The organism is Psychrobacter sp. BF1 (assembly GCF_019279065.1).
GTDB classification, from domain to species: domain Bacteria; phylum Pseudomonadota; class Gammaproteobacteria; order Pseudomonadales; family Moraxellaceae; genus Psychrobacter; species Psychrobacter urativorans.
Window position 1 is genome coordinate 115,343 of record NZ_JAGYWV010000006.1, and the last position, 97,667, is coordinate 213,009.

Genomic DNA, 97,667 nt, shown 5'->3' on the forward strand with positions numbered 1-97,667 from the left:
ATCGTCCTGATCATACGCTGAGCAATCGAGCCATATTAGATAGGAGGCCTCTGGGCGCATAACTCTAATATCAGGCAGATGCTGCGCTAAAAAATCACAGACTAAGTTAATATTGGCTTCAATATACGTCAACGCCTGCGCCAACCACTCATCGCCTTGCTCATAAGCGCTCCGCATAACCTCATAAGCAAATAGATTCAGATCATGCTCGTCACTTAAGCGCTGCTGTTGGCTGATTTTTTCAATTAAGGCCTCGTCTTTAGCAAAGATCATTGAGCCTTTAATGCCGGCCACATTAAAAGTTTTAGTCATTGAGGTGATGCTCACTACTTTGTGCTCGTAGTCTTTTGCTAGGCCTAAAAACGGTATAAACTCATGACCGCTCAAGGTCAAATCTTGATGAATCTCGTCACTAACAATCGCTACATCGTGCTTTTTGCAAATCAAAAGCAGCGACTCAAGCTCATCTACTGTCCATACCCGTCCGCCTGGGTTATGCGGATTACATAGCAGAAAAAGCTTCACTTTATGCGCCACTATCTTAGCTTCGATATCAGCCAAGTCTAGCTGATAGCGTCCTTCTCCTTCTTTTAGGGCAGAGAGGATAAGCTGTCGCCCGTTATCGCCAACTTTAGTCATAAAAGGTGCGTAGATAGGGTCATTCACTAGCACGGCGTCCCCTACCTCAGTGAATATCCTCATCATCAATACCAAACTCGGTATCACACCGGGAGAAAACAGAATGTGCTGTTTATCCAGTGCTAACCCATAACGATTGCCATGCCAGTTAATAATTGACTCGTATAACGCTGCAGTGGGCTTAGTGTAGCCTAATACGCCATGCTGCCCCACTTGTTCAATGGTCTTTAGAATGGGCTGCGCCGCTCTAAAATCCATATCCGCCACCCATAGCGCAATAGTGTCATCGCTATAGTGCCATTTCAGCGATCCGGTATTACGTCGGTCGATTATCTCATCAAAGTTGTACAACATAAGTGTTCTCTTAGCGGAGGGTTTTAGCTGATTACAGGCGCAAGTTTAAACAGGTTTATAGGATAAACCTATAAAGCAAAATGATAGTTTAGGGTATAGGATGACTACGCTGATTACCAGTGGCTTTGTTGGGGTTACGTAGAGGTGTTATGGAATAACTAAAGAGGTCATTTATGTGCGGGTACTATAGATTTGGGGTGAGGATATAGTATCTAATCCTGCCATCTGCTATTATCTGCTTAGCCAATGGCGTGCGGACTAAAGTAGCTGGTAGCGTTGCTGTTACCTCGACACCCCTTCCAGCCACAGTCTCGCATCACCATTGTCGTCAGCAGGATAGCCGCTACTGTCAGGGCTAAACCGCTTTTTAAAGCAACCTTTGTAGATATATTAAAATTTAGCAGATTCTTTGTGGACTTTGTAGGCTGTGGCTTTAGCCCAGCAACAGCTAGGCAAAAACACTGTTTTAGGTGATGAACATCAGTTTAGCTAACAGCTGATAAGTCATGCTAAATAATATAAATAACAGCGCTGGGCTAAAAGCGCCAGCCTACGGTAGAGCTAACCTTATAGCACCAACAATGCATTAAAACTAAAACCTAGATATAGTAGGTTGGCGGAGCTTGCGACCCCCAACAGCTTGCTATGCAATAACCATAATTTGCCAGCATAAGAGAGTCTGTGAATATTTCTGTGCTTGCAGCATACCTCAAGACTCAAATTTCAGTGCCGCTTTTTAACTTTTCTAGTGCCAAGGCTAAACCGACTCAAGGATTTATACTAGTTATCTATGGGTTCCACTCCGTTGCACCACACGCTACCACATCGTTTGAAAATAAATTCTGCTGTATATAGACAGAACAGGATTATTTTTTTAAAGTTTTTAGGGTAGCTAACTGTTGACAGGCAGTTTGATGACCACTTTGACAAGCAAGGTTATACCAATACTTCGCCTTGCTATAATCATGTGGTTGAGTATCATCCTGATGATATAGCAGCCCTAGATGATATTGAGCCTCCATAAAGCCCTGTTCTGCTGCTTTTTGATACCAAAATATCGCCATCGCATTATTATTTTCAGTACGTTTAAAAGTCCCAGCTAGATCAGTTTGCGCTTTGGCATTGCCTTCCATCGCTAATATTTCCACGGATTTCTTATCGGTAATAGGTTTATCAGCTGATTGACGCTGGTTGAATTGAATGACTTTAGCAGATGCTGGGGGAAAGCTTTGCTTTGCAGCTTCATAATACCAATAAAAGGCTTGCTCATAATCTTGTTCAACTCCACGACCCTTTTCATACGCTAGCCCAAGGTTAAACTGTGCTTCTTTATAACTTTGCTCCGCTGCCAGTCGTAACAACATTACCGCTTTTTGATGGTCTTGCTCAACCCCTTGCCCATAAGTGTACATAGTGGCTAATAAGTTTTGCGCTTTTGCATTATCTTTATTAATTAGTAGGTCTAACCATTGTTTCGCCTTACTATAGTCTTGGGGAACGCCATAGCCACTATAGTATATTAGTGCCATCATCTCTTGTGCATATTCATAGTCTTGCCGCGCAGAGGCTTCAAACCACTTAAATGCCGCTTCGTAATCCCTTTCTACCTCTATCCCATTAAAATACATATGAGCAAGATCATATTCTGCCTCCTTATCTCCCGATTGCGCTTTTGCTTTAATTTGGCTAAGCTCAGAAGTTGAGTTCTCACTAGTGACCATAACCTTACTAGCTAATGACGACTGCGTCTGGTTGACTGATTTAGGTACTAATAATGATATTGATTGTGACGATGGCTTTGACTGGCAGCCGGTGAATAAAACGGTCATCAAAGTAGCAGATACCATAAGAGAAGCTGAAGAGAGTCGCGATGAAAACATAAATTCCCCTTAATATTTAAACACTTTATTTGTAGATATTTATATTCTTAACTTAAACTATCTATCATCTTGTGATCGCGATATTTATCAAAAGCTCTAATGTATCAGGATCAAAACTATCGGTTATTTTCAACATTTTAGTATTGCCTGCATTAGCGCTGATATCAATACCAGTCTTAAAAACTTCATAGCCTACCAATTGAGCAAATGTTAAAGAGAAATTGTTTTTACCACCCTTAAAGATTAATCGTTTCCTAACATCATCAATCTTATTTGTTATTTTACAAATAAAAGCCATGAAAATACCCTTATAAAATCAACCAGCTAGGTAAGAGTTTATTCTTAATTCAACGGTATTTTTCCAAATAATTTACTATCAGAAAAACTTACCATTTATTTCCCAACAAACTCAGCCTGACGCCGCTCAACCATAGCCATAACCCCTTCCTTAGCATCCTCAGAGTGAAACAATGGCGGTAAAAAGCTATGGATATTGGCCATAGCCGCCGCAGCGCCATTACGACTGGCATCTTGCGCTGAAGATAGTAATGCTTGCACGCCAAGCGGTGCCGACTGGCAAATCTCTTTTGCTATAGTCAGTGCACGCTCATATTCTTCACCATTAGCCACCACCTCACTGACCAGATTAAGCTTATCAGCGGTCTGCGCATTAAAGGGCTTGCCCGTTAATAGATACGGCATGGCTTTTTGCCAGCCAGCAGCCGCTACAAAGCGTACGGTTGCGCCACCAAAAGGCATAATGCCACGCTGAACTTCCATTTGGGCAAAGTTGCAGTTGTCACTGGCGATCACCACATCGCTATTGAGCATCAGCTCGATGCCCGCGGTAAAGCAAGTCCCTTGTACCGCGACGACGATAGGTTTAGTACGTAATTTGCCACTAATACCCCACGGATCGACTTGGTCATCAGCGAATTCAAACACCCCTTTATCTAGCTTATCTTGCAGCTCCATCAGATCAAGACCAGCAGTGAAATGCTCACCATGAGCGAAGATTAAGGCACAGCGCAGCTCGCTATCATGGTCATAGCGGGTCAATGCTTCAGACAACTGCGCAATCATATGGCTATCGAAGGCATTGCGTTTATCAGCACGATTAAAGCCAATCAAACAGATGTGATCTTGCACTTCATAACTGATGCGCTCGTTTACCGTAGTCATATTATCGTCCTTGAGAGTTTATTATTGTGCTGTACAAAGCGGTTAGCGATCTGCTCTGCTCTTGATAAATCTAGTTTTAATATAGCTAGCCCCGCAGCACAACGCAAGTGGCTTAATTGTGTACAGCATTCACCTCTATAAGCTCACGATATCTGCGTAGTTTGGCGCTAAATCTGCTACACTTGCTCGTTATCTCCCTATATCGTAAGCCCGTTACTATGAGAACTCCACACAGAAATAGATCTCCAGCCTCAATCAAAAAACTAGGCCAGCTACATCCGCGTAATGCGCATCAAGGTCGCTATGACTTTGACGCTTTAACTCGTGCTTTACCTGAGTTAGCTGACCATACCATCACCAACCCTAATGGCGAGCCGACGATTAACTTCTCGGATCATCAAGCAGTACGTACCCTAAATAGAGCACTATTAGCGAATTTTTATGGCGTTAAGTTTTGGGATATTCCAGAAGGTTATCTGTGTCCGCCTATCCCAGGTCGTGCCGACTATATTCACTATGTCGCCGACTTATTAGCGCAGACCACGCATATTAATGAAGACAATACCCCGCCAACAGGCAAGCAGATTCATGTGCTCGATATCGGTACTGGTGCTAGTGCTATCTATCCTATTGTTGGTAGCCAAAGCTACGGCTGGCGCTTCACGGCTAGTGATATCGACCCTATATCAGTAAATACTGCTGCGCTTATTTGTGAGACTAATCCTAAGTTAAAAGGCGCAGTGAAAGTTAAACTGCAGCCTAATCCTAAGAAGTTATTCGCTGGTATTATTGGTCGCCAAGATTACTTTGACTTAGTAGTTTGCAACCCTCCTTTCCATGCTTCAATGGAAGAAGCGGTAGAAGCCAATAGCCGTAAGCAACATAACTTGCAAAGACATCGTGGTAAAAACGAAAACGAACAGGTCAGTCGTAGCTCAAGCAAATCAGGCAATGCAGCACAAAACCTGAACTTCGGCGGTCAGCACAAAGAGCTGTGGAGTGAAGGTGGCGAGATTACCTTTTTGACTAATATGGCCAAAGAGAGTCAGAGCTTTGCTGAGCATGTTGGCTGGTTTACTACTTTGGTTTCTAAGTCTGAAAACGTTAAGCCCTTGCAGCTGTTACTAAGTCAGCTTAATGTTGCTCAAGCACGCATTATTGAGATGAGCCAAGGTCAAAAGAACACGCGCATATTGGCATGGCGCTTTAATAGCGATGACGAGTAATAGTTAAACTTAGTATTGATGATCAGTATTAATAATCGGTACTGATAATCGGTGCTAATTATTCATAAAAAGGTTTCACATGAAACACTAACTTTGCTATTTATCCTTGCTAGTACTGTTGCTACTGGTATTGCTACTGTTGTTATTAATAGGATTGATAGTTTATGATAAATCCTTATTAAAAGTAGTTTCACGTGAAACAAAAACACCGTCTTGAATGTCAAGACGGTGTTTTTTATGGCGCTATTTATAACACTTTTTATGGCACTGTTTATACTATTAGTTACGCTATTATCCATAGTGCTAAGCTAGCTAAATAACATTACTTTGAACCCGATAGCGATAAGCACTACCCCACCTAATATCTCTGCTTTATCTTCTAGCCAAGTGCCAGAGCGCTTACCTAGATAAACTCCAAACCAGCTAAACCCAGCGGTGACTAGCGCTATTATTAGACAAGACAACCAAGCATTGAGTGCCAATAGATTCAGGGTGAAGCCCGCTGCCATAGCATCAATACTAGTAGCGATGGCTAAAGTAAACATAGTGCGATGATTGATCACGCTAAGCATTTGCTTATTATTACTATAGCTAACGCTACCTTCAAGGCTATGAGCATCGTCTATAGCCTCTTGATCATCAGGTTTTAAGGCTTCATACAGCATTTTACCACCTAGAGCAATTAGGATAAAACCACCTATCCAAGGAGCAGCCGAGGCTAGCCAGCCTAATAATGCCGCCCCTAGTAAATAACCAATGAGGGGCATAACGCCTTGAGCAATACCAAAGTATAAGGCTGAAATAAGCGCTAAGCGCAAAATATAAGACTGAGTTTGCTTTGGTGATTTTGCACCTAGTCCTATAGCTACGGCAAAGGCATCCATCGCTAAAGCAATAGCGAGTAAAATTACTTCGATCATATTACTAGTCACTTATTAATTAAGAGTTGTTATGTTGCTGGGTGAACTGCTTAAGCTTTACTAGAGAACTCTCGTCAATAAGGTTTCATGTGAAACATTAAAATGACTTTATATAGTGAACGAGTATTCGTCACTAGTTGAGATTTTTAGAAGCCTATCCCTGTAGAAGGCGCTACTTTTAAAGAGATATATTTTTAGAAAGAGAGCTATTTACAAGCCTGAAGCTCGACAAGCCTAAAAGCTTACTTGACCGAAAAAATCACCAGCTAATCACTTATTCGCTGCCAAAAATCACTTCTTTCATTATACTTTTGACTTAACAGCTCAGTATATTTCTGATGGGTAGCGAGACTATTATAACCATCTGTAGATTTATTAATAGTGCTATCTAAAGGCGATAAGCGCTTGTAATAGCGGGCAGCATAACCGTAAGCTCTACTGCGATCATTAGTCAAAATATCATCGATTAAGCTGCGATAGATAATCATTTGAATGATAGCCGTGTCTTCTGGCAAGCCCTTTAACAGCTGGGTCAAGGTTTCATAATGGATGTCTGCAAACTCATGATGACGAGTAATTGCTACTTGATTAGCTAGCTTGATCTCCCCTATTTCTAGTAACAGCAAAATTGCCGTTATGATATCTTGTTGATCCTCAGCCAGCTTATAAGCTTTTTTGCGCCAGCCTGCTTGCTCGGCTGGGCTAGCTATAGCCATGATGGCCTGTAGCCTTTTAGCAGACGACTGCAACTCGAATACTTCGCCAAGCACTTTTAGTTGCGCCTTACTGTCACCTTGCTGTTGATATATTTGGCTCAGCCAGTCCAAACGTTTTATCGCATCTTGCTGAGCCTTACTCTGCCAGTCATGGTTTAGATACTCTAGGGCTAGCTCATAGGCTTGATGATCTATCATAAAGCTAACTAGCCCATTTAGTTGTTGCGGGCTCAAAGGTTGCTGAGGATAGATAGTCCGATAAACTGCTATAAATAATGCCACATCTCCCAAAGCTTGAGCTACCCCTAATAGAGCCGTTTCGGTCTTTAGCTTTTCTTGATGGTTAGCTCGATCATGACCATAAGATAGTGGTATTCGCGGATTAGCTGCAGTGTTGATAGTATTCTCAGCACTGCCTTTACCCTTGTTTTCCGTAAATAAACTTTGATAGTAGTGTAGATAGTCGTCGATTATTCCTCGTATTTCCAACTCTGATAACAGCTGCTTAAGCCCTGCCATTAGCGCATCTTTAAAGCCGTAATCGTTATCGTCGATTAAATTTTTGACCTTTGTTTGCCATGCTTGACTCAGAATATCTTGCTCATCGACTGGCAAAATCTGTTTTTGTTGGTTATAACAATCCCTAGCAACCATCAGCCAACTCTGCGCCAGATTGCTATATATCTCTCCTATTTCACCACTAGCATCATCACAACGCTGCAAGCTCGTATTACTCGATTCAATAAATAACTCTAGTAGCTGTAGACAAGTCTCAGCTTGCTCTGGATAGAGACTCATAATGTCAATGGCTAGATACTGCAGCTCGGTGGCAAACTCACTGACTTTCCAATGATCTATATATTTATGTCGTCTGTTAAGCCCTTTTAAAGTAGTAGTCAGCTTCTTTATTAGCTTGGGTTTATCCGACTGTAATAATAGCCGCTCTATCTTTTTATCCAATAACTTATCTACCCCTTGCACTTCAGCGATAAAATTGACCAAAGTTGCTTTAGGAAGTTGCGCTAGACAGTGCTTTTGTTGCAAATTTAGCATGATAGAGCCCCTACTAGTTGTCCACAATGTCGTTGATAGCTTGTTTAATAACTTATTTGATATAGTCAGTTCATTATAAAAACTCTACAGCGAGATTGAGATCAGTTTTTGTAGCCTCTGTCAGCCTAGGCACAGCAAGCCAAAAAAACTCACCATAGTCTCGCATTATAAAGTGATGTATCTATTCTATTTGTCATCTACTATAGCTTTTAACCATAAAGAAGTACTACTAAGCTCAGCTGTTTAGCGACTATCAATAGGGGGTAGCAACTAAAAAGTTATTACTAGCAGCGCATTATTGCCATCTGCATAGGTTATTTTAAAGCAACTAGCGGGACAAGTTATTATTATAGTGTTTCATGTGAAACAAAAAGCCACCTTGCGAACAAGATGGCTTTTTATTATTAAGAGACTCTTCGAGCTTTATAGCTATCCATTATATATCTAAGTTAGATACCGTCAAAGCGTTCTCTTCGATAAAGATACGGCGCGGCTCGACATCATCACCCATCAAGCAAGTGAACATATGGTCAGCTGCGATAGCATCTTCGATAGTGACGCGTAGCATATGACGATTCTCAGGATCCATAGTAGTATCCCATAGTTGATCGGCGTTCATCTCACCTAGACCTTTATAACGCTGGACAGATAAGCCACGACGCGCATCTAACATCATTTGCTGCCAGAGATAATCAAAGTCACGTACCGGGATATCTTTGTTGATACCAGTACTAGCATCACGACGGATAAAGGCACTCTCTTCAAGCAAAGTATTCCACTCACTTGATAAACGTAGCAACTTGCTATACTCACCAGAGTTGATAAAGCTAGCATCTAGCAGGTAATTATGAGCTAGTTGATGCACATAGACGGTTATGCGTGGTAGCCACTGTGGCTTCTTCGACAACGCTTCAGTACTAGATATAGATTCACCAACGATACTAGCTTCAGAATCCCCTATAAGTGCAGGTTGCGCTGGCGCTTTTGGCTTCATACCTAGTAAGTCAGCAGTCACCGCATCCATAGTCGCCGACACTGGCGCATGAATGTCAATCAACTCAATCTCAGGATTTAGATCGCTACCAAAACGATCTAATTGCAGCTGCAACGAGTCTTTCCATGCTTGCATGGCTGACAGATCATAAGTCATATCAGTGCTAAGTTTTGGCGTATGAGTCAATGCATCTAACAATACTGCTGGATAACGAATTTGCAGACGTGCTTTGATCAGCTGAGTTTGGTTATAATCGTTTAGCAGCGTCTCTAGTGCTTGGCCTGTGATAGCAGGTGCATCCAAACTAATATGCAATCTAGTATTATCAATAGTCGACGACAATAGATAGGCTTTTAATGCTTCATCGTCTTTTAAGTATAATTCTTGACGGCCTTTCTTAACTTTATAAAGCGGTGGCTGGGCGATATAAATATAACCACGCTCGATCAACTCAGGCGTTTGACGGAAGAAAAAGGTCAATAGCAAAGTTCTAATGTGTGAGCCATCCACGTCCGCATCAGTCATGATAATGATTTTATGATAGCGGGCTTTATCAGGATTGTACTCGTCAGGACCGATACCACAACCTAAAGCAGTGATTAAGTTACCAACCTCAGCCGAGGACAGCATTTTATCGAAACGGGCACGCTCAACGTTAAGAATCTTACCCTTTAGCGGTAGGATTGCCTGAGTTTTACGACTACGACCTTGCTTAGCTGAACCGCCAGCAGAGTCCCCTTCCACAATATAAAGCTCTGATAATGCAGGATCTTTTTCTTGGCAATCCGCCAATTTACCTGGTAGACCAGCGATATCTAAGGTAGTCTTACGACGGGTCATTTCACGCGCTTTACGAGCCGCATCACGAGCTCGCGCCGCATCGATAATTTTACCAGCGATAGCTTTAGAGGCGCCTGGGTTCTCTTGCAGATAGTCGTTAAACTTATCATGCATTGCCGATTCAACAGCAGATTTAACCTCGCTCGATACTAGCTTATCTTTAGTTTGGCTAGAGAACTTAGGATCAGGAACCTTCACCGAAACAATAGCAGTCAAACCTTCACGAGCATCATCACCTGTGGCAACTACTTTTTCTTTTTTGAATAAGTTTTCACGATCCATATAAGTGTTCAAGCAACGCGTCAATGCTGAGCGAAAACCAGATAGATGCGTACCACCATCACGTTGTGGAATGTTGTTGGTGAAACACAGTACTTTTTCGTTGTAAGTATCAGTCCACTGTAACGCGACTTCGACACTAATGCCGTCATCTTGCTCACTGTTGAAATGGAATATTTCATTAACATTATCTTTACCAGCATTGATATAGCTGACGAACTCAGATAAACCACCTTTATGCTCAAATTCATGACGCTTATCGATGCGCTCATCAGTTAGCACGATACGCACACCTGAGTTTAAGAAAGATAACTCACGCAAGCGCTTAGCTAAAATATCGTACTCAAAAATGGTGCCAGTGAACACATCGGTACTCGGATAAAATCGAATCTGAGTACCCGTTCTGTCGGTGGCTTCCATTTGTTGAATATCGCCATCTGGTACCCCATCAGTATAAGTCTGATTATAATGATAGCCTTCACGCCAGATATTCATCTCTAGAGTTTTGGATAAAGCATTGACTACTGACACCCCTACACCGTGTAGGCCGCCTGAAACTTTATAGCTATTATCATCGAACTTTCCACCCGCATGGAGGACAGTCATAATGACCTGGGCAGCTGATACGCCTTCCTCAGGATGGATATCTACTGGCACACCGCGACCGTTATCACTGACACTGACCGACTCATCTTCATGAATGATGATGTCAATCTGATCGCAATGACCAGCGAGTGCCTCATCGATAGAGTTGTCCACCACTTCAAAAACCATGTGATGCAGGCCGGTACCGTCATCGGTATCACCGATATACATACCCGGACGCACACGTACCGCCTCAAGTCCACGCAAGACTCGAATGTCTTTGGAGCTATAATCGGAGGGGTTGCTTTCAGGGGCGATAGTCTGAACGGTACTATCGGTATTTACTTGCTCATTATCGATAGATGATGACTCACTCATGTGCATTCCTTAATCAAGCCGTAATCAGCTATCCATCACCTGCTCGCCACTACGGCGAACATCATGAGGTTATCTTAGACTCAGCATAACGCTGCGATGTTTATTAGATACCTCTAATTAAGAGGTAACGAAAGGATATAAAAGCGTAAAAACACAATGTTATTATTGTGCATACTTTAGTGAGAATACCTCGATATATTTATAGACAGTATCAAGAGACATATCACGAAATAAAACCTAGTATTATCAATCACTTAGTAATTTAAATACGCTACTAAAACCTTAGTCAAAACTATAAGATAAATTGCTGAAAATAGGACAAAAATAAAGCCTTATTTTAGCATTTTTTTGTCTCTAAGTCACTGTTTGCTAGTGTTTTTATAAATATAGGCTTAATCGAATATGTTGAGGTTGTCTAGGAGTTTTTAAGTAGGTAAGTGGTAGTAAGGAAAAGTCTAGGTTAAGCCAAGATTAGCACAGGCTTAATGAGTTAGTGGCGTCAGCCAGCTAGATCATCTAGCTGACTAGTTAAATCGCTGAACTAAGTAAGTAGCTAGATTAATAATCACTAAACCAATAATTATTAAACCAATAACCACTAAGCTAATAATCATTGAGCTCACCTTGTTTCATGTGAAACACTTTAGAAGTTGGCCAATATTTATCGATCATAGGTAAGATATCAGCAGTTAGACTAGTTATAAATACTTGGCAAGGCAGCGTTGCTAAGGTCGCTAATAAGATCTCCAACGCCCTACTATCCAACTCTGCGGTTATATCATCCAATAGCACTACTGGCGTCATGCTAGCCTCAATACTGCCCTGTTTGTCGCTACTAGCTATGGCTTTATCATTATCTAGTAATAGCGGTAGCTGTGACAGTCGTAACGCTGTGATCAGTAGTTTTTTTTCACCACGTGATAAGACGTTAGCGGCTTGCTCCTTGAGGATAGGCTGTGCTGAAGTTTTAGCGGCTGACTTAGAAAAATCAGGGTCAATGCTCTGCTCAATATCGCTATTTATTGTGTCAATGTCAGTGCTGACCCTAAGATCAGTTGTCGACGAAACAGCGCTTATCTCATCAAGCGCTTGCTTGCTATTATCTGAACGCCAATGCACATGAACATCTGCGCGATGACTGCCAATACGAGTATAGCCTAATTGCAAATCTTGGGTTAGACGCTCACTCAACTGCAGATCAAGAGCAATACTAGTATCGTATCCAGCCGTATAACTCAAGCTTAGTTGCTGGGCATAAGCTGGTAGTAGCTGAGCGATACTAGCGGCAAAATAGGGCTGCCAGGCTGTAAAGATATGCTGACGATAATGATCAATTAGCGCTGCATGATTGGCTAAGCCTTGATCCCAAGACTTTAGCTCAGCCAGCTGGTTTTGCGACAAGCTTTTAGCTTGTTTCAGCAGAGTATTACGTTGCTTTAGTAAGCGTTGATAAGCCACCCACTGGGGATGAAACCCTTGTTTCATGTGAAACACTAACCAATCTAATAGCTGACGACGGCTAGCACTACCCTGCTCTAGCATATCCATAGTCGAGGGATCTATTAGTAACGTAGGTAGCTGTTCGGTAAGGATACTTTGGTTGTAGACGGTAGTTTGATTCAGGCGCAATAGCGTACTGGCGTCGCTTTGCTTTTGGATAGCAACCGTGCTGCCATCAGTGAGATGAGCATGAACCGTCACCGCTGGCTGATGATGCTGGATATAGCGTTTGGGTTGATGATGACGGAAGCTTTTACCACGCGATAATAAGAATATAGATTCTAATAAGGAGGTCTTGCCACTACCATTAACGCCAATAATGACATTGCATTTGGCTGTCTGCATATCTATTTGGTTGATGTTACGCAGATGTGAGACTTGTAGACGTCCAATCATAGTGCTTTTACGCCTGTTTTTATCGATCAGCAGCTAGAGAATGAGACCACGATTAGGGTCATTACTACAGAGTAAACTTAACCACTGCCAATCTACTAACTTTCAATAAACCGCCTGTTTATCGAAGCTTAAGATTATTAATACTTGAGATTAGCAGCGTTTAAGATCAGCAACTACAGGCTACTGCCCTACTATATACGCATTGGCATAATGACATACTGATGGAATTCATCGTTGAGCTGATTGACTAATACTGAAGCATTAGACTGGCTCATATGCATTTGTAAATCGCCTTGAATAACGCCCAATACGTCCTGCAGGTAAGCAGCATTAAAGGACAGCTCCATTGGTTCGCCTTGATATTTGGCTTGGATCATCTCAACCGCCTCATCTTGCTCAGCGTTATTAGCTCGTACTTCTACCATGCCATCACTAGCAAAATTAAATACTACGCCGCGCGACTTCTCATTACTCAAGATAGCGACTCGGCGCAGCACATCAGTCATTTTCTCTTGATTAAATAAAGCCAGTTTGTCAGTGTTGCTTGGCATTACTCGGCGATAATCAGGGAACTTACCATCGATAAGACGAGCGGTAAAAGTCACCATCAAGTCTTGACTGATTTGCCCAGTACTATCTACCTCACCAAAAGGTAGACTCACTTGTAAAAACTCACGGCCAAAACTTAAAGTCACTACGTTGTCTTGGTCGCCAAGCATTTTACCTAGCTCAGTCGCCAATCGCTCAAGCTCAATGACGGCTTTACGCGGCAAGATAGCCTGCATATTTAAATCAGCGCTGATATCAATAACGGTGCGCGCCAATGCCAATCGATGCCCATCAGTAGCGACTGTAGTTAGTTGCTGCTGTGAAACGTCAAATAACATCCCTGTTAAATAGTAACGCACATCTTGAATAGCCATCGCAAACTGAGTTTTGTGAATAAGATCAGTCAGACGATTGCGACTGATAGTCAAAGGGGTGATACTTTCAGGATTACCCAAACTTGGGTAGTCTTCACTCGGTAAAGTACCTAAAGTGAAACGACTTTTGCCGCTAGTTAATAGACAGCGCTCGTTTTCTTGGCTAGCAAGGTTGATCTGTGCTTGCGCAGGTAACGATCTACAAATATCCTTTAGCTTTATCGCCGGTAAAGTAGTTGCACCAGCTTCAATACAAGCACCTGCTGGCAATTTAAGGGTTGACGTTAGCTCTACTTCTAAATCAGATGCGGTCAAAATCAGTTGAGAATCAGACAGTTGCAGCTTTATATTGCCCAAGATCACCATATTGTGACGCTTATCGGCGGCCTTGGCTATCAAGTTAATGGCTTTTAGTAACGATTCTCTGTTAATTGATAATTGCATGCTAGATACTCTTAAGTAAAGGACATTTATTTAACGTGGTATTGTTAGTTTTTTTAGAGGTATAGCACGTTTTGTTAATAATATTACTAATCATTATAAACCATAAATAGCCGCTACAACATAGCGGAACTAACCACTATTAGTGACTATTAGAATGGCAAAATACTGAGGCTATCCAGCTTGGAGCATCATCGCTAGGGCCTTATAGTCTTTATCAACAGTAGGATCTTCTGCTCTTAACTGTGCAACTTTATCACAGCCATGCATCACCGTAGTATGATCTCGTCCACCAAAAGATTGGCCAATATCTGGGTAACTGTCACCCGTTAACTCACGTGATAGTGCCATTGCTATCTGTCTTGGCCTAGCAATAGTACGCGTACGTTTACGACCCATTAAGTCTTTTACCGTTATATCGTAATACTCAGCAACTACTTTACGGATATTGTCCATATTGACGGCTTGTACCCGCATAGCGACAATATCTTTTAGAGCATACTGCACCATCTCTAAAGTAATAGGTGCGCCAGTCAAATTAGCATTAGCAAATACTTGGTTCAATGCACCTTCTAGGCGTCTAACATTCGAAACCACATTCTGAGCTATGAATAGAGCGCATTCTTTTGGTAACACCATACCGTAGGAGGCAGCCTTCTTTTGTAGAATCTGTACCCGAGTATCAATCTCAGGAGGCTCAACAGCCACGGTTAAACCCCAAGAAAAGCGCGAACGAAAGCGCTCATCAAACTCAGTCATTTGTGAAGGATGTCGATCTGAGGCCAAAATAAGTTGCTTGTCACCACTAGTAAAATCAGCAAATAAAGTTAAAAACTCATTACTGCTTTTGGTCTTACCTGCAAGAACATGAATATCATCAACAATGAGTAAATCCACTTTTTTTATTTTCTTTTTAAAATCTTCTATTTTATTATTTCTTAATGAATAAACTAATTGATTAATAAATTTTTCAGAAGTGAAATAATAAAAACTTCTATTATTTTTTAAATAGCGTTGAGCTACAGAATGCATTAAATGAGTTTTTCCCAAACCTGATGGGCCGTATATAAATAACGGATTGTGACGATTTTTTGATTGTGGCTTAGTAAGCTCATAACAAGCTTTGTACGCTAAGTTATTAGACTTACCAGTGACAAAGGTTTCGAAGGTAAAATCAGGGTTCAGATAACTTAACGACTTAGTATCAGCAGAGTCAATAAGTGCGGAGTGCGCACTGCTCATTTGCGCATTGATACTAGGATTTACGCTGTTATTATTTGCTGACGCTAGGGTAGGGGAGTGCTCATCATTTGGAAATAGTGAGCCTGAGGCATTGAAAACATTGAAAGGATTATCTTCGATATTATTTACACTATCATCAGCATCGCGACTAATACTTTCACTATGACTAGTGTTGTCTACTCGAACAATGACTTCCTCAATGCTCCCTTGACTGTGTTTAGTCACTAATTGCTGAATATCCGCTAAGTGATTCTTTCTTATGTAAGAAACGAAGTAATCGTTGGGCGCACGGATGACTAAAGTTTGAGCTTCTTGATGTACGGATAAAGGTCTCAACCACATAGTAAAGACATTATCTTTAACGTTATAGCGCAAGTCATCTAAGCATTTGTCCCAAAGCGTGGCAGTATCTATCATGAAAAATGCTAACCTCAAAATTTAGATTTATTGTTAAATAACCAGGATTAAAAACAAGCATAAAAAATAGTAATTAAATAATGTTTTTCAACACTTTTACTGAGCTTAAGGCCGATTATCAGCCCTAAACCTTACTTTTGGTGACTTTCAATGCGTACTATTACTCACTTTGATCATCGCTAACGCTCAGAGTAGAAGACTGGCGCTTATTGGCTAAAGTAACTTAAAAATTAGCAGAATAACTAGCTGGCTAATTTAACACAATTAGCCTGTGGATAACATCCTGTTTTTTGGGGATAACCCTGTGGATATTTTTGTGGATAACTTTAATTAGTGAGTTACCCCCATTTCATCCACAGCTTGTCCACAAGGTTATCCATAGTTTAAGATTTTGATAATTAAAGATAATTCTGACTTATCCTCAGATTATAGGGCTGCCAATAACAACAATACTAATATATATTAATCTTTAGTTATTATGGAATTCAACAAAATCTGTGGATAACTATTTCAAAACAGTCTATAATCTATAAATCAAAACTCAATTCACAGCGATCAAAGAATGATAACCAAGCACCCATCAAAGAGATAATCATTAGCAGTTATCGACAACCCATTAGCAAAACTATTAATTAGTTTATTGACCTATATTTTCTGTAATGATATAATCCTGCATTATTGCGAATTTAGTCCATTATTTTGATAGGTGAGTTATGAAACGTACATTCCAACCAAGCGTGATCAAACGCAAGCGTACTCACGGTTTCCGTGCTCGTATGGCCACTAAAAAAGGTCGTCAAGTACTGGCTCGTCGTCGCGCTAAAGGTCGTCATCGCCTAACTGTGTAGATCAATTCCACACAGATATAAGATGATTATGGCTTATAGTGATTGTTGAGGCTGTGGTGATTTGAAATCTGATAGCTTTAGAATATGATAATCATTGTCCAAAACTTACTTGTAGCCCTATATTAAAAGCGCCCATATCGGCGCTTTTTTTGTCGCTTTATTTTATACTACTGGCTTTAACGCTAAGCTTATCGCTACTACTAGCCTCTACTTTAGGTTGTATTATGTCTAATAATCAATTAACGCTGTCTACTACACGCTTCACTAAGGCGCAACGCTTGCTTACTCCAGCAGCCTTTAGAGAAGTGTTTGATGCCCCTGAGCGCAAGCTACATCAAGGCCATCTAATGGCCTTTGTGCGTAGCAACAACTGTGAGCAACCACGAGTAGGTATGGCTATTACTAAGCGTAAAGTACCTACTGCAGTGATGCGTAATTTGATCAAAAGACAGATTCGTGAAAACTTTCGAGTACAAGCTTCTAAGTTAGAAAACAAAGATATAGTTTTTATAGTTAAAAAATCCGTAAAAGAATTAAATAATAAAGATTTAAAAATCGAAATAAATAATATATTTAATAAATTAAAAATTAAATAGAATGAAAGTTATAAATAATTTTATATATTTTGTTTTATTTAAATTAATTATTTTTTATCAAAAAATAATTAGTCCTATAATGCCTGCGCGCTGTCGTTATTATCCAACTTGCTCAAATTATGGCAGACAGGCTTTGCTTTGGCATGGAGGCCTAGCAGGTAGTTGGTTGCTCCTAAAACGAATTGGGCGTTGTCATCCTCTAGGTGGACATGGCATTGACTTTGTGCCGTTGCCACTAGCTTCCTATAAATATTTTTTTATCAGCAACAGTAATGACGTCAATAAGCGCTCTTTTAAAACTTATGTAGGCAGCAATGTTTATCGCGACAACACTAGTTATACGGTGCGTTTGAACCAGCTAATGAGTAGATATCAATGAGCCTTGTGGATAACTATGGTAAGTTATCCACAAGTTATCCACACTGTTGGTATCATTTAGAGTGGTTTTTTAGTAAAATGATGCACATTTTATGTAAATGATTGCGGATATAGCAGTTTGTTTTTTTTGCCTGCTTATCTGTTAGTCATGACACATGCCTAATTTTTCATTCCCTAATTTTTAATGTAGGAAAGGTTTATGCAAAAGATATTTCGGGTGATGATCATCATAGCGATGCTAATCACCGCTTATCTGCTGATTTTGGCATGGCGAGATGATTATGCCGATGCACCTGCGGTAGATCCTGTGCAAGAAGCGACGAGCTCATTAGGCGCTGATATTCCATCGACTACCGGTGCAGCTGGTGATGTTCCGATACAAACGCTACCTACTAGTACTAGTAGTGCAGTAGTATCGGCAGCGGCTAAAGACGCCGGATTAATCACAGTTACTACTGATCGCTATGACATCAAAATCAGCCCAGAGGGCGGTGATATCGTCTACGCTGCACTTAAGCAGTATGATGCAACACTCGATAGTGATGAGCCTTTTGTATTGCTAGAGAACGATAGCAATCGCGTTTATGTAGCACAATCAGGACTGATTGGACCGAACGGTATCGATACCGCTGCTGGTCGAGCTAACTATAGTCATAGTGCTACTAGTTATACTATGCAAAGTGGACAGCAGACTTTGTCAGTACCGCTTACTTATCAAAAAGATGGGGTGACGATTACTAAGACCTTCACTTTTACCGCAGATAAGTACCCTATCGATGTCAGCTACCAGATTCAGAATAAGTCTGCAACTGCATGGCAAGGTCAAATGTTTGCTCAGTTAAAGCGTGATGCTAGTAAAGATCCTGGTATGTCTGATAAAGGTGCGCTAAGTATGGCAACTTACTTAGGCGGCGCTTGGGGAACTCCTGATGACCCATACAATAAGCTTAAGTTCAAAGACTTTAGTGATGGTAAGTTAGCCGTTAGTAGTGATAGTGGCTGGGTTGGTATCGTGCAGCATTATTTTGTATCAGCATGGACACCGCAGAACTTTACCGGTAGCTTTTTTAGCCGTGAAACCGCAGGCGACTACTTTATTGGTTTTAACAGCCAACCTATTAATGTAGCTACCAATAAGCAAGTCACCTTGAATGCGACTCTTTATGCGGGGCCAAAAGTACAGTCTGAGCTCAAAGATTTGGCGGTTGGCCTAAATAAGACCGTTGATTATGGTTTGTTATGGCCGATATCTAAGGTGTTGTTTGCTATCCTACAGGGTATTCATAACCTCATTGGTAACTGGGGTTGGTCGATCATCTTCTTAACTATCTTAGTTAAAATTGCCTTGATGTGGTTCTCTAATAAGAGCTACTATTCAATGGCGAAAATGCGCGCTATCGCTCCAAGATTGCAGGCTCTAAAAGAAGAGCATGGCGATGATCGCATGAAGATGTCACAAGAGATGATGGGGATTTACAAAGAAGAAAAAGTAAATCCTATGGCTGGTTGTTTGCCTATTCTAATGCAAATGCCTATCTTCTTAGCGCTATATTGGGTCTTAGTTGAGAGCGTTGAGCTACGCCACGCACCATGGATTCTATGGATTCATGACTTATCAGCGATGGATCCTTGGTTTATATTACCGTTACTGATGGGCGCTTCTATGTTCGTTCAGCAGCAGTTAAACCCACAGCCTACTGATCCTATGCAAGCAAAAGTAATGAAATTTTTGCCGATTATCTTCACCGCATTTATGTTGTTCTTCCCTGCAGGTCTAGTACTATATTGGACAGTGAATAACTTATTCAGTATGACCCAACAGTACTTGATCAACAAAAAAGTACAAGAAGAGCAGAAGCATCGTACCGTGAAAGTCCTAGAAGGATAGATATATCCGCTAATAGTAAAAAACCATCGCTACGGCGGTGGTTTTTTTTATTTAAAATCTGCTAATAAGCACAATGGTTATAAGGTAGATATCTGGCTATTTGAAGTTTGCTTTGTCAGGATTAGTCTAGCCGTCTATAATAGAGTTTTTAGCTATTGAGAGTGGTTGTGAATTCTATCGCAACGGCGGCGACGTCGACTGACCTACCTGTTTTATCTGCCCCCTCTATGACCACTACCATTGCTGCTATTGCAACGCCGCTTGGCCGTGGTGGAGTAGGTATCATCCGCCTGTCTGGTAGCAAAGCTTACGCCATCGCTTGTCAGTTGACGGGTAAGACCAAGTTTAGCCCACGCTTAGCCAGTTTTTGTCGCTTTTATCAAGCTGATGGTACGATCATCGATGAAGGGCTGGTATTATATTTCAATGCGCCACACTCTTTTACTGGTGAGGATGTGATTGAGCTACAAGGCCATGGTGGTATGATTTTGCAGAATCAGCTATTAGCACGCGTTTTTGAGCTGGGCGCGCAGCAAGCAAACGCGGGAGAGTTCTCGTATCGAGCTTTTGATAATGATAAGCTCGATCTGGTACAAGCAGAAGCTATTGCTGATGCAATCGATGCCACTAGCGCTGCTGCTGCTAGTAGCGCTATACGCTCATTAAGTGGTGAGTTTTCACTAAAGATCAATCAACTGTTAGAACAACTGATTCATCTGCGTCTGCATGTAGAGGCGGCTATTGATTTTCCTGATGAAGAAGACGTTGATTTTCTATCCGATGGCGTTATTCAAGATAAACTGGAACAAACCCAAGCGCAGATACAACTAGTATTAGCGACGGCCAAACAGGGTCAGTTATTACGTGATGGTATTCATGTGGTATTAGCAGGCCGACCTAATGCTGGCAAATCCAGCTTACTCAATCGGCTAGCAGGGCAAGAGCGCGCTATCGTTACTGAGATTGCTGGAACTACGCGCGATACGCTACAGGAGACAGTAGTGTTGAATGGTTTGACGCTACATTTAACCGATACCGCAGGGCTGCGTGAGACTGAAGATACGGTTGAACGTATCGGCATAGCCCGTGCTCGTACCGCTATCGCCCAAGCTGACATGCTACTGTTGGTCTATGATGTGACTCGTGATATAGAAGGCGGTAGCACCCCTATTCAATTAGCAGAGCAGCTATTTGGTGAGTTACCAGAAGCCAAACGCTTACTAATTATTGCTAATAAAAGCGACTTACTACCGCAGAATAGTGATAAAACTGTACAGCTATCTAATGGCCTTACTGAGACAAGTCAGACAAACAATATAGTTTCCACGTTTATTCATACTGATGCTAATAACGGCCAAGGCTATGAGCAAGTTAATGTTTCATGTGAAACAGGGGCGGGTATTGAAAATCTTATCGAAACGCTTTGTGCTAAAGTAGGCTTCCACCCTCCCGAAAACAGTCTTATTGCCCGTACCCGCCATTTAGATGCCTTGAGACGAACACTGCTTTATTTGGATGAAGCCCATGAGCAATTGGTAGTCTTTCAGGCAGGAGAGCTAGTGGCTGACAGTTTGCGTCAAGCTCAGCATAGTTTGAGCGAGATCACGGGTGCCTTTAGCGCTGATGATTTGTTAGGTAAAATATTTGGTAGTTTTTGTATAGGTAAGTAGCGGCAGCTCACTAGCTATAGATCATCTATATGCATAATTAGCACTCATACTCATACTCATACTGATATTGATACTTATAACTGACATCCATAGATGAAACCTGTAACCGGCAGTTATAATTGGCACCCATAAAAAGGAACACCGCATGCACTGTCCTTATTGCAACGCTTCAGAGACTAAGGTCATTGATTCACGTTTAGCAGCAGAAGGAGCGCAAGTACGTCGTCGTCGGGTCTGTAGTAGTTGCCAAGAGCGTTTTACTACCTTTGAGATGGTAGAAGTCGTTATGCCACGGATTATCAAATCAAGTGGCAAAATTGAACCTTATGATAATGAGAAACTACGCCGCTCTATTCAATTGCCGTTACAGAAGCGTCCCATTACTATTGATGAGCAAGAAGCTATGATTAGCCGTGTTGAAAAGCGCGTACGGCAAATGGGGGAACGCGAAATCAGTAGCAAAGTCTTAGGCGAAATTATCATGAGCGAACTGAAATCTCTAGATGATGTAGCTTATGTACGTTTTGCTAGTGTTTATCGCGATTTTCAAGATATCGATGCCTTTCATCAAGAGATAGCTAATATTCGCCCCGCTGATAAAGACGATAGTTAGTTTTCACTACTTTTTTGCCAATCGATTATTTCTTATTAAGCGTGGTGCTTGTATGTCAGTTTTTAACCTTACTCGAAATGCTAGTGATAGCTATTTTATGATGCTAGCTATCGAACAAGGCCGACGTGGACAATATACTACTCGCCCTAATCCAGCAGTAGGCTGCGTGATAGTGCAAGCAGAACAAGTAGTAGGGCAAGGCTTTCATCCACAAGCAGGACAGCCACATGCTGAAGTATTTGCGCTCAGAGACGCTGGCAGTAAAGCGTTAGGGGCAACGGCTTATGTAACTTTGGAACCTTGTAGTCATACTGGACGTACGCCACCTTGTGCATTGGCGTTGGTTGAAGCGGGTATCAAGCGCGTGGTGGTCGCCGGTTTAGATCCTAATCCACAAGTAGCGGGTCGCGGGGTAAAGTGGTTACAGCAGGCAGGTATTGCGGTAACTGTTGGGGTATTGACTAGCCAAGCAGAAGCGCTTAATCGTGGTTTTCTAAAAGCAATGCGTACGCAAATGCCTTATGTACGGTTAAAGATAGCTACTAGCCTCGATGGTCGTACAGCTATGGCGTCAGGAGAGTCTAAGTGGATTACTGGTGCAGCAGCGCGCGAGGATGTACAGAAGCTACGGGCGCAAAGCGCAGCTATTATCACTGGTAGCGAAACGGTTATCACAGACAATCCACAGCTGAACGTACGCTCCACGCAATTAGGGGTAGCGCTTGCGCAAGTACCGCAACCAAAGCTAGTGATACTTGATAGACGTCAGCGCTTAGCTTATGATCCAAAATCTGACTACCAGTTATGTCGTGATAGTGACACCCTCTATTGGCGTGATAACGAGCTAGCAGAGCTATTAACTAGATTAGTCAGCGAGCATCATTGTTATGAGGTGCTGATTGAGGCGGGCGCTAAAGTGGCTGGTAGCTTTCTTAGTGCGCAGCTAGTTGATGAGCTAATTGTCTATCAAGCGCCTTGTTTATTAGGGGCCCAAGCTAAAGCTATGGTTGATTTTAATCCTTTATCTTTAGCGCAGCAATTACGCTTTGATTATCATAGCCATGAGCAACTTGGTTCTGACCTTAAGATCACTCTCATGCCATTGTAATTAGACAATACAATCAAAGATATAACCTTAAGGAGTTATCCACAGTAGGGGTTAAATAGTCCGTTAATGTGGATAACTACTATACTGAACATAAGGTTTCACATGAAACTGTGTATAACTTTGTTTCACATGAAACTTATAGACTATGAGTAACCGTTTATAATAAGCTCAAACCTTTACTGAGCTTAACTTTGCATAGAGGTATCAGTACCATTGCCGCTACAATTTAATTTACTAGCTATTGTGGATAACTTTTGCAGATGGCTGATTTACACAGTTAAACGCTACAAACATTCCATACTTATCCACAACTTATGCCATTGAAACGCAAGCGATGAATAAGTATGCTGATGATCAAACCAACAGCGATAATACAAAGAGGTTAATATGTTTACTGGAATTATAGAAAGTGTTGGACGTGTCAAGACTATGCAGCCTGTCGGTGGTGATATTCGCTTGGTTATTGAGGCCAATGATTTAGATTTTAGTGATATTTCACTAGGCGATTCCATCGCTTCTAATGGGATTTGTTTGACAGTAGTCGATTTAGGTAGTAACTATTATGCTGTTGATGTTTCACGTGAAACTATAGCTCGTACTGCGCTGCAGGATTTAAAAGCGGGTGATGTGGTTAACTTAGAAAAAGCGATGCTGCCTACCACTCGCTTCGGCGGACATATTGTCTCTGGTCACGTTGACGGTGTGGGGGTAGTAAGCAAGTTAAAGCAAGACGCTCGCTCTATTTACATCGAAATCGAAATTCCAGCTGAATTGGCGCATTACACAGCAACTAAAGGCTCTATTACTCTTGATGGCATTAGCCTGACTACTAATCTGGTACGTGATAATATCGTTTGCTTAAATATTATTCCGCATACTGCGCAAGTGACTAATATTGCTAAGCACTGGTTAGTCGGCGATAAAGTCAATGTCGAGGTAGATCTGGTTGCGCGTTATTTAGAGCGTTTGTTGAATAAAAAAACAGATACTTCACCAGCCCCTAGTGCTATTACTGAGAGTTTTTTAGCAGATAATGGCTTTATGAGATAACAGATTTATCAAGTTTTAGCTAAATCAAATTCAGTTAGATCAATTAACTAATTGAATGACCAACTAGCCATCAATCAGCCTAATATACGCTGGTTGATAGCTGACTGAGCAGCAGTTATTGGCTTTTAGTAGTCTAACTGCTGGACATCTAATAGCTTATAAGCTCTATACTCAAGCGTTAACTTTTTATAGCCTAGCGGTTACGCCTATTAATTATTAATGAGTCGCTGTAGTACCTCAATAAGTTGCTGCTTATTAATAGGTTTAGTCAAAAATTCATTCATTCCGGCCTTACTACAAGCTTCCCTATCCTCTACAGAGTCATTAGCGGTGAGCGCTACTATAGGAATATCATTGCCTTGGGCTCGAATAGTTCGTGTCGCTTCCATCCCATCCATCACTGGCATACGACAATCCATCAAAATAAGTGCAATGCTCTGCTCGGTTGCCGCTAGCTGCTGTAAGGCTTGTTTGCCATTTTCAGCAACGATAGTCTGATAACCTAACTGATCTAACAGTTTACAGGCTACTTTTCGATTAATAATATTGTCTTCAACTACTAAGATTAAGGCTTCTATAGGCTGCTTTATAACTTGATCGCTATCACTTTGGATTTCTGTAACGCTAGGAGCTTGGGGTTCTGGTGGTACCAAAGCTTTAGGGGTTACCGGTTCGTTAGTAGTCATCGGTAATGCAGATGAGTTTGCCAATAGCTTTGGCTGAGTTAAGCGAATGATTTCAGATAATAATAAAGTGACATCTAAAGGCTTATGCAAAAACCCATCGAACTGATCTAGATAAGTAGATGAGATATTACGCACCATCTTCATGCTCAATAGAATCTTTGGTGAGGGCATGGCGAGCAGAGCCTCTAAGCTACTCTGAGGTATAGTGCCAGCTGTATTGTTATCCATACTAACATCGGCACTAGTAGCAACAGCAACTGAGTTGGCTATGCTTATGGGTTGGTTATCGTAATCAAGTAGTAATAACGGCGCTGAGGTTTCGCTTTTATGCTGCAGTTTTTCTGTGATCTCAGCTACAGCTGGCATCTCGTTAATAGAGTAGATATCAGCACTGATAGATAAGTGATGGCAAAGCCTGCGCAGGTAATCAATATACAGGTCATGTTTAACGATAGCGACCAGATAAATAGGGGTTAGGTTAGCATGGAAGTAATAAGTAGGGTGATAAGTGGGCGCTCTACAGGGTAAGTAAAGGGCAAAAGTACTGCCCGAGCGACCATCGCTATCGAGTTGGATAAATCCTCCAAGGAGTTGGGCGAAACTATTAGATATAGCCAGTCCAAGACCTGTCCCACCGAACTTATGGCTGATCTGAGCATTGGCTTGATTAAAATAAGAAAACAGCGAGTGTTTTTCATCTTCAGCAATACCTATACCGGTATCTATAACACTGAAGCGAATCCAATGATACTGATCGGTAGCAACAGAAGAGTTATTTTGAGTAGGAGGATGTTTGGCCAAGCCTTTGGTTCTATTTTGCGTGGTTTTTTGCTGAGTGACTGGCTCTACAACTAAAGCCACATAGCCTGATTCAGTGAATTTAATTGCATTGTTCATTAGGTTGAGAATGATTTGTTGTAAGCGCTTAGCATCAGTATCGATGAAACGAGGGCACTCAGGCATAAATAAATAGAGCAGATCAATATTCTTTTTATAAGCACTGCCAGCCATAAGGTCGACCACATGCTGATTGATTTTAAAGATATCAGTAGCTTCATTGGCGATTGAGGTTTTTCCTGCTTCTATTTTTGCTACATCTAGCATGTCATTGAGCATCGCTAGCATAGAGTGACTAGATTGTTTTAGGGTATGTAAAATATCTTGTTGCTTGAGCGAAAAAGCAGATTCTTCTATTATATCAAGGGTACCGATGATAGCGCTTAGTGGCGTGCGCAATTCATGACCAATAACGGATCTAAGCTGAGCAAACTCTTTGACCTGTAGCTGTAACTGCTGGTTTTTTAACTTTTCACTTTCGAGTTGCTTGGTAAAAGTATCGACATTATTTAATAGCACAGTAAAGCCATGTACTTGACCATGCTCCCCAAACCAAGGGGTAATGTGTAACTGATAGGTTTGCTTATTCTCTAAGCCATAGACTACTAAGGTACGAGTTACCCGTTGCAATGACAGTTTTTGTAGCAGCTGTTGGGTTGTAGGGTCGATACCAGTGACAAAGTCTGTCAGATTGTAGTCATTGTCGCGCTGAAAGAGGGTATTAAAAACCTGCTCAAAGCGTTGGTTAAAAAAGCTAATTTGACCTTGACGCATCACCATTAGCATAGGTAGAGGAGCTTGATCTACTAACCGTTCTAGCCGGTGGCTCAAGGTGTTAATACGACGATAATTGGTATGCAGCTGATAATTGACTCGCCCTAGAGCATGACCTAAGCGTATGAACTCTTCAGTGGAGGGGGCTTGCGCGAAAGGAGGTAGGGTGTAGATATCTTTAGAGGTAGTGGCCATATTCTCGATATAATTGAGTAATTGTGACCAATCTAATCGGCGCTTGAGGGTATATACCAACATCACCGTAAACAAAATCAGAGCCAACAATAAAGGCAACCAGTACTGGTAAGTCAGCCAATTTATATCCATAGGCTTGTGACGCAGCACTATATAGATTTGATGTCCGCCTCGCAGTTTGATGACTCCTGTCAGCGTATTATTGGTCAACTGATAACTATTATTAGGAGCAACTGATTTGGCAAGCTTGGGAAAAACAACAGTAGTAAACCTCTTTTCTCCTGGTCTAGTATAGCGGTGCACATAGCTTTGCCCAGAGGGCAACATTAAGATAATTTGATAGCTGACGCCTTCAAAAAAAGGTTTATCTAACAGGGCCAGCATTTCAACATCGGTAAGAGTAGTGTTTTTGGATATCTCGTAATGTAGAGCCTCGTATACCGTTTGGCTGTACTGCTGATTATTGGTTTTTAGCAACGAGAACATCATGACATAATACAAGGTCAGCATGATAAGCAAGCTCAAAGTATAAAATATGAGCAAGCGCGTTAGTGACCTGAATTTCCGCATATCACTTAATCCTATATCTGCCGCAAAGTGCAGTATGATAGTGATGGTCTAATAACCAGATAATACTCATTATCTGTCCTCTTAAATCTAACCGTAAAGGGCTTACAAAGTTTGTTCAAGCATTTTAACATGGACAACTATTTTCAGTGTAACTGTGGGTATGTGGACAGTTGACGAATAAACGTTGCTGATGGCTAATAGTGGATTAAAGCTATGTATCAGATAAGATACAAATTGCGGATAATGCCGATGTGTTTTTATTATTATCAACTAATATTATAATAGGTAAGGGTTGATAAATACTATTTATAACGACTACAGAGTGATTTTAGCAGCCGCCCTAAAGACTGAACTAGCAGCGCTATAATTGAAGGTTGAATACGCCTTATCCACAAGCATGGCACAACGCGATAAACTCACTTATAATACAGCGAGCACTTATCTGCAATTTATAAACCCTACCTACTAAGCTGCGATGATAAACATGACCGCTATAAATGATTCCACACCTAGTTTAAGCCCTACGCAAAGTTTAGATAATGAGCATCCTGCTAGTATTAATAAGATGCAGCCGTTACGAGTAGTATTCGCTGGTACGCCTGAGTTTGCAGCTACTAGTCTTGAGGCCTTAATAGCTCAACAAGACGCATTGAATATAATTATAGTAGCCGTCTACACTCAGCCGGATCGAAAAGCGGGGCGTGGACAAAAACTATCAGCTTCGGCGGTCAAACAAGTGGCTTTGGCGCATAGCTTGCCTGTTGAGCAACCAGCTACTTTTAAAAAATCAGTGACAGAAGGTATAGCGGCTAGAGAAACACTACGCAGTTATCAGCCAGACTTAATGATTGTCGCAGCTTACGGACTGATCTTGCCGATTGGGGTGTTAACTATGCCTACTTATGGTTGTCTCAATATTCATGCTTCACTTTTGCCGCGCTGGCGTGGTGCTGCTCCTATCCACCGGGCAATATTAGCGGGTGACAAAGAGACTGGCATTACTATTATGCAGATGGATAAAGGCTTAGATACGGGCGATATGTTGTATAAAGTCAGCTGTGTTATAGACTCTGGCGACACTGCAACTGGCTTACATAACAAACTAGCAGCTTTAGGCGCTACGGCTATTACTACTGTGCTACAAGATCTAGCAGGCTATCAACAGCAGGCTATTAGCCAAGATAATAGTGAAGCCAATTATGCCGAAAAGTTAGTCAAAACTGAAGGCGAAATTGACTGGTCACAGCCTGCCGCAGTAATTGAAAGACATATTCGGGGTCTAACCCCTTGGCCGGGTGCGTATACCTTTTTACAAGGCCAGCGAGTCAAGATTTTGGCCAGTTTACCGGTTAATACTAGCCAACAAACCCACGAAACTGCTGGCAAGGTTGTCAGTGTTGGACGCAAAGCAATTTTAGTCGCTTGTGGGATCGCAGCTGATGATAGTGAACAAGATGATTCTATCCAACAGCCCGCTGGCACTATCGCTATCACTGAATTACAGTTTGCTGGTAGTAAGTCAGTCAATGCTGAACAAATTTGTCATGGCAATCAGCTCAATGACGGTGACCAATTTAGTAACGATGCACCTTAATAATTTATAGTTATAGCGCCCTTTAATAAGCCAACACAGATGCCCAATAGGCATAGGAAATCAAGTAATATGAGACAAACCACGTCTAATAGCCCTAGAAATAATAAAAACAAGCCATCAAGTAACTTAAAAATGACTGGTAGCGTACGTGTACGTGTGATTCGAACTTTATTAGCTATCCAAAATGGTCAGTCATTATCTAGTGTATTAGATCCGCTACTCAATAGTCTGCACGAGGGCGATAAAGGTTTTGCTCACGCATTATTATTGACCACTTTGCGCCAGTGGTATGCGCTCGAGCGCCTACTAGATAGTCTGGCTGACAACCCTATTGATGAAAAAGAAGTACGCACGACTATTCAAGTAGGTCTGACCCAGCTGCTGTATTTACAAGTGGCTGATCATGCGGCCATTCATGAAACCGTTGAAGCGGCAAAAGAGATCGAGTTTGCTCATGCTACGGGTCTAGTAAATGCTATTTTGCGCAAAGTGGCCAAGAACCCAAGCAAGTTCCGTAAAAAGTGTGATAAAAAGCACAGCTTGCCTAATTGGCTTGCTTATCAGCTTAAGCAAGATTGGAGTGCTGAGTATGACGATCTTATGCAAGGTCTGCGCCAACCTGCGGCAATGTTTTTACGAGTAAATTCTGCAGTTACTGATGTTAGTAGCTATCAGCAGAGCTTGGTTGATGCTGATATCAGCGCTGATTTGGTAGAGATAACGAGTGCTTTTCAACTGCCTAATCAGCAGCAGACTACTAAGGTTAATACCTCAGTGTTACGTTTAGAGCAAACCACAGCAGTGAGCGGTTTACCTTCCTTCGCTGAAGGGGTGGTTAGTATTCAAGATATGTATGCTCAATTGGCGGCACCTTTGATCAATCAAGCATTTATCAACAAGGTGAGCACTGAGAGCAATGTGGATGATTTGCAGATTTTAGATGCCTGCGCTGCTCCTGGCGGTAAGCTTGCCCATTGGTTAGAGCTATTAACTACTGATAGTCAATCACCATTGTTTCATGTGAAACATACTGATGCTAGTGATGCTAGTGATGCTAATGATAGCACCGATCAGAAATACAGCATTAAACTGACCGCTATCGATAATGAAGCGCCGCGTATTACTCGTATTTATGAAAATTTAGAGCGTCTAAATTTAGAGCAGTCAGAGCAAGTCAAACTGGATATTGTTTGTGCTGATGCTACGCGCTGGCAAGGAGCGAACAGGCAAGCCGATAACAATGCTCCGGTATTTGACGCCATCTTGCTAGATGCCCCTTGTACCGCTACTGGTGTTATTCGTCGTCATCCTGATATCAGTATCTTGCGAACCGAGGAAGACGTAGAACAAACCGCGCGTTTGCAAGCTGAGATCTTGGATAATCTATGGCCACAATTAAAAGTTGGTGGCTATTTGTTATACATCACTTGCTCCATATTAAAGCAAGAAAACGTTGAGCAGATCCAAGAGTTTATGAGACATCATACGGATGCTAGTGCTATCGAATTCACTGCAGACTGTAATTGGGGCATTGCACAAGAAGTTGGTCGTCAGTGTCTGCCGATAGATGAGCTAAAAGGTGATGGCTTTTATTATGCGTTGTTGCGGAAGAGTTAAGGTTAGCGCGTTTGAAGATTTACTTTTAATAATTATGATTTGGGGTTAGGTCGACAATGTAATGGAGCTAAGTCCGACTTAAAAAATCTACCTTCCTTATTATATCTGGTAATCGATGCAGACCTTTTAAGTTTTGTACAATACTTTTTGCATCCATAATATGGAAATCAACACTGGTTACGTAAAGTGGATGTTTGCTTGTACCACGCCATACAGCATAGTCTTCGCTAACGTCTTTAAATTGATTTTTAGCAATTCCTATAATGGGCTTTCTTATTAACAAGTTATCATAGAGATACTTACCTAATCCTGCTTTGCTAATTCCATCCAAAAAGACATAACCATCAATGACAAGTACATCGAAAGGCTCTTCAATTTGACTAATTAAAGCAAGTAGGCATGGCATTTCTCGCTTATAGAATTGACCTGATTCATAAGGAGCAACTTCATTTACAATGGTAGTATGTTGACTCAATATATCGTTAATCTTTATATCTTGGAAACGTATGCCTGCTACCTTTGCTTTCTCAGATTGTAGTAAGGTATCAGTTTGATAATGCACGTCTAGAATTAAGAAAATCAATAAAACTCCTTTTAAATTATTTTAAATAGTAACTTTAAGTTTAATCATCGCCTATATTCACAACAAAATATAGACTCAGCTTTGTTCAATCATCATAATATAACTACTTCAAACTTAGGTTGTATGACTTCTAATCGGTCTTTATCTAATGACGTAACATTCTTTAGCCATACCTTTTTTAAATTGCTGAAAATGCTCTTATTGTTAAGTAAAGACAGTTCTTTAAAATTTTCAATGTTCTTGATATAGAGGGTTTCAACATATTTGAAGCTCTCATTATTTATCCATAGTTTAAAAAACTCTTCTTGTATCTGTTTATCTAAATCCAGTATAAAAAAGTCATCAAATATAATGTCATGATAGCTCTCTATCTTCCTATACACTTCAGGTACATTGATTGGGCAACTTAAGTATCTTTTATTTACTAGAGCATTTCTAGTGGCCTTAAACTTACGAACTCTTTTTGTAATAGGATGATACTCTATACTGACTATTTCCTCTTTGTACTCATAATTCCAATCACGATAAGAAAATTGTACTTTATTCCACGTTAGGTTATAGCTGTACATTAAGTTATCAGAGTGATGGTTTAAGAAAAATTCCTTTGGATCGTATGAATTAAGATTCCACTCAATACGATTCTCAGATATACCGTCTTCATGTGTATATAGTTCAAGGTCACATTTTCCATCTATAAACGTATAAGACATGCCTTGATATAATTTGTTTTTGTAAAGTTGAGGTATCGCGCCAGAACCATGTATATCATCAATTTCACAACTAAATTCTGTGGCATCCAACTGTATAATTGATGGTAGATTGTGTCTACACGGAGAGATGTATGGTTCAATGAGTATGCCTTCATGAGCTATGTATACGTCTAACTGACTGTCTTCTTTATCAAAGAAAATAATCCCTGTATATGGCGTACCTTTGTAATACCATTTGTTATTTACCTCATTCAATAGTGTTGATTTTAGTCTAGGTACATTATCCATATTGACCTTCTTGCGATTTTAAGAGAAAAGTGAGATAAGCTAAGCTTAACATCAAAAACTACCGCAAAATCCATTACAAAGTCGATAAGCCGTTTATTTAATAGAGCTTACCGCTAAAAATATGCTACCCTTTTGCTATTTCTCATTTTTGTATTTAACAGATAAATAAAACAATTCTTTGACAGGACAAAACATGAAATATATTAGTACTCGTGGTCAGACTGAACCGATGGATTTTAGTGATGTGCTCCTTATGGGGCTTGCGCCTGATGGTGGCTTGATGTTACCTGAGCACTATCCAAATGTTGATGAGGCTACTTTAGAAGAGTGGCGCTCGCTGAGTTATCCAGAGTTAGCATTAGCCATTATGCAGCGCTTTGCTACTGATATTCCTTATGCCGATTTAAAAGATATTATTGAGCGTACTTATACTGCTGAAGTATTTGGCGATGCTGAGATTGTACCTGTACGTAAGCTTGAAGATGACTTGTATATTTTAGGCTTATCTAATGGTCCAACGCTCGCGTTCAAAGATGTGGCGATGCAGTTTTTGGGTAATGCCTTTGAATACGTACTCAAGCGTCAAAACGCGCGTATTACTATCATTGGCGCGACCAGTGGCGATACAGGTAGTGCTGCTGAATATGCACTGCGTGGTAAAGACAACATCGAAGTATTTATGCTGTCACCGCATGGCAAGATGAGTGAGTTTCAGCGCGCGCAGATGTATAGCCTGACAGACGCTAATATCCATAATATCGCCATCGATGGTATGTTTGATGATTGCCAAGATATCGTCAAAGCTTTGCAACAAGATGCTGAGTTCAAAGCGGCTTATAACTTAGGTACCGTCAACTCCATCAACTGGGGCCGGATACTGGCACAGATTGTCTATTACTTTAAAGCCTACTTTGCCGTGACTAGTAGCAACGAAGAGCAGGTTAGTTTTAGCGTGCCCTCAGGTAATTTTGGTAATATTTGTGCCGGTCATATCGCTCGTGAAATGGGCTTACCGATTGGACGCTTAATCGTCGCTACTAACGAGAACGACGTCCTTAATGACTTCTTTAATCAAGGCGCTTATAAGCCGCGCGCAACAGATAAAACTTACATCACTTCTAGCCCGTCTATGGATATTTCTAAGGCCTCTAACTTTGAACGTTTCATTTATCTATTGCTAGATAAAGACAGCACTCGCGTTCATGAGCTATTTGAAGGCGTAAAAGCAGGGCAAGGCTTCGACTTATCTGATTTAGCACAAGTAGTTAATAGCCGTTATGGTTTTGCTGCCGGTAAGTCTACTCATGCCGATCGCTTACAAACCATAAAATCCTTGTATCAACAGTATGGTGAATTGGTCGATCCACATACGGCAGATGGTATCAAAGTCGCTAAAGAGCTACAGCAAGCAGGTGAAACTATCATCTGTGCCGAAACAGCACTACCTGTTAAGTTCGCAGACACCATCATCGAAGCTGTCGGCCCTATAGAGATTGCTCGACCAAAGCACACCGAAGGTTTAGAAGCTCTAGAACAGCATGTGGTTATTTTAGATAACAAGGCAGAGCTAGTAGCTGAGCAAATTCGTCAGCAAGTTACTGCTAACCCTGCATAGAGTTTCTATAATAAAACAACAGGGCTATAGATCAGCTCTATAAAACAGTATTTTGAATATTCTAAATCACTAACGGCTATCATTTATTGATAGCCGTTAGTCGTTTAATAATAAACATTAATCTATCAAATAACATAAACCGATAGCTATCGATGAGTTAGCCGACCAGTGCGCATAGCTGTATCAGCAACCATTAGCAGCTGTTTTAATAAGATATAATGTCAAGTTCCACGTGAAACATAGTTATGTTAATTGGTTTTAATCGACATTAATCAGTAAAAATATAATTAATATTGTGCTAAGGTACAGATAGCTTACTGTAGTGTTATAAATCAGCAACCATTGATTAGCGATCATTGAAACTGAAAAAGCACTATAAGCGGCTATGATAAAAGGCGCTGATTACATCGACGTCATACCTTAATTCATATGGATATAATAAAAATGAGCTTTAAGGCTTTAGTGAAAGCACTGTTGATGACGGCCTTTAGTAGTGCATTATGGCTACCTACTGCTCATGCTAATAACCCGCCACCCACTATCAAGGCTGATGCTCCTAATCGCTATATCGTCAAAAAAGGCGATACTTTGTGGGATATCTCAGGCCGCTATTTAGATAGTCCATGGCGCTGGAAAGATATTTGGGCGACCAATACCCAAATAAAAAACCCTCATCTTATTTATCCTAACGATGTACTTATCTTATGCATCATTCAAGGTAAGACCTTGCTTGGGGTTGATACTGGAGAAGGTTGTGCAGGGATAGAAAAGCAGCTGAATGGTGGTTTGCCTGCTAGACCAGTAACGGTGACATCGACAGTCAACAGCATCCCTGCTATTCCACGCTCAGCTATCCAGCATTGGTTAGATAAAACCACTATAGTAAATCCTAAGGACTTCAATACTACCCCTTATATCTTAGCTTCTAAGAACCGCAACTTGATTACGGCTAGCGGTGATACAGTTTATGCTAAAGGGGTAGCACTTATTGTTGGTCAGAATTATGGGGTGTATCGTCAAGGTGAACGCTATGTTGATCCAAAGACCAAAACAGTTATCGGCTTAGAGGTTACCCAAGTAGCGACAGGGCGAGTTACTAGCTCTACTCCTGAGGGAGTCTCTAGTTTGCATTTGAATGCTAGTTACGGTAAGGAAGTACGTGAAGGTGACAGAGTCTTTGTTGAGCTAAATAATAGTATTGCGCCGGTATTCTATCCTAAGCCTGCGACAGTCAGCCGTGGCGGTACCATAGTGCGAGTAATGGACTCTATTAGTTCCGCCGCCCGAGGCAGTGTAGTAGCGATTAATTTAGGGACTAGGCAAGGCGCAAAGCTAGGCGATGTATTGACCGTTTATCAAAAAGGTCCGTTAGTACGTGACACTATCGATAATGACAATCCAGTACGCTTGCCCAGCGAACTTAGTGGAATGGTCATGGTATTTAATAGCTTCGCTGATATCAGCTATGCTTATGTTCTAAGCTCAGATCTACCATTAGGCGTGGGTGATCAGTTACTACCACCGCCCCATTTATAAGGGTTATTTTAATAAGGTATTATTGCAATAATTTACTAACGCCTAAAATGCTATAAAACAAACTAAGAGCCAGACTACTATGACGGTATCTAAGCTTATATTATCAGAAGAGCAGCGTGCCTCGTTGGCACTATGGTATGAAGTGAATGGCTCATTATCTGCTTATTATAAACTAGTCAGTAGTTTTGCTAGTATGCAACAAGCCTGGACAGCTAAGCTGAGTGCTTGGCGTGAGCTAGGTCTTCATCATACTCATCTGAAACGTCACCAGCAAACTGAGCAGACTATTGCTAGTATAGATACTATTATGGCGGCGCTAGAATCGGGTGAGTACCAATTAATATTTGCCGATCAGCCCCAGTATCCTACGCAACTATTACAAATCTATGATCCACCCCCATTATTGTTCTGTCGGGGTAATAGCGCGCGCTTGCAGCAAGCACAGATTGCTATGGTAGGTAGCCGTAAACCTACTGCCCATGCCCAAAAAACCACCTTCGATATGGCGCAATATTTAGCTCGGGTAGGTTATGTGATCACTAGTGGTTTAGCAGTGGGGGTAGATAAATGTGCTCATCTAGGGGCACTAGCTCAAGCTGAGACTAGCTATCACGGGCGTACCATAGGCGTGATGGGGACTGGTATTGACGTCTGTTATCCTAGTCAACATCAGCAGCTATTTGCTCAAATAATTGAGCAAGGTGGCTGTCTTATCAGTGAGCTACTTCCGGGTACACTACCACATAAGCATACCTTTCCTCGTCGCAATCGTTTAGTGGCTGGACTTAGTTTGGCCACTATCGTTACTGAGGCGGCTATTAAAAGTGGCTCACTAATTACTGCCAGACTGACCTCAGAGCAAGGCAAGCAAGTCTTTGCTATTCCTAGTCATATTGATAATACTAACGCTGAGGGCTGTTTACATTTGATTCGAGAAGGCGCTACTTTGATTTATCACCCTGAGCAAGTGCTAGAGGATGTCAATGCGCAGCTTAACTCGCCAGTAGGTTATGCTAAAACAGAGGCAACTAAAGCTGTAGTAAACCCTGCGTCTCGACTCAATAAGCGCTCTGCTAAAGACGAAAGCCTGCCGATAAGCTTAGCTAACCCGCCAGTTCAATCAGCATTCGATGCTGATATTACTATCAAAACTAAGGTGATAATTCCTGAGCATTTGACCGCAGTCTATGAACAGCTTGATTGGCATGGACAAGATTTAGAGGCGCTATTAGTGACTACTAAGCTGAATACCGCGCAACTGATCGGTAAGTTGATGGAGCTTGAGTTGCTAGGAACTATTAGCGAACAAGGGGGTCGCTATTTACGCTTATAACAAAAATAAAAAACCGACCTAAAAAGTCAGTCATTCACTATCTTATTAACCCCTCAAAGCGTTATTATTCCTATCTCTCCTTTTTATCTTTATATCTTATGAAAACAGATGATTTTTCAGCAGAGCCTGTGGCAGTAGAGCAGATAGTTACTAGTAGCCCAAACAAAGCGGCTCAATGGTTAAACTCTGGTAAGCTTTTGGCATATCCTACCGAAAGCGTTTGGGGCATTGGCTGCAACCCTTTTAATCAGTCAGCTGTAGAGCAGTTGTTGGCCATCAAACAGCGGCCCATAGACAAAGGTATGATCGTAGTCACTGACCATATCGACCGTATTGCGCCATTACTTAATACCCTTACTAGCGCGCAACGCCAGTCTATTATTGATAGCTGGCAGATGATGGCTAATCAGCAAGCGCAAACTTGGCTATTACCGCTATCTACTGAGTTGAGTGTACCTATCCCGTATTGGATTACTGGAGCACATAACAGCGTTGCCGTGCGGGTCATAGCTCATCCCCTTATTCAACAGCTTTGCAGTCAAATGGTTAGCGCAGATAACCCTTATGGTTTCATTGTCTCCACTAGTTGCAACCCATCGGGGCAGCCCCCAGCATTGTCCCTAGAGGAAGCTCGCCGTTACTTCTTCAGTACTGATAAACAAAGCCCTGATAAACAAAGCACTGATAAACAAAGCACTGATGAATTAAGTGTTGACATAGAAGCCATTGATAAACAGCGCAGTGCGTCCAAGCAGATGAGATATTTATCAGGGCCTACCTTAGAATATCAGCTACCAAGCCAAATCAGTGATGCCTTAACTGGACAAGTAATTCGTTAATAACCGATCTGCTTGATCATAGGGTATAGTCGAGATTAAATAACATAGATACATCGCTTTATGAAACGAGACTGTGATGAGTTTTTCCAGCTTGCTTTGACTATGCCGACAGAGGCTACAAAAAACTGATCTCAATCTCTCTATATAGTTTTTACAATGAACTGACTATAGAATGATGCTAATACTTTAAAGCTTCCTACTAGCTAATACTTTAATGTTTTGAAGCTATCCTACTGATAGGGCTATTCGCTAACTTGATCATAAATCTCTTCAGTAGCAGCAAGTGGGTCATTGCTAGTGCTTTTGCCTTACCAAAAGCCTGTACAACCAATTTTGACAAAGTCAGTAAAAAAGAACAGGATAATTAGAACGATATACAACAAGTTTAATAGCACTATACCAGCCTATTTTAGCCGAAATTATAAGGATAAGCTCATGAATATTTTAATTAGTGGTGGCTCAGGATTTTTAGGTAGTGCATTGAGTAAAGAGATGATTGAACGCTATCGTCAAGCTGGAAGCGAAGTCAATATTACTTGGCTGACTCGTGATAGTAATCAGGCACATCCTGATAATATTCAGATGATTAGTTATGATGAATTGGCTAAAACCGACCATAGCTATGAGGTGATAGTAAACCTTGCTGGAGCAGGTATTGCTGACTCGCGCTGGACTGATGATCGCAAGCAAGCATTAGTTGCCAGTCGAGTAAAGCCAACAGAGTCGCTACTAGCTTTTATCGCTCGCACAGCTAATAAGCCCAAGCTACTAGTTAGCGGTTCAGCTATTGGCTGGTATGGGGCACAAGGGGACAAACCTCTGACGGAAAGTAGTGACTCTAAGACTGATTTTGCCCATCGCTTATGCCAGGAGTGGGAGCAGTTAGCGCTGAAGGCTTCTGAGTATAATGTACCAGTGGCTATATTACGTACTGGCGTGGTCATCCATCCTGCAGGTGGTATGCTTGGCAAGTTGTTGCTACCCTTCAAGTTTGGAGTAGGCGGACAGTTGGGTGATGGTCAGCAGATTATGAGCTGGATTAGCCGTGATGACTGGGTAGAGGCCGCTATTTTTATTATTGAGCAACACCTATCGGATAAGTCCAAAGCGCTGTCAGCACAGAGTACGGTTCCTAATGATAATAATATAAAACCCGCGAATTCTTCTATTAATAATACTACACCAGCCGTAGTTTATAACCTAACCGCTCCTAATCCCGTGACTAACCATAATTTTACTAAGGCTGTTGGCTCATGGCTACATCGCCCAACCATTTTTACTTTACCCACCCCCTTGTTAAAGCTGATGTTCGGTGAGATGTCGACTTTACTGATTGATGGACAAAAGGTACTGCCACAAGCGTTACTGAATGCTGGTTATGAGTTTAAACAATCAAGTCTGGAAAAGGCACTAGCAGAGCAGCGCTAAACAAGCTATAACAATATCACTGAGCAATGTTTCATGTGAAACATTAAAGATTAGCTATTAATAAATAGTAATACTTAGATGTTTCATGTGAAACTTAATGCTGTAAATCATGGAATTTTTATGGAATCTAGCCAGCTTATAGAGCTTTGCAGAAATCTAGCATAAGATGACCTTACATTAATCAATCAGACCTTTACTATGTGGCTTTTTATCATCGCAACTCAGCTGCTAGCGCTAATCACTAGTGCCCTTTTATGGTGGCTAATACAGCCTAAAAGCCCTGCTAAAACCTTAGCATTGATCACTATAGTATTTGCTATTAATAACTTGGCATTGTTCTATGGACTTACTGAGTTTTGGCGTGAACGTTTTCATATCTATTTGGTTGTTAGTATCCTACAAGGGTTTATGGTTTATGCCGCCATAATAACAGCCGTTATTGGAGTCACTTACACTAAGTTGTTAAAGCAACCTAGTCGTCCTAAGTTATTACGGATACTGGCAGCTAGCGTTTATGTAGGTATTGTAGGACTATCAGTATTTAATGCTTACGCACCAGTAGTCAAGCACCTGACAGTAACGACAGCTAAGCCAATGAAAAAGCCTTTAAATATGGTACTGATATCTGATACTCATTTAGGTAGATGGTTCGGCAATCGTCAGTTAGATAAACTGGCCAGTCTCGTCGAGGCACAGCAGCCCGATGTAGTAGTGATAGCCGGTGATATCATGAATGACAGCACCTTTTATTATGATAAAAATAACATGCAAGAGCAGTTGTCCAAATTGCAGGCACCGCTTGGGGTTTATGCAGTATTAGGCAATCATGATTATTCAGGTAACCAACTAGCCATTACCACAGCAGTTGAAAAGGCCGGAATAAAGGTATTAGATAATGAAAACGTACTGCTAGAGGATTCGGTCTGGCTAATTGGGCGCTCGGACGTTACTGACCCAGCACCGCGCATATCAGCCAAAGATTTAGTCGCGCAAGTGGATACCGATAAGCCAGTGATATTTTTGGAACACAGTCTTGAATCTATGGATGAGTTAAAGCAGGCCCCCATAGATGTACACTTATCAGGCCATACTCATGGTGGGCAAATATTTCCCCTAACCGCGCTGATGCAATGGTTTTATCCATTAATACAGGGGGCTAAGCAGATAGGTAACACCCAATTTTTAGTAACTTCAGGTTATGGGTTTGGTGCGGTCCCTTTTCGATTAGGTACGCGTTCTGAGATATGGGTAATTACCTTGCAGTCAGTCACTGAGCAATCAGCAACTAAATAGCGGCGGTCTACGAGGTGGATAAGCGTTTTGATAAAATGGATGTTATAAACAGCAGTCAGTTATGGCAGTAAGCTATTAGAGCTATGCTTTATTAGAGCTAACGTTTAAGCTATAGCCGTTATTTTTATGGTGCTATAACGCTTGTTTATATACCAGCAAATGCCTTAAAGCTAGCCTCATCGTAGTCATCATCATGAGTGACCATAACAGAGCCTTGGGTAATATTGACATCGACCCAGCGCACCCCTGTTAGGCTGATAGTATTAGCCACCAATTTATCGGCACTTTCTCTATCGGTAATAGTGGTTTGATATAGTGTTTGCATCACAATAACCTCCAGTTTTGCTCAAGCGAAGCAAAGGTTCGCCAAAGCCAATCTTATAACCTCAGCAGAATCCAAAACATCGTTACCGCTATTCTTGGCAACTATTATTATCCTTATAAAGAGTATAACCCTTTATCTCACTACTAGAGTATGACTATTAAGGCGAGCTGCGCTTTGACAACGCTAACTGCACGAGATTAAGTCGTTTTTTTGTGCCGTTGCTACTATTATATTAGTCATAAATCTATTACAGGACAGCGCATGCGCTACGTATTTTTTATTGTCATTATTTTATTATTAGAGCTGTTTAGTCTAGGCGCAGCCCTAAGTTTACAGTGGTGGATTGCGCCGTGGACTAAGCTGGCATCGCAGACAATGGCGATGATAGTAGTGTTCTTAATAAGTAATGGCTTGTTATTATTAAGCGTTAGCAAGCTGCTAAAAAACAGTTATCGCTGGGTCAGTGGCTGGATGCTGGCGATGCATTTTATGGTGCTCACTGCTGCGATTATCATTTTGATATATGGCGCTGGTTGGGTGACTATGACCATGTTTGATAGTGCTACTATCTTCGCTATGCCTGCTATTAGCGTAGCACTAGGTCTACGTGGCGTAGCTTTGCTAGTGTTTATAGGCTTGTTCGTTTATGCTCTATATAGCGCTTATATACCGAAAGTACGTCATCTTACCGTAACTATCAATAAACCTTTATTGAAGCCGCTACGTATCGCAGTAGCTAGTGATTTACATTTGGGTCGTCTGTTTGGTAATAAGGCTATCGATAGATTACAGCGTCTAATCACTCAGTCACAAGCTGATATGTTGCTAATGCCAGGTGATATTATGGACGATAATACTCAGGCATTTAGTGACTATAATATGGCAGCTAACTTAGTTAGATTGTGTGCCAGCCTGCCTTATGGGGTCTATGCGACGTTAGGCAATCATGATTTATATGGTCATGAGAAACCGATCACTGAGTCGCTACGCAACGCTGGCGTACAGTTGTTAAACGATGAAGTGCTACGCCTCGATTATAAAGGTCAGCCAGTGTGGCTAGTAGGGCGCTTTGATAATCATAAACGTCAGCGTATGGCAACGACAGAGTTGTTGGCGCAAGTAAATACTGAAGAGCCGGTTATCCTATTGGATCATAGACCGAGCGATATTATTGAACATAGCCTGTTGCCTATTGATTTGCAGCTGTCAGGGCATACCCATAATGGGCAGATATTCCCTGCCAACTTCATTGTCAGCTCGATCAATCGTCTGGGCTATGGTTATGAAGCCATTGGCAAAGGCCACTTTGTAGTCTCCTCTGGCTATGGCTTTTGGGGCATACCATTTCGCTTAGGCTCACGTTCTGAGATTTGGTTAATTAGCCTCAGTGGTCAGTAACTTGCGCACGAATTTAGCGAACTGGCTGATGATATGGCTAGTTTCAGTGTTAAGACCTTGATGCACCCCTATTAAGTTAATAAAACCATGCGGTGCCCCTAGCACAGTATAAGTCTCTACTTGAGTACCGTTATTTTGCAAGCGCTCAGCGTAAGCTAGTGCCTCATCACGCAAGATATCTAATTCAGCAGTGACGATATAGCTTGGACAGATATTGCTATTGTCACCATTCATCACTGAAACCAAAGGATGTCCTTGCGGTAAAGCACTCTGTGTGATGTAAGCAGTATTAAAGGCTTCCGCTTCATCATTATCCAGTAATAATCCTTGGCCATAAAGCTTCCAGCTTGGATAATCAGACCCAAAGTCAGTCACCGGATACAAAGGTAGCTGCGCCAATGGTAGCGGTAAGTTACTGATACTCTCTACAAAGGTTGATATAGAAGTACCCGTAGAGTCTTTATCCTCACTAAGCTCTAGCCAGAGTGCTGGCGTTGGAGTCGTCACTTGCTGGGCTACCAATATCGCTAGGCAGCCACCAGCACTGTCGCCTGCTAACACAATACGTGATGAGGAAGCCCCCAAGGTTTGCGAATTCTCAGCCACCCAAGCATAAGCTGCCATACAGTCTTTGAGTGCCGTTGGTGCCCGATACTCTGGAGCCAATCGATAATCAACGCTAACCACTGCCCAACCAGTTTGGCTACAGACAGCATGACAAAACTCGTGATGAGTGTCGATATCACCAATACAAAATCCGCCACCATGAAAAAACAGCATCACTACATTCTTATTAGGATCATCAAGGTTACTGCTTGCAGCAGCTAGTTGATGCCGAGGGTGTTGATAGCAGCGAATGGCCATATCACCACCCTCACCATTAGCGATGACTTTATCTTGCCAGTTAACCTCAGTATTTTTGCCAGCAGTGGTCAGGTCAGTATTAACATTAGCACTGGCCTGTCGCCAAACCTTAGGGGCTTGTATAGACACTACATCAGTCGCGAATTTCTTACGTAGTTTAAGCAGTTTATCTACGCTTAGCGGCTTTTTAAGCTGATTATTCACCGCCATAATTAAGCGTAAATGAGCATCGGCATGTGGATATTGCTCAGCAGTAACAGCGTTTAAGCGCTGATTGAGCTGCTTGACTACTGGTGCTGGCAGCTGACCTAAGCCTTTAAATAAATAGTGTAATCTATGCTGATAAACAGTCCGACTAGCAGCTACAGTTTTCATGGTCTTAGTCACTACAGCATTCAGCGATGGTAACGGTAAAATAGACATAAACTCACCTTTATTGGTTCAGCTAAGGAATAAAACGGATGCTAGTAGCGCTGTAGAACTTTTTTGAAACTAGCAATCACAACGCTACTAAGCCGCCTGTGCTTTTTGCATACTCAGCACTTGATAGACGAAGCAGGCAAACTGCTCAATAATATAGTCAGTCTGTTGCTCAAGCCCTTGATGTACGCTCATGAAATGCAGAAATCCATGCGGCGCGCCAAGCACAGTATGAGTCTCAACCGCCACGCCATGACCTTTTAGTTGCTCAGCATACGCAAAAGCTTGGTCACGTAGCACATCCAGCTCAGCGGCTACAATATAAGTCGGGCAGACTTGTCGGTTATCACTAGTCATCGGAGAGATCAGAGGATGCTCGCGGGTGAGCGAACTGTGCTGCAAGTAAGCGACATCGAATACCGCAATATCAGCATGGTCCAATAGTAAGCCTTCACCGTATAACGCCCAGCTAGGATAGTCGGTTTCGATATCTGTCACTGGATACAGTGGCATTTGCGCCATAGGTTGCGGCAAGTGCTGTAGTAACTGGTAAGTACTTTGACCCGATAAACCTAGATCTTGCCATGAGCTGGCCGTTGGTGCAGCTATTTGTTGGGCTAGCAAAGAGGCCAGACAACCGCCAGCACTGTCACCGGCCAACACAATACGTGTAGGTCGAGCTCCGAGCGTATGACAGTGCTCAGCTAGCCAAGCGTAAGCAGCAATACAGTCTCTAAGAGCAGTTGGTGCAGGATGTTCAGGAGCTAAACGATAATCAACGCTGACTACGGCCCAGCCCGTTTTTGCACAAATAGCATGGCAGAACTCATGATGAGTGTCGATATCACCAATACAGAATCCACCACCATGCATAAATAGCATGACTATTTCATCAGCATTGGAGCGGTGGCTAGCCTTTGGGCCCGCTTGGTAGCAGCGAACCTTCATAGTAGCTTGATCACAGCCCGTATCTCTATCTTCGTCAGCATTAGCAATAAGCTTATCTTGCCAACTAACAGCAGCAGCGCTACGTTTAATAATAGGTTTGATAGCCAGCAGCTTATTGGCACGATATTGCCGCCATACTTTTGGGGTTTGCATCGCAACCGCATCAGCAGCAAACCTTTGGCGTAAACCGCCTAATTCTGCAAGCTGTAATGGAGTTTTGAGCTTAGCATTGACCGCCAGTATCAAGCGTAAGTGCGCATTAGCATGCAGATATTGCTTGGAGGTTGGGCCTTGTAAATAACTCACAAAGCCTTCTAAAAAAGGCGCAGGAACATAGCCTATAGTTTTTAGCACATAGTGCAAGGTATGCTGCTTATATTGGGCAATAGGTTTATAACTGAGTACTTTGCTAGCCATAGCATTAGTCACAGAGCGCTTGTTGATGCAGATGACCATATCAGCGCTGCTGTCTTGTAGCTGCTTATTAGTAGTACCACCCAAAACTGCAGGGTTAAAACTGCTAGCGGTCCTATTGAACACTTTGCGCAATGAGACTGAGCTCGTAGATAGAACTGACATAACATTTCTTCCTGATAATTTTTTAACGGTCATGCTTATAACTGGCCAAAGCGTTGATTGTAACTATCATCGACTACAGCTAGCATTAGTTGCCAATAGAGTTGATGATAGCTATAGACTGATATAAATCTCTAGTTGCTGCATGCCAAAATATAATAAGACAATCTACAAAAATATTAAGTGTCATTTAGTAAAAGTATGCGGCTAAAAAAGTCTAATAATACTTTTGAGCATAGTTGTAGTGCTAATAACAGCCAGCTTATATAAGGTCTATTACTGACTAATATAACGGCTAGTTGCCAACCTCACTAGTCACTCTAGCCACTGACTATAAAGCTCTACTTGTTAGTCTTTTTACCGCTTTTATTACTATATTAGTGAATATCTAGCATTAATTAAAAAAATTCCTCTACTTTAGGCTTGAAATTGATGACCATCACCTTTATCAAGCAGCTATCGAAAGGTATTTCAATCAAAGGACTAACGATGCTAGCGTTATTAAAAAATAGCTAGCCAAATAAATAGCTAAATAACACTTGTGAGCGTACAAGTATCTGCATCTGAAAGTTCTGTTTTTATCTGCTTTATCAGTTTTTAAAATTAACTATTTGCACTCAATTATTCAAATCACAAGGAGTTATCATGAGCGAACAAACCCCAAACCATGAATTCGATACTAAAGATCCAAAGGCAGCACAAAGCAATATCGATCGTGAAGGTAGTGTCTTAGAAGAGACGATTGAAGAATTTAACCCTGAGGTTAATGAAGGCGACAATCAAACTATCGATAACGACATTAGCATTGAAGCCTTTCAAGCACGTATTGCTGAGCTGGAAAGTGAAGTCAAAAAGTCTAAAGAGAGTACTGCTCGCGCTAATGCTGAGACTTATAATGCGCAAAAACGTATGGAGCAAGAAGCTGATAAGAGCAAAAAGTTTGCTTTGCAGAAATTTGCTAAAGAGTTATTAGAAGTGGTTGATAACTTAGAGCGTGCTATTGAAAACGTTAATGATGATGACGCTGTTAGCGAAGGTATCAAGCTTACTCATAAAGCGCTTATAAGCGTATTGAACAAAAACGGTGTTGAAGTGGTTGACCCAGCTGGCGAAAAGTTTAATGCTGATCTTCATGAAGCGGTTGGTATTGATCCACAAGCTGCTGCAGACACAGTAGGCGTAGTGCTACAGAAGGGTTATAGTTTAAACGGTCGTCTATTACGTCCAGCTATGGTGCAAGTCGGTCAATAGTTTTAGTCAAGGCTACTTTAATTCTGTGGGTAGATAACCCTTGTTAAAGGTAAGGGTATTGACAAAACTTCACATAAAAGCGAATTATTGTACTGTTAGCGACTTGAAAAAACTTAGACTCAAACCGATATAAAGCAACAAGTAACCGCTTAGCAGCATAACCAATCAGCTGATAAGCGCATTCATAATAGAATTATCAATAAAACATTAACAGACTAAAACTAATTAGGAGTAATTAACGATGGGTAAAGTCATAGGTATAGATTTAGGTACTACTAACTCATGTGTCGCTGTATTAGAAGGTGACTCAGTCAAGATTATTGAAAATGCTGAAGGTACTCGTACTACTCCTTCAATCGTTGCTTATAAAGATGATGAAACTTTAGTAGGTCAGTCAGCTAAGCGTCAAGCCGTTACTAACCCGAACAACACTTTGTTTGCTATTAAGCGTCTTATTGGTCGTCGTTTTGATGACAAAGTCGTGCAAAAAGATATCGGCATGGTGCCTTACAAAATCGCTAAAGCAGACAACGGTGATGCTTGGGTCGAAATCAATGGCAAAAAACTAGCGCCACCACAAGTTTCTGCTGAAATCTTGAAAAAGATGAAAAAAACAGCTGAAGATTATCTTGGTGAGAGCGTTACAGAAGCCGTTATTACGGTACCTGCTTACTTTAATGACTCACAGCGTCAAGCTACTAAAGATGCTGGCAAAATCGCTGGTCTAGACGTTAAGCGTATCATTAACGAGCCGACTGCTGCTGCACTTGCTTATGGTATGGACAAAAAGCAAGGCGATCGCACTATCGCAGTTTATGACTTAGGTGGTGGTACTTTTGACGTATCAATCATCGAGATTGCTGACGTTGATGGCGAGCAACAGTTCGAAGTATTAGCAACTAATGGTGATACTTTCCTTGGTGGTGAAGATTTTGACTCAGCATTGATCGAATATTTAGTTGCAGAGTTCAAAAAAGACCAAGACGTCAACCTAAAAGGTGACTCTCTAGCGATGCAGCGTCTAAAAGAAGCTGCCGAAAAAGCTAAAATTGAGTTATCAAGTGCTCAAAGTACTGAAGTAAACTTGCCTTATATCACAGCTGATAGCAGTGGTCCTAAGCATTTGGTAGTTACCGTTAGCCGCTCGAAGCTTGAGAGCTTAACGGAAGCTTTGGTACAGCGTACTATGGGTCCTTGTAAAATCGCTATCGATGATGCTGGTCTAAAAACCTCTGAAATCGATGATGTGATCTTAGTAGGTGGCCAGACTCGTATGCCATTAGTGCAAAAACAAGTGCAAGAATTCTTTGGTCAAGAGCCACGTAAAGATGTTAACCCTGATGAAGCGGTAGCCGCAGGTGCAGCAATTCAAGGTGCGGTATTGTCTGGCGAAAAAACAGACGTCTTGCTACTTGACGTGACGCCTTTGACACTTGGTATCGAAACAATGGGTGGGGTATTGACGCCAATCATTGAGAAAAACACTATGATTCCTACTAAGAAATCACAAGTATTCTCAACGGCAGAAGACAACCAGCCAGCAGTAACGATTCAGGTTTATCAAGGTGAGCGTAAAATCGCTAACCAGAATAAACAGCTTGGTCGTTTCGACTTGACGGACATTCCACCAGCACCACGTGGCTTGCCACAAATCGAAGTAAGTTTCGATATCAACGCTGATGGTATTATGAATATTTCAGCTACTGATAAAGGTACTGGTAAAGCGCAAAGTATCCAAATCAAAGCGGATTCTGGTTTGTCGGACGAAGAAGTCGAACAAATGGTGCGCGATGCAGAAGCGAACGCCGCAGAAGATGAAAAGTTCGCTAACTTAGCACAAGTTCGTAACGAAGCTGATGGTCGTATCCATGCAGTACAAAAAGCACTAAAAGATGCTGAAGATAAAGTTACTGCAGAAGAAAAATCATCAGTAGAAACTGCTATCTCTGAGCTTGAAATGGCTGCTAAAGAAGACGATCATGATGACATCAAGTCTAAACTTGAAGCATTAGATAACGCTTTCTTACCAGTTAGCCAGAAGATCTACGCTGATGCTGGCGCAGGTAGTGAAGGTATGGATCCAAGTCAGTTCCAACAAGGCGCAGATTCAGCAGCTGATAACAATCAGGCTAATGATGATGTAGTTGATGCTGAATTTACAGAAGTAGAAGATGATAAGAAGTAGTCTTCTAAAGCTTAAGTTTTTATAGAAGCTATTGATCTGTATAAAATAAAAAACGCACCTTTCGAGGTGCGTTTTTTTATGGGCAACATCAGCATAAGATAAGATTTCTCTAAGCTTTAAAGGCGCTCACTATTAGTACTTCGTAAGTCAAAATAACACAAGGTTTGCCTAGTTGATCTTTATTGCAGAACTGCTGCCAATAATCCTGCTCAAATTGTTGCAAACGGGTTTTTGTCCAAGTAAAGCCCTGATTGTCATTTACCTGTGCTTGTGTGCGATTGGTCGATACGCCGGTTAATTGCATATGTTTTAATACGGCATAAGGATTGGCAAAGGGTAAATCAAAGCGTTGAATAGTTAATTCAATATTTTCAAAATCAGCATCCGCTAATGCTGACTGCCATTGTTCAACCTCTGGATACTGTAATCCTTGACCGGTTAAAGCTTTGATTTGCAAAAAGTTATTTGCAGTAAAAGTGTTAAAAATTAATTGGCCTTTGGCTTGTAGGCGCAGCGCTGATTGTCCTACAAAGCTCAATGGATTATCAAACCATTGCACAGTATTGGCGCTGATTATCAGGCTATGGTTTCCTTGAAGGTCCATAGTCTCAGCATCACCGATCGCTATCTTGGCAGTGGCCAAAATTGATTGCAAGGTAGCCTCTTGTTCAGCGCACAACTCATTGATAAACCACTGCTGACTTTGAATATGCGCTGCTATCAGGCGGGTCATCTGGCCTGTCCCTGCACCGATTTCTAACACACTGTCTTGCTCAGTATCAGCAATATTGGCTAGTAAATATTGACAGACTCGCTGCTGAATATTGGCATGCTGGTCATAGTGGTTTGCACTGGCAAAATGGCGAGCAATGGTTTGCTTTCTGCTACTAAAATTGTAAGGTGGAGCGAGGGTTGTCATAATATTCGTTACATCCAAATAAGCTGATTGTCGCTTGATAGCATGACTAGTATCTAAAACTATAGTTGTTGCATGAGCTGTTGGCAGTCCGCATCTGTCAGCCTAGCGTTCATGACCAAGCGTATACGAGCGCTATTGGCAGGGACAGTAGGGGGTCTGATAGGCAGCGCATAAAAGCCAGCTTCTTGTAATTGTTGAGCCTTAGCAATAGTCCGAGCATTATCGCCTAATATATAAGGCACAATATGCGAATGATAAACGCTATCTTCAGTAGTCGCTGATACTCGGTATTGTGGAGCTATGGCTTGGCTGATCCTCACCGATAATTGAGCCAAATGGGCGCGTTGAGCCGTTAGTTTTGGCATTTTTGCTAAAATAAATCGCGTCCAAGCGTGATTTATTGGCGGTAAGGCGGTGCTAAAAATCAGTGGCCGCATATAGTTAATTAGCCATTGTCTAGCGACATCATTGCACATTATATAAGCCCCAACCGAGGCAAAAGCTTTACCAAAAGTACCGACTAAATAATCTATATCAGCTAGAGTATGAGTCTCTTCTGCTAGTCCCAAGCCTGTGTTACCTAAAATACCGATGGCATGGGCTTCATCGATATACAGCTCTATGCGACAGTCCCTAGCTTTTAATTGTACTAACTTAGGTAAGTCAGCGCGGTCACCATCCATACTGAAAATACTTTCAGTAACAATAATAATGCGCTCAACGCTTGGGTCCGCTTGCTCAATAAATTTAGCCAAATGCTCATAGTCATTGTGTCGGTAACGACGATAAGTGACTAGCTTACTTTGGCTCAAACGTAGGCCATCGATAATGCTCGCATGTACCAGTTTGTCAGCTAGAATAAGGGTGTTAACTGGCAATGCAGTTAAGGCTGGTAAGATACCAATATTGGCATGGTAACCACTGTTGAATACTAATGCTGATTTCGTTATGTCATCTCTGCTTACTGCTGCTTGATACCACTTCTGCAATTCAAACTCTAGGGCTTGTAGCTGGGTATCGTTACCGGTGAGCAGCCGTGAAGAAGTAGCACTCATTCTAGGTATTTGTGTCACGTCTAACTGTGCTATTTGGTTAAGAAACTCAGTCTGTAGCTCAGGATCAGCGCCTAAACCAAGATAATCATTACTAGCGATATTGAGTAGTTTTTTGCCCTTAATAATGACATGCGATCCCTGATGCTCTAGATTTGACAAACTGCGGTACTGCTGTTGAGACCTTAAGATCTCTAACAATTGTTGCATCTGGTCCACTGTAGGACTTGTCATATTAATACATTCCTGTAATTTATTTCAACTTTATGGCATTAGTTATAGGTTTAGTCAGTAGGAAGTATTGCACAAACCGCCTACTTGTAACAAAAAATTTCATATATCAAGTTTTGTAACTAATGATACGACAAACACTTGCAAAACTTAACTCTCGGACTGCTAAACACAGACAGACTGAAATAAATATTTTGTTAATATAACCCCATCGTAAGCAAACAAGGCGATATGGTTATTACTGCTTTTATCAGTAGTGTTAGAAGTTGTTTAGATGACCTTAATATAAATAGATAGCTTGTTTGTCAAAATACACCTTAAAGGAGAACACAATGAAAACTTTACAAAAAACTTTACTTGCTCTAGTAGCGGGCTCATTAGTTAGCGTAGGCGCTCAAGCTGCTATCTCTTATGGTAATGGTTATACTGGTCAGCCATACGTCGGCGTCAAAGTCGGTCAGTTTGATCTAGATGTTGATAACGCTGACAAGCCTACTGCTTATGGTGTATATGGTGGTTACAACTTCGATCCTAATTTCGGTATAGAAGCTGAATATGTTGGTTCAGATGATGCTGACTATAGAGGTGGTGACATCAACGCCAAAACTTATGGCGCTTACGGTACTTACCGCTATGCTTTCGCTGACACTGGTCTCTACGCTAAAGGTAAGCTAGGTGTTGCAAAAACTAAAGTAGAAGGTGACTATACTACTAGTATTGGTAATGCTCAATTTAAAACTGATACTTACTCAAATAGCGAAACTAGCTTAGCTGGTGGTGTTGGTCTTGGTTATGCTGTAAACCCAAGTTTTGGCGTTGAAGCAGAATATGACATCCTAGGTAGCGATGCTAACTTGATGACTGTTGGTGCCCATCTAAAGTTCTAATTTAACGGCATTCAATGTTCAGATTATAATGTTCAGATTATAAAGATATAAAAAAAGATATAAAATAAGAAAACGACCACTAAGTTGGTCGTTTTTTTATGTCTATAAATCCTGTTATAAAATTTTGTTTGGTGCTGCACTTTACACAATAACTAATAGTATAATACTGATTTTTAAGACAATATGAATAGTTGAACTGTGTTACATTAAAGTATAGAACCACAAAGAGGGAGGAGACAACAATGATTGAAACTATCTATATGATCGAGCCTTGGCATTGGCTGGTATTAGGTTTTCTACTATTGATTGCTGAAATATTTATCCCTACTTTTGCTAGTCTTTGGTTCGGGGCTGCGGCTATTATTGTTGCGGCTCTAGCTTGGCTATTGCCAGTGCCTATATTGCTGCAAGTTCTTATTTGGCTGACTCTATCAGTGATTTTTATGTTCGCTTGGGTCAAGTACATTAAACCTTTGTCAGTAGACCGTACGAAGGCTGGACTCGGTGGCAGTGTCATCATTGGTGAAACTGGTATGATCGTACTCAAGCCTCAAGGCACCGCGCTGGGAGTAGTACGTTTTAGTGTCCCTATTGTCGGAGCTGATGAGTGGTCTTGTCGCACTCAAGGTGAAGTAGTTGAAGTAGGCGATAGAGTAGTGGTTACCGATATCGTAGGTAATGAGCTTATTGTGGCGCTAACTAAACGTATTGCGGTTGCTAATGTTTTGCAACCTGATATCAGTGTCGCTATTGAAAGCCGTCCTGTAACTAGTGATATTAGAATTAACCGATTGAATCTTAGCAAGCCTAATCTAGACAGCGTGCGCCTCGAAAAAAAATTTACAAATAAGTAATGCGCTTAAGTTGCTGCTCAATTGGTCTCAATAAGAGGCACTTCTTGACCGGCTCTTAGTTAGATAACCAATAAGGTAGATAACCAACAAGTTATCGCAAATAAGTTATCGCAAAACAATTCGTTCAAAGATCTGTTATCTAAAAATAATAAGCGCAAACACATACGAGCTTGCTGCATTATTATCGGCAATGGCTCAAGGAGAGTATTATGAATAGCATCTTAAGCAATCTTAATGGCGTCAGTATTGTTATGTTGGTACTAATAGCCCTGATTGCCTTGACTGTATATAAAGGGGTGCGTATTGTTCCTCAGGGGTATAAATGGATTGTCCAGCGTCTCGGTAAATATCAGCAGACGTTAGAGCCGGGTCTGACTCTAATTATCCCTTTCATCGATACTGTTGCTTATAAAATCACTACCAAAGATATCGTGCTTGATATTCCCTCACAAGAAGTCATTACTCGTGATAACGTGGTCATCATCGCTAACGCCGTCGCTTATATTAGTATTGTGCGTCCAGACAAAGCGGTCTACGGTATCGAAGACTACGAATATGGTATTCGCAATCTAGTCCAAACCTCACTGCGATCTATTATAGGTGAGATGGATTTGGACAGCGCTTTATCTAGCCGTGATGAGATTAAGGCTAAACTCAAGCATGCTATCTCAGAAGATATCGCTGACTGGGGTATCACCCTAAAGACGGTCGAGATTCAGGATATTAATCCATCACAAACTATGCAAATGGCTATGGAAGAGCAAGCTGCTGCTGAGCGTCAACGTCGTGCGACAGTGACTCGGGCTGATGGTCAAAAACAAGCTGCTATCTTAGAAGCTGATGGTCGTCTAGAAGCGTCGCGCCGTGATGCAGAAGCGCAAGTGGTACTCGCAAAAGGATCAGAGGAGTCTATTCGCCTTATTACTGGTGCTATGGGCAAAGAGGAGATGCCAATTGTCTACTTGCTTGGTGAGCAGTATATTAAAGCCATTCGCCAGTTAGCAGAATCTGATAACTCCAAAATGGTAGTACTACCTGCTGATATCCTGAGTACAGTTAAAGGTATGGTAGGCGACAAACTAAAAGTTTAACAAGCAATGTTTTAAGCTCGTTAGAGCAAATAAACGGCTAGTAAATTACTAGCCGTTTATTTTTTTATAAGCTGATTATAGCTACTCATCTATAGTAGCTACCCACTAAAATCAGCTAACCTATAACCTTGCTACTAATAAGGTATGATAAGTGTCCACTTTGTTAATACTATTATTTACCCACTGAAAATAAAAAGATCGAGGAGTTTCTACCATGGAAAAAGCTAATAAAAGTAATAAGAATAGTGAAATAATTAGCGTAAATGATTTTGTTCAGGGAACGCCGTTACCCTACAGTGTATTAAATAATCAATACAGCAATGCTGCTTATCCCGGTAAAAAGTTAGAAATTCGTAATGGTGGTTTCGGCTCTGACGCTGTTGCCCATCCGACCAACGCTAATCAATTTTATGTACTCACTGATCGGGGACCTAATGCCGACTTTGAGGGTAGCGCTGGTGCTGGTAAGTTGTTCTTACTGCCAGACTATACCCCACGTATTGGATTGTTTGAACTGCAAGCTGACGGCCAAATCATAAAAATAACAGAGATTTTGCTCAAAGATACTAAGGGCAATCCTATCAGTGGTTTACCCAATCCAAAGGCTCTTGGCGGCACTAACGAGATTCCTTACGATGTCAGAGGTCGGCTGATGGTTGTTAATCCTGAGCTACCATTCAATGAGCTTAGCAATCCTATTAGGACTGATATCAACGGCTTAGACCCCGAAGGACTAGCGGCTTTAACAGATGGTAGTTTTTGGATTAGTGATGAGTATGGCCCGAATCTAGTGCATTATAGTGCTGAGGGAGTAGAGCTTGCTCGTATCAATCCTTTCGCTAATGATAAACGTAATAATGTGCTAATCGATGGTACACCCTTATTACTACCGCCTGAACTTAGCCATCGCCGTGCCAATCGTGGCATGGAGAGTTTAACCATCACCCCCGATCAAAGCACTTTAGTCGGTGTTATGGAGTCAGCGCTGGATAATCCTGATAGAGTAGGTGGCAATTCAGACTTGACTCGTATCCTAACTATTAACTTAGTTACGGGCCAGATTGCCCAATATTTATATCGCCTAAATACTGCGAAGCACGTTAACTCTGGGATCGTAGCATTAAGTAGTACTGAGTTTTATGTGATTGAACATGATCGTAAGATGCCATTACAAACAGCCAAAGCGCAAAAGTATATTTATAAAATAGACCTCTCGCTAGCGACTGACATAGAAAGCCTTACTAGCGCTGTGACTAGTAATAAATATAGCGTTAATCAAGATCAAAACTTAGGGTTAATGATTAATAACCAAAGCTTAGAGCATTTCTTAGCCTTCGATGATAACAACTGGCAAGTTCTTGCAGATATGGATATCAATCCCGTTAGCAAAACTATGGTAGTTGATGTGATCGCCACTTTAGACTATCCACACGACAAGCTTGAGGGTTTATGGCTGCGTCAGGATGGCTCGCTAGGCTTATTGAACGATGACGACTTCTCTATAACAGATGCCGATACTAGCACTGCTACCCTAGAGAATTTAGCTTCCATCATTGAACAAAAGTATCTAGATACACAGAAGACTATAGAAGATATAAATCGCTTGTACTTAGTAATGCCTAGCCAATAGGGTTAACCAACCAACCAACCAACCAACCAACAAACCAACAAACCAACAAACCAACAAACCAACAAACCAACAAACCAACAAACCAACAAACCAACTTTAGCTTCTTTTGAGTTAATTTTTAACTAAAAAAACACCTCTAATTAAGAGGTGTTTTTTATTATGGGTAAGCTGTTTTAAATAACTTTAGAAAAGCGATTTTTATGTTTTTTCTCAAGATATTCATCAAATACCATGGCCACGTTACGAGCTAACAAACGGCCTTTAGGCCTAATACGAATACCAGCAGCATCCATATCTACTAGCTTGTCTGCTTGCATCTCGCCTAACTGTTGAATCTCCTCGATAAAGTAAGTAATGGCATCGATACCGAACTTCTGATTGACGTCTCTAAAGTCGATATAGTCATGACAGAGTAGATTCATAATCACATATTCGCGCAGACGATCTTTGACTGAGGTTTTGATATATTTAACTGCTGGCAAGACGTTAGGGTTGTCATTGACCGCCCTGTCAATAGTGTCTTGATAAACCTGTAAATCAGTATGGTTCTGTAAGATATAACGGCTATTGGCATTAGTAATCTGGCTGATTGCCGACACCCCAAAGCCCAATAAGTCACAGTCACCCATGATAGTGTAGCCTTGGAAGTTACGATGCAGTTTACCTTCGCACTGGGCTACTGCTAACTCGTCGTCAGGCTTAGCAAAGTGATCAATACCAATAAACTGATACCCGGCAGCAGTTAGAGTATCGATAGTATTACCAAGCATATCGATTTTAGCGCTTGCACTTGGTAAGTCTTCATCCTTGATCTGTCGCTGCGCTTTAAAGCGTTCGGGCAGATGAGCATAGTTAAATACCGATAGGCGATCTGGTGACATCTCAATAATACGTTGTACCGTTCTGTCTAATGTCGCTGGCGTCTGATGCGGTAAACCGTAAATTAAATCAATGTTAATAGAATGAAAACCTAATGCTCGTGCTTCGGCTAAGATATTAGCAATCATCTCTGCTGAATGAACTCGATTCACTGCAATCTGCACCGCTTCATCTAAATCTTGTACGCCGAGACTAATACGGTTAAAACCAAGACCTCGCAAGGTTTGTAAGGTCTGCTCACCAAGCTCTCGTGGATCTATCTCAATTGAATAATCACCTTCGCTTTCAGGTAAAAATTCAAACTGAGTCTGCAAAAACTGCCACAACTGTACTAACTCTTCATCACCTAAAAAAGTCGGAGTCCCACCGCCTAAATGTAGCTGCTTAACTAAGGGTTTGTCACCGTTGTTGGGGTTGGCCAACAAGCGACGTTTATGTTTTATCTCGCTTATAAGGTATTGTAAATAATCCCCTGAGTCGCTGTTCTTTTTGCTAATGATTTTATTACAAGCGCAGTAATAACAAAGATGACGACAAAAAGGAATATGAAAATATAGCGATAGCGGCGCACGTGCTTCACGCTTTTCTAGGATCTGTGCTTCGATTCCATCTGGTATCGGCGTAAACTCTAGCGCGGTCGGATAAGAAGTATAACGAGGACCCGAACGGTTGTACTTATTCACTAAAGCTTCATCAAAGGCTGGTAGCTGTTTATTACCACTAGTGCCCCGCAAACTGGCATAGGGGTTGTTTACTTCTACTAAAGGACGTGCAGTAGTAGGTTGCTCATTGGCGTGATTGTAGGGCTGCTCTGGGGCATTATTAGAGATTGAATTAGAGTCTGACATGCGATCTTCCTTACGTTAGTGCTATTTAGGTCTACTATCTTTTTAAGGTTATCGCTTACGATATTTATAGCGCAATAAGTGAGGTGTAGTATAACAAATCCTTGTCGGCAATAGGGTGGCCAGTAAGTGCACATCGACAAGATAAATCCGCTATAAACCAATATTAATTATAAAAAATCTTCTCCAAGACGCCCTATATATGCCTATTTATAAGACACGCTAAATAGAGGTCGTCCTAAAATAACTCTTTATAAAGTCACTCATAAACGTTGACTCCCTATTTAACACTACAAGATCGTATAGCCTATTTTTATCAAAATACACAACATTTGCGCACTACTACCTAATACTCTATTATCAAAAGGTCTCCTTATCAGGAAAGCCTAATGTCGTTTGCCCAAGTTTATACTCGTTCAGTGGTAGGTTTACATGCGCCAGCTGTGATTATCGAAGTGCATTTATCACAAGGATTACCAGCGTTGACTATCGTTGGTCTGCCCGAAGCAGCAGTGCGTGAAAGTAAAGATCGGGTACGCTCGGCTATTTTGAACTCAGGCTTTCAGTTCCCTAATCGGCGGTTGACTATCAATTTAGCACCGGCAGATTTGCCTAAAGACGGCGCGCGACTTGATTTGCCTATTGCTATTGGTATCTTAGCTGCCAGCGATCAGCTCGATCCAGAAGTATTATCGGGGTTTGAGTTCATTGGTGAGCTGGCTCTAAATGGTGAGCTTCGACAAGTCACAGGCAGCTTGGCAGTAGCCCGAGCTATAAAAGCAGAAGACCTAGTGCAAAAAAAACAGCAACGGCAAAACACAGAGACATTGCTCAATAAAGACACATTGCCGAAGAAACAACTATCAGAAAAACAACCATCAAGTACAGACTTACTAAATAAACTAACCGAAGAGCCGCTAACTGAGCCACAGCAGTCGCGACAGTTGATAGTACCTAAAGCTAATGGGGCGGAAGCCAGTCGGGTCGAAGGCATCGAGGTCTTAGCGGCTCAGAACCTAAAGGCAGTCTGCGATCACCTGCAAGCCTTAGCTTATCCAAGTGAGCAGATTGAGCAGTTGCAGGTTGTAGCGCCAACTCCTGCACAGCAGCACGCTGGTTATAAAGTGGATTTGGCAGATGTCAAAGGCCAGCATCATGCACGGCGAGCATTAGAGATTGCAGCAGCAGGGGGTCATTCCTTATTGTTCACTGGGCCGCCAGGTTCTGGTAAGACGTTAATGGCTTCAAGACTACCCACGATATTGCCAGATTTAAGCGCTGAGGATGCACTAGAAGTCGCTAGTACCTACTCAGTAGCCGATAGCGACTACGATTATGGCACTAGACCATTTAGACAAGTTCATCACACTATATCGGCGGTGGCGCTAGTCGGTGGCGGCTCACGGCCTAAACCGGGCGAGATTACGCTGGCGAATAAGGGCGTGCTATTTTTAGATGAATTGCCTGAGTTCGAACGTGCGGTATTAGAGGTACTACGTCAACCGTTAGAAGCTAAGCAAATTACTATTAGTCGTGCCAATTCGCAAATGACTTTTCCAGCGAACTTTCAGCTGGTAGCTGCCATGAACCCTTGTCCTTGTGGTTATGATGGCGATGCTTCAGGACGTTGTCGCTGTCGTCCTGAGCAGATTAAGCGTTATCAAGATAAACTATCAGGCCCACTGCTCGATAGAATTGATCTGCATATTACCGTGCCAGCGCTACCGATTGCCGATTTACAAAATGCGCAAGCTGGCGAGAGTTCTGAGCAAGTAAGACTACGAGTAGCCGCAGCTCACCAGCGTCAACTGCAAAGGCAGCAAAAGGTCAATAACCAGCTTAGCCCTAGCGAGATTGATGACTATGTGCCGTTAGGAGAGGGCGAACAGCAGTTATTACAGTTAGCACAGCAGCGCCTTAATTTATCAGCACGTGGCTACCATAGAGTCCTGCGAGTAGCGCGTACTATTGCTGATTTAGCGGATAGTGACAGCGTTACCAGCATTCATATATCTGAAGCTCTAAGCTATCGCAGTAAATAGCTGATTAAGTAAAGCGGTGTTTATAGTTAATGCTAAATCAAAACAGTACAGCTCTTACAGCGTGCTATTGGTATAAATTTTCCTTGAGTGCTACCTTTCCAGAGGCTGCACAAAATTCATCCCAGTAGCACTTTATTTGTTAACCTAGTATTTCATTTTATAGGGGAGCTATATAAGACGAGTTTTGTATACTTGAATCCTGCCATTTTCGACAAACCACTAAAAACACTATCGAACCAACTAAGGCTAACAGCATATCCGATTGAGTATCCCAAACATAACCTTGAGTACCCAAAAACGCTTCTGCATCTTCACCTACGGCTAACGCGGCCCACCATTCTACTAGCTCATAAAAAGCACTGAATGCTAAGCAAAAACACAATACAAAAGTCACTAGCCAGCGCTCATTTTTTACGACTTGCAAGCGCAGTAGTATTTCTCTAGCAATACAAGCGGGGACAAAACCCTGAATGAAATGGCCGAGCTTGTCATAGTGATTACGCTGCCAACCAAACCATTGGGCAAAAGTGTCAAACAATGGTACTTGTGCATAAGTGTAATGACCGCCTATCATTAATACGATGCAATGCAGCAGGATCAAAGCATAAGTTAATCTTGATAAAGGGAACTTCTGATAAGTCACTGCTAATACTACTAAGCCAAGTAAAGCAGGAAAGACTTCTAAAGACCAAGTGAAATAGTCTTTAGGATCAATAGCTGACCAAATTAGCACCACAAAAAATATCAGTAGCCATAGTAATTTAAGCGAGTAAGTCGGCAAGCTGCTTTTGTTATCTATCAAAATTTAACTACCCTTTATTAGGCTGGATTTTTTACAGCTGATTATGGCTTTATTAAAATAAAATACCAGCCTTGCCCACCGCCCTTTATTAGCCAGCCTAGCTGTTCAAAAAAGCAGCGCTAAAAACCGAAGGGCTATTCGCTCTATTACTGACTGTATTACGCTAGGATGGATAGCAATTACTTTTATCCTAATTTAAAACAAGCCAGTAATATTGCCAGCATCATCGATGTCTATAAGCTCAGCAGAAGGACGTTTAGGCAAGCCCGGCATCTTCATAATAGCGCCACAAATGACTATAATAAAACCAGCCCCAGTAGAGATGCTGATATCACGTACTTGCACATCAAAGCCAGTAGGTCGGCCAAGTAGCTTGGCATTGTCGCTGAGTGAATATTGAGTTTTTGCAATACAGATAGGCAGACCCGCTAAGTTAAGCGCTTCTAAGCGTTTTATTTTAGACTGCGCAAGATTGCTAATAGCTATATCCTTAGCGCCATAAACCCGCTGCGCAACTGTGCGAATTTTATCCTCAATACTACTGTCATTATCGTAGGCAAAGCGAAACTGACTGGGCTTATCAGCTTGGCTATCGAGTAGACGTAACAATGCCTGTGCCAAGGCTTCACCACCAGCACCGCCTTTTTCCCATACTTGGGTCAAAGCAACTTCCACGCCTCTGTTACGACAAGCTTGGCGTATCAATGCCACCTCAGCATCACTATCACTAGAGAACTCATTGATAGCCACTACTACTGGCATGCCATAGACGTTTTGCATATTGTCGATGTGCTTAAACAAATTCGGTAGACCGCGCTCAAGGGCGGGCAAGTTCTCGGTCGTCAGCTCATCTTTAGCAACGCCGCCATTGTACTTTAGCGCTCGAATAGTAGCGACTAGCACTACTGCATCGGGAGTTAGCCCTGATAACCGGCATTTTATATCGAAGAACTTTTGTGCACCAAGGTCGCTGCCAAATCCAGCTTCAGTCAGAGTATAGTCGGCCAAATGGGTAGCGACACGAGTGGCAATCACTGAGTTACAACCATGAGCTATATTGGCGAAGGGGCCACCGTGGACGATAGCTGGTGTGCCCTCAATAGTCTGTACTAGATTCGGTTGTAAGGCATCTTTTAGCAACGCTGCCATAGCACCATGAGCTTTGAGATCTCTGGCGTAAACAGGCTGTTTGTGGTGGTTGTAAGCGACTAAAATATTGCCTAAACGTTGTTTTAAATCGGCCAAATCAGTAGCTAAGCAGAAGATGGCCATTACCTCAGAGGCCACGGTAATATCAAAGCCATCTTCACGCATCACCCCATCAGTCGTTTTACCTATACCGCTGATAGTGTTGCGTAGCTGCCGATCATTCATATCTACTGCCCGTCGCCATAGTACTTGCTTAGGGTCGATACCCAGCTCATTACCTTGGTAAATATGATTGTCTAGCAATGCTGCGAGTAAGTTGTTTGCTGCACCTATGGCATGAAAGTCGCCAGTGAAATGCAGGTTAATATCTTCCATCGGCAGTACTTGCGAGTAGCCACCGCCAGCAGCACCGCCCTTGCTGCCAAACACTGGGCCTAAAGAAGGCTCTCGCAAAGCTACTATAGTAATTTGGTCAGATTGTTGCTGCTTATGCAGACGATTCAAAGCATCGGCCAAGCCAATAGTAACCGTAGTTTTGCCCTCGCCAGCAGGAGTAGGGTTGATAGCGGTGACTAAGATTAGTTTGCTATGTTTAGTCTTTGCCGGTTTAGCAAACACATCATTAGGGTTTATTTTGGCTTTATAGTGTCCATAAGGTTCTATATTGTTAGTAGCTAAGCCAATTTTGGCAGCGATGCTATTGATCGATTGCAAGGTGGCGCTTTGGGCGATAGCAATATCGCTAGGAACAGTGGACATAGGGAACATCTCTTTAAGTTTTTGCCAGCATTTAGCCTATTTAATATTTAGCCTATTCAACTAATAAGTTATTTTGCTAAGCGCTTATTTCGCCAACAGATAGGCAAGTAAGTCAGCAAAACTATCAAAAACTTGCGTAGGGTTACTATCACCGATGTGGTTGCCGTAATTATAGCCGTAAGATAAGCCCAAGGTATCGATGCCTGCATTCTGGCCTGCTAAGATATCGTTAACAGAGTCACCAATCATAAAGGCTTGTGCTGGCTGAAAGTTAAGAGTTTCGCAGACGTGCAATAGGGGCGCAGGATCGGGTTTTTTCACCGGTAAGCTATCACCGCCTAATACTACGTCAAACAACGGTGTCCATCCTAAGCTCTCTAAGATTTTAGGTACAAAGCGTATCGGCTTATTAGTTACTAAAGCTAAAGTAAACCCAGCCGCTTTTAATTGCTGCAACCCTTTATCAACATCAGGATAAGCCAGCGTTTTGCTTTGGCTAATATTACTATAAGCATCAAAGAATAATTGCTCAGCGTGATCGGCTTGCTCTGTTGTTAATTCTCCTGCCAATACTTCTGTTTTACCAAGCAAAGCGCGCTCGACCAATAGTCTTGAACCATTACCTACCCATTGCTTTATAGTCTCCAAAGAGTAAGTCGCTTTACCCAGCTGGCTAAGCATAGTATTAGTAGCATCAGCCAAATCTGGCACGCTATCAATTAAAGTACCATCGAAATCAAAAATTAAAAGTTGCTTGGTCATTATTTATTCTCATTATTGTTAGTTAGTTAGTTAGTTAGTTAGTTAGTTAGTTAGTTAGTTAGTTAGTTAGTGATAGAGAATTAAGGAGCTCTTAGCTAGAGCTAGCAGCTTGTCTACCTACCTTAGCATAACGTAGGATGGAAGCTGGTTCTTGCACCGTTATTATTAAGGATATTAAGGTTATTAAGGTTATTAAGCTTCTTTATAGCGTTTACGGTGTTCAGCTTTTTGCTTGAGATAATCTTCATTGTCACGGCATTTATCCCAAGTCAGCTTAAAGATACGTGCGGACTCTGCTTTTATCGGATCTTCTTGCTGGCGGGGTAACTCTTCACGACCATGAGCACCACTTTGACCTTTTTTATCATCGGGTACTGGCCCTTTATATTTTTTGCCGCCTTTATGATTGGCGTAGCGACGAGCGCGGGTATAACCCATTTGAATAAACTTACGCGCCATATCAGCGCCAACGAAATCATCAGCCGCCAGATAATCTAAAAACATCTGATAAATAGTCTCGCTGCTCTTAGTGGCGATATCAGGAGTGGCGAAGCGCCAGTGCGGTAGTATCTCAGATTTATAAGGCTCTACTAGCAATACCCCTTGCTCGCCACGACCCACTCGGTAAAGTTCAGGTTGCGCACGTAAATCTAGGGTCTTATAATCCAAATCATAATCAAATTCTTGCATAGTGGTTCGCCTCTCTTATTCACTATCAGTCACTATTTATGAACTTTAGTATACTCAGCGTACTGATATAAAAAATAGCACAGAAATGTTATCTGAGCGTGACAGTAAAAGGTTAAAATACTGTTAAACAGCGCTATACAAAAATAGTAATCTTTACCACATCACTTTTAGACCAATAAAACAGGACGAGTCATCATGGATAGAGTCATTACCGACAACATTGGGTCAGCTTGGTGGTCTAAGAGCGTAATATTGTTATTATCAGCGCTGTTATTGATGGTTATGAGTATTAATAGTGCCCATAGCGCTTGGTTCCAGCGTTTATTGCCAAAAGACGATGCTTATATTGTCAAAGATGTCGAGGGCGATGAAGTGTTTGTGATTAATAACTTTATCTACGATGCGCGCCAAACCTGCAATTTAACTGTAGGGGATAAGGTCATATTTGCTGATAGTGAGTACGGTGTTGATTATCGCGCTACTATTTATAATTTAAATTCGGCAACGTATTGCGAGCTGTTGTTAAGAGACCCAGTATCCTAGAACTAGCGTCATAGAGTTAGTATCGTAGAATTACAGTCATACAGCCAGTATTGTAAAACTATTATCATAGAGCCAGTATCAGCACAATAAAACTACGCCTATTACAGTATTAATAGGCGTAGTTAGAGATTTACCAGCCTACAAAATTGCAGGCATAAAAAAGCCCCAAACATTGCTGTTTAGGGCTTTTTATTTAACTATTCGTTTACTACTAAATTCTATTAACGAAATGGTGGCTCGAGGCAGGTTCGAACTGCCGACACACGGATTTTCAATCCGTTGCTCTACCGACTGAGCTATCGAGCCGTCTTCGTTGAGGACGCTATTAAACTAAATATCGACTCTTCTGTCAAGTGATTTTTGCATTTTTATTTAAAATAATTTAATTTAGGGCAAAAACTAGCTTTTAACGGTCAATAACTGATATTCGCTCATGATGCGATGAATATCCGCATCGACAGGGACGAATTGACGTACGCCTTTTTTGACCTCAGCATCGTAGACCGTTTTGATAAACTTGGCATCAATAGCTCGGTTACGGTTTTCGACATGTACCGTCAAGTACTGTAGACGCTTAGCATCAGTTTGCCCATCATCGAAGCAGGCGACAGCGGCAATAGGTTTGTCATTGAACATGCCGACATATAGGCATTGTCCACGCTTAAAACCTTGCTCAATAATGGCCAATACTTCGGTACCATCTGGCTGATTGTCATCAGTATCGTACAAGGCTTGCAAACGCTCAGCCAATTCATTGTCGCGAGTTGTTTTGCTCATTAGCGGAGCATCTAGTCTATTAATGGCGATTGCTTCTAATGGCATAACCGTATCCTATAGTGTGTTAGCGCTGATTAGCAAAATGTTAGTAATGATTGATAATAGTAAACTCACTATTTTAACAGAATAGCGCAAATATGTACGCCCTTTCATCTCCTGCCATAGCCCTAGTTGCTGCACTTTGCTATGATAAGGCTATCATCCAATTATCCATATAAGAATATCCTTAAAGGGCTATCCTTATACCAACATCCTCATATCTATAAATCCTTTTTTACAGAGAGTAGCCATGACTGCCAATTCTACTGCACAACCTGAAAGCCAAAACTTGCCTGCAAACTTAAACTTACATGGTCGCCCAGCACGTATCGCCACTGTAGAGCGCATTACGGCTGAGACCCAAGTCACTTGTACCGTCAACCTTGATGGTACTGGCCAAGGCACTGTTGACACTGGCGTACCGTTTTTGGACCATATGATCGATCAAATCAAGCGTCACGGTTTATTTGACTTAGATATCAAATGTAATGGCGACACTTTTATCGACGATCACCATAGTGTCGAAGATACTGGCATTACCCTTGGGCAAGCCTTCAATAAAGCGCTTGGCGATAAAAAGGGCATTCGTCGTTACGGACATTTTTATGCGCCACTAGACGAAGCTTTGACCCGTGCGGTCGTCGACTTATCAGGTCGCCCTGGTCTGCACATGGACATTCCGTTTACTCGCTCGCATGTTGGTCGTTTTGATGTCGATTTATTCAGTGAATTCTTCTATGGTTTCGTCAATCATTCATGGATGACTGTGCATTTAGACAATCTAAAAGGTAAGAACAGCCATCACCAGATTGAGTCTACCTTTAAAGCCTTTGCTCGTGCCCTACGTATGGCCTGTGAATATGATGAGCGGGCGCTAAATACGCTACCATCGACTAAAGAGGCGTTCTAAATGAGTAAGGCGACCAAAATTGCATTGTTAGATTATGGCATGGGCAATTTGCACTCAGCTAGCAAAGCCTTATCAGCGGTCGGCGCAGAAGTGTCGATCACTAATGATCCCAAAGTTGTCGCTGCTGCTGATAAAATCTTCTTTCCAGGGGTTGGTGCTATGCGCGCTTGTATCGCCGGTATGCAAGAGAACGGCATTGACGAAGTGATACGCCACGCGGTGTTTAATAAGCCGGTGATGGCGATCTGTGTGGGCATGCAAGCGTTGTTTGAAGACTCGGCTGAGAATGATGGCACGCCTTGCTTAAATGTCTTGGATGGCAAAGTCAAAGCCTTTGATCCGACGTGGACCGATGAAAACCATCAGCTTATAAAAGTTCCACACATGGGCTGGAATACTATTACTGGTATGGATTTGGCTCATCCGTTATGGCGAGGGATCAAGGATCAGTCGCACTTCTACTTTGTGCATAGCTATTACTGTGAGCCAGCAGATAGTAGCCAAGTCGCTGCTGTTTGTGACTATGGCCAGCCGTTTTGCGCCAGCATCTTACAAGACAATCTATTCGCCACCCAGTTTCATCCAGAAAAGAGCCATAGCGCAGGCTTACAGTTATTGAAGAATTTTGTAGAGTGGGATGTGTAGCTAATCCCGCCTTCTGCTTGTATCTGCCTAGCCGCTGGCGTGTGGACTAAAGTGTCTGCTAGCGTTCGCTCTAGCCGAGCGACCACTCCCAGCCACAGTCCACAGCGCCATCGTCAACAGCAGGATACCTCGACAGTCGGGGCTAAACCGCACTGCGAGACCATGCTTGAGCGCTTTAATGACTTACACGCTACTTAGAAATGACTTACAGCTAATGATCGAAGCTTTGCTAATGGGGTTAAATTCTCTTTTACAAAGTGGTGATGAATTTATAACTGAAACTTTATAGTCGAGACTGTACAACCCAAGGCTTTAGAAGCAAGATAGGTAAAACGGTCAGCTTTTGCATTGTGACTTGATTGTGTTTGCTTATATTGTATTTGGTTAGAGGGTGGTTTTTTAAACTATAATATGCAGCCGTTAAGTTTAACCATAAGATGGGTTTGCGTCAGCGCAACTCATCTTTTTTATTGATTATAGCTACAATTTGAGAGAAAAAAGTGGATTTTACTACCTTCAAAATGGGCGTAATAGCAGCTACTGGCCTAGATAAAGATGCTCTACATATGTATGTGGGTATTAGTGTTTATCTGCTGTGTTTAGTATTGCTGCGTCCGATCTTCAAAAAGCAGGGCATAAGATCCTTTATCGCTTTAATTATTGTGACTAGCGTCGCCTTGCTAGGCGAATATCTAGATAACCGCCATATTATTGTACCAAAAGGTGTTTTCGCTTTAGGCAGCGAGGATATAAAAGCCAGCATTCATGACCTTATAAATACTTGCTTACTGTCTTATCTACTCTATGCCTTGACGATGTGGACCAAAATATTTCAGCCTACCAATGCAGCAACTAGAATGCTAAAACAACGCTCGTAGTTTAAGGTAGTCTGCCTATATAGCTTAGTTTTCTAATCTACTATCCTGCTGCTAATTATCACTTTTTGGCGGCTAGGCTATTAGCTCAACTCACCTCAGTTCATAGCCAAACAGCCAAAAAGCCAACTAGTTGTGCAGTCGAGCATCCTAAACGTTACAAAGCTTACGAAATATAAAAATTCTCATCTATTTAGTACTTCCTTAGTTTGTTATTTTGAATGCAGATTATAGCTGAATGGTTCTATGCATGATTTCTACCATTCTCGATTAACAATCCAATATAAATAATAAAATAGGAAAACTTATGAATATTCAACAACTACTAGATAAAGCCAAAGATACTTTAGGTTTAGAACCACAAGAGACTGCAGCGGGAATTTATATCCCTTCTACATCGTCACTTAAATTGGCAGCGCCTAATAAGACTAACTACGATAACACTGAGTACGATACGCCTTATACTGGCAATAAAAAAATTCTAATGGTCTGTACTGAGCAGCAATACATGACGATGGAGAATGGCAACAAGTTCGACACAGGCAATCATCCTGTAGAGATGATGGTGCCTTTACTGCATTTTAAAAAAGCCGGATTTGAGGTAGATGTCTTTACCCCAACGGGCGATCCTGTCAAAGTTGAGCAGTGGGCGATGCCAGAGGATGATGAGTACGTCAAAGCTATCTATAACGAATATAAGTCTAAGCTTGAGAATCCCAATAGTATCGCAGGCTTTGTGGCAAATGATATGACTGATAGCGACGACTATGCAGCGATCTTTATTCCAGGTGGTCATGGCGCGATGCTGGGCTTACCTGAAGATAAAAACCTTGGTGAACTATTGCGCTGGGCGGTAGATAAGGAGCTATTTACTCTAGCAATTTGTCACGGACCAGCGGCTTTATTGGCTGCCAATTTAGCGAGTGCTGATAGTTCAGAGCCACAGGATAAGTCTGATAGTGACTTTATCTTTAAAGGCTATGAGATAGTAGCGTTCCCTACGGGTATGGATAAGCAAATGCCGAAGATTGGTTATTTGCCTGGCACTATGCCTTGGTATTTCGGCGAAAAGTTAGAGAGTTTAGGCGTTACTATCAGTAATAAGCTGACGACAGGACAGACGCATCAGGATAGAAAATTAATCTCAGGTGATGGGCCATTAGCTGCCAATGATTTTGGCAAGCTTAGTGCTAAGGCGTTATTAGAGGCGCTGAACTAAAAGTCTATATAAGTTATTCTAAAATAAAACATAAAAGCTTATGGCATAAAAAACGGACTATTATAATAGTCCGTTTTTTTTTAACATAAAAGGCTTCGATGATTCATTATTTTAATGATTAAAGCCTTTTTAAGGCTAAAAGTTTTTTAAATTAGCTATTTAGCCTTTAGCATCTAGCATTGTCATACAGCTCACGTACCACCTCACCAATGACTTTAATACCTTCAATCAGCGTTTGCTCATCAGCAGCGATACTCATGCGGATACACTCGTGTGCATGCTTGTAGTCGTTAACATCGACCCCAGGGAAGAAGTATTTACTAGGGACAATCAGCGTGCCTTTTTGTTTTAGACGCTCATACAACTCAACGGTATCAATCGGCAAATCTTTAAACCATAGCCATAAGAAGATAGCGCCTTCAGGCTTATGAATGACTAAAGGATAGTCTCCCAAGGCTTCTTTTAATAGGCGTACGGCTAACTTGGCTTGCTGCTGATAAAATGGCTTAATCTCATTATCAGACAATTGCTTGATGCGATCGTCTTTAACCAACGGTGTAGCAATGGCCGCGCCAAAGCGAGTAGGGGCAAGATTGACTACCGCATTCATCGAGCTTACCGCTGCGATAACCTCTGGCGCGGCAACGATAATGCCCGTACGCACGCCCGGCAAACCGATTTTAGATAAGCTAAAGCATAGAATGGTATTGTCATCCCAATTGAGATGGGCATCAGAATAGATGATATTCGGGAAAGGCATACCATAAGCGTTATCAATAATCAGCGGCACTTCGTAGCGCTTAGCAATGTCGCTTAAACGGCTCATTTCTTCATCGGTCAAGACGTTACCCGTTGGGTTAGTCGGACGCGAACAGCAAATCGCCCCGATACGTCCTTCAACTAGCGCTGGCAAGTTCTCCAACGCTGCAAAGTCTACCCGATATTTAAAGAAGCCGTCTTCACCATCATGGCTGACTTCATCGATATGCGGTAATACAGCAGCAAAGTGCTGACCGTCGACATGCACATCGCTATAGCCAATATATTCTGGCGCTAGTGGTAGCAGGATAGATTTATCTATGGACTGGTTCGGCTCATTGTGCTCAGCAGACTCATTAGTAAAAGCACCGCCAAACAGGTTAAATAAGTAGAAAAAAGCGTTTTGTGAGCCATTGGTTAGGGCAATATTAGCTGCCGTCAAGTTCCAATCGTAATGACGATTAAAGAAGCCGACTAAGGCATCGATAAAGGCGGCATCGCCTTGTGGGTTAGAGTAGTTACCCATGCTATTGATAGAGGTAGTGTTCGTCTCACCTATATCATTATCATTACCAAGTGCTCTATAAGTTTCTAAAAATAGCTCGTTTACTGCTTCAATCTTGGCAGGATTACCACCACCCAGCATGTTGATTGGCTGATCGCTCTTTAGCGCATCGCCTAAGTCATCCATTAATTGTGAGATGCCTGTAGGCTGAGTAAATTTCTGACCAAATTTTGAGAATTTCATAGCGTTACCGTGAGGTTGGTTGTTTGATAAAGTGGCGCTATTATAGCAAATGAGTGGTGGGCTTTATTGAAAAAAACGCACGCTAAGTTAATAGAGAGCGTTTTAGATTTGAAGTTTTAGAGTTATAAGCTTTTGAAGCTAATCCTACTTTTTGCTTGCAGTTGGCAGTCTGTGGCTAAACACAGTAGCGTTTCAACATTCGAGCGACCACTCCTGTGCAAGATGCTGTAAGCGCCACAACCCACCAAGCTACCGATTCAATCAGGGCTAAACCGCTACTCAAGGCGACTATTGATATTTAAGAAAAGCCCTGCTTAAAAATAGGTTTCCTTTTAAATTTATATAAGTCCTAAGAAGATATCTGTCTCAATCCTCCCACTTTTCGGCCCTGATTATTGATATAGAAACGATAACCGTCTTTTTCGACTATTGCTAAACCTCTATTAAAGCTCGAAGCTTTATCATACTGAAAAGGAATAATAGTTTCATTATTTTTGTTGATAAAGCCGTATTGAGTATTTTTCTCAGCAGCAGCTAAACCTTCATTAAAACTCCAAACATGGTCATATCGGAAAGGGATTGTTACACTGCCAACTATGTCTATGAACCCCCATTTATCCATACTATTAACCCGAGCCAAACCTTCTCTAAAACTATCAGCATAATCATATTGTAAAGGAATAATTTCTTTACCAGTACTGTCAATAAAACCTGACTTCCTATTTTTGCCAACTACAATGAATCCTTCAGTCATATCCCATGCAAAATCATATTTCAAAGAAGCAGCAATTTTCCCATTCTTGTCAATAAAACCTGTTTTTTCACCGATTTTTACTTTAGCTAACCCTTCGTTAAAATCACCTGCGTAATCATACTCTAGAGGTATAACTAAGTTTCCAATTTGGTTGATAAATCCTTTTTTATTATTTTGGCCAACTCTTGATAAGCCTTCCTTAAACCAACAAGCTTCATCATACTGCAAAGAAATAACCATTTCATTGCTTCGATTTATAAAACCCCACTTATCATTTTTTTTGACCGCAGATAAGCCTTCACGAAAATCCCAAGCATAATCATATTCTAAAGGAATGAATTCATTACCAGCCTTATCAATAAAACCACATTTGCTACCTATCCTTACTATCGCAAAATCTTTTTGGAATATACCTATACTGTCATATTTCAAAGGTGCAATTATTCTACCCATTTTGTCAATAATGCCCTCTTTATTGTCTTTTTCAACGTAAGCCATTCCATTAATAATGACGGATACGCTTTCATAATATAAGGGGAGAACGGTTCTTCCAGCCTTATCAATAAGACCCTCTTTATCATTTTTGCCAATTATAGCCAACCCATTAATGAAGTCTGAGACGTAATCATAGTCTAAATTAACAATCACTCTTCCAGTTTGATCAACAAAGCCCTCTTTATCATTTTTGTTAACTCTAGCTAAACCTTCTTTCAAACAATAGACAAAGTCATAGTGTTCAGAATTTTGAGGATAACCGCAGCCTTCCAAATTTTGAGTATTATCATGAATATTCATTTAGCGTATACATTCCCAAGTAAATTTTGAAAATTTCAAGTATGAGAACAAGCTGGTAATAATCAAATCATAGCCCGAACCCGAGCCATAATCCCACGCCCAATCACTAATCTGACATAAATAACAGCAATACCAAGCAGTAGAGCAACTAACGCCACACTGCCAATACCCAAATTCATCCACGGCACGCTATAGCGTAGATTGAACCATTGGGTAATCGCCAGCCAAGCACCGATGCTAGCAATAGTCACCGCAAATAGAGCAGCGCTAATGCCTAATACGCCAATCTCTAGCATATTCAGCTTATATAAATCAGACTTTTGCATACCGAGTAATCGAAACGAGGCGCTCTCCTGCATGCGATCTTGTGACGTTGAGAGCAACGAGCTGATCAATACCATAATGCCTGTCAATAGCGCTAGCAAAGTGAAGATATACACTAAGCGGCTCATCTGCTCCACTAAGCTTTGGACTTGCTCAGCGATCGCTGTACCGTCAATAGTAGTCACTGCTGGGAAAGTACGGACTAGCTCGCCTTGCAAGTCTGGAATACTCGCTTCTGGCACGTGAGTCGTAGCAAACTGAATTTGCGGAGCGCTGGACAATACTGACGGCTCAAATAAGAAATAGAAGTAAGGACTAGGGCCACGTTCATAGCGAGTACGGATACTAGTGATCTCTCCAGTCAGCTCGATACCTTGGATATTAAATAGGATTTGATCGCCCATTTTTACATTGAGCATACTTGCGGCGGTATCCAAGATAGACAGCGGTTGTACTTGCTCGATAGCTGACTTTTGCCTGTCTTGGTTTGCAATAGGGCTATAGAGCTGCTCATCTTCTAGCGCCTCATTAATAAACTCAGTATCCATCACCTTATCGGCATAGCTTAAATTAAACACTCGAGTAGGATCATCGTAGCCTTCAGTAGGTTCGATATCCTTGGCGAGCACCCCATTAGCGGTGATTACTCGCGCGCGAATGACTGGGAAATAAGTCACAGGAGCAGTAATGATATCGTTGATCGCATCGTGTTGATCGCTTTGGATATCTAACAAAAACAAATTAGGCGCATCTTCAGGATAAGCATTAACGAATTGGGCATTGATGCTGTGGTTAAGGGTAGTAATCAAGGTCAATACCGCTACCGATAGCGCTAGAGTGACAAAAAACAATGCCGACTGATTACCCTTACGAGCCAAGTTATGGATAGCGATGCGCTGCATCCAACTGACTTTACCAGTCGATGCTAACTTTGCCAGCAGCCAGAGCCAGCCACGTGCCAAAGCCCAAAATATAGCGATAAAGGCTATCAGGCCGATCAGTAACTGTGCGCCTAGCTTTAGGGAGTGGACTTCATAAGCTAAAAATCCATACAGCCCTAATAGCATCAAGCCATAGCCTAGGACGGGCCAGCGTTGATACCAGCTTTTATAAAAGGGCAAACGACGTTTTGCCGATTGACTAGCGCTCTGATTAAGTAGAGTTGCCGGCTTAGTATCGTTAAGAGGGCTTAAGCTGCGTTGGGTAATCAACAAAGTCAGCACTAATGCAATGACAATAGTCTTAACTATGCTGATAGGGTTGATAGCTAAGCCCAAATCTGGCGGCAAAATAGCTGATAAATAAGGCTGGCCTACCTTCAGTAAGATCAGGCTAAGCAGCACCGCCCCAACGCAGGCTAGTACCGCCATAACAGTTAATAGCCAATAGTAACTGCGCTTGATTGAGCCTATACGCTCACCTAAAGCCATGCGGATAGCGTTATTGGACTGCTGCTTATTTACAAAGGCGGTAATCACTCCATACATAGCTACAGCGGATAATAATAGAACGGCAATGACTAATAGCTTGAGAAACATCAACACATTATCGGAGATACGTGAAACCGAAGTATCTGCTGAATCAGCATCGGACAGCTCAATGTCAGGATAATTGCTCAGTATCTGAGTTAACTGCTCATTTTGCGCTGCCATAAGCTCAGGAGTTCCCGCGATCTCAATACGATAACTGATGCGGCTGCGCTGACTGACTAGATTAGTTGCTGCTAAAGCTTCCTGCTGCATTAATACCCGACCACCAAAGCCAAAGGCCGTTAAGGGACGATCCGGCTCTTTTATTAGCACGTCGCTGATTCTAAATTGCGCATCACCGACAGTGATACTATCTCCGACTGCAATATTAAGACTGGTTAATACTTCCGGTGCCACCACCACGCTATCGGCACTAAGCTGTTGCCATAGGGGTTTGCCTGAGGCTAGTTCTACTTTACCGTATAAAGGGTAGTTGGGCGATACCGCTTTGACTCGTGCTAATAAGGTTTGCTCATCGGTGACCAACATAGCGTTAAACTGATAGTCATAGACCACTTGCTTGGCATCAAGGGTCTGTACTTGGTTAACTACCTCAGCTGGCCAGTCTTGATTACTCGATAAGATCAAGTCGCCACCAACTAGCGCGCGCTGATTGTCATTGATATAAGTGCTGACGGACTGTTGGATAGAATCCAAGCTTAAGTAAGTCGCTAATGACAGCATCAACGTTAGCAAAAATAACAGCGGATATATCCAGCGCCGCCACCAACTGCGAGTCAATGCTTGCGTGCCTAAAGTTCGACCGCCAAACCAGCGACCAATTAAGCCGTTATTATGTGCTGAAGACGGCTGTGGGGTAGGACTAGACATAGAGTTATTATCCGTAGGCTTATGATTGCTCGACAAGTCATTCATTACAATACAGCTCATCCCTTACGCTATAGCGTTATCATGCCATCGTGCATAGTAATGACCCGATCGGCCATTTTCGCCAGCGAAGCGTCATGAGTCACTACTACTAATGCTGAGCCGGTCTGCTTACGCAAATCTAGTAATAGCTGCATCACTTGCGCCGCGTTTTGCTCATCCAAGTTACCAGTAGGCTCATCAGCAAATACTATCTTTGGCCGTGACACTAAGGCACGTGCCACTGCCGTGCGTTGCTGCTCACCGCCTGATAACTGATTGGGCAAACTGTTACGTCTCGGCTGTAGTCCGACAGCTGCTATCAACTCATCGACCCGCACTTTATCTGGACGTCGGGCAATATCTAATGGAAAAGCAATATTTTCAGCAACCGTTAAGGTGGGTAGGAGATGGAAGGACTGAAATACAAAGCCCATATCACGTTGACGGATGACTGCTAAAGCATCTTCATCAAGAGCGCTTAGTGTTTCGCCAGCCAACTCGACTGAACCGCTATCGGGATAATCTAACGCTGCTAATAAACCGAGCAAGGTTGATTTTCCCGAGCCGGATTTACCCATGATGACCACAAACTCGCCAGCATTAACATAGATATCGACATCTTTGATAATAGTTAGTTTTTGCTCACCCACGCTGACGGTTTTGTTTAAGTTTTTAGCTAATAATAAAGGTTGGATAGTAGCGTTTGGCTCAGCCATTGAAGCCAATTTAGTGGCTGGCGTGGCTGATGCTAAGGCATTTTTTGATACTAACAGTGAAGTCATTGCGATGTCTCAGTGGCTGGAATTTCTACTGGAGTAAGCGAGTTTGCTTGTATCGACAGTAGCATTTTTTCAAGCTCAGGCTTTAACACAGGCAAGATATTATCATTGACGATGATGGTATAGCCTTCTTTAGTAGGATGAATAGCATCGGCTTGATTGAGCTTAGCATCACCGCCTACCCCATCCAAGAAGAAAGGAATAAGAGGGACGTTCATGTCTTTGGCCACTCTAGGATAAATAGCTGAGAACGACTTAACGTAATCATTACCTAAATTGTCATAGATCTGCATACCCCCTAAGATGACTTCGCTACCATTATCCTGCAGGGTTTTAACCGCTGTCCGGATATTAGCTTCAATAGTTGCTACATCGAGTCCTCGAATGGCATCGTTAGCACCAATGGTCAAAATAGTAATATCGGGCTTAGTCTGTGCTACCCAGTCTAAGCGATTCACCAAACCAGTGCTGGTTTCACCGCTCAATCCTGAGTTGACAACTTTAATATTTTTATAGCCTAGCTGTTGTAGGCTGGCTTGTAGTTGAGCTGGATAATTGTCATCACTAGCTACGCCAAGACCTTCAGTCAAAGAGTCACCTAATGCTAGGATAGTTAGCGGAGCAAGGTTGGCTTGTTGAGTAGTATCAGTAACAGAATCAGCGTTATTGCTATCAGCAACAGGAGCATTAACTGAGGTCGTCTCAGTAGTTTGAGCGTTATTAGTAGCATCTGCTTCAGGAGATTTCTGACAGCCGCTAAGCGCTAATACGCAGGTCATCATCGCCACCATCAAATAAGGCAGTGAGTTCGATACTGAGGCAAGGGTTTTTGTGCGCTGAGCCAAACTAAAAGAGCGGTTCATCATAACGGTCTTATCCTATGAGCAATCAAGCCAGTGTAGCAAAATAACATTGCTAGCAATATGACGCTAAGGTTAACTTTAAGTGAGCTGAGTAACTTAATCTCAGGCGTTTAATAAAAATAACCTGACCAAAAAAATAAGCTTTGAAAATTTATATTCAAAGCCCATCTTGGTTAACTTATATCCTAATTTATAGCTTATTTTTTAGGACGATAAATAGGTTTAAATCTTTTTGCCATCGACCATCACCGGACGACTGACCAACCAAGCAACACCGACATTTATAATCATTAAAATTAGGGTAATTAGCAGCGGTAAATCCCAATTATCAGTCACTTCGTGCAGCCAGCCTGTACCTAGAGGGCCAAAGAAGGCAATCACATAACCGACGAACTGCGACATACCCGATAGCTCGCTAGCCTGATTGGTAGTATAAGTGCGCAATGAGAACAGCATTATAGTTAAGGTAAAAATAGCCGAGCAGCCTATGCCCATCATGCCTGACCACAACCATGCCCAATCCGTAGAGGCATAGCTTAGACCAGCAATACCTATAACGTTAAGAATAGCGGCAGATACTGCTAGGGCTTGAATAGGGCGACCGCGGTTAATAAGCCAAGTTAAGCTTAGGATGGATAATGGGGCCATAAACTGAAACACTGAGCCCATCTGTCCTGCACTGACGGCGCTCATGCCTTTACTGACTAGAATAGAGGGTAAAAAGCTAGCAACGGTATAATAGAGCAAAGATTGAAGGCCCAAAAACACACCAATTTGCCAGCCTAAGCCAGTACGCCATATAGAAATGCTTGAAGATTTCTGTGCAGTAACAGGGGCGATTTGATCGCTAGAAGATCCTAAGCGAAAGCGCAAAAATACCCAAATAGCGATAGCTAACATACTCAAAAATGACCAGCTACCTAACGCCCACTGCCAACCTATGCTTTCTGAGAGGGGTAGTACTACTCCTGCTACTATCCCAGCGGTTACCGTCATAGTTAGACTAAATAGGCCCGTGACTAACGGAATATTATTAGGGGTACGCTGTTTGATTACCGGAGCGGCTAAAGTATTGGCAAAACCAATAGCCAAAGTCAGTATCACCGTACCACTCAAAAACCCAGTCCAAGTCGGAATAAACGCTCGAATCATCATGCCGATGGTGAGCATGATAATCATGGCGATTAGCGTGTTTTCAATCCCAAAACGCTTACCAATACTAGGAGATATCAAAGCGCCAAGAGCAAAAGTCAGCATAGGCACTGCACCTAACCAGCCGATTTGAGTCTCAGAGATATTCAGCGCTTCTTGCACTACTGGAGCAATGGAGCCGAGGGCAACGATAGGAGCTCGCATGTTAGTGCCGAGCAAAATCATAGCGCAAAGCACTAGCCAAAAGGTGAATTTTGAAGACGGAGGAGTAAACGCTTTCGAGTTATTCGAGGAAGGACTGGACGGCAAATCAGCAGAGTTAGACATAGCAACACGACTATTAGAATAAGAAAAATGACACGTCATTACCTAAGTACTGACAAAACAGCACTGTTGAGATGACACCAAAAAAATCTCACCATAAGGGTGATTAACATAATAGGTTAGCGCGGAAAACTGACTTGCAGAATGCAAGATATACGAATGTGTACTGCTACTTAGATAGAGTAGGACTAGTTATAAATTATTATTTTAAGGAATTATATAAAGGCATACAAAATAACGCTAAGCCCCTTTGATAAGGGTTAGCGCTATTATATAAGCATATGAGTTAGGGTAGTATCAGCGTATGGTAACTGACAACAGTTATTAGCGAAGTTATAGAGCCGGTTTACCCAATTGGGCCGACTTTACTGCATTGATTTGCTGTTCAGCAGTGATCGTTTCGCATTTATTAGGATCATCGCCGCAATACGAGCATTTTTCTTCGCCCATGAGTTTGGCAACCCCACCACATGAGCCTCTGAGGGGCTGTTTTTTAAACATATAACCAATACCCATGAATAAAAAGAACAACACAAATACGCTAAAGGTAATAGCGAGCATAGGAAGCAATTGGCTTAGCATCAGGTAACCTCGATTCTAAAATTAACACGGTAATCAGTAATAATTACTGGTTATAGTATAACAAATTTCTGCGCTGCTCGTTGGTTATCAGTGTGATATTCCTACTCAGCTATGGTTGCTTGAACCCAGTTAAGGTTTTTTGTCAGCACGTAGACTTTTCATTGTCGGGGTTTCTACTACTTGCCAGTCCTTGACCGCATCAACACTAGGGTCTGAATTAATGCTACTAGCTTGCACGCCGTCTGCCAAGATAACAAATAAGGCCGCTACGTTGTTTTTTTGAGCAACGGCTAGCGCTTTTTGGTAGGGCATCGCTGTCAGTGCAGTGGCCCAAGCATCAGCTAGTGCTACGGATTCAGCGGCGACAGTGACGGAGGGTGCACCACCAACAATAGGCTCACCAGTAGTGGGATCGATAGTATGGCTATAATGCTTATTATCAAAAATAATAGAGTTGCGATAGTTTCCTGAGGTTGCTAAATGCATTCTATTACCCAAGTTCTTAGGTTGGCGAATAGTGGCAATAGTTTGACGCTCAGTAACGGTGCTGCCTTCAATAGGTGCATCGATAGCTATTTGCCAAGGTTGTTGCTGATTACTAGCGCCAGATGTTGCTACTTCACCACCAATCTCCACCATATAATTGCGGATTTTGTAGTCATCTTTTAATACAGTAGCGATGACATCGACGCCATAGCCTTTGGCTACTGCCGAAAAGTCTAAGCCAATTCCTTGTTTAGTCTTCTGAATAGCATTGCCGTTTTGCAGCACTCCTTTGAAATCTACTAATGCTTTTGCTTGCGCAATCTCAAGGGCACTAGGGGGACTTTGCAAACGTTCAACGGTCATAGTGCTGCCGAACCCCCAAGTTTCAACTAAGGGCATAACAGTAGGATCAAATGCCCCGTTTGACAGCTCATAGACTTGTCTTGATACAGCCAATACATGACTGAAATCAGCATCTATAGTAATAGGCGTATCTTTAGCCAAACGATTGAATTTAGAGATAGTAGAGTCATCTTTATAAGTAGACATACTATCATTGATCTGTTGCAAGCGTTTGTCTATCGAGGCTTGAATAGCGGCTTCGTCAGCGCCTTTGGGCAACTGATAGCTAATATGATAACTAGTACCCATAGTCTCACCAGTTAGATAACTATAATCTGGCGTTTGCTGGCAAGCGCTCAAGCTCAAAAGCGTTACAACACTAGCAGCAGCAACTACAGTCTTACTACTAACTAAAGTATTGCCTAAGGTGTTTGATAAGTTGGATTTAGCGAACTGCGTTAAGTTTTTCATAGAAGTTTTGGGTATAGGCTAGGGGTAAAGGGTTTGGTAATACTATTGTACCTATTTTATACCCCTTAGCTCCAATAATCACAAACATTCAGCGATAGCAAAACAGCTCAGTGCGCTCATTTAACTTTTGATTCTCGGATTAGCTTATAAAGCTGTGCTGGAGATAGTCGATTAATCATCATGGCTAGCTTTTCTTTGCGACCAGCAATAATGATGTATTCTTGGTTTTTTGCTAAAGCTTTACAGGCTTGCTTAGCGAACGCTTTGGCGCTCAAGCCTTTATCGGTAGCATCATCCATAGTACCTTGGACGCTACCATCGCCAGTTAAAGCATTTATAGAGACGTTAGTTTGGATAAAACCGGGGAATATAGTCGCTACCTCGATACCTTTATCATGTAACTCAGCACGTAAGCTGTTAGCCCATAAATGGATAGCGGCTTTAGCGGCACTATAAGCGCCACGATATTGAGTACCGATTAGTCCAGCCACGCTAGATATCATTACTACTTTACCACCTCCTTGAGCGAGCATATCTGCTAGTATTAGTCTAGTCAGACGAGTTTGGGCGAAGTAGTCTATTTCCATTATTTTGCGTTCTACGTCCTCGGCTGTTTCCATAATTAACGAACGTTGGCTGATACCCGCATTGTTAATCAGCCAGTCAATTTTTATTGCTTGGCTTTTAATAGAGCGATAAGCCTTTTGCGCTTGTTCAGCATCACTAATATCAAAGGCGAGGATAATATGCCTCTCTGAGTTTCTACAACGCTCTTGCACGCTGAGTAGTTTTTCACTATTACGCCCGCTTAAAATAATTTTTGCACCGCGTTTGGCAAACTCAATAGCTAAAGCTTCACCGATACCGCTCGAAGCACCAGTTATCCAAATGGTGAGATCTTTATAGTTTGTTTTCATAACAGTCCTTTGTTTTATAGTGAGTTTTAACCAATGATATAAGAAAGCAGAATCAACTTACTATGCAGATTTGTAGTCGTCAAAAGCAGCTAGGGCACTAAATGAGAGCCATAAAAAAAGAGCCTCAGATGAGACTCTCAATTTACATATTTTAGTAACTATTATAAAACAGGGTAGTTATTAATAAACTATCTTAACCACCGAAATCATCAAGCATAATGTTTTCGTCTTCCACACCCATACTGTGTAGCATATCGATTACCGCCGCATTCATCATCGGTGGCCCACACATATAGTATTCACAATCTTCTGGACTTGGATGATCTTTTAGATATTCTTCCAGTAATACGTTATGAATAAAGCCTGTATAACCGTTCCAATTATCTTCTGGTAGTGGATCAGATAGAGCCACATGCCACTCAAAGTTAGAGAAATCCTTTTGCAGTTGATCGTAATCTTCTACATAGAACATCTCACGGATTGATCGTGCACCGTACCAAAAGCTAATTTTGCGATTAGTGTGCAAGCGTTTGAGCTGATCAAAAATATGTGAACGCATCGGCGCCATGCCAGCACCACCACCAACAAAGATCATTTCAGCTTCAGTATCTTTAGCGAAGAATTCACCATAAGGTCCTGATACAGTAACTTTATCACCAGGCTTTAAGCTGAAGGTCCATGAGGACATTTTACCTGGTGGTATGCCATCTGGGCCACGAGGCGGCGGACTAGCAATACGAATATTGAATTTGATCAAGCCACGCTCATCAGGATAGTTGGCCATCGAATAAGCACGAATAACTGGCTCATCAACTTTAGACACATAGTTAAAAATGCCAAACTTTTCCCAATCTTCTCTATATTCTTCAGCGATATCGAAGTCTTTATAATGTACTTCATGCGCTGGCGCTTCTAACTGTACATAACCACCAGCACGGAATTTTACTTCTTCGCCTTCTGGAATCTTTAGTACTAATTCTTTGATAAAGGTTGCAACGTTATCATTAGAGAGAACTTCACATTCCCATTTTTGTACATCAAAGAATTCAGGATCAATCTCAATCTTCATGTCTTGTTTGACCGCAACCTGACAAGCCAAACGCATATGATTGCGAATTTCACCTTGAGTAAAATAGCCTGTTTCAGTAGGCAGAATAGAACCGCCGCCTTCAATAACTCGGCAACGACACTGCGCACAAGTACCACCACCACCGCATGCTGAAGATAAAAATATGCCTTCAGCAGCGAGGGTCTGTAATAGCTTGCCGCCTGCTGGGGTAACTACATCATTTTCAGAATTATCGTTGATATGAATAGTCACATCGCCTGAACTGACCAATCTAGAACGGGCAGCTAAAATAATAGCAACAAGTCCCATGATGATCACAGTGAACATGGCAACGCCACCAATCGCCGTAGCATAATCCATGGTAGGGTATCCTTAATCTATGGGGTAGGGGTGCTAAGAGTCATTATAATATTTGCTCCGCACCCTTACCGAATAAATGAATTTAATATCTCAAATAGCTAATAAGGTTTGTCGTTTAAATGGACATACCACCGAACGACATAAAGCCTAGTGACATAAGACCGACAGTGATAAAGGTAATTCCTAATCCCTGTAACGGTGCTGGAATGTCAGAGTACTTGAGCTTCTCGCGGATACCGGCCAATACAGTAATAGCTAATGCCCAACCAAGACCTGCACCAGCTCCATAGACCATTGATTCACCAAAGTTGTAGTCACGCTCAACCATGAACAGTACGCCACCTAAGATGGCACAGTTAACGGTTATCAAAGGTAAAAATATCCCAAGAGCGTTATACAGAGCAGGAACGAACTTATCCAAGAACATCTCTAGAATCTGCACTGTTGCCGCTATTAGACCGATGTAGCTGAGGAGTCCTAAAAAGCTTAGATCGATATTTGGGAAACCTGCCCATGCCAGCGCTCCATCCTTTAAGATGAACTGAAATAACAGGTTGTTGAGCGGTACAGTAATGGCCATTACGACGACTACTGCGACACCAAGACCTATAGCGGTCGAGACCTTTTTAGATACTGCCAAAAAAGTACACATGCCTAAGAAGTAGGCTAACGCCATATTCTCAATAAACACTGAGGTGATAAACAAACTAACATAATGTCCCATTAGTGACCCCCTCCGTGTGCCATACCTTTAGATTGTGGCTTCATTACAAATTCAGCTTCTTCAATCTGTTCAGGTTTCCAAATACGAATAATGACGATAAACATCGCAATAATAAAGAACGCTGATGGCGGTAAAAGTAGCAGACCATTAGGTACATACCAACCACCGTCTGTCACCGGCTGTAATATGGTAAAACCAAACCAGCTGCCTGATCCTAATATTTCACGAATAGTAGCGACAAATAATAGTACAGCAGAATAACCGAGACCATTACCGATACCATCTAAAAAGCTTGGAACCGGAGGATTGCTCATGGCATAAGCTTCTGCGCGACCCATCACAATACAGTTAGTAATAATAAGACCAACGAATACTGATAGGCCCTTACTAACATCGTAAGCGACCGCTTTTAGGATCTGATCGACTACGATAACCAAAGAGGCAATGATAGTCATCTGTACAATAATACGAATACTTGAGGGAATCTTTTTACGAATAATGGAGATAAAAAAGCTTGAAAACGCAGTTACTAATGTTAAGGCCACACTCATAACTAAAGCGTTAGAGACGCTAGTAGTCACTGCTAGGGCCGAACAGATACCTAAGATTTGCAAGCCGATAGGGTTGTTATCAAAAATAGGGGAAACTAAAATATTCTTTATATCAGCCATCTTATGCCTCCTTGCCGTTTGCTGCTGGTGCTACAGATGCCAGCTCAGTTACGGAATGCATCTCTTGTTTAGCAAGGTTTTGAGCTTGAGCATTAGATAAGCTCTGGCCTAGCTTTTTATAAGAGATTTGCTTTGCTTGAGTGTCGGTCTTTTGCATAGTTTGACCACTCTGTTTACGCTGCTGATCTAAGTAGGGCTTGTAACCTTGATCCCCTAACCAAAACTGAATCATGTTGCTGACGCCGCGACTAGTCAAAGTTGCTCCACTGATACCATCGATCCAATTATCTTTTGGATTACCAGCTTTAGTCACTCCAGTAGCTACTTCACCCTTGTCGTCATAAGAATGGATACCATTCCAAGTAGCACGCCATTTTGGCTCTTCGATACGAGCGCCTAGACCTGGAGTTTCTTTATGATCATAAAAGCTAATACCTTTGATAGTGTTCATATCGCTTTCAAGGGTCAAGAAACCATAGATAGTGCCCCACAGGCCATAGCCTTGAATAGGCAGGACTACCATTTCTGGTTTACCAGCATCATCATTCTTCACATATACTTTAGCGTATTTAGGTTTGCGACCAATACTAGCTGGATCATTGCTACCTAAATCCACGCTTAACGCAGCATTCTTACTAGCCTGACTAGCATCATAAGTATTACGATCATCGATACCGACCGCCCCTAATTGAGTATCATCTAAGTAACTACCACTGTCTAAATCAACGATTTCAATTTTGAAATCTTTAAAGCGTTCGGCGACATCAGCATTAGTATCTACTGCTGGATCAAACATGCCAGCCGCTACTAAGATATTCTTATTGCGATCTAAGCGCGCATTCTCGACTTGCTGTGGTTTGAGACCAACGGCGGCGGCTGAGACCAATACTGAACACACCAAGCATAGCGTCAACGCTACACCGATGGTTTTCATATTATTACTTTTGGGCTTGGACATAACGAACTCTCCTTGCCGTTTGGCGCTTGATATTTGCTTGAGTCACAAAATAATCAAACAATGGGGCAAATAAGTTAGCAAAAAGAATAGCTAGCATGATGCCTTCTGGAAAGGCTGGGTTGACTACACGTATTAACACCGTCATAAAACCGATCAAGATACCGTAGGCCCAACGTCCTTTATTAGTATGAGCCGCTGATACTGGATCAGTAGCCATAAAGACCGCACCAAAAGCAAAACCACCGATTACTAAATGCCAGTAGAACGGCAGTGCCATCATCAAGTTTTTTTCTGACCCTATCATGTTAAAGATAAGTGAGGTGGCGACTAAACCAATCACACAGCCTGACATGATGCGCCAAGAAGCAATACGCGTCCATAACAGTACCGCTGCACCAAACAAGATAGCCAAAGTTGATACTTCACCGATACTGCCTTGGATATTGCCTAAAAAAGCATCGCTCCAAGTAATAGCTTGGCCATAGACGTTAGTGAAGTTCTCAGGGCTTACACCAAGAGCGGCTAAGCCAAGTGGTGTGGCTCCAGAGAAGCCATCGACTGCTGTCCATACTGAGTCGCCAGAGATATAAGACGGATAAGCGAAGTATAAAAACGCACGACCTGATAGGGCAGGGTTAAGGAAGTTCTTACCAGTACCACCGAAGACTTCCTTAGCAACGACCACCCCGAATATGATACCCAAGGCCACTTGCCATAAAGGGATATCTGGTGGCATGATCAAAGCATAGAGTATGGAAGTCACAAAGAAACCTTCGTTAACTTCATGCCCACGAGTAATGGCAAATATAATCTCACAAGTGATACCGACTACGAAAGTGACGATATAAATAGGTAAGAACTGCATTGCCCCATAGACAAAGCAAGCCCAGACACTCTCTGGATTATAGCCTACCATGCCTGTGATGATAGTGCGCCAGCCATCGGCTTGTAAACCCAGCTCGGTAATAGCGGTTAGGGCTTGATGACCGACGTTATACATCCCAAAAAACATGGCTGGGAAAGTACACATCCATACGGTAATCATAATGCGTTTTAGATCGATACCATCGCGTACGTGTGATGAGGTAAAAGTCGTTGAATCTGGTTGACGCAAGAAAGTGTCAAACATCTCAAAGATAGGATAATACTTCTCGTGCTTGCCACCCTTAAGGAAGGACGGCTCCATACGATCGAACATATTGTGTAAAAATTTCATCGTGGTTAGCCCTCCAGCTCAATGCGTGTCAAATTATCACGCAAAATATCGCTGTATTCATATTTGCCAGGAGATACAAAGGTACATAAAGCTAGATCTTCTTCGTCCAGCTCAAGCACACCCAGATCAACCGCAGTAATAATGTCTTCAATAATTAACGCACGTAGTAACTGCGTAGGCAAATAGTCTTGTGGCATGATTTCTTCATAGACGCCGATAGGTACCATTGCCCGTGGTGAACCATTAGTCGAAGTAGTAAAGTTGTATTTTTTACTACCAAAGAACTGCGAAATATAGATTGGTAGCTTGGAAAAACGGTTTTTACCTGGGCTGAAAAAGTGGAACGCTGGACGCTCATGACCTTCAGACAAAACACTGACTTGATCGTGATAACGACCTAAGTAAGCGACATTACTAAATAGTTTGCGACCAGATAATACTGAGCCGGAGATGATGCGATTATCACCAGCTAGTAATTTACCTTTAGTCAATCCAGTAATATCAGCACCACGTTCAGTTGCTACTAGATGCGGCTCCTTGACTGCAGGACCTGCCAAACTAAGTAAGCGACGAGTATAGAGACGACCGGTAGTAAATAGTTTGCCGATAGCAATGACGTCTTGATAGCCTATAGTCCAGACACTGACGCCACGACTTAGTGGATGCAAAAAGTGAATGTGAGTGCCAGCTAGACCTGCTGGATGCTTACCCGCAAAACTATGATACTCAGTAACGTTATTAGCAGCACTATGTGCTAATGGTGTTAGATGAGCGTCACCATGATGACAGACAAAAGTCTTAGGGCTTAGAGTCGATATCACTGCTAAACCGTCATTAAATGCTTGCGTTTGTTCATTGATTAGCAGCATCGGGTCGTAAGCTAATGGATTGGTATCCATGGCAGTGACAAAAATAGCATGCGGACGAGCACCTATTTCAGGAGCGCGGCTATAGGGACGCGTACGAAACGCTGTCCATTCGCCAGAGGCTAGTAGTTGAGTCTCAACTGCTTCGGAGTCAAGATCAGCAAGTTGCTGGGAGTCATAACGCTGAAATTCTACTTCTTCACCGTTAGGGTCGACTGCAATAACCAGACTCTCAAACACACGACGCTCACCGCGATTGATGGCAATAACTTTGCCAGCAGCAGGAGCAGTATAGATGACACCAACCCGTTTTTTATCTTCAAAAACTGGTTGGCCTTTGGCTACAATGTCGCCTTCTTTGACGTTCATGGTGGGCTTCATACCCACATAATCGTAACCAATGAGTGCCACATGTGCGGGTCTGTGCTCGGATATCTCGCGGGAGGGTTCACCGGTGATAGGCAAATCCAAACCTTTTTTGATGGTAATCATAAGCGAAAACTTAGTCCATAGTCTAAAACGATACCAGACGTCCTGTATGGTATATCGGTAGGATTTGCTTCAATATCACTAAAAGCATTCAATCCTCTGCATTTTTGCTAGGGCAGGAAGTGAATGTCTTAACAGCGACACTAGGGCATTACTACTAAATAAGAGGATCAACGCTGACCTTAGACTCCTTAACAACACGTTAATATCTTATTCGAACTACCAGGTGGCGACCGGCTACCAGGGTGCATACTAAAGCTATCCGTCCTAAATAAACTAACAAACTAGTCTGTTTAAGCAATAGGACGTTTTAGCATACCTTGTATTAAAATCTGTAATATCAATTTGAGTGAGTTAGGGAAATATAGGATTGTTTAGCAATAGATGGCTATCAATAGCAGATCAGTAAATAGCTTACAAAAATATTTACTTAAGACTGCCTGACGATTTACATAAGATAGTAGCGTCTACAAAGGTTATTCATTGATAGACCTAATTCAAGCCACTTGATAAGATGGTGACTCAAGATAGCATTGATCTTGTATTGTTAATCGCACTATATAACGTGGATATAAGTCTTATCCTACCTATTTCATCTATTTCTACCTATAACACTTAGCTAAATCACTAATACCTTAGCAGTGACTTAATAATATCTAGTGTTTCCCATATAGAAACATATACAAATTTACCTAGGATTATACGCTAAATTAACCTAAAATTGCCAGTCAGTCACCCAATTTAGCTAATATTAGGGTGTCTGTTAATGGTACAAACTTATAGTTATCAATGTTAAACTATTGATTAATTATACTAATATATAAAGATTTTATTTATGCTTATTTTACTGCTAATTGCAATAGCTAATTGAGTTCATGAGTTAGAAGTTGCTAAATTTTTTACATAAATCAGGGGTTTTTAATACTTGCGCTGATTGTTCTATTTTTGCTCTTATTGCTTTTATTTTTATCAATATAATGCCCTTATAAGGAATGCTCTATGTGTGCTGTGCCAGTAATTATTCCCGCTATTGATCTTAAAGATGGAAAATGTGTGCGTCTAAAACAAGGCCGTATGGAAGATGATACGGTATTTTCTGATGACCCAGTAGCGATGGCTGAGCGTTGGGTGCTCGAGGGTGCGCGCCGCTTGCATTTGGTTGATTTGAATGGGGCGTTTGATGGAGTGCCAGTACATAAGCAAGTGGTTCAGGACATAGCCAAAGCTTTTCCCAACTTGCCTATTCAGCTCGGTGGTGGTGTGCGGACTATGCGTACTATTGAAGAGTACATCGTTGCTGGTCTGACTTATATTATTATTGGTACTAAAGCGGTAGAAGATCCTGATTTTGTCGCTGAAGCTTGTCGTGAGTTTGCTGGACATATCATCGTAGGTATCGATGCCAAAGATGGCATGGTGGCTACTCACGGTTGGGCCAACGTTACTGATACTAAAGCTACAGAGCTTGCCAAACGTTTTGCGGATGTCGGCGTGTCTTCTATCGTCTATACTGATATTAATCGTGATGGCATGATGCAAGGCGTCAACGTTGAACAAACAGTCAACTTAGCTCGCGAAGGTGGTCTTCCAGTGATTGCTTCTGGTGGCGTCACTGATATGAAAGATATCGAGTTATTAAAGCCGTATGGTGACTGTATTGAAGGCATCATTACTGGTCGAGCTATCTATGAAGGCACGTTAGATTTAGGCGCAGCACAGCGCTATTTAGACCTTAAGTAAAGTAACAGCGAGCTAGTCAGTAAACCAGTCATTGATAAACCAGTCACTAAGAAACCAGTCATTAAGCCGCTATGCTTCAACATCCTTAATGGCCCTTAACCAAGGATGTTTATGGCCGCCCCTGTTGACCTTGTCGCCACCCGTAAATTACTGCCAGCCAGCCAATGGTCAGCTGGCAGACTGCTAGTGTGCAGCTTGTTACTACTGCTAGGTTTAGTTATTAGTCGTTCACCTAGCTATGCTGCTAGTGCTGCTGCTAATACTGATAATGCGGTCAATCTGTCTAATGGCGTGCTAGCAGATACGGCAACCGCCTTAGGGTTGCCCGAGGGTTCTTTGATTGCTCAAAGTCCATCAAGTGCTACAGCAGCGGATGCCGCTAAGACTAGTGGCGCTGCTACTGAGCCTGTCAAGCCATCACCCGTTATCAGTGGTGAAAGCACCAACAACGCGCAGATAGAAACTAGCCCAACCCCACAAAAAGATCAAGATATCCGTCAACGTATCGACGGTATTTTTTCTGAAATCGAAGGCTTGCAAGCAGTTACTGTTAGTGTGACGCAAGGTGTAGTCAGCTTAGCTGGCGAAACTGCAAACGAGAAAAAAGCCCAACAGGCGATCAATCTAACCAACCGTTTGACGGATGTAGTTACTGTTGAGGACAAGATCACTCGTACTTTGGATGTACAAGATAATGTCACTACTGTCTATCAAAGTCTAAGAAACCAAACTAGAAACTTGCTCAAGGCTATGCCGCTAATATTGGTTGGTATAGTGATATTTGCTATTGTTAGTTGGTTCGGTAGCTGGTTATCTAATCGTAAGAAATTTTGGCAACGTCTAACTCCTAACCCTTTTATAGCTGAGCTATTATCACAAACCGTCAAAGTCATCTTTATTATCTTTGGCTTAATATTGGCATTGAGTTTAGTAGGAGCAGAGACTTTATTAGGGACCTTGCTAGGGGGTGCAGGGGTCATCGGCATTGCGGTAGGTTTTGCAGTAAAAGATAGTATAGAGAATTACATTGCCTCATTGCTACTCAGTATTCGCCAACCTTTTCGCGCCCGTGATCACATAGTCATTAATAGCAAAGAAGGTATCGTGGTGCGTCTTACCTCACGGGCAACTATTTTGATGACCTTAGATGGTAATCAGTTGCGTATTCCTAATGCTGAAGTGTTTAAAGCGACTATCCTTAACTATACCAAAAACCCCGAACGGCGCTTTACTTTTGAGCTGGGTGTCGATGCTAATGATGATCCATTAGCAGCGATAAAAGTGGGCTTAGATGCGATATGTACTTTAGACTTCGTATTAGAGAAGCCAAAAGCTATTGCTGTTATTGCTAATGTTGGCGATTCCAATATCCTTCTAGAGTTTCAAGTATGGGTCGATCAAACTGAAACTAACTTTGCTAAAGCGCGTAGTATTGCTATTCGCGAAACCAAACATGCTCTAGAAAACGCAGGTTTTAGCTTACCTGAACCTATTTATAAATTACGCTTTACCCATAAAGTAGAAAAAGCGCTCGAGCATCTACAAAATACTAATAGTAGTAATGCGCCCACATCAGACCTTATTGTTCAACCAACGACTCCTCAACCACTGCACCCTATTATAAAAAATGAAAACGTTGATAACATTGATAATGTCGATAATGTCGATAATGTCGATAAAAGACAGGCTAAAGCTCGTGCTAAGCAAATTCTACAAGGATTAGAGGGTAACGAAGTGCTGGATGCTAGTCCTGATCAGAAACTAATGGATAAAGTCGAACAAGAAATAGCCGATAATTCTGGTGAAACTGACTTACTAAATAAAAACAGCCCGCAGGAGTAGCTATAGCAGCAGGCTAACTATAAAAATCACTGATATGAATTATTCATCATTTAAACCTTAGAGGTAATAACTATGCAAAGAAAACATTTAATCGTCTTTACCTTGGCGACTATTTTATTATTACTCGGTTTTAATATGATCAATGTCAATAAACATGAGAAAAATAAAACCGCTCAAGTTGCTCATTAGACGGCTGTAGTCCCAGAGTCAAACACGGAGTTTGATGCTAATGATGCTCAGGCTAACAGCAATAATACTAACAGCTGAGCTGCTATCGGCGCACAACCCCTAGCTGAGCACTCTACAGCAGTTGTTAATAATGTTAGTGTAGATAGTGAGAAAGCTCAGCAATTCGAGTAATAGCGTCTAGAGCAAGTGGAAGGCGCCTAGTGATAGCAGCAATCAGCGAGCCAATAAAAAGGGGCTAACGATAACGTTAGCCCCTTTGTTTATAGCCTAAAGGTGCAGCGTACTAGCTTTTTTTGTTAGTGCTTTTCTTGTTACTACTGCTGCGGCTGCTACTTTTCTTAGGAGCGCTCTTCTTAGCTTGGTCTTTTTTGGTTTGATTCATCTGGCTAGATTTCAGCTTAGCTGTTAAATCAAAATCAATCTGTAATAGATCCATATTGACCCCAGCAACTTTGACTCTTACTGAATCACCAAGTCCAAACAAACCGCCTTTATCTTTACCAATAAGTTGCTGCTGTTTTTCATCATAAACAAAGAAGTCATCGCCAACATTGGAGATATGCACTAAGCCATCAATGTATAAGTCGTCAAGCATCACAAACAAGCCAAAGCTAGTGACTGTAGTGACAGTACCATCGAACTCTTCACCGACATGATCTTTCATGTAGTGACATTTGAGCCAAGACTCTACGAAGCGAGAGGCTTTTTCAGCACGGCGCTCAGTATCTGAAGTTTGAGTACCAGCACCATCAAGTGAAAATTCCATCACTGTCTGTGGAGTATTAGTCACTTTTGCCTTGATCGCCCGATGTAGCATTAGATCAGGATAACGGCGAATAGGCGAAGTAAAGTGGCTATATTCTTCATAAGCTAAACCGAAGTGACCGATATTATCAGGGGCATAATTGGCTTGCATCATTGAACGCAGTAGCATGCTATGAATACTCACAGCATCAGGGCGGTCTTTGGTAGCTTCAATAATACGCTGATAATCTGCTTGAGTTGGGCTCTCTTCTGGAAAGCTTAAACCAAAGTTCTTAGCGTACTCATGGATACGCATAGATTTTTCGCTATCAGGTTTATCATGGTTACGATATAACACTGGCAGTTCATGCTCTAAGGCAAAGTTTGCCGCACAAGTATTGGCGAGCAACATACACTCTTCAATCAGTTTATGCGCGTCACCACGAGTACGTGGCAAGATAGCAGCGATGCCGCCAGTTTCGTTAAACTTGATATAAGTTTCGACCGTTTCAAACTCCATCGCATGGCGTTCTTCACGTTTTTTCACTAGTAGCTCATACAACTGATGTAAGGTATCTACTGACTTTTTAACTTCTTTATTATCAGTTAACGATTTAGGAATAGTGCTGTCTTTTGGATTAGCAAGGTAGTCATTGACTTGATTATAAGTCAAACGTGCTTGCGAATTCATTACAGCAGGATAGAACTCATAACCAGTCACTTTACCAGCACGCGATACTTTTATATCGGCGACCATACACAAGCGATCAACATTAGGATTCAATGAACAAAGACCGTTTGATAGCACTTCCGGTAGCATTGGGATTACCCGATGTGGGAAGTACACCGAAGTACCACGCTGATAAGCCTCGATATCTAATGGCGAGTTTGGCGTTACGTAATTGCTGACATCAGCGATAGCGACTAATACTCGATAGTTGCCACCAGCACGCTTTTCAGCGAATACGGCATCATCAAAATCTCGTGCATCCTCACCGTCGATAGTGATTAATGGGATATCACGTAAATCTGTGCGCCCTTTAATGTCTTTTTCAGTCGGCTCTTTATAGTCATTAGCTTGCTTAAGAGTCGCTTCATTAAACTCAGAAGGGATATCATAATTAAGTAAGGTAGTCTCAATGATTAATTCGCGATCATTGTCATCACTTAGCACTTCAGTAATTTTACCAGTAGCAAATTCATGCTGGTTCGGCCAATCGATGATGTCTACTTTTACTGGATAGCCAAGCTTCACTTCTAATGCTTGTACGTTATCTTCAGTGACCGTAATCGGCTGGTGATTGTTCGGGCTACCAAGCTCCACACAATAACCATCTTCGTCTTTGGCTAAAGTACCGATGAATTGGTTTTGCTGACGTTCAACGACATCAACGATACGACCTTCAGTACGACCGCGATTATCTGTTGAAGTACCTACTGCCTCGACTTTATCGCCATTGAATACCCAGCGCATTTGTTTTTCATGCAAGAACAAATCAGGCATATCAGTTAACAATACAAAGCCAAAGCCTTTGGCATGTGCCGAGACTGTACCAGTAACAACGTCTTGTTGAGTGACCGTGCGAAAGCGATAAGGACGCCCTTCGCGATTCACTTGACCATCACGTGCCATCGCTTTTAAACGATTGCCTAAAGCATCAAACTGATCAGGATCATCAATGTTGAATGCTTTAGCCAACTGTTGATGGGTGGCTTCACCCTTTTCAGTAATCGTGCTCAGTATTAGCTCGCGACTAGGAATAGGGTTGTCGTATTTTTGTGCCTCACTTGAGGCGTTTGGATCATTCCAACTCATAAAGTACCGTATCTGTTTTTAAAATTATTAATAGGGGCTATCTTAACACGAACGAGGTTGCAATATCTTGAGTCAATTATCTTATCTGGCGCAAATAGCCGTTAACCACTATCGGGTTAAGCGAGCCATTTGCTGTCGATGTTTTACCTGTTAGATATCGATAGAGTTAGCACCAGAATTATCTACTATCTTTTTAGTGTCTATTTCTCTAGAAACTTCAAGCACAGTAGTCTCGTTCGACTTGTCTAAATACTTTTGCGCTTTATCAACTTCACTAGTTAAAGTATTTACCGTCTGCTTCATATTCTCTAGCGCTTCTAACTTATAAGTGCTGATCATATCCATAGTCTCATAGACATTATTGAAGGCGTTTTGCAATTTATCAAGCTCAATAGTACTACTAGTTGCTTGCTCATGGATCTCACCTGATTGACGCTTAAGCATCTCAGAAGTTGATTCAATCAAGCTACTAGTCGTTTTGTTCAAGGCAGTAATTTGATCTAGTACTAGCTTTTGATTGGTCATCGCTTGCGCAACGATCACCGCAGTACGTAAGGCTGAAACAGTAGTAGTCGTAGCCCGATCCACACCCTTAATAAGCTCTAAGTTGTTACGGCGAATAGTGTCTAAAGCCAAATATCCTTGAATGTTAACCGCCAACTGGGTCAAAAAGTCAGTGTTCTTCTGACGCACATAGAACAGCATCTCTTCTTTGATGATACGAGCTTTTTCAGGATCAGTAGCTTCAATGGTATAAACTTTTTGCTCTAACTGCTCATCGATTTTTTTGCCAACATAAACATACTGGCGGATAGACTGCATCAATTCCCACATATTGACTTTTTCTTGCTCAATCATGGCATTATCTTTGAGCAGCTCATCTTTACCATTATAAAGGCTAGTCACTACCGCATTGATGTGTGACTGTGCTGACTCATACTGGCGAAAATAGTCTTGTACTTTATTGCCAAAAGGAATCAAACCAAACAGTTTGCGTGAGCTAGTTAGCTGCTTTTTACTAGGGTCTAGATCTTCTACGATGCCACGCAGTTCCGTCAACGATTTAGCGATAGGTGAGTTATCGAACAAGCTGTCATTGAGACTCTTAGCCGGTAGCTCTAACATACGGTTAGAGATTTGCGAGGACTCACGAATCTCTTTAGAACCTAAATTATGTATAGACTGGACGTTTTGTTTAAATTCATCACTATGCACCGAATTAGTCAGCACATGATTGACAAAAGCGTCGACCTTGGCATCTAGTTCAGGTAGTTGACTCGCATCCAACGTGACCATTTGGTCTGCTTCGCTTTTTTGCACTTCTTTTACGGCAGCAGGTGGTGTCAAAGATATAATAGGAGTAGGGGCGTTTTCCGGTGGGGTCAACTCTTGCATAAATGTTCCTTTAATATTTAATATGAAAAATATTTTTATTTAAAGTTTGAGTACAGACTTTATTATTAGCGCTATTTTATATATTTATAACAGCAGCAGGTTATAACCAATAAATGTTATTAGGCTATAGCCAGTAAATCTAGCTTTAGATTACCGTGTAATCAAAGGACTGAGAAGATTGATTTTGTAAACTAACCTTCTATATTGTACTAAGACCTACTAGGCGCTACTATCACAGATCTAGCTAGTATCTAAGCTAGGCTTTAAGTGCTTAGACTAGTGTTAGCAGTACTTCAATATGCCAATAGCAAAAAACCATCAATATCCCGCAGCATATTGATGGTCAAAAACGATAACTAAAATCAAGTTATTTATAAAATCGTAATGCAAGCTAACCCTAAGCTACGGACTTACCTTTTCTTAGTAGGACCTAATAGCATACCCATCTGACGACCTTCCATCTTAGGATATTGTTCGACATTCGAGATTTCAGCAGTATCTTCGATAATGCGATCAAGTTGCTTACGACCAATCTCTTGATGAGCCATTTCACGACCACGGAAGCGGATACTGATTTTAACTTTATCCTGATCTTCTAAAAAGCTAACGATTTTTTTCAGTTTAACCTGATAATCGGCCTCTTCAGTACTAGGACGCAACTTCATCTCTTTGAGCTGAGTTTGCTTTTGGTTCTTTTTAGCCTCTTTAGCCTTTTGCTTTTGATCATAGAGATAATGCTTATAATCCATGATCTTACATACTGGCGGCTTGGCATCAGGAACTAATTCAACCAAATCTAGATTGTCTTCACGTGCCGCTTTCATTGCGGTATCGATATCGACTACGCCCATTTGTTCGCCATCTTCTTTAACTAAACGGACTTCTTTGACGCTGATATCTTCGTTAATGTTCAAACGGTTTGACTGTTTAATAGGTATTACTCCTGATCTGTTTTTGGGGTCTGTCGGCCTTTATCACTGACAGCTGCATTTACTAAGGTAATAAATTCTGAGATAGTCATTACGCCTAGGTTTTCACCTTCGCGGGTACGCACGTTAACGCTACCTGATTCGACTTCTTTATCTCCCAATACTAACATATAGGGGATACGTTCTAATGTTTTCTCTCGTATCTTAAATCCAATCTTTTCGTTACGCAAGTCACTAATGGCTCGCAAACCTGCATTTTTCAGCTCATTGACTACATTTGTACAAGCATCAGCCTGTTTATCAGTGATATTCATAACTACCACTTGTTGCGGAGCCAGCCATACTGGCATCCAACCGGCGTAATGTTCTATGAGCATACCGATGAAGCGCTCGAACGAGCCAAGAATAGCTCGATGTAGCATAATAGGGACTTCACGCTCATTTTGCTCATTGACAAATTCAGCATCTAAACGTTCAGGCATATTAGGATCGACTTGAATAGTACCGCACTGCCAAACACGACCTAAGCAATCCTTAAGACTGAATTCAATCTTCGGACCATAAAAAGCGCCTTCGCCCGGTAGATAATCCCAGTCTAGTCCTGAATTATCTAAAGCATCAGCTAAAGCTTTTTCGGCGAAATCCCAAGATTCCTCAGAACCCACTCGTTTTTCAGGGCGAGTAGAAAGCTTCATGATGATATCTTTAAAGCCAAAATCATCATAAACATCGAGCGTTAACTGAATAAAATCAGCCACTTCTTGTTGAATCTGCGCTTGAGTACAGAAGATATGCGCATCATCTTGAGTAAAACCACGGACGCGCATCAAGCCATGCAATGAGCCAGACGGCTCGTTACGATGACAAGAGCCGAATTCAGCCATACGTAGTGGCAAGTCACGATAAGATTTTAAGCCTTGATTGAACACTTGCACGTGGCAAGGGCAGTTCATCGGTTTTACCGCATAATCACGGCTTTCACTTGAGGTCGTAAACATATTGGTGGCATAGTTACCCCAATGCCCAGAGCGTTCCCACAAGCTACGATCAACGATTTGCGGTGTCTTAATCTCTTGGTAGCCATTATCATGCTGCACTTTGCGCATATACTGCTCAAGCACTTGATATATAGTCCAACCATTCGGATGCCAGAACACCATTCCTGGCGCTTGCTCTTGCATATGGAATAGATTTAACGCTTTGCCAATTTTACGATGGTCACGCTTTTCGGCTTCTTCGATACGCTGAATATAGGCTTTTAGCTGTTTCTTATCTGCCCATGCAGTACCATAAATACGTTGTAGCTGTTCGTTTTTAGCATCGCCACGCCAATAAGCGCCTGACATTTTAGTCAGTTTAAATACTTTTAAGAAGCGAGTATTAGGCACATGCGGGCCAAGGCACATATCGACATATTCTTGATGATGATACAGACCAAAGGCATCTTCGCCCGGCATATCATTGATCAGCTTAAGCTTATACTCTTCGCCACGTTCTTCGAATATCTTAATCACTTCAGCGCGCGGCGTTATTTTCTTGATCACATCATAGTCTTGTTTGATCAGCTCCATCATGCGCTTTTCAATTGCTTCCATGTGCTCAGGGGTAAAAGGCGTCTCACTATAGATGTCGTAATAAAAACCATCATCGATGACTGGGCCGATTACCATTTTTACATCAGGATAGAGCTGTTTGACCGCATGGCCTAATAAATGCGCACATGAGTGACGAATGATATCGACCCCATCATCATCTTTTGCAGTAACGATTTCGACCTTAGCATCAGCAACGATAGGATCGGAAGCGTCTACTAAATGTCCGTCTACACGTCCAGCTATTGTGGCTTTAGCAAGTCCTGGCCCAATACTTTCAGCTATTTGCATAACTGTAGTGCTGCCGTCGAATTGTTTTACACTACCATCGGGTAAAGTAATCGCTACCATAATCTATTCACCTTTTTGAGTCCTTTGGCAGTGATGATTGCAACCATCAATCATATGACCGTCAGACTACAATAGTTATTGCCACCTATTGTGACGTATTAAGAGATATCAGCATTTCTGTAACCCGCTTAGCTATTATAAAGCGCAGCAACCCGTCCTTTAAATACAGTTAACTGACAGGGTAGGCGAGTAATGCCATAAAAGCGCCTACTATAGCAAAAACCGTCTATAAACACTAGATAGTAAGGGCTAGCAGGCTGTTTTTTGACCTCAAAGCGCTTATCTTTATAGGCTGTAAAGCTTAAATGCCGATCAATTACCTATATATAAGCAAAATATTAGTACTAAGCCAATAATAGCGGCTTCTATATATGGGTACTAGTAACTTAGTTATCAACAGCTTACGCTTAGGTTGCGTCTTTATCTATAACCGGTTAATAAACTATAGAGGCTTTGCATATGACCTTAAGTTAATAATGGATGTATGCAGAGTGGCAATATATAAGTGCAATGAGATCTATAAAGAGTCAGAAAACAATCTTTACCTACTATCTAGCTATCTATACTTGCCACCAGCTAATTCAGAAAAACTAAAAAGCGTTTAGGTCTCAGGGCGACTACGCTACTATCTATAGTATAGACACCTATTACTATAACCGTACTACGACAGCTGTAAGTAGCCAGTGACTTCCTTGCTTATAATTATATAGACCGATCGTATAAACAAGTCATAGCAATAGTAAGTAGTAATAGAAACAAATCATGCTGACAAGCCAAAGCCAAACAATCGCACGGCTAGTTGATACAAAAACCAAGTAACTATATTTAGCTCATGATTTAGCTCAGCAGACTCTATAACTGAAAACAGCTTAGTAAAAATGGCTTATTGAATACCGCTACTTTAATCTTAAAGATGATATGACTAGCACAAAAACCCCAGTCCAAACTCTAAACCCATGATAAGCATCAACTAATAGTAGAATCCTTAGGGGAAGGCAAATTAAATCTTAGACTAAGCTTGACCGAGCCTTTAATCTGCGTATAATGCGTCCCAGTCGGAACAGAAGAGCAGCTTTGTGGAAGTGGTTTACCACTTGAAATAAAGTTAGCTAAATAACTTCTTGACACTGAGATTAAAGCGTCTATAATACGCACCTCAGCAAGACAAGCGGGAGCAATTAGGGAGTGATCAGTCACTTAATAATCAGCACGTCAATCTACTGAAACGAATTAGAATAAAGGGTTGACAGACTATATAAACATGATATGATAGTCAGCTCGCTAAACAAGATAAGCAAATGTCTTTGATTGGTTAGTGTAATAATCCTCTACTGGACGACAGCAGAGCGATACTATTTAAAAGCATAACTAAAGAACAACTTGTGTGGATTTTTGTTGATTCAGAATGTTAAAAAATAAAGTTGACTATCTTTTCTTTTC

Annotated in this window: 75 protein-coding genes, 1 tRNA gene and 3 pseudogenes (1 of these 79 cut by a window edge); 35 read left to right on the plus strand and 44 right to left on the minus strand. The window is 41.8% G+C overall.

Features of this window, described 5'->3' with window-relative positions:
• The 4 genes from KZA12_RS08700 to KZA12_RS08715 all read right to left on the minus strand — a co-directional run.
• A protein-coding gene (locus tag KZA12_RS08700) for a MalY/PatB family protein (protein ID WP_218689964.1) crosses the window boundary here: on the minus strand, window positions 1-993 show its 5' portion. Its footprint begins 168 nt before the window's first position; only the first 993 of its 1,161 coding nucleotides appear in the window; the start codon lies at window positions 991-993; the stop codon falls past the left edge of the window.
• 866 nt (window positions 994-1,859) lie between these two features.
• Window positions 1,860-2,873, minus strand: coding sequence for an SEL1-like repeat protein (locus tag KZA12_RS08705; RefSeq protein WP_218689965.1), 1,014 nt, complete (start codon window positions 2,871-2,873; stop codon window positions 1,860-1,862).
• 64 nt (window positions 2,874-2,937) lie between these two features.
• Window positions 2,938-3,171: a hypothetical protein gene (locus KZA12_RS08710; RefSeq protein WP_218689966.1), complete on the minus strand. Its 234-nt coding sequence runs from the start codon at window positions 3,169-3,171 to the stop codon at window positions 2,938-2,940.
• A gap of 95 nt (window positions 3,172-3,266) precedes the next feature.
• Window positions 3,267-4,055, minus strand: a complete 789-nt coding sequence (locus tag KZA12_RS08715) for a crotonase/enoyl-CoA hydratase family protein (protein ID WP_218689967.1) — start codon at window positions 4,053-4,055, stop codon at window positions 3,267-3,269.
• 218 nt (window positions 4,056-4,273) lie between these two features.
• On the opposite strand from KZA12_RS08715, the gene rlmF reads away from it, so the two are divergent.
• Window positions 4,274-5,281 (plus strand): 23S rRNA (adenine(1618)-N(6))-methyltransferase RlmF, encoded by a 1,008-nt coding sequence (rlmF, locus tag KZA12_RS08720; protein WP_218689968.1) that lies wholly within the window; start codon window positions 4,274-4,276, stop codon window positions 5,279-5,281.
• Between the two features lie 308 nt (window positions 5,282-5,589).
• On the opposite strand, the gene KZA12_RS08725 is transcribed toward rlmF, so the two are convergent.
• From KZA12_RS08725 to dnaA, 6 genes are all read right to left on the minus strand, one after another.
• Window positions 5,590-6,201 carry a manganese efflux pump MntP family protein gene (locus KZA12_RS08725; RefSeq protein ID WP_218689969.1) on the minus strand — a complete coding sequence of 204 codons (612 nt, stop codon included), beginning with the start codon at window positions 6,199-6,201 and terminating at the stop codon, window positions 5,590-5,592.
• Between the two features lie 266 nt (window positions 6,202-6,467).
• Complete coding sequence (locus tag KZA12_RS08730) at window positions 6,468-7,970, minus strand: DUF6880 family protein (RefSeq protein ID WP_218689970.1); 1,503 nt, start codon at window positions 7,968-7,970, stop codon at window positions 6,468-6,470.
• Between the two features lie 436 nt (window positions 7,971-8,406).
• Window positions 8,407-11,028 (minus strand): DNA topoisomerase (ATP-hydrolyzing) subunit B, encoded by a 2,622-nt coding sequence (gene gyrB / locus KZA12_RS08735; protein ID WP_373416608.1) that lies wholly within the window; start codon window positions 11,026-11,028, stop codon window positions 8,407-8,409.
• Between the two features lie 621 nt (window positions 11,029-11,649).
• Window positions 11,650-12,942 carry a DNA replication/repair protein RecF gene (locus KZA12_RS08740; protein ID WP_218689972.1) on the minus strand — a complete coding sequence of 431 codons (1,293 nt, stop codon included), beginning with the start codon at window positions 12,940-12,942 and terminating at the stop codon, window positions 11,650-11,652.
• A 191-nt stretch (window positions 12,943-13,133) separates the two neighbouring features.
• Window positions 13,134-14,309, minus strand: a complete 1,176-nt coding sequence (gene dnaN, locus KZA12_RS08745; protein WP_218689973.1) for a DNA polymerase III subunit beta — start codon at window positions 14,307-14,309, stop codon at window positions 13,134-13,136.
• A gap of 171 nt (window positions 14,310-14,480) precedes the next feature.
• Window positions 14,481-15,965 carry a chromosomal replication initiator protein DnaA gene (gene dnaA / locus KZA12_RS08750; RefSeq protein ID WP_218689974.1) on the minus strand — a complete coding sequence of 495 codons (1,485 nt, stop codon included), beginning with the start codon at window positions 15,963-15,965 and terminating at the stop codon, window positions 14,481-14,483.
• Between the two features lie 713 nt (window positions 15,966-16,678).
• Between dnaA and rpmH the strand changes: the two genes are divergently transcribed.
• From rpmH to KZA12_RS08790, 8 genes are all read left to right on the plus strand, one after another.
• Entirely contained in the window at window positions 16,679-16,813 is a 135-nt protein-coding gene (gene rpmH / locus KZA12_RS08755) for a 50S ribosomal protein L34 (RefSeq protein WP_007394757.1), read from the plus strand.
• Window positions 16,814-17,037: 224 nt separating this feature from the next.
• The gene (rnpA, locus tag KZA12_RS08760; protein WP_201623695.1) at window positions 17,038-17,409 is read left to right on the plus strand and encodes a ribonuclease P protein component; all 372 of its coding nucleotides are present in this window, start codon (window positions 17,038-17,040) and stop codon (window positions 17,407-17,409) included.
• A gap of 79 nt (window positions 17,410-17,488) precedes the next feature.
• Window positions 17,489-17,788: a membrane protein insertion efficiency factor YidD gene (gene yidD / locus KZA12_RS08765; protein WP_256932907.1), complete on the plus strand. Its 300-nt coding sequence runs from the start codon at window positions 17,489-17,491 to the stop codon at window positions 17,786-17,788.
• 198 nt (window positions 17,789-17,986) lie between these two features.
• Window positions 17,987-19,675 (plus strand): membrane protein insertase YidC, encoded by a 1,689-nt coding sequence (gene yidC / locus KZA12_RS08770; RefSeq protein WP_201623697.1) that lies wholly within the window; start codon window positions 17,987-17,989, stop codon window positions 19,673-19,675.
• A gap of 227 nt (window positions 19,676-19,902) precedes the next feature.
• Entirely contained in the window at window positions 19,903-21,345 is a 1,443-nt protein-coding gene (gene mnmE / locus KZA12_RS08775) for a tRNA uridine-5-carboxymethylaminomethyl(34) synthesis GTPase MnmE (protein WP_201623735.1), read from the plus strand.
• A gap of 145 nt (window positions 21,346-21,490) precedes the next feature.
• Window positions 21,491-21,958: a transcriptional regulator NrdR gene (nrdR, locus tag KZA12_RS08780; protein ID WP_201623698.1), complete on the plus strand. Its 468-nt coding sequence runs from the start codon at window positions 21,491-21,493 to the stop codon at window positions 21,956-21,958.
• 52 nt (window positions 21,959-22,010) lie between these two features.
• Window positions 22,011-23,066 (plus strand): bifunctional diaminohydroxyphosphoribosylaminopyrimidine deaminase/5-amino-6-(5-phosphoribosylamino)uracil reductase RibD, encoded by a 1,056-nt coding sequence (gene ribD, locus KZA12_RS08785; RefSeq protein ID WP_218689976.1) that lies wholly within the window; start codon window positions 22,011-22,013, stop codon window positions 23,064-23,066.
• A 387-nt stretch (window positions 23,067-23,453) separates the two neighbouring features.
• A complete protein-coding gene (locus tag KZA12_RS08790) occupies window positions 23,454-24,116 on the plus strand; it encodes a riboflavin synthase (protein ID WP_201623700.1) in 663 nt (220 codons plus the stop codon).
• A gap of 209 nt (window positions 24,117-24,325) precedes the next feature.
• Here KZA12_RS08790 and KZA12_RS08795 read toward each other — a convergent pair whose 3' ends face one another.
• Complete coding sequence (locus tag KZA12_RS08795; protein WP_218689977.1) at window positions 24,326-27,178, minus strand: response regulator; 2,853 nt, start codon at window positions 27,176-27,178, stop codon at window positions 24,326-24,328.
• Window positions 27,179-27,743: 565 nt separating this feature from the next.
• On the opposite strand from KZA12_RS08795, the gene fmt reads away from it, so the two are divergent.
• Together fmt and KZA12_RS08805 are read left to right on the plus strand one after the other, a co-directional pair.
• Window positions 27,744-28,772, plus strand: coding sequence for a methionyl-tRNA formyltransferase (gene fmt, locus KZA12_RS08800; RefSeq protein ID WP_256932908.1), 1,029 nt, complete (start codon window positions 27,744-27,746; stop codon window positions 28,770-28,772).
• A gap of 69 nt (window positions 28,773-28,841) precedes the next feature.
• Window positions 28,842-30,389, plus strand: a complete 1,548-nt coding sequence (locus KZA12_RS08805; RefSeq protein ID WP_218689979.1) for a transcription antitermination factor NusB — start codon at window positions 28,842-28,844, stop codon at window positions 30,387-30,389.
• A 67-nt stretch (window positions 30,390-30,456) separates the two neighbouring features.
• Here the strand turns inward: KZA12_RS08805 and KZA12_RS08810 are convergent, their stop codons facing one another.
• Entirely contained in the window at window positions 30,457-30,972 is a 516-nt protein-coding gene (locus tag KZA12_RS08810) for an endonuclease V (protein ID WP_218689980.1), read from the minus strand.
• Window positions 30,973-31,064: 92 nt separating this feature from the next.
• Complete coding sequence (locus KZA12_RS08815; protein ID WP_218689981.1) at window positions 31,065-31,970, minus strand: hypothetical protein; 906 nt, start codon at window positions 31,968-31,970, stop codon at window positions 31,065-31,067.
• 193 nt (window positions 31,971-32,163) lie between these two features.
• Here KZA12_RS08815 and thrC point away from each other — a divergent pair, with 193 nt between their 5' ends.
• The 6 genes from thrC (at window position 32,164) to KZA12_RS08845 (ending at window position 40,014) form a co-directional block, all read left to right on the plus strand.
• Window positions 32,164-33,585, plus strand: a complete 1,422-nt coding sequence (gene thrC, locus KZA12_RS08820) for a threonine synthase (RefSeq protein WP_218689982.1) — start codon at window positions 32,164-32,166, stop codon at window positions 33,583-33,585.
• Between the two features lie 444 nt (window positions 33,586-34,029).
• Complete coding sequence (locus KZA12_RS08825) at window positions 34,030-35,121, plus strand: LysM peptidoglycan-binding domain-containing protein (protein WP_256932901.1); 1,092 nt, start codon at window positions 34,030-34,032, stop codon at window positions 35,119-35,121.
• A gap of 79 nt (window positions 35,122-35,200) precedes the next feature.
• A complete protein-coding gene (gene dprA, locus KZA12_RS08830) occupies window positions 35,201-36,454 on the plus strand; it encodes a DNA-processing protein DprA (protein WP_218689984.1) in 1,254 nt (417 codons plus the stop codon).
• Window positions 36,455-36,552: 98 nt separating this feature from the next.
• Window positions 36,553-37,293 (plus strand): L-threonylcarbamoyladenylate synthase, encoded by a 741-nt coding sequence (locus KZA12_RS08835; RefSeq protein WP_218689985.1) that lies wholly within the window; start codon window positions 36,553-36,555, stop codon window positions 37,291-37,293.
• A 435-nt stretch (window positions 37,294-37,728) separates the two neighbouring features.
• A complete protein-coding gene (locus KZA12_RS08840) occupies window positions 37,729-38,721 on the plus strand; it encodes a TIGR01777 family oxidoreductase (RefSeq protein ID WP_218689986.1) in 993 nt (330 codons plus the stop codon).
• Window positions 38,722-38,919: 198 nt separating this feature from the next.
• Window positions 38,920-40,014 carry a metallophosphoesterase gene (locus KZA12_RS08845; RefSeq protein WP_218689987.1) on the plus strand — a complete coding sequence of 365 codons (1,095 nt, stop codon included), beginning with the start codon at window positions 38,920-38,922 and terminating at the stop codon, window positions 40,012-40,014.
• 145 nt (window positions 40,015-40,159) lie between these two features.
• Here KZA12_RS08845 and KZA12_RS08850 read toward each other — a convergent pair whose 3' ends face one another.
• Window positions 40,160-40,339, minus strand: a complete 180-nt coding sequence (locus tag KZA12_RS08850; RefSeq protein ID WP_201623711.1) for a hypothetical protein — start codon at window positions 40,337-40,339, stop codon at window positions 40,160-40,162.
• A 261-nt stretch (window positions 40,340-40,600) separates the two neighbouring features.
• Here KZA12_RS08850 and KZA12_RS08855 point away from each other — a divergent pair, with 261 nt between their 5' ends.
• A complete protein-coding gene (locus tag KZA12_RS08855; protein ID WP_218689988.1) occupies window positions 40,601-41,737 on the plus strand; it encodes a metallophosphoesterase in 1,137 nt (378 codons plus the stop codon).
• Here KZA12_RS08855 and KZA12_RS08860 read toward each other — a convergent pair.
• A complete protein-coding gene (locus tag KZA12_RS08860) occupies window positions 41,714-43,024 on the minus strand; it encodes an alpha/beta hydrolase (RefSeq protein WP_218689989.1) in 1,311 nt (436 codons plus the stop codon). The two genes, KZA12_RS08855 and KZA12_RS08860, sit on opposite strands and share 24 nt — an antisense overlap.
• A gap of 87 nt (window positions 43,025-43,111) precedes the next feature.
• Complete coding sequence (locus tag KZA12_RS08865) at window positions 43,112-44,548, minus strand: alpha/beta hydrolase (RefSeq protein ID WP_218689990.1); 1,437 nt, start codon at window positions 44,546-44,548, stop codon at window positions 43,112-43,114.
• A gap of 642 nt (window positions 44,549-45,190) precedes the next feature.
• On the opposite strand from KZA12_RS08865, the gene grpE reads away from it, so the two are divergent.
• Together grpE and dnaK are read left to right on the plus strand one after the other, a co-directional pair.
• Window positions 45,191-45,796: a nucleotide exchange factor GrpE gene (gene grpE / locus KZA12_RS08870; protein ID WP_201623715.1), complete on the plus strand. Its 606-nt coding sequence runs from the start codon at window positions 45,191-45,193 to the stop codon at window positions 45,794-45,796.
• 241 nt (window positions 45,797-46,037) lie between these two features.
• Window positions 46,038-47,981 carry a molecular chaperone DnaK gene (gene dnaK / locus KZA12_RS08875; protein WP_201623716.1) on the plus strand — a complete coding sequence of 648 codons (1,944 nt, stop codon included), beginning with the start codon at window positions 46,038-46,040 and terminating at the stop codon, window positions 47,979-47,981.
• Window positions 47,982-48,090: 109 nt separating this feature from the next.
• On the opposite strand, the gene KZA12_RS08880 is transcribed toward dnaK, so the two are convergent.
• Window positions 48,091-48,900 (minus strand): methyltransferase domain-containing protein, encoded by an 810-nt coding sequence (locus KZA12_RS08880; RefSeq protein WP_218689991.1) that lies wholly within the window; start codon window positions 48,898-48,900, stop codon window positions 48,091-48,093.
• 59 nt (window positions 48,901-48,959) lie between these two features.
• On the minus strand, window positions 48,960-50,186 hold the full coding sequence (locus KZA12_RS08885) for an 8-amino-7-oxononanoate synthase (RefSeq protein WP_218689992.1): 1,227 nt from the start codon (window positions 50,184-50,186) through the stop codon (window positions 48,960-48,962).
• 329 nt (window positions 50,187-50,515) lie between these two features.
• On the opposite strand from KZA12_RS08885, the gene KZA12_RS08890 reads away from it, so the two are divergent.
• The 6 genes and pseudogenes from KZA12_RS08890 to KZA12_RS15065 form a co-directional block, all read left to right on the plus strand.
• On the plus strand, window positions 50,516-51,070 hold the full coding sequence (locus KZA12_RS08890; RefSeq protein ID WP_201623719.1) for a porin family protein: 555 nt from the start codon (window positions 50,516-50,518) through the stop codon (window positions 51,068-51,070).
• A 242-nt stretch (window positions 51,071-51,312) separates the two neighbouring features.
• Window positions 51,313-51,765: pseudogene (locus tag KZA12_RS08895) on the plus strand (NfeD family protein); the annotation flags it as partial.
• 410 nt (window positions 51,766-52,175) lie between these two features.
• Window positions 52,176-53,015, plus strand: a complete 840-nt coding sequence (locus tag KZA12_RS08900) for an SPFH domain-containing protein (protein ID WP_373416609.1) — start codon at window positions 52,176-52,178, stop codon at window positions 53,013-53,015.
• 214 nt (window positions 53,016-53,229) lie between these two features.
• Window positions 53,230-54,645, plus strand: coding sequence for an esterase-like activity of phytase family protein (locus tag KZA12_RS08905; RefSeq protein ID WP_218689994.1), 1,416 nt, complete (start codon window positions 53,230-53,232; stop codon window positions 54,643-54,645).
• Window positions 54,642-54,698 (plus strand): annotated as a pseudogene (locus tag KZA12_RS15060) (hypothetical protein); the annotation flags it as partial. The gene KZA12_RS08905 and the pseudogene KZA12_RS15060, both read left to right, overlap by 4 nt.
• A pseudogene (locus tag KZA12_RS15065) lies at window positions 54,692-54,745 on the plus strand (hypothetical protein); the annotation flags it as partial. The pseudogenes KZA12_RS15060 and KZA12_RS15065, both read left to right, overlap by 7 nt.
• A gap of 73 nt (window positions 54,746-54,818) precedes the next feature.
• On the opposite strand, the gene hemN reads toward KZA12_RS15065, so the two are convergent.
• Window positions 54,819-56,372 (minus strand): oxygen-independent coproporphyrinogen III oxidase, encoded by a 1,554-nt coding sequence (gene hemN, locus KZA12_RS08915; protein WP_218689995.1) that lies wholly within the window; start codon window positions 56,370-56,372, stop codon window positions 54,819-54,821.
• 386 nt (window positions 56,373-56,758) lie between these two features.
• Between hemN and KZA12_RS08920 the strand changes: the two genes are divergently transcribed.
• Entirely contained in the window at window positions 56,759-58,411 is a 1,653-nt protein-coding gene (locus KZA12_RS08920; protein ID WP_218689996.1) for a YifB family Mg chelatase-like AAA ATPase, read from the plus strand.
• A 157-nt stretch (window positions 58,412-58,568) separates the two neighbouring features.
• On the opposite strand, the gene KZA12_RS08925 is transcribed toward KZA12_RS08920, so the two are convergent.
• The 4 genes from KZA12_RS08925 to KZA12_RS08940 form a co-directional block, all read right to left on the minus strand.
• Complete coding sequence (locus tag KZA12_RS08925; RefSeq protein WP_373416605.1) at window positions 58,569-59,213, minus strand: DUF2238 domain-containing protein; 645 nt, start codon at window positions 59,211-59,213, stop codon at window positions 58,569-58,571.
• A gap of 195 nt (window positions 59,214-59,408) precedes the next feature.
• Window positions 59,409-61,121 (minus strand): formate--tetrahydrofolate ligase, encoded by a 1,713-nt coding sequence (locus tag KZA12_RS08930; RefSeq protein WP_218689997.1) that lies wholly within the window; start codon window positions 61,119-61,121, stop codon window positions 59,409-59,411.
• 84 nt (window positions 61,122-61,205) lie between these two features.
• Window positions 61,206-61,883, minus strand: coding sequence for a phosphoglycolate phosphatase (locus KZA12_RS08935; RefSeq protein ID WP_201623726.1), 678 nt, complete (start codon window positions 61,881-61,883; stop codon window positions 61,206-61,208).
• Between the two features lie 192 nt (window positions 61,884-62,075).
• A complete protein-coding gene (locus tag KZA12_RS08940; protein WP_218689998.1) occupies window positions 62,076-62,573 on the minus strand; it encodes a DUF4385 domain-containing protein in 498 nt (165 codons plus the stop codon).
• Between the two features lie 195 nt (window positions 62,574-62,768).
• Here KZA12_RS08940 and KZA12_RS08945 point away from each other — a divergent pair, with 195 nt between their 5' ends.
• Window positions 62,769-63,116 carry a hypothetical protein gene (locus tag KZA12_RS08945; RefSeq protein ID WP_201623728.1) on the plus strand — a complete coding sequence of 116 codons (348 nt, stop codon included), beginning with the start codon at window positions 62,769-62,771 and terminating at the stop codon, window positions 63,114-63,116.
• A 230-nt stretch (window positions 63,117-63,346) separates the two neighbouring features.
• Here the strand turns inward: KZA12_RS08945 and KZA12_RS08950 are convergent.
• Both KZA12_RS08950 and KZA12_RS08955 read right to left on the minus strand, forming a co-directional pair.
• A tRNA-Phe gene (locus KZA12_RS08950) sits at window positions 63,347-63,422 on the minus strand.
• A 93-nt stretch (window positions 63,423-63,515) separates the two neighbouring features.
• Entirely contained in the window at window positions 63,516-63,938 is a 423-nt protein-coding gene (locus tag KZA12_RS08955) for a hypothetical protein (protein WP_218689999.1), read from the minus strand.
• Between the two features lie 244 nt (window positions 63,939-64,182).
• Here KZA12_RS08955 and hisB point away from each other — a divergent pair, with 244 nt between their 5' ends.
• The 5 genes from hisB (at window position 64,183) to KZA12_RS08980 (ending at window position 67,581) form a co-directional block, all read left to right on the plus strand.
• Window positions 64,183-64,842: an imidazoleglycerol-phosphate dehydratase HisB gene (gene hisB / locus KZA12_RS08960; RefSeq protein WP_227677299.1), complete on the plus strand. Its 660-nt coding sequence runs from the start codon at window positions 64,183-64,185 to the stop codon at window positions 64,840-64,842.
• A complete protein-coding gene (gene hisH / locus KZA12_RS08965) occupies window positions 64,843-65,487 on the plus strand; it encodes an imidazole glycerol phosphate synthase subunit HisH (protein WP_201623730.1) in 645 nt (214 codons plus the stop codon).
• A gap of 39 nt (window positions 65,488-65,526) precedes the next feature.
• On the plus strand, window positions 65,527-65,685 hold the full coding sequence (locus tag KZA12_RS08970) for a hypothetical protein (protein ID WP_218690000.1): 159 nt from the start codon (window positions 65,527-65,529) through the stop codon (window positions 65,683-65,685).
• Window positions 65,686-65,987: 302 nt separating this feature from the next.
• The gene (locus tag KZA12_RS08975; protein ID WP_218690001.1) at window positions 65,988-66,365 is read left to right on the plus strand and encodes a hypothetical protein; all 378 of its coding nucleotides are present in this window, start codon (window positions 65,988-65,990) and stop codon (window positions 66,363-66,365) included.
• A gap of 304 nt (window positions 66,366-66,669) precedes the next feature.
• Entirely contained in the window at window positions 66,670-67,581 is a 912-nt protein-coding gene (locus tag KZA12_RS08980; RefSeq protein WP_218690002.1) for a DJ-1/PfpI family protein, read from the plus strand.
• 166 nt (window positions 67,582-67,747) lie between these two features.
• On the opposite strand, the gene KZA12_RS08985 is transcribed toward KZA12_RS08980, so the two are convergent.
• The 15 genes from KZA12_RS08985 to KZA12_RS09055 form a co-directional block, all read right to left on the minus strand.
• Complete coding sequence (locus tag KZA12_RS08985; protein ID WP_218690003.1) at window positions 67,748-69,088, minus strand: valine--pyruvate transaminase; 1,341 nt, start codon at window positions 69,086-69,088, stop codon at window positions 67,748-67,750.
• Between the two features lie 349 nt (window positions 69,089-69,437).
• Complete coding sequence (locus KZA12_RS08990) at window positions 69,438-70,637, minus strand: WG repeat-containing protein (RefSeq protein ID WP_218690004.1); 1,200 nt, start codon at window positions 70,635-70,637, stop codon at window positions 69,438-69,440.
• Window positions 70,638-70,699: 62 nt separating this feature from the next.
• On the minus strand, window positions 70,700-73,381 hold the full coding sequence (locus tag KZA12_RS08995) for an ABC transporter permease (protein ID WP_256932902.1): 2,682 nt from the start codon (window positions 73,379-73,381) through the stop codon (window positions 70,700-70,702).
• A gap of 8 nt (window positions 73,382-73,389) precedes the next feature.
• Window positions 73,390-74,076 carry an ABC transporter ATP-binding protein gene (locus KZA12_RS09000; RefSeq protein WP_218690024.1) on the minus strand — a complete coding sequence of 229 codons (687 nt, stop codon included), beginning with the start codon at window positions 74,074-74,076 and terminating at the stop codon, window positions 73,390-73,392.
• A 62-nt stretch (window positions 74,077-74,138) separates the two neighbouring features.
• A complete protein-coding gene (locus KZA12_RS09005) occupies window positions 74,139-75,005 on the minus strand; it encodes an arylesterase (RefSeq protein ID WP_218690005.1) in 867 nt (288 codons plus the stop codon).
• Between the two features lie 219 nt (window positions 75,006-75,224).
• Complete coding sequence (locus tag KZA12_RS09010; protein ID WP_218690006.1) at window positions 75,225-76,520, minus strand: MFS transporter; 1,296 nt, start codon at window positions 76,518-76,520, stop codon at window positions 75,225-75,227.
• Between the two features lie 291 nt (window positions 76,521-76,811).
• On the minus strand, window positions 76,812-77,060 hold the full coding sequence (gene nqrM, locus KZA12_RS09015; RefSeq protein ID WP_218690007.1) for a (Na+)-NQR maturation NqrM: 249 nt from the start codon (window positions 77,058-77,060) through the stop codon (window positions 76,812-76,814).
• Window positions 77,061-77,189: 129 nt separating this feature from the next.
• Window positions 77,190-78,359 carry an FAD:protein FMN transferase gene (locus KZA12_RS09020; RefSeq protein WP_218690008.1) on the minus strand — a complete coding sequence of 390 codons (1,170 nt, stop codon included), beginning with the start codon at window positions 78,357-78,359 and terminating at the stop codon, window positions 77,190-77,192.
• Window positions 78,360-78,475: 116 nt separating this feature from the next.
• On the minus strand, window positions 78,476-79,276 hold the full coding sequence (locus tag KZA12_RS09025) for an SDR family NAD(P)-dependent oxidoreductase (protein ID WP_218690009.1): 801 nt from the start codon (window positions 79,274-79,276) through the stop codon (window positions 78,476-78,478).
• Window positions 79,277-79,469: 193 nt separating this feature from the next.
• Window positions 79,470-80,705, minus strand: coding sequence for an NADH:ubiquinone reductase (Na(+)-transporting) subunit F (nqrF, locus tag KZA12_RS09030; RefSeq protein WP_201624182.1), 1,236 nt, complete (start codon window positions 80,703-80,705; stop codon window positions 79,470-79,472).
• A 115-nt stretch (window positions 80,706-80,820) separates the two neighbouring features.
• Window positions 80,821-81,429, minus strand: coding sequence for an NADH:ubiquinone reductase (Na(+)-transporting) subunit E (gene nqrE, locus KZA12_RS09035; RefSeq protein ID WP_201624184.1), 609 nt, complete (start codon window positions 81,427-81,429; stop codon window positions 80,821-80,823).
• Window positions 81,429-82,100: an NADH:ubiquinone reductase (Na(+)-transporting) subunit D gene (locus KZA12_RS09040; RefSeq protein WP_201624187.1), complete on the minus strand. Its 672-nt coding sequence runs from the start codon at window positions 82,098-82,100 to the stop codon at window positions 81,429-81,431. The genes nqrE and KZA12_RS09040 overlap by 1 nt, the downstream gene beginning before the upstream one ends.
• Before the next feature lies 1 nt (window position 82,101).
• Window positions 82,102-83,058, minus strand: coding sequence for a Na(+)-translocating NADH-quinone reductase subunit C (locus tag KZA12_RS09045; protein ID WP_201624188.1), 957 nt, complete (start codon window positions 83,056-83,058; stop codon window positions 82,102-82,104).
• Window positions 83,039-84,274: an NADH:ubiquinone reductase (Na(+)-transporting) subunit B gene (locus tag KZA12_RS09050; RefSeq protein WP_201624190.1), complete on the minus strand. Its 1,236-nt coding sequence runs from the start codon at window positions 84,272-84,274 to the stop codon at window positions 83,039-83,041. Before KZA12_RS09050 ends, KZA12_RS09045 begins: the two co-directional genes overlap by 20 nt.
• A 5-nt stretch (window positions 84,275-84,279) precedes the next feature.
• Window positions 84,280-85,632, minus strand: coding sequence for a Na(+)-translocating NADH-quinone reductase subunit A (locus KZA12_RS09055; protein ID WP_218690010.1), 1,353 nt, complete (start codon window positions 85,630-85,632; stop codon window positions 84,280-84,282).
• Between the two features lie 996 nt (window positions 85,633-86,628).
• Here KZA12_RS09055 and hisA point away from each other — a divergent pair.
• Window positions 86,629-87,369 (plus strand): 1-(5-phosphoribosyl)-5-[(5-phosphoribosylamino)methylideneamino]imidazole-4-carboxamide isomerase, encoded by a 741-nt coding sequence (gene hisA / locus KZA12_RS09060; protein WP_218690011.1) that lies wholly within the window; start codon window positions 86,629-86,631, stop codon window positions 87,367-87,369.
• A gap of 111 nt (window positions 87,370-87,480) precedes the next feature.
• Window positions 87,481-89,211 carry a mechanosensitive ion channel domain-containing protein gene (locus KZA12_RS09065; RefSeq protein WP_218690012.1) on the plus strand — a complete coding sequence of 577 codons (1,731 nt, stop codon included), beginning with the start codon at window positions 87,481-87,483 and terminating at the stop codon, window positions 89,209-89,211.
• 472 nt (window positions 89,212-89,683) lie between these two features.
• Here the strand turns inward: KZA12_RS09065 and rnr are convergent, their stop codons facing one another.
• From rnr to thrS, 4 genes are all read right to left on the minus strand, one after another.
• Entirely contained in the window at window positions 89,684-91,960 is a 2,277-nt protein-coding gene (gene rnr, locus KZA12_RS09070) for a ribonuclease R (protein ID WP_218690013.1), read from the minus strand.
• Between the two features lie 150 nt (window positions 91,961-92,110).
• A complete protein-coding gene (locus KZA12_RS09075; RefSeq protein ID WP_201624198.1) occupies window positions 92,111-93,355 on the minus strand; it encodes a toxic anion resistance protein in 1,245 nt (414 codons plus the stop codon).
• A gap of 410 nt (window positions 93,356-93,765) precedes the next feature.
• Window positions 93,766-94,269: a translation initiation factor IF-3 gene (infC, locus tag KZA12_RS09080; protein ID WP_201624200.1), complete on the minus strand. Its 504-nt coding sequence runs from the start codon at window positions 94,267-94,269 to the stop codon at window positions 93,766-93,768.
• 23 nt (window positions 94,270-94,292) lie between these two features.
• Window positions 94,293-96,227 (minus strand): threonine--tRNA ligase, encoded by a 1,935-nt coding sequence (gene thrS / locus KZA12_RS09085; RefSeq protein ID WP_218690014.1) that lies wholly within the window; start codon window positions 96,225-96,227, stop codon window positions 94,293-94,295.
• Between the last annotated feature and the right edge of the window lie 1,440 nt (window positions 96,228-97,667).

What these genes read in the sequence shown, in the direction of transcription:
- KZA12_RS08705 (WP_218689965.1), bottom strand. Translation starts at nt 2,873, where the DNA reads ATGTTTTCATCGCGACTCTCTTCAGCTTCTCTTATGGTATCTGCTACT.
- KZA12_RS08710 (WP_218689966.1), bottom strand. Translation starts at nt 3,171, where the DNA reads ATGGCTTTTATTTGTAAAATAACAAATAAGATTGATGATGTTAGGAAA.
- KZA12_RS08715 (WP_218689967.1), bottom strand. Translation starts at nt 4,055, where the DNA reads ATGACTACGGTAAACGAGCGCATCAGTTATGAAGTGCAAGATCACATC.
- rlmF (WP_218689968.1), top strand. Translation starts at nt 4,274, where the DNA reads ATGAGAACTCCACACAGAAATAGATCTCCAGCCTCAATCAAAAAACTA.
- KZA12_RS08725 (WP_218689969.1), bottom strand. Translation starts at nt 6,201, where the DNA reads ATGATCGAAGTAATTTTACTCGCTATTGCTTTAGCGATGGATGCCTTT.
- KZA12_RS08730 (WP_218689970.1), bottom strand. Translation starts at nt 7,970, where the DNA reads ATGCTAAATTTGCAACAAAAGCACTGTCTAGCGCAACTTCCTAAAGCA.
- KZA12_RS08740 (WP_218689972.1), bottom strand. Translation starts at nt 12,942, where the DNA reads ATGATTGGACGTCTACAAGTCTCACATCTGCGTAACATCAACCAAATA.
- dnaN (WP_218689973.1), bottom strand. Translation starts at nt 14,309, where the DNA reads ATGCAATTATCAATTAACAGAGAATCGTTACTAAAAGCCATTAACTTG.
- dnaA (WP_218689974.1), bottom strand. Translation starts at nt 15,965, where the DNA reads ATGATAGATACTGCCACGCTTTGGGACAAATGCTTAGATGACTTGCGC.
- rpmH (WP_007394757.1), top strand. Translation starts at nt 16,679, where the DNA reads ATGAAACGTACATTCCAACCAAGCGTGATCAAACGCAAGCGTACTCAC.
- rnpA (WP_201623695.1), top strand. Translation starts at nt 17,038, where the DNA reads ATGTCTAATAATCAATTAACGCTGTCTACTACACGCTTCACTAAGGCG.
- yidD (WP_256932907.1), top strand. Translation starts at nt 17,489, where the DNA reads ATGCCTGCGCGCTGTCGTTATTATCCAACTTGCTCAAATTATGGCAGA.
- yidC (WP_201623697.1), top strand. Translation starts at nt 17,987, where the DNA reads ATGCAAAAGATATTTCGGGTGATGATCATCATAGCGATGCTAATCACC.
- mnmE (WP_201623735.1), top strand. Translation starts at nt 19,903, where the DNA reads ATGACCACTACCATTGCTGCTATTGCAACGCCGCTTGGCCGTGGTGGA.
- nrdR (WP_201623698.1), top strand. Translation starts at nt 21,491, where the DNA reads ATGCACTGTCCTTATTGCAACGCTTCAGAGACTAAGGTCATTGATTCA.
- ribD (WP_218689976.1), top strand. Translation starts at nt 22,011, where the DNA reads ATGTCAGTTTTTAACCTTACTCGAAATGCTAGTGATAGCTATTTTATG.
- KZA12_RS08790 (WP_201623700.1), top strand. Translation starts at nt 23,454, where the DNA reads ATGTTTACTGGAATTATAGAAAGTGTTGGACGTGTCAAGACTATGCAG.
- KZA12_RS08795 (WP_218689977.1), bottom strand. Translation starts at nt 27,178, where the DNA reads ATGCGGAAATTCAGGTCACTAACGCGCTTGCTCATATTTTATACTTTG.
- fmt (WP_256932908.1), top strand. Translation starts at nt 27,744, where the DNA reads ATGCAGCCGTTACGAGTAGTATTCGCTGGTACGCCTGAGTTTGCAGCT.
- KZA12_RS08805 (WP_218689979.1), top strand. Translation starts at nt 28,842, where the DNA reads ATGAGACAAACCACGTCTAATAGCCCTAGAAATAATAAAAACAAGCCA.
- KZA12_RS08815 (WP_218689981.1), bottom strand. Translation starts at nt 31,970, where the DNA reads ATGGATAATGTACCTAGACTAAAATCAACACTATTGAATGAGGTAAAT.
- thrC (WP_218689982.1), top strand. Translation starts at nt 32,164, where the DNA reads ATGAAATATATTAGTACTCGTGGTCAGACTGAACCGATGGATTTTAGT.
- KZA12_RS08825 (WP_256932901.1), top strand. Translation starts at nt 34,030, where the DNA reads ATGAGCTTTAAGGCTTTAGTGAAAGCACTGTTGATGACGGCCTTTAGT.
- dprA (WP_218689984.1), top strand. Translation starts at nt 35,201, where the DNA reads ATGACGGTATCTAAGCTTATATTATCAGAAGAGCAGCGTGCCTCGTTG.
- KZA12_RS08835 (WP_218689985.1), top strand. Translation starts at nt 36,553, where the DNA reads ATGAAAACAGATGATTTTTCAGCAGAGCCTGTGGCAGTAGAGCAGATA.
- KZA12_RS08840 (WP_218689986.1), top strand. Translation starts at nt 37,729, where the DNA reads ATGAATATTTTAATTAGTGGTGGCTCAGGATTTTTAGGTAGTGCATTG.
- KZA12_RS08845 (WP_218689987.1), top strand. Translation starts at nt 38,920, where the DNA reads ATGTGGCTTTTTATCATCGCAACTCAGCTGCTAGCGCTAATCACTAGT.
- KZA12_RS08850 (WP_201623711.1), bottom strand. Translation starts at nt 40,339, where the DNA reads ATGCAAACACTATATCAAACCACTATTACCGATAGAGAAAGTGCCGAT.
- KZA12_RS08855 (WP_218689988.1), top strand. Translation starts at nt 40,601, where the DNA reads ATGCGCTACGTATTTTTTATTGTCATTATTTTATTATTAGAGCTGTTT.
- KZA12_RS08860 (WP_218689989.1), bottom strand. Translation starts at nt 43,024, where the DNA reads ATGTCTATTTTACCGTTACCATCGCTGAATGCTGTAGTGACTAAGACC.
- KZA12_RS08865 (WP_218689990.1), bottom strand. Translation starts at nt 44,548, where the DNA reads ATGTCAGTTCTATCTACGAGCTCAGTCTCATTGCGCAAAGTGTTCAAT.
- grpE (WP_201623715.1), top strand. Translation starts at nt 45,191, where the DNA reads ATGAGCGAACAAACCCCAAACCATGAATTCGATACTAAAGATCCAAAG.
- dnaK (WP_201623716.1), top strand. Translation starts at nt 46,038, where the DNA reads ATGGGTAAAGTCATAGGTATAGATTTAGGTACTACTAACTCATGTGTC.
- KZA12_RS08880 (WP_218689991.1), bottom strand. Translation starts at nt 48,900, where the DNA reads ATGACAACCCTCGCTCCACCTTACAATTTTAGTAGCAGAAAGCAAACC.
- KZA12_RS08885 (WP_218689992.1), bottom strand. Translation starts at nt 50,186, where the DNA reads ATGACAAGTCCTACAGTGGACCAGATGCAACAATTGTTAGAGATCTTA.
- KZA12_RS08890 (WP_201623719.1), top strand. Translation starts at nt 50,516, where the DNA reads ATGAAAACTTTACAAAAAACTTTACTTGCTCTAGTAGCGGGCTCATTA.
- KZA12_RS08900 (WP_373416609.1), top strand. Translation starts at nt 52,176, where the DNA reads ATGTTGGTACTAATAGCCCTGATTGCCTTGACTGTATATAAAGGGGTG.
- KZA12_RS08905 (WP_218689994.1), top strand. Translation starts at nt 53,230, where the DNA reads ATGGAAAAAGCTAATAAAAGTAATAAGAATAGTGAAATAATTAGCGTA.
- hemN (WP_218689995.1), bottom strand. Translation starts at nt 56,372, where the DNA reads ATGTCAGACTCTAATTCAATCTCTAATAATGCCCCAGAGCAGCCCTAC.
- KZA12_RS08920 (WP_218689996.1), top strand. Translation starts at nt 56,759, where the DNA reads ATGTCGTTTGCCCAAGTTTATACTCGTTCAGTGGTAGGTTTACATGCG.
- KZA12_RS08930 (WP_218689997.1), bottom strand. Translation starts at nt 61,121, where the DNA reads ATGTCCACTGTTCCTAGCGATATTGCTATCGCCCAAAGCGCCACCTTG.
- KZA12_RS08935 (WP_201623726.1), bottom strand. Translation starts at nt 61,883, where the DNA reads ATGACCAAGCAACTTTTAATTTTTGATTTCGATGGTACTTTAATTGAT.
- KZA12_RS08940 (WP_218689998.1), bottom strand. Translation starts at nt 62,573, where the DNA reads ATGCAAGAATTTGATTATGATTTGGATTATAAGACCCTAGATTTACGT.
- KZA12_RS08945 (WP_201623728.1), top strand. Translation starts at nt 62,769, where the DNA reads ATGGATAGAGTCATTACCGACAACATTGGGTCAGCTTGGTGGTCTAAG.
- KZA12_RS08955 (WP_218689999.1), bottom strand. Translation starts at nt 63,938, where the DNA reads ATGCCATTAGAAGCAATCGCCATTAATAGACTAGATGCTCCGCTAATG.
- hisB (WP_227677299.1), top strand. Translation starts at nt 64,183, where the DNA reads ATGACTGCCAATTCTACTGCACAACCTGAAAGCCAAAACTTGCCTGCA.
- hisH (WP_201623730.1), top strand. Translation starts at nt 64,843, where the DNA reads ATGAGTAAGGCGACCAAAATTGCATTGTTAGATTATGGCATGGGCAAT.
- KZA12_RS08980 (WP_218690002.1), top strand. Translation starts at nt 66,670, where the DNA reads ATGAATATTCAACAACTACTAGATAAAGCCAAAGATACTTTAGGTTTA.
- KZA12_RS08985 (WP_218690003.1), bottom strand. Translation starts at nt 69,088, where the DNA reads ATGAAATTCTCAAAATTTGGTCAGAAATTTACTCAGCCTACAGGCATC.
- KZA12_RS08990 (WP_218690004.1), bottom strand. Translation starts at nt 70,637, where the DNA reads ATGAATATTCATGATAATACTCAAAATTTGGAAGGCTGCGGTTATCCT.
- KZA12_RS08995 (WP_256932902.1), bottom strand. Translation starts at nt 73,381, where the DNA reads ATGAGCTGTATTGTAATGAATGACTTGTCGAGCAATCATAAGCCTACG.
- KZA12_RS09000 (WP_218690024.1), bottom strand. Translation starts at nt 74,076, where the DNA reads ATGGCTGAGCCAAACGCTACTATCCAACCTTTATTATTAGCTAAAAAC.
- KZA12_RS09005 (WP_218690005.1), bottom strand. Translation starts at nt 75,005, where the DNA reads ATGATGAACCGCTCTTTTAGTTTGGCTCAGCGCACAAAAACCCTTGCC.
- KZA12_RS09010 (WP_218690006.1), bottom strand. Translation starts at nt 76,520, where the DNA reads ATGACGTGTCATTTTTCTTATTCTAATAGTCGTGTTGCTATGTCTAAC.
- nqrM (WP_218690007.1), bottom strand. Translation starts at nt 77,060, where the DNA reads ATGCTAAGCCAATTGCTTCCTATGCTCGCTATTACCTTTAGCGTATTT.
- KZA12_RS09020 (WP_218690008.1), bottom strand. Translation starts at nt 78,359, where the DNA reads ATGAAAAACTTAACGCAGTTCGCTAAATCCAACTTATCAAACACCTTA.
- KZA12_RS09025 (WP_218690009.1), bottom strand. Translation starts at nt 79,276, where the DNA reads ATGAAAACAAACTATAAAGATCTCACCATTTGGATAACTGGTGCTTCG.
- nqrF (WP_201624182.1), bottom strand. Translation starts at nt 80,705, where the DNA reads ATGGATTATGCTACGGCGATTGGTGGCGTTGCCATGTTCACTGTGATC.
- nqrE (WP_201624184.1), bottom strand. Translation starts at nt 81,429, where the DNA reads ATGGGACATTATGTTAGTTTGTTTATCACCTCAGTGTTTATTGAGAAT.
- KZA12_RS09040 (WP_201624187.1), bottom strand. Translation starts at nt 82,100, where the DNA reads ATGGCTGATATAAAGAATATTTTAGTTTCCCCTATTTTTGATAACAAC.
- KZA12_RS09045 (WP_201624188.1), bottom strand. Translation starts at nt 83,058, where the DNA reads ATGTCCAAGCCCAAAAGTAATAATATGAAAACCATCGGTGTAGCGTTG.
- KZA12_RS09050 (WP_201624190.1), bottom strand. Translation starts at nt 84,274, where the DNA reads ATGAAATTTTTACACAATATGTTCGATCGTATGGAGCCGTCCTTCCTT.
- KZA12_RS09055 (WP_218690010.1), bottom strand. Translation starts at nt 85,632, where the DNA reads ATGATTACCATCAAAAAAGGTTTGGATTTGCCTATCACCGGTGAACCC.
- hisA (WP_218690011.1), top strand. Translation starts at nt 86,629, where the DNA reads ATGTGTGCTGTGCCAGTAATTATTCCCGCTATTGATCTTAAAGATGGA.
- KZA12_RS09065 (WP_218690012.1), top strand. Translation starts at nt 87,481, where the DNA reads ATGGCCGCCCCTGTTGACCTTGTCGCCACCCGTAAATTACTGCCAGCC.
- rnr (WP_218690013.1), bottom strand. Translation starts at nt 91,960, where the DNA reads ATGAGTTGGAATGATCCAAACGCCTCAAGTGAGGCACAAAAATACGAC.
- KZA12_RS09075 (WP_201624198.1), bottom strand. Translation starts at nt 93,355, where the DNA reads ATGCAAGAGTTGACCCCACCGGAAAACGCCCCTACTCCTATTATATCT.
- thrS (WP_218690014.1), bottom strand. Translation starts at nt 96,227, where the DNA reads ATGGTAGCGATTACTTTACCCGATGGTAGTGTAAAACAATTCGACGGC.